Genomic DNA, 115,343 nt, shown 5'->3' with positions numbered 1-115,343 from the left:
GTGAAGTTCTTATGACCTATTGTGGATTTCTTATAAATCAACAGAAATTAAACTGGTTACTAAGTATTATAGTTGCATCATTTGGAACAATTATAGGAATAACAATATCGTACTTCGTAGGAAGTAAATTAGGTGTTACGTTTTTTAAACGGTATGGTCATTATATTCATTTAGGTCCAGAGAAGTTAGATAAGACCTCAGTATGGTTTAACAAGTATGGTAATAGGTTATTAGTAATTTCATATTTCATACCTGGTGTTAGACATATTACAGGATACTTTTCAGGAATAACGGAAATTTCCTATAGAAAGTTTGCATTAAATTCATATATAGGAGCTATTTTATGGACTGCAACATTTATTTCTTTAGGGAAGGTTCTCGGTAACAATTGGGAAAGATACCACAGCATGATTAAAAAATATTTAATTATAGGCAGTTTGATAATATCTCTAATTATAATTGTTGCTTACCTGTATAAGAATTATAATCAAAAGATTATTGAGTTTACTATAAGAATACTTAGAAATGCTGTAAAAACATTTCATTCTTTTGGGAGGCTAAAAATTGGAATAGCAGGAGTCTCTGCATCTTTTTTAGGATTTTTTGTTCTTGTAATTGGTGTTACTCAGGATTTTTTAGCCCATGAATTTAACCAATTTGATATTATCGTAACCTATTTAGTAAAAACAATTTTTACTGAAAATTGGCGATATATGATGGACTTATTTGATAGTGTAACATCCTTAAAGATATTAATACCATTAACTGTTTTTATAATTATATTAATTATGGTTAGAGGTATAGATAAGTTTCTTGAAATTAGATTTATGTTTTTAGTGATTTGGGGTGGAGAAGTTTTAGAGGTCATATTAAGACTTATTTTTAGACACTTAGGACCAACAGGGTTATCACTAATAGAAACTATTAAATACACTTTTCCAAGTAAACAATCTTTTATGACTATTGTCGCATATGGGTTCTTATGCTTTCTCATATTACGTCATACAAAGAAGAATTGGATTGGAACTGCTTCTGTGGTGATAACTATAATCATTTGTTTTCTTGGAGGTTTGAGTCCTTTATTTTATCAAATTCAATATCCAAGTGATGTTTATGCTGGATATGTTTTTGGTGGAGTATGGTTAACTTTAAATATTATTTTATTAGAGGTTTATCGCATATTACCTAGAATACAGCAGTAATTTATAAATTATAAATATTAGATTTAGTGAAAGGGAATAAGGACTGCTCCAAGAGATAGTCTTGTAGCTGGTTCATCAAGTGATAGTGAGAAAGGAAAAAGTTTTGGGTTTCATAAAGCTATGGACAATAGTGGAGCAGTATTAGGTCCACTGATTGCTTTTGAAATTTTATCAATTTTTCCTGGTGAGTATCGTAATGAAAAGAGGGAATTCTATGGAAGATTTTTTAGATGTTGGATTAGCATGGATTTCCGTTGCTATAGCGAGCCTTTTATGTATTATTTATATATTAAGAAAGCTAATTCTAAAAACAAAAGGTAAAAATAAGTTTATAATAAGCTTAAATAAAATACTTAGAAAAGTACATAAACCATTGGGAGTATTACTAATAATTACAGGGCTTACACACGGAATATTTTCTTCTGTAAGTGTTCTTAGTTTAAACTTAGGAACAATAACATGGGTTATAGCTATATTATTAACTTTGACTTGGATGTTTAGAAAGTCATTAAAAGGATGGATTTATTATCATAGAATTTTAAGTGTTATATTTGCATTAGTCTTAATTGCGCATATAATACAAGTTACTGGTGTATTTAATAATAAGAACAATCAACCTTTAGGAGATACAAATAAAGCTCCTCAACAAGAAAGTAATAATACTCCAAGTGCCAATGTCCCCAATACCAATATTCCAAACAGTCGTAATCCTTCTCCAAATACAAACACTAAACAACAAAAATATAGGGATGGAACTTACACAGGAGTTGCTACAGGATACAATCCAAATCTTACAGTGGCAGTTACCATAAAAAACGATATAATAACTAATATTCAAATAGTTTCAAGCAATGAAACTCGTCCTCGTAATGCATTTAGTGTCATACCAAGTGAAATCATTCAAGCTCAATCTACTAATGTAGCTGCAGTTTCTAGAGCTACGAGGAGTAGTAATGGAATAAAAGACGCAGTAAGCAATGCATTAAGTAAAGCGGCTATTTAAAATTTAAAAATTATATTGAATATCTAGGGTAGGTTATTTATTTAAAAGCAGCTTTTGCAGAAAATGCGAGAGTTGCTTTTGTGATTAGGTTAACAAAACTTTTTAGTTTATAAATAGTTTAACTTTGGTTTCTTTGTATTTTACTTCTCTGTCTTATACTGTATTTATTATTAAAACAAAAAGTAAGGGGTGGAGAAAATGAGGATAGGGCTTTTTACGGACACCTATTATCCGCAGGTTAATGGAGTAGCAACTTCTGTGCTAATGCTTAAAGAAAATCTTGAAACACTGGGACACCAGGTGTATGTTTTTACAACAACGGATCCTAAAGTGGCAGGAGAGGAAACAAATGTTTACCGAGTACCTAGTATTCCTTTTATTAGTGAAAGGCGAGTTGCAATGCTCTATAATCATAGATTAGCAAAATTAATAAAGGGGTTAGGTCTTGATTTAATTCATACTCATACAGAATTTTCAATTGGTATTTTTGGAAGAGAGATGGCTAAGGAATTGAATATTCCTTTTCTTCACACTTATCATACTATATATGAGGATTATACACACTATATCGTAAAGCTTACGGCTTTGGAATCTATTGCAAAAACGGCAGCTAGAAAACTAAGTAGCAATTTCTGCAATTCTGCAGATGAAGTTATTGTTCCTACTGGCAAGGTAGAGGATTTGCTTTTATCCTATGGGGTAAAGCAGAATATTTCTGTAATGCCAACTGGCATTAAACTAGATAAATTCTCGAAGTACAGTTACGATTCTAATATCGTACAAAATTTACGTACAGCCTTAGGAATCGAAGCAGAGGACAAGTGTTTGCTTTACGTTGGTAGAATATCTAAAGAAAAAAATATCGAAGAAATACTAATAGACATGAAATCTTATTTAAAAGACAAAGAGAATGTGAAATTTATTCTTATTGGTGATGGACCGGAAAAAAGCAATCTGGAGGAACTGGCAAAAAAACTAGGTATACAAAGGCAGACAATCTTTGTAGGAGAAATATCTTGGGATGAGATTGGTATGTATTATCAGATAGGCGATGTTTTCGTCAGTGCATCTCAAAGTGAAACACAAGGGCTTACCTACATTGAAGCACTAGCATCAGGATTACCTGTTGTAGCAAAAGCAGATAGATGCTTGGAGGGCGTGGTACAAAATAATGTGAACGGCTACACTTTTCATGACGGAGAGGAGTTTTTACAGTCTTTGGATTCCATCTTGAATAATGACTTGTTAAAGGAGCAGTTGTCTCTTGGAGCAATTAAATCAGCTAGAAGGTTTTCTGCACAGAATTTTGCACATACAGTAGAAACATTGTATAAAAATGTGCTTTTGGATAAGAAAGAAGATGAAAACTTATTGTATAGAAATATGGCTGCTCTAAAGTTCCGTTAAGAAAAGATAAAGTTTTTCATTCATATACAGATAATTTTTAGAATTAATTAGATGCCAGATAGGAGAATTTAATTATGAAAATAAAAACCCATGTTAAACTAGCAGAATTAGCACTTAGCAATAACATAAATGTTTTTCCTGAAGGATTTTCAAAATTTACGTTTAATTTTGGACTTGTAATGGTTGATCAAAGTTGGCATGTTAAAACTCATCCACATTACATGCAAAAATCTCTGGGATATGTTATTGATAAGATAGAAAAGCTTCTTTTAGTTAAAAAATTTAATGCTTATTTTTCAATGCAACTAGGAGTTGTTGTTCATTATCTCTGCGATTTTTGTTGTCATTCTCACATATCTGGATCAGTTGGTAATATTCCTTACCATTTAAAATATGAGCGTGACTTGCAAAGATATCTATTTAAAAACTATGATATTCTAAATGATGATTTTAATAATAGTCAAACTAATAATATAAAATCTACCATAGAAAGTATATCTTCATTTAAAGCTTTAATTAAAGATATACTTTGTAGTTATGTTAAAGGTGAACCATCTTACTTATGGGATATTACACAGTGTGTTAAAATTATTACTGTTGTTTGCTCTGCTGTTTTTAATTTAAGCCTAGATTCATCATATAACATTGAATACTCCTCGAAAAAAACTACAAATACAATACCGGTACTATTCAGAGATTACAAAGCACTCTAGAAACAGAGTAAAGGATAAGTATAAGAAAGTGTTTGATATACAGAATAAATATCAGAGAAACTCTTATCAGAGAATGTTAACACTTTATAGTATAATGAACAAAGTGAGGTGAATTACTTGAACATTAAGCGACGTTTGTTTATTTCTAATTTCCTAATGCTTGTTATACCAGTTATACTCAGTTTGATAATAACAAGTGGCATTATGTTTGGAGCTATAGAAATAATGGACTTTTATAATGGAAAATATTTTGGTGAGAAGAATGATAAATTGTTTTATGATTCGATAAAAAAGACTAATGGGCTTGTAGACAGATGGTCCCAAAGTATTGATATTGAACTGATGAAGGCTGATGTAAATAGCTTTAATGAAAAGCACAAAAGTACCAAAATATCCTTGTCCATTTATCAAGAAAAGAAACTAGTATATCCATCATCACCTATTACGAGTAACTCCGTTGTAGATACTGCTTTATCACAGGGTGGAAGTCATACGTTTATTATGGATAATATGGCTGTGTATAGAGAAAGTATTGATAAATACAGTATACTTTTAACTGACACTGATTTTCAGGCACATAATAATGAAGAACATGAGGCTTATCACAGTTATTTAATTAACTTAGGTATAATAGTGACTCTTTTTATTATTATAATTATAATTTTAACAAACCGATTTTTAACAAGGTTTGTATTTAAAAGTATAATAACTCCTTTGGATACACTGGTATATGGAGTACATCAAATTCGTGATGGCAATCTAAATTATCATATTGAGTATGAAGGAAAAGATGAATTTGCCGGTGTTTGCTCGGATTTTAATGAAATGGCACAGCGGCTTTTAGATTCTGTAAATGCAAGACAAAAGGATGAAGCTAATCGTAAAGAATTGATTGCTGGAATTTCTCATGATTTGCGTACTCCTCTTACTTCTATAAAGGCCTACGTAGAGGGTATAGAAAAAGGGGTGGCCTCAACGCCGGAAACACAAAAACGCTATTTGGATACCATAAAAAATAAGACAAATGATTTAGAGCATATTGTAAATCAGTTATTTTTATTTTCTAAGCTAGATATTGGAGAATTTCCACTTTATCTTGAGCAAATAAATATTGGTAAAGAAGTGTCTAATATGGTAGCCAGCCTTTCAGAAGAATATCAGAAAAAAGGTCTTAGTATTGAGTTAACACAAAACGTGGAAAATGTCTATGCTCAGATAGATATTGTACAGTTCCGTAATGCGGTCATTAATATCTTAGAAAACAGCGTAAAATATAAAACGGAGGAAAGGGGTCAAATGAAAATTAGCTGCCAGGAGGAAGGTCCTAATGTGGCAATTACACTGGCGGATAACGGACCTGGTGTTTCAAGTGAAGCAATTGAAAAGCTGTTTGATATCTTTTATAGGGGTGATCGGGCTAGAACCAACCCAAGTAAAGGCAGTGGTTTAGGTCTTTCTATAACAGCTAAAATCTTAGAAAAATTGGGTGGATCAATACGGGCAGAGAATGTCCCTGAAGGTGGGCTTGCTATTATAATGATTCTCCCTAAATATACAGGAGGTAAGGGTGTTGAAGAAAATTTTGATTATTGAAGATGACAAAGCTATTGCTGAAATTGAGCGAGATTTTTTAGAGATAAATGGCTTTGAAACTTCTATTGTAGAAGATGGGGTAGAAGGGCTGAAACAGGCAACTTCCGGGAATTATAACTTGATTTTGCTTGACTTAATGCTGCCAGGTATAGATGGATATGAAATTTGTAAGAAGATAAGGGGAATAATTGATATTCCAATAATCATGGTAACAGCAAAGATAGAAGATGTAGATAAAATAAGGGGATTAGGTTTAGGAGCTGATGACTATGTTGGAAAACCGTTTTCTCCTACAGAGCTTGTTGCAAGGGTAAAAGCAAATTTAGCACAATATGAACGACTAACATCTGGTCAAACAACTAAAAATGAGGAAATACAAGTTGGTAATATAAGAGTTAATCCCAAAACTCACCGTGTTTATGTAGATGGCAAAGAGATTGAGTTTAAGAATAAAGAGTATGAATTGCTATTGTTCCTAGTAACAAACCCGGACATTGTTTTTAGTAAAGAAATGTTATATGAGCGAATTTGGGGAATGGATGTTTATGGCGATATTAAAACTGTTGCAGTTCATGTTAACCGACTAAGGGAAAAAATCGAAAAAAATCCATCCAATCCCGCACATATTGAGACAGTATGGGGTGCTGGGTATCGTTTTAAAGTTTAAAACAAATATGGTAGAAAAACCACTTTTGCAAAATTGCAAGAGTGGTTTTTTATAGATAGTTTAACTTTTGTTTAACTTTTTAGGGCTGTGAGTTTAACATTGCCTGATATGATATATTTCATAAAGCAATCTAATGAAGAGACGCTTATAGGGAGTATTAGAGCGGGTAGTAATTGGATAGAAGGAGATGCATAAATGGAAAATGTACAACGTATGAAGTGGAATGTTTTAGTTAATGGTTCCGCATTTATTGGATTAGTGCTGACGGTGTTAGCCGTTATTTATGGTATTCAAGCACACATATTTACATCTCAGGCAGCATTAGAAACATTTTTGAAGCAGTTTGGATGGTTTGCACCACTTATTTTTATGGTATTTCAGGCAATACAGGTAGTGCTGCCTATTTCACCTGGCGGACTTGGCTGTATTGGAGGTATTCTTGCTTTTGGTTCCATACAAGGATTTATATATAACTATATTGGTATATGCATTGGCTCAATCGCAGCATTTTTGCTAGCTAGGAGATATGGTATCGCTTTTGTTCAGAATGTGTCAAAAAAAGAGACTTTTAACAGGTATGCAGGGTGGTTGCAAAAGCCTGGCTTTGAAAAAGCATTTGCTATAGCCATCTTCATGCCAGTAGCGCCAGACGATTTTCTTTGTTATCTGGCAGGAGTAAGTAAGATAACATTTAAAAAATTTGTTACGATTATACTCCTAGGTAAACCGCTTGCTATTGCTGCATATAGCTTAGGGCTTAATCTGATAATACAACATTTATTGGTATTATTTAATGGATAGGAGGAACTATTATATGAAAATATTATTATATACTGGACTCTTAAAACTTGTGGAGAAGAGTGGAATAGGTAGGGCCATTCATCATCAGCAAAAGGCTTTGGTGGAAAGTGGCATTCCATACACTACAAATATAAAGAATTCTTATGATGTAGTTCAGCTCAATACCATCTTTCTGGATTCTGTATTTGTTGCCATATTGGCAAAGCTCAGAGGAAAAAAGGTCGTCTATTATGCACATTCTACCATGGAGGATTTTAAAAATTCCTTTAAAGGATCTAATCTTCTTGCTCCCCTTTTTAAGAGGTGGATTATGTTTTGTTATAAGCTAGGAGATGTTATCATTACTCCTACAGAATACTCTAAAAAATTGCTAGAAGGTTACGGCATTAAAAAGCCTATTTTTGCCTTGTCTAATGGAGTTGATCTTTCGTATTTCTCTCCAAGTACAGAAGGTGCGCAACGATTTCGAGAAAAATACAGTTTGTCAGAGGACCAAAAAGTAGTTATTTCGGTGGGACATTATATAGAGCGAAAAGGTATAAGTGACTTTATAAAATTAGCAAAAAGGATGCCAGAGGTAACATTCCTTTGGTTTGGTTACACCAACCCTAATATAATACCTGGCGTTATACGTGAAGCCATTAATACAGCTCCTAAAAATGTAATATTTCCAGGATATATTTGTCGTGATGAACTGCGTGATGCCTATAGTGGAAGTGATTTGTTTTTGTTTCTTACCCATGAGGAAACGGAAGGCATTGTTCTACTAGAAGCACTTGCAATGAGGATTCCTATTTTGATTAGGGATATTCCTATCTATAAAGAGAATTTTTCTGATGGAAAGGAGCTTTATAAAGGAAGCACACTAGATGAGTTTCAAGATAAAATAAAAAAAATACTTATTGGTGAATTACCATCTTTACAGAATTCAGGCTATAAAGTAGTGGAACAAAAAGATATTAGGCTTATTGGAAAACAGCTACAGGCCATATATGAGGGATTGGAGAAAGAAGACGAAAGTTTTGCGGTAGAATTCCCACAGCAATGTAAAGGTAAGACGGGTGTTTAGTTCGTAAAATTTTATTATTTAATAGATATTTTAACTTCTGTTTACCTTTTTAAGCTTATGAGTTTAACATTGCTTGATATGATATGTATGACCCAAAAGAAAAGGGTACAAAATTTATTGGAGGTAATTAGTGTGAAGAAAAAAGGATTAAAAACAATGGCGGTTTCAGCAGCAGCGGGGTGTTGCCTTTTATCCTTAAGTATAACCGCATTTGCAGCAACCGGTTCTGGGTATGAGAGTTATAAGGGTGGAGTTAAATCTATAGTGCTTGCTGAGAATGAAACAGTTAGTACTCAGTTTGAGGTGAAGGACAATGGTTCCGTTATTTTCTCAGGGGATAGTACAGAAAAAGTTAATCAGGAAAATAGGTCTTCTAAAAGTAATATTACCGTTGATGGTGTAAAGAAAACTTATGAGAGCAGTGCAGACAACGGAAATTATGTTATAAATGCGGATGGAAAGTACTACACCATAAACAGGGGAGATAAAAAAAGCGACAGCGATAAAAGAGAAAAGCTATCTGAATCCAGCAGTACGGTAAAATTGGCTGAAATGATTACAGATACATTAGTTGGCGATGTTAAAAATCAGTTTGTTATGGACGGTCAAACTATCAGTGTAAAGCTTGAAGGGGCACAAATTCCAGAACTTGCAAAGCTAGCAATCTCAGCAGCTGCAGAAAACAACTCTATGGGAAAACATAAAAATAGTGATAAGATAGGCGATGATGGAATGAAAGCCGCAATGGATAAAGTGCCAAAGCTCAGCAATATCGATGTTAAATCCATTGCAATGACTGCCACTGTAGATGGCAATACGCTAAAGGATAACAAGCTTTCAGTTACTATAACAGGAAAAGATGCAAATGGTGTATCACATGATATATCAGTAATGTTAAATGCAAAAATAACGGATTTAGGAAACACTAAAATTGATTCAATTGATACAACCGGTAAAGAAGTTAACACTATTGATTGGACACAAAATCATCATCAAAAATAGCAATTGGAGAAATTAAAGGGGTGGTTTGGCCACCCTTCTCATAAGGAGGGAAGAAAAGTGGCACTAATAATAGATAATCTTACCAAGACATATAAAAACGGACGGGGCATTAAGTCGGTTTCATTTCAGGTTAACGAGGGCGACATTTATGGTTTATTAGGACCAAACGGTTCAGGAAAAACAACTACTATGAAAATTATCACAGGATTATCAAGAGCTGATGAGGGAGATGTACAAATATTTGGGAGAAGTGTTGAAAATGACGGTGAAAAATCCCTTGAGCATATCGGCTGCCTAATTGAAGCTCCTGCGGTTTATGAATATATGAGCGCTAAAAAAAATCTTGAAAATGCAGCAGCATACTATAAGGACATTAAAGCACCACGAATTGAAGATATATTGAGGCAAACAGGGCTTTTACAGTATCAAAATGATAAAGTGAAAGAGTTTTCTTTAGGAATGAAACAACGGCTGGGTTTAGCTCTAGCATTACTATCAAATCCCAAACTTGTTATTTTAGATGAGCCTGCCAATGGTTTAGATATTGAGGGCATGGTTGCTATTCGAGAAATCATAATGACACAGGCTAAGTCAAAGGGTATTACCTTCTTGATTTCCAGTCATCTTGCTCACGAACTAGAAGTTATGTGTAATAAAATCGCAATTATGAAAGAAGGACGCCTACTAAAAACCGCCACAATAAAGGAAGTATTAGAGAAAAGCGGAAGCCTTGAGAAATACTTTCTTGAAACCGTCGAAAGTAGAAAGCAATTTGGTAATATGTCAAGAACAAAATGAAAAGAAAATCAAATGATTTCTTTAAAAATGGGTAACCTTAATAAACATACAGTCCAATGAGAAAGTATGTTCGTATAATTTATATAGATTAATCTACTCTATTTGAAGAGTAGAGCTGATTTTTAGCCAGCAATCCAAAAATCATACGAATAAGTTTACGAGATGTTAGCGCGAGTGCTCGTTTGTGCTGATGTGTAGTTACTTCAGCAAATTTCTTCTGATAGAACTCTTGATATTCAGGAATATGGCAAACAACACTTCCTGCAGCTTCTATGAGATAATAGCGTAAATAACGGTTACCAGCTTTGTTCATAGGTGTATTTTCAGCTTTAAAACCTCCAGATTGATTTTCTTTCCACACGATGCCAGCGTATTTAGCAATAGCATCATTACTAGGAAATGCATGCACACTTCCTAATTCAGCAAGAATGCCACTGGAGTAAACAGGGCCAAAACCAGGAATAGACATTAATATTTTGTATTCCACAGGATTCATTCCCATAACAGCTTTTTCAATGGCTTTGTTAATACCTTTAAGTTCTTTATCAAAAGCCTGAATACAGTTGAAAGAACAAGCAATAGAGGTTGTTAATGGCTCATACAAACATTTATCAAGACGGTATGAATTACGTGCAGCTTGCTGCAAAATTTCAGCAGTCATCTGAGGATTAGAAATCCTTTTCCGACTTTTTCTATTGACGAAGTCAACAAGTTCTTCAATTGATGTATTTGCAATATCTTCGGAAGATAGAAATTCAGTAAGTATTGAAGATGCGGTAGCACCGTATTTATTAGAAAAAGGATGATCTTCTCCCTGTAATAATGCAAATTCGCTGAACTTAAGAAATACATTGGATAACATGTAAGTTTTTTCTCTAGTTAAGCATTCAACAATATGAAGTCTGTGCCTTGTAAGTCTTTGCAGAGCAAGATATTGAGAACCACGCCAAGGTTCAATATGAATTCTGCCAACTCTTGCAAAGTCAGCAATAACAAAAGAGTCAATGCCATCATTTTTATCAAGAGAATTAAAGGATTCTTTGTAGTTAGCAACTTCCTTAGGATTCAAGCAGTAAACATAAGGTTTGTAAGTCATAAGTTTTTCACTAGCAGATAAAAAATTGGCTATATGTACTCCATAAAAGGAAGTAGATTCTAAGCCGATTATAACAGCTTTAAAAGTATTGTTTTCTAAAACCTTAACAAGCATGGATTCAAGTTGCTCTGCACCAAATTGCGTATTAGGAACAGGTTTCATCTTAATCAAGAATTCCTGTTCAAAATTAATAGCAGAGACAACATTTTGTCTCGCACCAATATCGATACCAACAAATAGAGTTGATAAGTAATCTAATTTCTTCATGAAATCACCACCTTTCAAAAATAATGAGGAAATTAGAAAGGATTATCCTAATCCAAAGTACTAACTGCAACCTCGCGTAATTAGCATTCATCCAGACGCAAAACCTTGCTGGTGGCTGCGAAAGGAGATGCAACATTTGTGTAAGCAGAATATGATACTTTGGTCAGGCTGCAAGCTTTACAGGCAATAACACAATGTGTTTTGCAGGAGGAATACAGCAGTAACCTTCGCTAAAGTTCCGTTATGACTATTTTAGCATTAGAAAATCCTTTAATAAATAGTAGGTTAAAACAGTATAGATCGGAAAGTATAAGAATCAGCAATACTGAATTGGGAGAATCCCCACTAGAAAAATTGAGATGCTTTCTTAATCTATACAAAATATAAAAAATAAATAAGTTTATAGGCAGTAAATAACTGCTATAAACTTATTATACGAGGGAGGATAAGGTTATGAAAGTAGATTTTAATTATGAAATAAATTTTGAGGTTTTAAAGAGGATACAAAACACTACATTTGAAATAGGGGATAAAAAAGACACTGTTCTTTTTATAGTAGATATGAATAATGGTTTTGCTAAACAAGGAGCATTATATAGCGACAGAGTTGAAAATATTATTCCTAATGTGAAAGATATTGCACAAATGTTTATAGATAGAAAGTGTCCTATAGTTGCTTTTTCAGATAGCCATACAGAGGACTCAATAGAATTTAAGACTTATCCCAAACATTGTATGGAAAACTCTATAGAGACTGAATTAGTGGATGAATTATTAGAGATGAAGGATAAAATTAAGATTATTAGTAAGAATTCAACAAACGGCTTTTTAGAGGAAGAAACACAAGCAGCCATTAAAAAGTTTATTAAAGAAGGTTATAAAAATTGGGTTATTATAGGATGTTGTACAGATATATGTGTTAAGTTTTTTGCTTTGACTTTACAAAACTACTTTACTAAAGAGAATTTAGATTTTAATATAGTTATCCCTACTAGTGCAGTTGAAACTTATGATGCTCCAGGGCATAATGCAAATGCTATGAATTTATTTTCTCTATTGGAGATGTATATGAATGGTATTACTGTAGTAGAAAATATAATATAAAAGGAATATGGTTGCTATGTCGAATACAATTAATCTTAATAAGTCTAAATATCTAAGAGATTTAGACTTAAAGTTTGCATACACTGTAAAGCCTATAGATGTAATAAATGCAAAAAACAAGGAAGTTATTAAGACTAATTATAGACCAATAATTTATATCAGAAATCAAACAGAGGGATTAGAAATAATACATCGTCCGTTCACTTACTTTTGCTATTCAGAGTATAGAGATAAAGCACCTACGACACAGAGAAGAATGCTAGGGTACATTAAAAATTTTTTAAACTTTATCTATTTTGAAAGTGAAGCAAGGATAAGTAATTTAACAGAACTGAAACTAGATCATGCTAGGGATTTTTTAAACAAATATGCATTAAATCATTTAAAAAGTGAAGTACATGTTTGTACTAATTGTTTAAAAAAATTTTATATACATTTTTGTAAATATAATATATTTAAATTTGTTGATGAAACTAGATTGTTTTCTGTCAATCCTTTTGAAAATAACATAGGAAAAGGAAATAATGAATCTGATGGCCCACTTCACTACATGGATATGTCTCTTGTTTTACTATTTTTTGATATTGCTAAAATATATGCTCCTGATATAGTATTTGGTTTATATTTACAATGTTTAGGAGGACTGAGGATGTCAGAAGTTCTGCATCTAGAATGGCATGATATACAACCAGTGGGGATGAAAGGGGAAAGTGGATTTATTGTATCATTAAAGAATAAAAGAATGAGGCCAGATCTACCTAAATATGATATGAGAACAGGTGTAAAGCGACCAAGAAAGCAAGTTGTATTTCCATTTGGCTCTATTCAGGAAGAGTTTTATGAAAAACATAAGAATATATACAAATCTATTAGTGAGGTTGATGCAGTTTTTGTAAATGAAAATAATATGCCAATGACAATCAACAATTATAGAGATAGATTTAATAAAGTTAAAAAGAATTTCTTGAAGGTATTGACTAAGAAAAGTGAAAAAGATTGCAATAGCACATTACTAAGTCTTACTGAACAATTTACAGTTGAAGATTGGAGTACTCACATTTTTAGAGGTATATTTTCTCATATTGTTGCTAACCATGCTAAGACTCTTATTGAAATTATGATATTACGTGGTGATAAGAATTATAAGTCATCTTTACCCTATTTGCAAAGGTCAGAGCAAACTAAACATAAGATAACCTTAAATCTTCAGAATATGTATTACGAATTGTGCAATAGTAATCAATATAAAGAATTATATACATTGGCTGAAAAATATTATAGAGACGAGGAATGAATATGGAATACTATACACTTAGACAAGTGAAAGAAATTTTAAGCATAAATAATGATAGCACTATAACAAATGGATTAATAAATAGCGATATTCATTATAAAATAGAATATATAGAAAATAAGCCAAAGTATTTCATTTCAAAAGATCAATTGGATAACTATATTGATATGCTAAAGAAAGATTATGTTAGTATACAAGATATCACTAAAGAATATAGTATACAGCACTCGAAAATTTATAGATTTATGGTAAATGGATTAGTGCGATACATAAAACATTTTTTTACGCATCAAGTTTTTATTTTGAAGGAAGATATGCATATAATCTTAGAAAATAAAAAAGTTCCTAGTTTTACACGTTATAAAAAGTTTGAGGGAGATATAAAAGATTTACAAGAGAATTATTATTCTTTAACTCAAATAAAAGACAAATATGGTTTGGGGAAAATAACCATACGCAGAGCCGTTATAGAAGGTAAAATTATATGTTTTGATTTACCGAAAAGAGGATATTTTTTTGAAAAAGAACCAATTGATAATTTTTTTCAAGACATTAGAGATAACTATATAATCTTAAAAGAAGCAAGTGTCAAATATGGGGTTTCAAAAAATTGGCTATTGCAGAGAGTTGTTAGAAGAAAAAAAGCAAAAAAATTAGAAAATCCACTTTTTGATTTGAAAGATACTTATATATATGAAAAAGATCTTATACCGATAACTAATCAATATAAAAAGAAAAAAGAACGTTCAAATTTAATGATAAATGCTAATTCGATAGAAGAAAAAATTGATATCGCATTTATTGAATTCAATGATTGTAATTTTCCAATAACATTGGAAATGTATGTTCAATATTCAAAATATGCTGTTGGCCAATCAAATAGACAAAATAAGGACAATTACATAAATTTACTTTATAGAACATATGAAAGATTAAATATGTTATTAAAAAAAGAAGTATATTCGTATTTCAATGAAGAGATAAAGAATTTATTTATGAGTACAAATTTATTCATAGAAAATAAAAGGGAACTCGGATACTTTTTTAAATATATTGTAAATAAGTATCCAAATAAATGTAGATTTAATGACTATCCAAAGGCTTACGGAAAGCAAATAAGTGCTAAAGGAGAAAAAGACATATATAGTAAAGTCACATGGAAAAAGTATTTTGATTATATCAATAATATTGATGCTCATATATATTTGGCATTTGAGGATAGTTGCTACGCTAATACATGGTTATTTATATTATTAAACTTATTTTTATTATGGAGAAAATCAGATATCGTAAAATTACGTGTCTTTAACTTGCCGATATGCGGAATAGATAACATCGAATGGTTTAAAAACAATGAATTCAATTTAGGTCATGCTGAGTTAATAATTAAGGAGGTTGAACTACACGCTAGATATATCATAAACGATAAAAGAAATGCAAAAGCAAATTTCGTAATCCCAATAAATTTGAAATTATCTACTACTATTGCCATTATATGTTGTTATAAACATGCGATATCAGAGAATAGAAAAACACTATTGCGTGATAAGGGCTACTTTAATACAACTTTATTTAGAAAATTCTTTAAGGATACTGATTTAGATGGTTTCTCAAACAGAAAAGCAAATTCAACACTCGCTACATTAGGGTATGAAATGGCGATAAATACCAAGGGAATGTCTAACATTGCATTCTCTCTAGGTGGAGATCAAAGAAGTCATAAATATAATGAAAAAACAATGACAGGGGAAAGTTTGGCGTATTACTTGGTAACAGCAGATGGAAACTATGATAGTTCACATGAGGTTTCTCATAACTTGTTTTTAAGGGGACATTTTGGGGAACTATATCACTTACTTGTAGAAGTTGCTTATGGTAGCGATATTAATAATTTTAGCATAAATGAAATTACAAAACTAATACAAGGGGTTAAACGTAAATATGAACCTAAGTCATTAGAAAAGTTGAGTAGTTTTTTTATATCTCCGCAGATATGTGATTTGGATGTTGAAGAAGTTGTACTTGAATTGATAAAAACTGATAAAAAGTATTTATTGGAGAAAATTAAAAATCTTTTAGATTTTAAATTACCATCAAAGTTAGATAAGGTACAATGCTATTTAAGTCCTGCTTGTATAAAGCCAGTTCAATCAGATGAATTCACATGTATAGGATGTAAATATTCACTACCTACAATCTATGTCTTAAAGACAGTGGAAGAGTATATTGATGTTTTAGTTAGCAAATATAATAAATTAAAACACCCTTATACAGTTGAAAGGTCTAAAATTAAGTATATGCTAAGCCAATGTATTAGAACTATAATGATTGCACAAAGAGAATACGAATTACAAGGAAATGGTGACTTTATTAAATCATTCTTTGATGTAAATGGAGCAAAAGACAAAATAGCAAAAATTCTTATTAATGAATAAGATCAATATTGTAAAAAAGAAAGGCAGGAAATTATAGGTAGATATGCAAAATAGGTAGGCAATTATCCTATAATAAAAAACTATGAGTTTAAGTATTAAGAGAAAGATTGAAATGAAAGATCATATAATGTTTTGTGATGAAATATTAAAGTATGATCCTAATGATTTAATCATATATAAAGAGAGTTTTGAGTCTGCATTAAGAAATAAAAAAGTTTTAAATAAAAGTTTTGATGAAAATATATGGATTATAAATGGCTTTAATGCACGAAATGAATGCCATTTTAAATATGAAACAAATCCTAAGTTAAATAATGCTATAAAGGCATATGTAATTATAATGTTAGATCTAAAGGATGAAAGTGTTAAAGGAATATCAACAAAATTGAAATACTTAGAAGATGTAGTAGATAGTACAAATGGATTTCAGACTGAATATACAGGTGATTTTGAGTGTAGGTTAATGGAAATGTCTGATAATGTTGCAGTGCGTTATGCATTGGCTATAAGACAGTTTCTGTCTTTCTATGATATACCAACGAGTAGACTATATACTAAAAGTGTGGAAAATATTAGTTTAGAACACAATGTTAGAACTCTCTCTCATTATAGTAGCATAATAGAGTTTGATAAAATACTTAATGACTATATGGTAAGTGCAACATATGAGGAAAAAAAGAAATATTATCCCATCTTTATATGGTGGAAATTAACAAAAATAATTCCAATGAGACCAGGTGATTTTGTAAAAAATGAGAGGAATTGTGCGTACGAAGAAAATGGTGAATATTATATTGAACCATATAGAGGGAAGATTAAAGATAGAGAATCACAATTCATACGTAGAAGAATACCCTTACTAAGAGCAGTTAGAATTGATAAACAAATGTATGATATTTTAATGGATTATAAAACAAATTATGCAGAATATGACGAAGGGGATAGGTTCTTTTTATCCTACAAATCTTTCTACAACACTTCTGAATTGAATACAGGTAGTATGGAAAATAATTTTAAAAATAAAATAGAAAAGGATTTTTTTTCAACAAAAACTTTATATAGACTACTGAAAAGGTTTTATTCAGAAGTGATTATAAAACTTTATGGATATAAAGTTATTGAGAAAGGCAAACTTCAACCTAATAATTATATAGAGTCAAATATAATTGAAAATATTGACTTAGGCGATACAAGGCATTTTGCTTTTTGTTCAATGATGTTGCAGGGATTTAATCCATTCGTGATTGCACAAATAGGAGGACACACATCTTTATATTCACAAGCACACTATCAAAATCATTTAGAGACGTTAATTAAGGGTCATGTATATGCATTAAGTAAGAAAATTTTAAATGAGCGTGATAGACAAGAAGAGATTATAAGTAAGTATTTTAATTTAAGAGAGTTGTCTTTGAAACAACTTGTCACTAAAGAAAAACAACAAAGTAAAGGAATAGAACCGAGAGATACAGATTTTGGTTTATGTTGGAATGATTGGAATGAAGTAAACCCTTACAGAAACTGTAATAATATAAATTGTTATTTTTGTGATTTTCATACTAATGATTATAATAGTGGGAAGAATGAGTTTGAAGTTTCTCTATTGAACTCACATAAAGAAGAAGTAGAGCATGGCTTAAATAAGAAAATTAAGTTGTTAAAAGCACTCTTATCTAATAATACAATGTATGGTAACAATAATGATTTACTTCAAAAAGAAGCGGAATTAATGACAGTTTCAAAATCCATCCAAGCATTAATAGTAAAAGAGGCTATAGTTATTTCTAATGAGAGGAAGTTGAAGGTGATTAAGAGTGATGGCAAGTAATATGAGGGGGAGGCCAAAAGTTTTTACTGAAGAGTATATAAGAGATGTATTCAATGATTATGTATTAAACAACTTAGATAGTCTTATAAACCCAACTAAATTAAGTAAGTGGTCTGAACACCCTAAATGGAAAGAACGGTGGGCAGATGGCGAGATTAAGGCTATTCCTCGTACCGTATGGTATCAAGAAGGTTGGAGAGAAAAGATAGAAGAGTATAATAGTATTCCGTTTATATTAAGGGCTGAAAGTATAGAAAAAGCAGTACCATTTAATATAAAAAAAATTGTGGATAAATATTATGGAAATAAAAAAGAATTGGTAAAAGCACTTATGGGATTTCAAGAAAGAGCGAATATCGCCTTAAAAATCGCTGTTGAAAATGAAAGTTTTAGGAGTCAAAATGAAACTCTAAAAGAAGAGAACATATTGCTAAAAGAAAAAATTAATGAGTTAGAAAATAAGGTTGCTTTTTATAAAAATGAATGTGAAGAGTTAGTTTTTGAAAGTCATTCTATTGAGAAAAGGACTAAAAAGGGTATAAAGGAAAATGTACTTTCATCTTTTGAAAAGAGTAAAGAAAAATTAATCCAGGAGTTAAGTGAAAATGGTATCAGGGAGGAAATTTCACTTACTAATACAAAACGTGATGAAAAATATTTTCTAGATGATGATCTGATTAGTTATTTAAAAAATCATAATTAAGGTAAGAAAAAGAAGAGTTATCAGTTTTATGATAGAACTAATCGACTATTTCTTCTGAAACTATAAGCATAAAGATAAATTAACAGTAGGATTTTTTATAAATATGACATATAGTTGTCAAGTTAAACAAAGTATAATGATATCTGTCTTAAAAAGACTGAATTTTATTAGAAAGAAATGGAAAGTATGAAAGATGTGAACTTTAGTGAAGCAGTTGAACGTTCTATTGAAATAAGAAAGTTATACCATAGTTTGGAATTGCTGTATCATAAAAAGGAATGGACAGTGGAAGAGGATGCATTAGCATTTCTGACGGATGCTGGATTAGTTGGTCGTTTAACAATGTCCCAACAGGGACGTTGGCCAATGAATGGTGAAACTGAGTCTGAACTGGAACATAAACTTGCTGAATGTATATGGTGGCTGATTATTTTGGCTGAACGCATGAATATTGACATAAGTGAAGCATTAGAAAAGTTCCTATCCAAAACAGAAAAACTTTTAAAAGAATAGATGCTGTAGAGTTTAAGAGGTGGAATAATGGATATAACAGAAGATCAAAAAATAATGTTGCAAAAAATTTGGAATATCTTAAAGGATAGATTTATTAGGTTTGCTGGGAAAACAAGAAGTAAAGATATATCAGTAGTTGAAGCAATACAAATCGTAGGTAATGATACTTTTAAGTTATTTTACTATAGTACAGAAGAAGAAGAAACTATTGCAAATGAATTTATACAATTTGCTGCGGATACTATAATTGCTACTAAATCTTTAGGCCGAACGTTAATTGAGGTTGAAAAGAAATATAAACTTTCATAAAGTGAATATAACAGTCATAAATAATCAATTGAAACGAATAGTGAGTGCAGTTGTCCCTGATAAATAATGCAGAGGTATAAGAGTAAGTCCGATAGTTTAAAGTTCTTCTAATATTCATTAGCAGATGATATAATTTTATATTATATTTATTATTAAGTATGTTTAAGGAATAGTGATGATAAGAATGAATGGCATTTTAAGTGAACGAAGAGTATATAAGGATATAGTAATTACCCACTCACACGATTATGGTCAACTCATACTACCAATTAGGGGGAGTATGGATATTAAAACTGAACATAAAAATCTTGAACTTGACGATCAGCACTTGTTTTTTTTGCCTCCGAGTAATACTCATACATTTAAATCAGACAGGCCAAATGAATTTTTAGTTTTAGATATACCAGATTATAAGCTTAATGGGAATGATATGACTACACTTCAAGATGGGATTGAACTTTTTTTAGATGAAAAATGGAATGCAATTAGATTTTTAATATTAAATGAACTCAAGGACAACTGCGATAACAGTGAAAATTTATCGAAACTATACCATTACTTTAGTTCTTTTATATTTGAAAAAAGCATGTCAAGTTCCATTAAGTACATTCATGAACACTACAACGAAAATATTAACTTGCAAACTTTGGCAGGTATTGAGCATTATAATTTAACTTATTATAGTGAATGGTTTAAAAAGAATATGAATATTTCACCTACTGAATATATACAAAAATTGAGAGTACAAAGAGCAAAGGAACTTTTACGAGATACTGACTTAAACCTAATTCAAATTGCAAATGAAGTTGGTTATAATTATAATTCCTCGCTTACAAGAGTATTTAAGTTACATGAGAAAACTACACCATTAGATTATAGAATGAAAATCCGAAGAATGAATAAGAAACAACTTGGTTTAGGATAAGAAGTATGTTTATTTTAATATATAATATAAGTAGTGAGATAAAATTTGAGAACTATTTGAATTAAATAGTTCTTTATTTTTTTATTCTCTGATTAAAGGGGGATAGCAATGGACAGTATTGATTTAAATGATAAATTAATGGATTATGATGCGAGAAGTATAAAGTCAAAAAGAATGGCATATTTCTTTGTCATTATAGCAGCAATACTATGGGGGACTCTTGGAATATTTGGTAAAAGCCTGAACAAATTTGGCTTTAGTCCCACACAAATAGTATTTATAAGGGCTGTTGGAGCATCTATAACACTTATATTGTTTGCATTAATCAAAGATACAAAACTTGTAAGAATTAAACTTCGTGATTCAGTGTATTTTGTTGGTACAGGAATATTAAGTTTTGCTTTTTTTAATTGGTGTTATTTTATAGCCATAAACAGGACATCTTTATCTGTTGCAGCAATACTTTTGTATACTGCACCAACTATAGTGATGATGTCATCTGCAATACTATTCAAGGAAAAGATGACTAAGAAAAAGATTATTGCACTGGTATTAACTTTTGGTGGATGTATTTTTGTTACAGCCTTTGTGGATGGAACAGGTAGGAATATAGCGTTTGACGGTATAATGGCAGGATTAGGATCAGGGTTTGGGTATGCACTTTATAGTATATTTGGAAGGTATGCACTTGAAAAATACGACTCTATTACTGTTACTCTATATACTTTTATATTTGCAAGTATCGGTTTAATCACAATAACAGATATTAAGGAGATAATTCGCTTGTTTTCAAATGTAACTGCTTTATATTACGCTGTAGCGTTAGGTTTAGTTGCTACTGTACTACCTTTTATATTATACACTAAAGGTCTATCATACCTTGAAACAAGTCAGGCTTCAATAATTGCGACATTAGAGCCTATAGTTGCAACAATTATAGGTGTTACTTTATATAGTGAGCCTCTTACATTATTTAAAATATTAGGTATTTTACTTGTTGTGTTAGCAGTATTTATCATTAGGGAAAAAGGCAAAAGCACGTAAAATTAATTTTATGAAATTTTTTTGTATGCATGTCATTAATGTTATTACTATATATACTATTTTAAAATTAGAAACTTATTAGGAGAGTGTTGATATGGTAACTTTTGAGGATTTTAATAAACTGGACATTAGAGTTGGGGAAATTGTTAATGTAGAATTTTTTGAAAAAGCAAGAAAATCTGCTTATAAATTATGGATTGATTTTGGTAATGAAATTGGCATAAAGAAATCGAGTGCCCAAATTACTAAATGTTATAAAAAAGAAGAACTTTTAAATAAACAAATCTTAGGAGTAGTAAATTTTCCACCAAGGCAGATTGCTGATTTTATGTCAGAAGTATTGGTACTTGGAGTTTATGCAGAACAGGGAGTAGTATTAATTCAACCTGAACAGCCTGTTAAAAAAGGTGATAAGTTAGGTTAATGGATAATATTCTTTATTGTACGTTATAACTAATACAAATATATAAGAAAAGCATGTTTGTTTGATACATGTTTTTCTTATATATTAATGGCTAACATATATTTTTACTTGTATAAACAGAGATGGTTTTTGCACTATCATTGCGAAAAAACTCAACAACATTCAAATAGTCATGTCCAAAAAATTCAACTAATTGCAATGCATTGTCATATTTTAGTTTACCGTCAATATATATTTTGAGATGGTAGTTGTCATAATTAGCATAGTAGTATTTAATTAACTGACCTAAGTTTTGTTTATATTTAGGTTTCATAATATATCATCCTTTTTACGCTTTAGTTATTTCTGATTTTCAGTCCTGCAATTAATGCAGCATTTATACTCAAAACTATGATAACGCTTACCGCACATACTACAAAGTCTCAATTTGTTTTTATCCCACATATAGGAGCATTTTTTGCAGAATGTAACTGTATCTACACAGGACATATATCGCTTATGTTCTTCGATACCCTTTAAGACAGCATATTTTCTAATTTCTTCAGCATTATTTTTCCGAATATTAATTCTTAATTCCTTATTTTTGCGGATTAGTATTCTAAATTTTATATCATTATCTGTTCTACAGCCTTTAACGTATAGTTTAGTAGCAGGATTACTAAAAGTATTCTTACACCTATTACAAGTAAAAGACTTGTCCTTTGAGGACTTGAGTTTAATATTTACAGAACTACATTTAGGACATGAAGCCCTTGGCTCACCATACTTTTCTATAAACTGCTCAAGTTCTTCTTGTGATACTGTGTTGATAGATGGATTATTTTCTGTTTCTTTTTTTAATAGAACTGATATGTAATGATCTATATGTGATTGATACTCCGCAGGATGCCACGTATGTTGAAGGACAAATGGCCCTTCAGTAGTACCACATTGTCCACAGTAATCTTTTATTAATTTATCACGTAAATTTTTCCATTCTTTAGTCATCCAAGGTTTTTGACCATTAGTAGTATAAATAAGTTTAGCAGCCTCGTCTGATGTAATTTTACCACTTGCTAAGTTCTGTTCAATTTGCTCAAGTTCTAAAATATTCAACTAACCGCCTCCATTTTTAAAATATTATTACTGTCTATCATATTGATTTCCATGTTTGTTAATTCATAAGTCTTAAAGATCATTTTGTCTAGTTGTTCTTCAAGTCTTTTGATATCATATTTTATTGCTTTGATATATTGGACTTCGCTATTAAAAAGTTCCATCAAGTCAAACTTATTCTTCTCACTTAATTTTACTTTTTGTTTCTTGAGTTCATCAGCAAAGTCCTTGTATTCAAGTGCGAAAAATTGTTCAAGTTTGCTAGATATCTTTTTAGGTTTATACATTTCTTGGATATATTTTATAAACTTCTGTTCTCTTTCATAAGATGATTTATTAAACAAAATTAGTTTATCAGCAATTTCTATGAATTGGTTTTGATTTTTATCAATTATTATAGGCAGCCTTTCAACATATATTACTTTTGTTTCAGCAAGTGGTTTACCTACAATATGGAAATTTTGTTGTTGAAATATCCATTTCATAAGTTTTGAATTAATTAACGCTAAGAAGTATTTTAAATTTAAATGAGAATATTCAGGCTTTAAATATATGCAATGTATTGTATTATTACAAACATATCCATTATCATCATATACTGCTACTGGATAATCACTAGTCTGTCTAATAAAAATTTTAGAATTTGAAAACATCTTGGGATCTCTAGGTGCTGCTAGACACTCTCCATACTTTATATATTCACCATTTAACTTTACTAAATATCTATTGATATAAGCCCCTCTTACTAATGGTTTCCATGTATCATCTTCCTTTACAAATGATGTGTAAGGTTTTTCCTTAACTACTTCAGCAGTTTGTGGGGGAGTTCCTTTTCCCTTTTCATAAGGTTTTACACCAGCAGATATAGTTGCATATTCTGATAAAGGTTTTGAATTCTTAAATAACTTATCACTTAGTTCACGTTCTTCTTTAGTTTCATGGTAATTAAAGATGTAACCTTCTTTTCTGTATAAATCTGTATGCTTAAATTCATTAATAGTACCTTTAGAAACAAAATTATCTGATGCATCAATATTCCTTGGAATTAATATAGCCTGAAATTTATCAAATATTGAGGGCTTCCTATGTTTAAATATAGAAATAATTGGCTCTACTACTGCATCAGGAAATACATTAAATATTTCAACTAAATTTACTATGCAATAATTATCGAATAAAAATTTCCTTAATATATCACTTTTTTCAAGTACCATATATGTATTAGGTGTAATAACTCCAACGTAAGAATTATATTTTGTAATTTTAAATGCTAATTCCAAAAAGAATTTATAACTATCATAATTGTACTGTGTAGTCTTATAGTTGTTGTCCAAATATTTTTTATCTAAGTCACTAAATGCTGCCCCATATGGGGGGGTTCCAATTACAATATCAAATCCACCATTATGAAAAATTTCTTTAAATCTTTCTTTCCATTTAAACGCCTTATCACCTGCTACGTTTTCATCTTCTATAAGTGAATTACCACATAATATATTTTCATCTAATGATGTCAAAGGGTCTTTTTTATTTGCAGTTTTAAGCCACAGTGATAACTTAGTAATTTCAACACTCTCAGCATTTAAATCAATGCCATATAGGTTGTTTTTAAGAATATGTTTATCTAAAGGAAATAAATTAAGTTGACCTTCTTTCAATTCGTTTAATCTATTATTTACATATTGTCCTTCCATATAGAGATAATCAAACGCTGCGTTGAGAAAAGCACCACTTCCACAAGCATAGTCGATAACCTTAATATTTGATAACCTATCTCTGTATTTATTCCAAAATGATATATTTCGTTCTAGTGCAATTTTCCAAGTTCTCTTTTCTGAAGCATTCATTTTAGGGTCAAATGCTGGTACTTTAGGAAGTTTTGCTTCACCAAGTTCTATTTTTCTATCTTCAAGCCATCTACCAATGGTCTGCTCTACTATATAGTGTGTGATATATTCTGGAGTATAAAAAATACCATCATGCTTACGTTTACCTTGCTTTTTATTAATGACTTGTCCTTTTATTTCAGACCTTATTTCCTCAATATCACTTATACTTTGTTCAAATATGTGACCGAGAATGTCCACATTTAGATCAGTATCAAAGTTGTATTCTGCTAGTTCTTCAAGTCCTTTGAACATATCATCAGGGATATTCAAATTGTCTAAATCCTTATCTGGTGCAAATAGTCCACCATTAAATCTATTAATATTCATAGGTGGATTCCCTTTATCTATCGCATGAAACAGTCCTTTTAATTGAGTCCATATTTTATTAGTTGATATTTCATAAGACATACCTGCAATCTTAATTACATTACGGAAAGTGTTTTCAGGGAGCAGTGTTTTATCTTCACAAAAGCAAACAAATATAAATCTATCCATAAGTTTTTGAGATTTTTCAAAAAGAAGTATTTCATCCACGCCAGGATTATTTTCTTTTAGACCTTCAAACATATTTAGTCTAGTAGATTTATAATACTTATAGAAATTGTTAGTAATCTCTTTTTGTGCTTCTTCGTTCTTTTCATATAAGTCATCTATAACTGAAGGAGTATCTCGGTTAATTAAGTTATCGTAGCACAATAAATAATAAAATTCCTTGAATTTTTCATCATCTACTAGATCCGTAACTATAAATTTTTCATACTCTAGTGCTGTTGAATGATGATAAAGTCGTATTTCTAAAAAGTTTGAAACTATTACCCATCTGCATTTTTTACCCGACTTATGTACATAAGAAAAAGCCTGGTCTACAGGAGATACTTTATTATCTCTACCTTTTTGTTTTTTATCTAAATTTGTATTAGCATCTTTCAGTTCTATCACTGTTCTAATATCAGTAATATCTGAAGTAAAGAAGCCTAATGCCCCGTCAGGTGTTGTTGCATCTAAAGTTGTTTTTTGTTCTTGAACTATATTCCATACACCATTTCCATATCGTTTCTTATATCCAAGTATATTTGTAAAAAAAGCAGTGAGGAAATCTCCTTGAATTGATTTTTCTTTTGTTTTATTAAGATCACCTGTTTTAATACTGTAAATCCAATTAGAAATTATCTTTCTTTTTTTTGTTATATCAGGAATTGTATTTATATGAAAATTAGTTAATTTTTCTTTTAATAATTTTCTATTAAAAATATAAGAATTATCCTCCATTTATAATCTCCCCTTCATATGGCTATTGAATCAATTTTCCTTTAATGTTATTATAATGTAAAATTATAAATTTTAATATATAAATGAGGTATTTTCAATAATTGCAACATATAGGGTTTACAGGGAAATATAGGTCAATAAGCGAATATATCTATCAGAGAATAGTGAAACAGTTATAATCTTGTATTTAATAATTTTTCTGGATTGTATTTTTTGAAAGAGTGTTGGATTTACATGTAAGAGTTGTTAAAAGAGAAAATATGGATTATTAATATAATGATTGATTATACATATCACTTATATATATATAAGGAAGTCGTTTTAAATGGGAGGGCATTTAAATGGAATCTAGCAAAATAAGATGGATTCACCTATCCGATATACACTATAGTTATCAGAGTTATGATACATTGGCAATGAAAAATAAGTTGTATGAGTATTTAGATGAAATTACAAGCAATGAAAAGTATGATTTTTTGATAATAACAGGAGATATTTGCTATAGATTTGGAAAAATGGATGAACAAATGATAGAAAAACTATCAAGTATTTGTAAGATTGATTGTAAAAATATATATATGGTTCCTGGAAATCATGATATAAAAAGAGGTTCGCTAAGAGGTGCGATTTTAGATTTAATAAAAAAGCAAAATAATGTGAGAGATATTTATGTTTCAAGTTTAGATAAGGAATTTTATTCAGAACTGGTAAAAGGTCAAAATAAGTTTTGGAAATATCATGAAAAGCATTTATGCTCAGGAAAATATGATTTTAAAAAAGTACATAGCATAATTGAAAAAGAAAATTATAATATAATATGTATGAATACGTGCTTTTTTAGTGGACAAGATGGTGAAGAAGGGAATTTGGTATTAGGATTAAGAAATCACTTAGAGGTTCTTGGTGAATTAGATAAGAATACTAACAAGGTAAATATTGCTATTGGGCACCATGGTATTGATTGTTTTCATGAAGAGGAAAGAGACAGTATTATATATAATTTTATAGATAGTGGTGTAGATATGTACTTGTGTGGTCATGTACATAATGGAAACTATAAATTTTACAATAATGATTTAACTGAATTACCTGTTTTAACAAGTGGTTCTTTGATGTTAGATGGATATGCTAAAGCCACCTTTATAACAGGTGAAATTGAGTTGAAAACTAAGGAATGTGTTGTGAAATATCATTCATGGATTAATGATATACAAAAATGGGACATAGATAATACGATAGGTAGGAGATTAAAAAATCAAAGATTAACATTTGATTTATCAAGATTTAAAAAAAAAGATGAATTTGCTATTGAGGTAAGTGAGGATGAATTTCAGGAATTTATCATAGAATTCATTGAAAAGTCGACATTCTACAAGGCTAATGAGTATACCAATATAGCCAAAGATGTTTATGATAAGTTTAGTAATATGTTATGCCTACCTACAACAGTTTCAAAATTTGATGAATTATCGAAGTATTTTTATATTATAGATGGTATACTGCTAACGAATGAGTTGTTTAATGAGAAAAGGCTTATTATAGATAATTTAATAACAGATGAATATAGGAACTGTTTTTACACATATAATGATGGTGATAAGATAATTGATTTTATAGTCAATAGTATCTACAACCAGTATAAAGATATATTAAATTACTCTAAGATGAAGTTTAAGTTTTTTATAAAAATATTGGTATATTGGATGATAAACTTTTGTTCCATATTTAATGAAAAGAAGGTAATATAATATGGATTACTTTAAAATGAATAAATATCAATCAATTCATGAAAATGTTCCATATATTGCTTGTGAAATTTATAAGATTTTATTTAAGCCTAAAGTATTAGATGAACTTATAGACGAATATTATAAATTAAATAAATTAAAGAAAAATTCTAATATAGAAAACAACATTAAATTGGCTATTATATTTTTATATTCAGTTGGAAAGGTAGACTATAATGGCAACATTATAAGAAGGGTAGAATAATGTTATTTGAAGAATTAATTGTATACTCACTTAATGAAAATAAAATTCTAAAAGAATACGAATTTAATACTACTGGAATTAGTATTGTGCTTGGAGAAAAAGACAGAGATAGAATTGAAGGAGATTCAAATGGTGTAGGAAAGACTACATTTGTTGAATTAATAAGATGTTTATTAGGTCAAAGGATAAAGAAGACAATACTGAACAGCAAAGAAATTGTAGAAAATAAGGTGTTTGTATATATCAAATGTAGAGTTAATAACAAAATATTGTATCTGGGAAAAAAGTTATATGAACAAAATGGATACATACTTAATGAAGAAAAAATTCATTACGATATTGGTAACTGGGAGAAGAAAAGCGAAAGCGAGTATCGAGAAAAAATAGAGAATATATTAGTAAAAAACAAAGAAGAAACTTATAATGTAAAGTTGTCCTCGTTAATGGAATATGTTGCAAGGGACTCGGTTGAAGGATTTATAGACATATGTAGGAGTAATAGACATGCAGATCTTGCTGCTGCATGTTTAGCATATCTATGTGGTTTACCATACTGGTTTGAAATGGAGATAAATAAAATTAAAACCCAAATAAATAAATTAAGAGTTAAGAAGGAATTTATAAATTCATTAAAAGATGAAATTGCAGATCTCAGAGTTGAGAAGAAGAAGTTACAGATAGAAGTAGATGAACTAAATGAATCAATTTCTAATTTAAATATTACAAATAGTATTAATTTGTATGAAGAAAAGTATAAACAGGCTAGAGAGGAATATTCAGATTTAAAAAAGGTTATCATTAGAAATGAAAGACAAGCAGATCAGTATAAAAGGAACATTTTATCACTAAAGCAAAATAAGGAGAATAGTGAGAAGTTAATAAATTTAAAGGATTTCTATGAGCAATTGTTAAATTACTTTCCTGGAAATTTAAAGAAATCATATGAAGAAATCGTAGAGTTCTATGCGTTTATGGAGGGAAACAGGGAAATAATATATACTAAGAATATTGAGAATTTAGAAAAGAGCATTGAATTACTAAAGGAAAAGTTGGATAAGGTGAAAAATACAATGGAATCTTATTCTGCTATAATAAACAATAAGGAATTTACTGAGGACTATAATTCACTGATTAATAAATTAAATGAAAAACATAAAGTTTTATCAGAAATTGAATATAAGATAGATGTTTATGATAGCCAGAAAAAGATTAATAAAGAGATAAATGAATATAAGAGTAAAATATTAACTAATAACACCAAATTTCAAAATTTATTTGAAAAGTATGAGATGAATACACAATGTATTGTTAATGATTTTTCTGAGATGGTATTAAAGACTTATAACGAGCAAGGAGACCTATCATTGGAGTATAATAATAGTGTTGATGGGAAAAGTACAACAGGAAGAATAAAAATCTCTAGTAAGATCCCAGACGAAGAATCCCATGGAATTAAGACGATGAAGATTATTATGTTTGATTTAGCATTATTATTTTCTAGAATAAGAAATGAAGATGGAATTAAATTTCTTATTCATGATGGTGCAATGACGCTACCAGATAACAAATTGGCTAAGTTCAATTTAATAGAGTTTGCAGATAAAAAATTGAAAGAATTAAAAAAAGGACAATATATCATAACAGCCAATATCAGTGATTTCACAAAAGATCAGATAACCGAATTTTATAAAAAAGAGTATGTAATAAAAGCAATAGATAAAAGCGAAGATGGAAATAGATGCTTAGGTATAAGATTCGTAACATAACTTGTTAGTTAATCTATAGTTACAGGATATTCAATATTAAAATACTATTTATATTAAAATTAGGTCAGAGGGAATAGGTTGGATAGAAATTTTCAATATATTATATATAACACTAGGTAGAAAGCCTAGTGTTTTTATTGGCATTAAATTCATAAATTAGTTTCATCTAAATCATTATAGAAATAATCAACATTTACGTTAAATATCTTTGCAAGATAAAAAATTTCATAATCATTAACTTCTCTTTGTCTATTTTCAATCCTTGATAACGCTGAACGGTCAATATCTAATCCTAAAATATTAAGTTTAGCAGCAAGATCTTCCTGAGAGAGATTGTGAGAAATTCTCATTTTTCTTATATTTGTTCCTATTAGATTGCTATAATTTGAATTCAAAAAATCTCCCCCTTTCTTTTTGTATATATTTTACTAAAGTTATTTATAATATATTGTGTGATTTTCACACAGTTAGTTAATAAATGTTATTTTGGAGGTGGAAATTTATGTGTGAAAAAATTTTTATACCTAAAATTAAGGAGGCTACAGTATTTAAGGAAATAGCCATGAATGTAATTAATCCTTTGGAAATAATAAGAGAAGGTTTAAGTAATTCATATGATGCAGATTCAAAAAATATTTCTATTACTGTTGATCGTTCTGAATTAGGTGAATTTACAATAGGTATAAAAGATGATGGAAAAGGCATGGACATTAATACAATTCATAAATTTTTTAACTTAGGTGACTCAAATAAAGAAAAGTTGGGGATAGGAGAAAAGGGATTAGGTACTAAAACATATTTCAAAAGCAATAGAATAATAGTAAGAACACGAATGCTTGATAAAGAGGCATTTGAAGTTGTTATGGATACGCCATGGATGAAACTTATGCAAAGCAAAGTGCCTGAGTATACAGTTAATAAATTAGACGATTGGGGTTTTAGGCAAGGAACAGAGATTGTGATAGTGAATTATCAAATAGATATTCCAGAAAGGTATTTTAACTATGAAACATTGAGGGATTATATATTGTGGTTCACAGCAGGTGGTAACTTTAAAAACTTATTTGCAAATAATATTAATCTTCAAAAGAGAATCAAAAATATGTTTACTTCCCCATCCATTACAATTTATGATAATGTATATGAAACTTCAGGAAAAATACCTGGTGTACATCAATTTTTTCCTCCACAGGAAATGCCAGAATTAGTGGATAGTGAAGTAAAATATAAGCGTTCTATCAATTATTGTAGACATTTTGGCCCATTTCACAGAGAGACTAATATTAATGGGAAACACGTCTCTGTACAACTATATGGAACAGTTTCAGGATTTAATTGCAGAAAATCTATATGTAAATTGAGACAAGGTGAAACACATAAGTCTAGATTTGGGTTATATCTATCCAAAGATTTTATACCATTTATTAAGAAATCAGAATTATTAGGTGATGAACAATATTATCATTATCATTTACTTGCTAACTCTCAAAATTTTGAATTAACCGCTGATAGAAATAATTTATCCAACGAAGAGCATATGGAAATTAAGTGGATCTATGAGCAGATCAAAGATATATTTAATAAGTATATTAAACCACTAGCAGAAAGAGAATACTTTACAATAAGGAAGAAGGAAGAGGAAGAGCATGAAATTAGGTGCAAATTTGAATCAATAAGAAAAAATTTCGCTAACTTAGAAAGATTAGATGATTTGCTAATAGACAGTATACCTATACAAAAAAGACCACGTTGTGAATATGAGGTAGCCTTATTGTTTATATCACTAATAACTAATCTAGATACAAGAATATTTTTTGATAGTATTACAAAAGTCGTATCTTATTCAACTAAATCATCAACTGATATGATATGTTTAGATAAAAACAATGGTAAGGTTTTGGTAGAAGTTGAATATAGATTGAGTAAGATTTTTGAGCATAAGCATCCCATAGGTACATATGATTACGTGATATGTTGGGATATAGACATAGAAGAAAATAAAATGAATGAGTTATATGGAGTTAAGGCAGTATTAGTAAGTAGAGAGAGCAAAACAGTAATTGTTTCTGAAGATAACATAGAGATTGAAGTTATTGAATTAAAAGGAATTGTTAATAAGATTATTTCTTGCAATTTAAATAGAATAGCAAAATGAAACAAAGTTTAAGTAAGAATGAGAGAAGATGATGTGATATGTTTACATATTAAAAGGGATTATAATTAAGAGAGGTAAATTATAGTGAAGAGATGGGGATTTTATGATACTCTCATTAAAAGATTCTGAAACGTGGGGATACCTGGCAAGGGATAGAAGCATTCAAATTACTAAAAATATGTTTGAGGCTGGTATGAATATAGAGGAAATCTTGTATTATAATACTGAGTTATTAGAAGAATTTATACAAGAAGTTTTAAATAAAGTGAAAAAAGAAATTTAGAATTTATGCTCTAATAATATATGCTTATAAAAAGAGTTTGCCAATTATGGTATACATAGATTGGTGGACTCTTTAGTTTTCCAAAAAAGCCTACAATTATATAATATAAATCAATGTGATAACTAGAATATTCAGGGACACTTTTTATTTTACCATGGTAATACCATGAAAGTTAAACAAAAAAGGAAGAAAAATATTTTTTTACACTAAATAATATTTTACAGAGGCATTATGGTGCTGTATATATTGATATTACAAGACTTTATGTTTTTTATACATTTTTATTGACATTATATAACAGATATATGTATCTATCAGGCAGCGGTGTCTATGCAGACATACTTTAACCACCATGGATATGATGGACAGGTTATAGTTCCTATATATGCTGTAGATACTTATGATCTCGATGTAACTAACCATAATGGAGATTTAATGAATGTAGTATTTTTATATAGCATGATAGGGAATGGAGTTAAGGTTGTTAGAGATTAAATAGACTTACATAAATAACAAATGAATTGGTTGTATTGCTTAGTTTAAAATGGCCAGTTTTATTACATTGAAAGCTGGCCATTAACTAATTTAGAGTAACTAAGCTTTACTTGATCTTGTACTGCGCTGAGTTATATGTTCACTTGTAAATACACTAACTATTACAACTGTTAAAGTATTTACAATTAATGCTACAAAACCAGCATTCAATCCAAAGAATGGATCGAGTTTATTTAACATTAAATAAAAAACTACACCACTTTACAAGTAATTTAAGTTACCAAAAAATACAACGTACCAAATACCTCTTAATTATCAATACTAATATTGAGCAAACCAGCACTGATTAGGAGGTATCTAGTACTATGATTAGTATTGACGAAAAATCAACAATTAAAACAATAGAAAATTATTTAAGTAAATATCGCTCCATCTTCAATAAGCGGAGCTTTCATATATTTATTTTACTTGTTACTGCTATGCTTTCAACTCAAGAAGTTCGTTCTATAAAATTTTTATATGACAATTTTATCAAAAAGTATTGGAATAAAGTTCTTAATAGCTTTTATTATTTTTTATCCTATACAAACTTCTCGATAGAGAGCTTAATGTTTGCAACAGTAAAAATAGCAATCTCACTTATTCCCGAAGAGCTTAAGTCTACTATAACTATATTCTTAATTATAGATGACACACTTCAAGCTAAATTTGGAGATAAGTTTGATTGTTACGGTAAGCTTTTTGACCATACAAAGCATGATGGCACCTCTTTCTTAAATGGACATTGCTTTGTATCATTGGTTATAAGCATCCCTATACTCTTTTGTGGTAAAATCAAATACCTTACATTGCCAGTTGGATATAAACTCTATGATAAGAGTGAAACCAAACTTGAAATAGCTGGTAAGATGATACAAAACATTATGCTGTTACTATTAGATTACCAAGTTATAGTGTTATGCGATAGTTGGTACACTAAAAGACCTTTTCTAAATATGTTCAGAAATTATACCAATCTTTCTATCATAGGGGCAGTCCGTTCTGATACCAGCATATATGATTTATGTCCAGAACCTACTGGAAAAAGAGGACGCCCAAGAAAGAAAGGTTTAAAACTTAATATTAGAGATTTTGACTACACTAAAGAGGATGACTACTATATTGCAACTAAAAAGGTTTTAACAAATTTGTTTAATGAACCTGTTATAGTAACAGTAACAACTACAGATGTAGATAAATTCTCATCTGTAAGAGTTTATATTTGCTCCATAGAGCCATCAGATATACAAATTTTTAAAAACTATACTGTAGATGAATGTAAAGCTGATAAAGAAAGACCAACTCTTATTCCATTTTTTGCATATAAATTCAGATGGAATATAGAAGTGTTTTTCTATCAACATAAATTCTTTTGGTCTTTTGGTAACTACATGGTACGAAATAAAAAGGCAATAGAAAATTATACTAATTTACTGGCTATCGCCTATAGCTTTGTAGTAATATTGCCTTTTATTCATAAGTCTTTTTCTAAATATAAATTTCAAAGTCCTCAAGAAATTAAAAATGCTATCTCTTACCAAATATCAAAAGAATTAATATTAAGCACTTTCGTGCAAAAGATACAAAAGAGCAATATTAATCAAGAAGCTTTAGAGGCAATTAATTCCTTAATATATTTAGATGAGGTTAGTTAATTTTCTTGTAAAGTGGTGTAAAAAACTAAAAATTCTCCTATTAAAAGACCTGCAAAAGCACCTGGCTTAGTTACCTTTTTCCAGAAGAGTGACAGCACAACCATTGGGAAAAATTGTGTAACCCCGGAATAACCAGTAAGAAGTAAATTAACAAGCATATTAGGCATATATATTGCTAAAATTAATGAAATAAATGTAAGTACTAAAACCATAATTTTTGACAAACGATTAATGAAAGCATCGTTAGCTTCTTTACCTATGGTTTGTCTATAAATATTATGAGAAACCATTACTGAAGAGGACAGTAACAAATCGCCAGCAGGTACCATTGAAGCTAAAGCACCAGCTCCACCAATAATTCCAACTGCCCAACCTGGAAATGTTTTTAATGCCAGTGACATAAAAGCCATGTCTCCATTTTTTAATACCGGAATTACCATAAGAGCAGTAAATCCTACAAGCATTGGGAATATCAAACATATAGAGTAAAGAGGTAGAAAAATTGCATTATGTTTTAATACTTTAGGATCTTTAGCACTAAAGCTGTCAGCAAAAATGTGTGGCCACATATAAAAACCTAAGGATGTAAGTAGAATTGTTGACATAAACCAAGGAACTCCCATAGTACTTGTTCCACCTGGCAGACTTAAATAATTAGGTTTTGCAGTAGCTACAGCAGTAAACATACCAGAAATGCTTCCAAAATAATGTGCTGGTAAATAAATACCAAATAACATTACAGCTACAGCCATAACTATATCTTTTATAATTGCAGTAGATGCGATACCTTTTAAACCGCTTACATATACAAATAAGGCTACTAAAACAAATGCAATAACCATAGCGTTGACCCTGCTTATTATGCCAGATGAAGCAGTCTGTATAATAATTCCTAAAGCAGTAATTTGTAGTTGTAAATAGGGAAGTACAAAAAGTACACCAATTACTGCAACTAGTATTCCTAAGGTTTTACTGTTGTATTTATAGGCAAGAAAGTCTGCTTGAGATAAGAATTTATGATTTTGTCCTTCTTTAGAAATGGCAGGTAGAATATAATATGACACAAGAAATGCTAGTCCACTATAGGCAAGTATATAAAAAGTAGGGCAACCTTTTGTATAAGCCCATCCACTTGCTCCTAAAAATGCAAAGGAAGTATATATTTCTCCTGCTAATACAAACCAGTTCAAAAATTTTCCAAAACTACGTCCGCCTACTGCCCATCCCTCTAAGTCTAGTTTTTCCTTAGTTCCAGGGATAAGTCCAATCACTACTGTACCTATGATAAAAATAAATATTACTGATAATACCTGTATACTATTTGTCATTTTAAATCATCCTTTCATAAATAATATTATTTATGTTTTTCATTTAATTCTTCATTCTTAAGGTCTATATGGTAGGTTAGCCCAATGCATATTGATGCGATAAGTATTCCCATTGTCTCCCAGAATGCTAAAAACGGTAAGCCAAATATAAAAGGTTCAATTTTGTTTACAAATGGTACTAATAATACTGACCAAATAAATGGTATTATAAATAGAATTATTTTAATAAACTTCATAATTTTTCCTCACCATTTTGTATAGTATTTTATATAGTTTCAGATATCTGAATTAGCTAACATTACTTTTAGATAATATATAGATCTATATTTTGAAATATTTTTTGTATAAAAAGGTAATATATTGAAGAAAGAGCTATCAAAATAACAGTCCTCATCCATTTATTTCAATTTATGTTAATTGTACTCTTATGATTCGATAAGTCAATATCAATAATATAGGTTTATAAAGTTATGTATTATTTTGTGATTTTTCCAATTTTCATAAATAAGATAAAAATATTTCATTGATTTAGAAATAATTTATGAATTATTATTAAAACCGTTGCATTAAGTACTTTTTCAATAATTTGAAAAGTTAAGATAAATAAATATGTTCAAAATGTAATAAATTGTAAATTATTAATATTAAAAATAAATCTATTTTTAATATTATAATATCAGTCTGAAAAGATTAATAAATAATATATAATCTAAGTAAGGTTAAAAAATTTTTACTGAACAATTTAATTTCAACATAGGAGGCATACAAAATGAACGTAGACTTATTAAAGAAAGCTATTGAAATAGAAAATTGGGTATTAGAACTTAGAAGGGAGTTTCATAGATATCCTGAAGAATCTTTTAAAGAATTTAAAACTTCTAAAATGATAAGTGAAAAACTCCTTGAAATGGGATTAGAAGTACAGCATATTATTGAAACAGGGGTAGTAGCTATACTTAGAGGGGGGACCGAAGGAAAGGTAGTTGCTTTACGTGCAGATATAGATGCTCTTTCAGTAACAGAGGAGACAGGTCTTCCATTTTCTTCGGAAAATTCAGGTTTTATGCATGGTTGTGGGCACGATTGCCATATATCCATGTTGCTTAGTGCAGCCAAGATGTTGTCAGAAATAAGAGATTCCATTAAGGGAACGGTTAAATTCATATTTCAACCTGCAGAAGAAACTGCTACCGGTGCAAAAAAAATGATAGAAGCAGGAGTTTTAAAAAACCCTAGTGTAGACTTCATTTTTGGAATGCATATTTGGTCAGATATTCCTGTTGGAAAGGCAGTTGTACAGCCAGGACCTTTAATGGCTTGTGGTGATATGTGGAAACTTTCTATAAAAGGAAAATCATGTCATGGATCCTCTCCTTGGCAGGGCGTCGACGCTATTACCTGTGCTGCAGCTGTGATACAAGGTGTGCAAACTTTAGTTAGCAGGGTAAATGATGCAAGATCTCCTATTGTAATAAATATAGGTACAATAAAAGGTGGTGAACGGTTTAATGTAACTCCTGGAAGTGTAGAAATGACTGGAATGAATAGAGCATTTAATCCACATTCTAGAGATAAAATGCCAGAATGGTTGAAAAATATGATAGAAAGTATTTGCAAGGGTTATAATTGTGATTACGATTTTAATTATGGGTTTATTTGTGCACCTACAATCAATGATGAAAAAGCAACTAAATTAGTCAAAGCTTCTGTGGGTAAATTAATTGGTGAAGAAAATATACCTGAATTTGAAAAAATAATGGGGTCAGAGGATTTTTCAGCCTATCTTGAACAAATACCAGGTACCTTAATGCTATTAGGTTGCCGTAACGAAGAAAAAGACTGTTGCTATTCTCACCATTCAAATCATTTTAAAATCGATGAAGATTCATTACCTATAGGAGTTGCTAGTTATGCTCAAGTAGCAATAGATTATCTAAATAGTTAATTTTAGTTTATACTATCTTACAACAAATTTTCCTTAAATAATTTTGTGAATATGTTTAATTTGTCCATATTTAGATTCATTTTACTAACTTAATATTATTTATTGATTTGTTAATACATATATAATAGAAGAGCAGTTCATATTATATATTTAAAAACATATTTTAACATCTTTACAAAGGAGAATCAAAATGCACTATGAGATAAATAAAGACAGTTTAATTAATTTTTTAAGGGAAGTATATATTGAGATTGATGATCAGGAATCAATAACTTTTATTAGTAAGAATTGTTCTAATCTATTAGGACATACTCAAGTAGAATTAGTTGGTAAAAATATCAGAGATATTCTATCTGTGATTCCAGAAAAATATACCACTGTTGCAAACTTAAAGGTATCTGTTATAACAAAAAATGGTACGGTTATTCCAGTTGATTTAGCAGGTTCTCCAATAGTTAATGACAACAATGAGGTAGTTGGATATAGATTTTCTTTGATTGACATTTCATCATATTTTAAATTTGATAGTCATGAGAAAACAATAAATCAAATGTTTGAGAGGTCTAAGGACATTATTTACAGGTCAGAATTGATTCCTACATTTAAATTTACATATCTAAGTCCTTCTATAGAAGAGATTTTAGGGTATAGTGTTGAAGAACACTTGATCAATCAAATGCTTCCGTTTCAAATAGCGCACCCTGATGACTGTGATATTCTTATAAGAAAGATTACTAATAATATAGATTTTTCTAAACCTCTGCCTGTCAGGTATAGGCATAAGGATGGTTACTATGTCTGGCTTGATGATTTCTGTATTCCTATATATGATGATAATAGTGTATTGGTTGCATTAGAAGGATTTAGTAGGGATATTACTGATAAAAAACAATTAGAAGAAAAACTAGAAAGGCTAAGCTATTACGATGGACTAACTGGTGCTTATAATAAATACTATCTTGAAAAAGAAATACATGTTTTAGATACTGAAAAAGATCTTCCAGTAGGGATTATATTTTGCGATCTAGATAACTTAAAGCTAACTAACGATGTTATGGGGCACGAGTTTGGAGATAGGCTAATAGTTAACACTATTAATATATTGAAAGATACATTTACTGAAAACTCTGTTATCGCTAGGACAGGCGGCGATGAATTTATAATAATTATCAAAGACACATCTCTTAGCAAAGTAAAGGGATTATATAATTTATTATGCTCATCAGTAGAACAGCAAAATAAATATAATAAAGAATTAAAAGTAGGAGTTTCTATTGGATACTAATTTTCTGAAACCTCTATAGGAGTTATTAGGCATCTTATTACTATTGCTGATAAGAATATGTACAAGGATAAACAAAGAAAGAAGAATAGTAGTTCTATATAAAAGACCTAATTATACACAATTATAAAATTATACAGGTACTTTAAACAGTTTAATTTAAATTTCTTAAAGAGGTTCAGATAAAGCTTAGAACTTTCTCTGAACTTCTTTCTTGAATTACTATTATTATTGAGGTAGATTATTGATATAAACAATGTCCTAATAGAAGTAAGAGCTAGCTGCTGCTTGATATTTTACGGTAAAGTGTTAAAATATAATAATGTAGTGGAGGTGACAAAATGAAAAATAGAGAATTATTCGGTCATATAATTTCAATCTTTACAATACTCGTATGGGGCACTACCTTTATATCTACAAAAATCATTTTAAAAGATTTTATGCCAGTGGAAATATTGTTTATAAGATTTCTAATGGCATACATTGCGCTTATATTAATTTATCCAAAATTTCATAAGATAAAGTCCTTTAAAGATGAGCTGTTATTTTTAGGCTTAGGATTATCGGGGGTGTCTTTATATTTTATAACGGAGAATATGGCATTAAAATTTACAATTGCTTCAAATGTGGGTCTAATAATATCTACGGCACCAATTATAACAGCAATATTAGCAAATTATTTTACTAAAGACGAAAAAATGAATAGGAAGCTTTTTTGGGGGTTTATGATAGCCATTCTAGGTATATTTCTAGTAATGTTTAATGGTAGGTTTATATTAAAGTTAAATCCTAAGGGAGACCTGCTGACTTTAGCAGCGGCCTTAACTTGGGCTATATACTCAGTTCTAGTTAGACTAGTGGACAAAGGATATAACTCAATACTAGCAACTAGAAAGATTTTCTTCTATGGAATACTCACCAGTATACCATTGTTAATTTTATTTAGAGCAGATCTAAAGCCAGAAAACCCTTTAAATGCAACTCTAATTGTTAACATTATATTTTTAGGATTAATAGCTTCAGCATTGTGTTATGTTACCTGGAATAAAGCAGTGTCAATTTTAGGAAGCGTAAGAACCAGTAATTATATATATTTAATACCCTTTGTCACCATGGTGACTTCGGTAATAGTTCTAAATGAGAAAATAAATGTCCTGACAATTATAGGCGCTATTTTAATACTCACAGGTGTATATGTATCTGAAAATGGGTTTACCAAATTACCACTAAGTATTTGCAAAAAAACTCCATAATAATTAACTGATTGCCATGAGGGGTGTCCTCATGGCAATCAGTTAACTATAGTTCCTCATTTAGATGATTGTATTCATCACTAGTTCTAACACAGTTTCTTCCAGAGTCTTTAGCTTTATATAAAGCATCGTCTGCTTTTTTTAGAAGTTCCATTGCATTAGAAGCGTTTTGAGGAAAGCTTGCTATTCCAAAACTGGCTGTTACAGATACACACACTGAACCATCTGTAATATTAGTACTTGCAATCTTTTCCCTTAATCTTTCAACAATTTTATATGCTTTAGCTAAAGATGTATAGGGAAATAATATAATGAATTCCTCCCCTCCAAATCTAGCTATAACATCCTTGCTTCGAATAGATTGATCCATAACTTCTGTAACAGTTTTTAAAACCTTATCTCCAAACAAGTGACCATAGGTATCATTGAATTTTTTAAAATGATCAATATCAAACATAGCTACAGATAACTCATAGCACTCATTTTTAGCATTTACTAATTCCTCTTGAAGTCTCTCATGAAAATACAATCTATTGTATGCACCTGTCAAGTTATCTCTTACTGCTAATTCATGCATTTTGTGATATAAATCTACATTTTCCATTGCAATTCCAACCTGTTGTGCTATGACTGTAAGTAGCTTAAGATTATCAATATCAAAGGCATTTTCAAAATTTTGTTCAATTAGTATTAAGCCAAACTTTTTGGACTTAGAAACTATGGGAACACATATAAGAGACTTTATATCTCTTCCCACAGTAAAACAAAACCTATTTGAATCTATATTGTTATCCAAAATAGCGGTTTCACCTTCTAGAATACTTAGTAATTCTGGGCAATTAATATTATTGCACAATGTTGCATAAGCTTCTTTATCAGTTATATTGGTAGTATGCACTTCCAATTCAGAGGTTTTTTCATTAAATAAAATAATGGTTGAGTCTTTTACTCCCATAACACCTAGAGTAATATCATTGACATAGTTCATAAGTTCGTGAATATTTAATAATGAACCTATGGCTTTACTAACTTGCTGGAGAGTAAAAAGTTCAGCAATTCTATGAACTAGTTTGCTGTTTAAAGCTTCTAAATTACTATTAGCATCCTTTAATTTATTATTTTTGCCTTCAATCTCATCATGTGCAGCATTTAACTCTTTGTATTGATATTCTATTTCATCTAATAAACGTTTATTTTCTTTTTCTTTATCTGAAATTTGTCTATATATTACTTCTGTTATAAATACAAGTATTACTAACATAATTTGAAAATATAGTGCATCTATTATATTTTCAGATATCATTATTTTAGGGAAATCCGGTCTTCCTAGATCTCTTAGTAAACGCATAAATATAAAATCAGAAGCCATTTTCATTGGAAACCAAAGTAATGTCAAAGTAAGACCGATTTTTCTTCCTCTATAAATACTTGCTATTATTAGTAGGAAGAGAATAACAATTTTTCCTCCTTGGTCCAGCGTAGGGATACCAAAATAAAAGCTAACAGTAAATAAATCAATACATCCATATATTAAGAATACCCAGTTATTTTTATATTTTACTGTGTTAAAGTGATAATATCTTATTAGATTCCAAGTGGAGAAAAATACAAAATTTTTAAAGACAAAGGGAAATTGACTATATTCATAATTATGTATAGGAATATAGAAAAAAGATATACCACTATATATTAGAGACATAAATATAAAAGATAATATGGCATACAATCTTATTTCTTCAAATTGATATCTTTTTACCAAAAAAAATCCTCCTATCATCTTAAAGGTTCAAATCTTAAACTATATGTTAGTATTATTGGATTTTAGAAAAACAATTACTCCTTTGCTTATAGAAATTGTACTATTTTTATATTTTATAAATTATAGATATCATTCCACGTTAAATAATATAATACTATATATATGAAAACTAGAAAAGAGATATAGTATAATAAAGTTATAGATATTATATAATAAATTTCAAATAGTTACAGAGCAGGCTTTAAAATCTATATATTTATCGTATAATAGTAGTATAAATTTAGAATATTATGATGAAATAACATTAAATATAAAAAATTATTTAGGAGGATAATTTATGGAGCTAAAGTGGAGTTTAAAGGAATTATACGAATCCTTTGAAAGTGAAGCTTTTAAAAATGATTTAAAAGCTTGTGATACATATATTGAAGATTTTAATATATGGATAGATAAGGTCACTAAGGATTATAATAATCTTTTAGGAAAATTAGAAGAATACATAGAAAATATAAGGTATAGAGAGAATTTGTTCAGTAAGCTTTTTGCATTTTCTCAATTAACCTTAAGCGTTGAAACAAATAACAAAAAAGCACTAAATAGCGTAGAACTTCTAGAAGAAAAAGATTCAAGAATTGCAGAAGGAGATGCAAAAATAAAAAACTGGATTGGTAAAATTTCTAACTTAAGTTCTATAATAGAGAATTCAGAAATAGAGAGTTCAGAATTACTTAAAGAACACAGTTTTTTTCTAAATGAAATAAAAGAAAGTAGTAAGTATTATTTAAGTGATAAAGAAGAGGCTGTTATAGCTAAAATGAAAAATACTGGTTCCAATGCATGGTCTAAACTAAGAGATTTGCTTACCTCTAATCTAAGAGTAGATATAGAATTAGATGGAAAACTTGAAAAGCTGCCACTTACAGTTATAAGAAATATGGCTTATGACAAGAAAGAAGTTTTAAGGAAAAAGGCTTATGAGGCAGAGCTTAAGGCTTATGAAAAGATAGAAGATTCCGTAGCTGCATGTCTAAATGGCATTAAAGGTGAGGTTATAACAATAGCAAAGATGAGAGGATACAAATCACCTCTAGAAGAAACCCTATTAAACTCAAGAATGGATGAGGAAACTTTAAATGCCATGATTGGTGCTATGCAAGAAAGCTTTCCTAGTTTCAGAAGATATTTTAGAAAAAAAGGAGAACTTCTGGGAAAGAAAAATGGTCTTCCTTTTTATGATATGTTTGCACCTGTAGGTAGTGCAAATATGGAGTTTTCATACGAACAAGGGAAAAAGTTTGTTTATGAAAATTTTAAGACCTTTAGCCCTAAACTAGCAGAATATGCAAAGAAGGCCTTTGATAATCATTGGATTGATGTAGAGCCTAGAGAAGGAAAGGTTGGAGGAGCTTTTTGTGAAAATATTCATGCTTTAGGGGAAAGTAGATTTATGCTCAATTATGGTGGAAAATTTAGTGATGTGGTAACCTTAGCTCATGAACTGGGGCATGGATATCACGGAGAATGCTTAAAAGACGAAAGCATATTAAATAGTGACTATCCAATGCCTATTGCAGAAACTGCTTCTACCTTTTGTGAAACTATAGTAAAAAAAGCAGCAGTAAAAAATGCATCAAAAGAAGAAGCTTTTACGATTTTAGAGGCTGAATTAAGTGACTGCGCTCAAGTGATAGTTGATATATACAGTAGGTTTTTATTTGAAAGTGAGGTTTTTCAAAAGAGAGAAAATAGTTCCTTATCAGCTCAAGAACTTAAGGATATAATGATTGGTGCTCAAATAGAATCCTATGGAGATGGCCTTGATAAAGAGTATTTACATCCCTATATGTGGTTATGCAAACCTCATTATTATGATGCTTCATATAACTTTTATAATTTTCCGTATGCTTTTGGATTACTATTTGCCAAGGGATTATATTCTGAGTACTTAAAAAGAGGTAGCAGCTTTTCAGCAGATTATGATAAACTTTTAAGCGTAACAGGTAAGATGAAGATTGCTGAGGTAGCTAAACTTATGGGGATTAATATTCATAATATTGAGTTTTGGAAGAATTCATTAAAAACTATAGAGGAGGATATAGAGGAATTTATTAAGTTATAAAATAGCATTTTTTAATAAAAAGGGGGTTTTTTGATGACTATTTTAAATAATGTAGGATTAAGTGCCTTATTTGGAATACTTGGTATTTTTATTATGATTATAGGTTATGTTATATTTGATAAAATAATACCTTTAGATTTCAATAAAGAGCTAGAGAAAAATAATACAGCAGTTGCCATAGTTATTGCAGGTTTACTTATTGGAATAGCTATTATAGTGTCAAGTGTTGTAGGAGCATAGAATAGAGATTAAGAAAGGAAGTATATTATGCCATATATAAATTCAAGATTAACAGTAAAGCTTTCAGAACAAGAAGAAGAAAATTTAAAGAGTCAAATGGGAGAAATTATTGAGGTAATTCCAGGAAAATCTGAACAGTGGCTCATGGTAAGCTTTGATGATAATAAAACAATCTATTTTAGAGGAAAGAAAATGGAAAAGGCTGCTTTCATTGAAGTAAAGATATTTGGAAGTACTGAAAAACAGTATAAGAATAAGGTGACTGATTTAATATCTTCCCTTTATGAAAAAGAACTTAATATACCAAAAGACAGTATATATATAACTTTCAGTGAAGTTGACGACTGGGGCTTTAATGGAGTAATGTTTTAACTCATGAAAAAAAATTAAAAAGACGTATACTAGATTGATTTTTATTTAGTATACGTCTTTTGATTATAGTATTTTCTATTATGTCTTTACTTACTAAGAGTATCTAGAATTAAATTTCAATTGATTTTAATCAACTAAAATAACTAAATTCTTCATTTTAAACATCTATTATTTTTGGGACTCTACAAAAGTTAGTGTACAGTTTTTTCTGAGGTTATACCAATCAGTAATTTATTAAGTGCCTTATCTATATTCATATTATTTGAAGCTTTAAGCCATTTTTCTGAAATTAAAATATGTTTGCAGTTGTTGGATTTATTTTTCAGATAAGCATAAATTATTTGAGTTTCATCTATTTCATCTTTCCTAATCTCTATTATATTTTCTAAAGCAGTATCATTAAGATAAGATAAAATATTATCCTTCAAAAGGGATTTTAATTTCTCCAAATTAAGATTTTCTAGTTTATATTTTTTAGAAAAAAGCACTTTGTTTCCTTTAATAAGAAAAAATTTAAAGATATCATCGTTTAGATTCTCAAGTAAAGCAATATTTTTATTTTCTTTTGTAAATTCTACAACTTTAGTCGTATTTACTAAATAATTCACTGCAGTTAAATAATCTCTATATTTTGCAGCGGTTTTAAAATCAAACTCTTCTGAGGTGCTAATCATCTTGGTTTCCATTTCTGCAATAATGCTTTTATCAGTGCCATTTAGCAGTTTTAATATCTTGTCCAATATAATTAAGTACTGTTCCCTTGTAGTATCGTATAAACACATGCCAATACATAGATTTAAAGAATAGGTTAAACAGGATGAGGCTTTTCCACCATTGTTGTAGCATAATATCTTATAGAATTCTTTTATGCCCTGAAGAGCACGAGCCACATTGTTCGTACTTGTGTATGGTCCAAAATAAAGGTTTCCATCCCCAGCATTAGCTTCGCTAGAGATTGCAATATCAGGATTTTTTTCATCGATTTTTACCTTGATATAGGAGTAAAGTTTTGGACTTTTCATTAACCTATTGTATATAGGTTTCAGTTCCTTTATCAATTTACATTCCAGCATAAAGGCTTCAAACTCTGTATCAGTAAGTATATATTCAAAGTTCTTTAAGTTTTTTACTAGCTTCACAACCTTTGGGGAGTGTGATTTTGAATTTTGAAAATATGATCCAACTCTATTTTTTAGATTTTTTGATTTCCCTACATAAATAATTGTATTAAGAGAATCCTTCATTAAATATACACCTGGAGATGAAGGAAGTTTTTTTACTTTTTCTTTTAAATCCACACTATTACCTCCAAAAAATATATTGTATTTAGATTTTATCATTATAATAGTTAAAAGCGCAATTATATCAATTTGAAAAGTCTTAACATAAATATTTAGCTTGAAATTTCAATGAATAATATAGAAATAAATGATATAATACTTGTATAAATTGGAATAATAATCATGAAATGATTTTAGAGAGTAGGTGTTATCTATGAGAGATATGAGTTTATTAAATAAAGACGGATTAAATGAGCAGGAGTTTTTAAGTTTATACAAGCCAAGGAATTATGAAAGACCTTCCAATACCGTTGATATGTTACTATTTACAGTAGATGATGAATCAGTACAAGCCAATAATGATAGTAAAGTTCTTAAAGTTCTTTTGGTAAAAAGAGGAAACCATCCGTATATGGGCTGTTTTGCAATACCAGGAGGATTTGTAAATATTGATGAAGGGCTTAGTTCTGCGTGTTATAGGGAGTTAAAAGAAGAAACCAATGTTGAAAATGTGTACTTTGAACAGCTTAAAACCTTTGGAGATAACGTTAAAAGAGATCCAAGGATGAGAGTTATATCAACGGTTTATATGGCATTAGCTGATAAAACTGATATAAAGCCTGTAGCAGGAGATGATGCAGACGAAGCAAAATGGTTCACAGTAAAAAAGAATTTTGTTTCATCAGATCAAACAGGAAAAGATAAAATTAGCACATATAATATAATTCTTACTTCTGATGATGGTAAGATTAAAATAGGGTATACTGTGATAGAAAAAACTATCAAGAAAGGTGTAGTTCCAATCAGTGAATCTTCCTATGAGCCTCTGGATTGGAGTAAAAATGAACTTGCCTTTGATCATATTGAGATCATAGACTATGCCCTCGAGACACTTAAAAATAAGATTGAATACACCCCGATAGCATTTAATTTGATGCCTAAGTACTTTACCCTTGCAGAACTTCAAAGGGTATATGAGGCGATACTTAATCTACCTAAAGGATTACTAACATCGAGTTTTCAAAGAAAGATAGAGAAAATGATCGTTAAGATTAATGGAGAAAAGAATGCAAAAAGTGAGGCCGAATGTTACATGTTTAATGAAAATTGGCAACGCAGCTTTTTAGAGAAAGAATAATATAGATTATGTATGGAGGAGTGTAGTATGATATTTTATTTTTCAGGCACAGGCAACTCATTACAAGTAGCCAAAAATATTGCAAAATATAATAATGAAGAGTTAATTTCTATAGCATCTGAAATGAATAATAAGAATGATAACTTTAAGTATAATCTAAAGGATAATGAGGTTATAGGTTTTGTATATCCCGTGTATGCCTGGGCACCTCCGAAGATGGTTATTGATTTTGTTGAAAAACTAAAGCTTGATAACTATAAAGATAACTATATTTTTTCTGTAGCAACCTGTGGCGAAAACATTGGAAACACAATGAAAGTTATGAGAGATTGTCTAAGGAAAAAGAATCTTAATTTAAACAGTGGATTTTCTATATCAATGCCTAATAATTATATTATTATGGGAGATGTTGATTCAAAAGAGAAGGAAGAGAAAAAGCTTTCAGCAGCGGAAGAAGCTTTAAAAAATATAGATTGTGTTATAAATGAAAGAAAAAAGGATGTTTTTCAAGTTGTAAGGGGGCCTATTCCAGGTATTTTAACTACTATTGTAAACCCTTTATTTAATAAAGGTGCTATGAACACGAAAAAATTTTATGCTAATGACAAATGTATAAGTTGTGGTATTTGTGAAAGCGTATGTAATTGTAAAACAATAAAAGTTAAAGGAAAGCCTAAATGGGGGAAGGAGTGCACTCAATGTTTGGCTTGTATACATCTTTGTCCAGTAAGTGCGATTCAGTACGGCAAGGGTACGAAAAGTAAAGGAAGGTATAAAAATCCTAATGTAACTGTAGACGAGATGAGAGTAAATAGATAGTGTATATGTATTAAAAGATACAAAGACTTAGTATAAGGCTATCTTGTACTAAGTCTTTTTTAGATCGTATATTTATAATGTTTTCATTCAATTGTTGTTAAGCCTCTTTTACATCTTCATAACTTTCTTCTAGTAGTTTTTCTAATTCATGATGTTCATTAATGCCTGCTTTAGTATTAGATATTTTAGCCCATCCGTAGAATATTGCACCTAATACGGACCAAAATATAACTATTCCCCATTCATAAGGCCATATTAATGCTGCTGGAGCTCCAGGTAAATATAATAAGGTAATAACTCCGCTTAAGATACAAGCCATAACTCCAACAAATTTACCATGTTTAACTTTATATGGTCTTGCCATATTAGGCTCTTTCTTTCTTAATACTAAGAAAGATATTGATACAATTAAGTAAGCAATAACTATTGTAAGTCCACCAGCATCAACAAGCCAGCCAAGCATTTTTTTACCAAAGAGAGGTGCTATAGCGGATACTGCACCTACTAATAAAACTGCATTACATGGAGTCTTATATTTAGGATGCATCTTTGCTAAAAAGGCTGGTAACATATTTGACTCTGCCATAGAATATAGAGCTCTACTTCCACCTATATAGAAGGAGTTCCAGCTTGTTATTATTCCTCCGATTCCTCCAATTATAAGAACTTTTGAAGCTAAAGAACTATTCATAAATACTTTTGCCATGGCATCTGCTGTTACAAGTGTAGAGGCTTTCATTTCTGAGTGCGTAAGTGCTAGTGATACTCCAAGTATTATCATAACATACCAAACAACAGCCATAACAACTGATAAAATTAAAATTTGTCCGATTTTTTTAAGAGGAAGATTAATCTCCTCTGCTGCTTGAGGTATAACATCAAATCCTACATACATAAATGGAGTCATAACAGCAACTGCTAGTATACCTTTACTGCCATCCATAAAAAGAGGTTTTAAGTTTTGAGGAGTCCCATTCACTACTGAACCGCAAACTAATGTTAAACCTATAATTGCTATAAGTATAGTTAAAACTCCTTGTAAAAATGCTGCTGTCTTTACTCCTAAGTAATTAATTATTGTTATTACAATAGAACTTATGACTCCAACAATAACCCAAGTAAAGTAAACATCAAATCCGGCTATATTATACATAAGAATTTGCGGATATGATGGAAATAGATATTCTAGTACTGTAGGAAATGCAACTGCTTCAAAGGCTACAACAGATATATAGCCTAAAACTATAGCCCAAGTACATATAAAGGAAGCATTTCTGCCCAGTGCTCTATAACTAAAAACATGTTCTCCACCGCATTTAGGCATTGCTGAAGTTAATTCAGCATAAGTAAGACCAACGAACAGCACCATGACACCACCAATCAAAAATGCTAAGATTGCTCCAAGAGTACCAGCCTTTAGTATCCAATCTCCAGCTAGAACTACCCAGCCCCATCCAATCATAGCCCCGAAAGCAAGAGCAAAAATGTCTCTCTTGTCTAGGACTTTTTCAAAGTTTTTACTACTTTCTCCCATATAAATCCCTCCATTTTTATATTTTGTTCTAGAATCAATTATCATGCATAAATTTCTGGTCATAATAAGAATTTGATAATATTCGTAAAAAAAATTATTAATTTGATTGATATATGTTGTTTAAGTTATTGAATTAATAATTATATTATACATAATTTATCACATTATCAATAATATTCATATGTGCAAAATAAACAATTATCCGGCGTGTAGTTTGTTGTTTTAATACAAATAGTAGTAAATTAGGAATGCTTTAAAATAAGCAAACTTTTTATCAGGCTATTGAAAATGCAGTAAAAAGCATAAATGCAGCTATCGAAAAATATAATACATATAAAAAATAATTAGGTTTATTATAAAAAAACAAAGATAGAGAGGAAATTTCGGTGATGAAAAGAAGTTTGAATATTGCACATAGGGGGTTTAGTGGAGAGTATCCAGAGAATACTATGGTTGCCTTTAGAAAAGCTATAGAAGCTGGCTGTGATGGTATCGAAACAGATCTACACATGACAAAGGATGGGGTTATAGTTATTTGTCATGATGAAACTATAGATAGAACCACAAATGGTACTGGTTTTATTTGTGATTATACTTATAGTGAGTTGTGTGAATTTGATGCAGGAATCAAATTTAATAGACAGTTTGAAGGAGAGAGAATTCCAAATATTGATGAATTTTTAGATTATGTAATGGATAAAAACTTACTAATAAATCTGGAGCTTAAAAATGACATGATACCTTACAGTGAATTAGAGAAAAAGGTGATAGATAAAGTTTATGAGTTTGGGGTGGAAAAGAATGTAATAATATCATCCTTCAATCATTACTCCATGATTCGAGTAAAGGAGTATGATAAAAATATTAAAACAGGATTACTATACACAGCAGTCCTTTATAAGGCTCATGAGTATATAAAAACAGTAGGAGCAGATGCAATGCATCCATTTTTTTCATCAGTTATGAATAAAAAAATAGTTACTGATATTAAGAAAAATGGAATAATAATTAATGCATATACAGTAAATGAAAAAAAATATATGGAAAGATTAATTGAATTGGGGATAGATGGGATTATAACAAATTATCCAGATAAGCTAAAGAAGATTTTAGAAAACTCATGATTTCTAACAGTTCAGAGTCCTAATAGTACCAGAGGGAAAACGAAAGACACCTTTAGTATTAAAGATGTCCTTTGTTATCTACATTAATTTTGTACATGCATTGTATTATAAACTTATAGGAATACTAATATAATTTTTTCTTATAGATGCACTAATGAGTATTTGAAAATCTGATTGTACAAGGTATGTATACTCCTGTAAAATATTGTTGAATGTACAACTGATAACGATTGACTTATTAAGAGGAGGACTAATTATGAGAAAAATTATAGTCGCTTTGTTGGCGGGGCTTATGATGATTTCATTAACAGCTTGTGGACAGAATCAAGCAAGTAATAGCTCTAAAAAGGAAACTACGAAAGAACAGAAAGAGTTTAAAATAGGAGCAATTCCAGATCAAAGTGCAGCGGAATTAAATCCTAATATGGAAGCAACAGCAAGATATCTTAGTGAAAAGACGGGCTTAAAGGTTAAGTTTGTTCCAGCTAATGATTATGCAGCTTTAGTTACTGCTTTTGAAAGAGGAGAAATTCAGTTAGTTTGGTTCGGTGGCCTTACAGGAGTTCAAGCAAGAGCAGTTGCACCAGGTGCTGAAGCTATTGCACAAAGACCAAGGGATGCAAAATTTCAATCAGTTTTTATAGCTCAAAAAAATTTGAATGTTTCTAAAATAGAAGATTTAAAAGGAAAAATATTTACTTTTGGAAGTGAAAGTTCAACTTCGGGAAGCTTAATGCCTCGCTATTTCTTGACAAAGGCAGGCATTGATCCAGAAAAAGATTTCAACGGAAAGCCAAACTATTCAGGTTCACATGACAAAACTATTAAGCTTGTAGAATCAGGGGCTTTTGAGACAGGAGCTTTAAACATATCAGTGTGGGAAAAAACTGTTAAAGAAAATAAAGTTGATTTAAATAAAGTTAAAGTCTTTTATACAACACCGGAGTATTTTGATTATCACTGGACAATAAATAATTTAGATAACATAGATAAAGTATATGGAGATGGAACAAAGCAAAAGGTTAAGGATGCGTTACTTTCTATGAGTATTGACAAGGGAGGAGACCAAGCACAAGCTTTAAAATTCTTCCAAACAGAGAAATTTGTTGAAACTAATAATGATAACTATAAGGCAATTGAAGAAGTTGCAAAAAAATTAGGTATGGTTAAATAGTAAGTAATTTAATATACTAGACATAGAATAGATACTTAATAATAGATTAAGTATCTATTTTATATATGAGCATAGTAGGTGGATTATATGAAAAATATATTTGAGTTAAAAGAAATATCAAAAGTTTATGGCAGGAAGGTAGCTTTAAGCACCCTTTCTATTACTATTAAAAAAGGTGAAATGGTTGCTTTAATTGGCCCAAGTGGGGCAGGCAAAACAACATTACTAAATACTTTAGCCAATATTCTCAAAACTGATAGTGGTGAACTATATATTGACGGAGTTATATCCACTGAGTATAAAACTAGTAAACAGCTAGCTAAAAAGGTAGGTGTTATTCGTCAACAATTTGATTTAGTAGATCAGTTACCAGTGGTGCAAAACGTTTTAGCGGGACGACTTGCTCACTGGGGATTTTTTAAATCTTTAATATCCTTACTTTTTCCTCAAGAGAAGGAGATAGCAGCTCGAGCCTTAGAAAGAGTAGGATTACTAGAAAAAATCTATGAAAAAACTTCTACTTTATCCGGTGGAGAGCAGCAAAGAGTGGCAATGGCACGTTTATTAGTGCAAAAACCTGAAATTATATTAGCAGATGAGCCAGTAGCATCATTAGATCCAGCCCGTGCTGAGGATATTTTATCTATGTTAACAAAGCTTGTTCAGGAGGAAAATCAGACACTTGTGGCAAGTATGCATAGTGTAGAATATGCTAAAAAATACTTTAATCGTATTATAGCTCTTAGAGAGGGTAAGGTTTATTTTGATCTCCCAACAGAGAGAGTAACAGAGAAACACTTGTTTGAGCTTTATGATTTAAAGGAGCTGAAAAAAGATGCATAGCATTAAATCCTATATAGAGTTTCATAAAAAGAATTTACTTACACTGATGCTTATTTTAGTATTCATTTGGAGCTTATTTTCAGTACATTGGGGGCCAGAACTTTTACATCCAGGTGGTAGAGTTACTATAACTCAAGTTGCGAAATCTCTATTTAGGCCTGACTTGTCTCCTCAAATATTAGAACTAGGCTTAATATCAACATGGAGGACCCTTGCCTATGCTGTGGCAGGTATGACACTAGCATTTGTAATCGCAATAGTATTTGGAATACTTGCATCAGGAGTTTTGGCTCATAGTGAGAGAAATCGACGCTTTTTAAAAACAATATTCAGAGGAGTACTTGGCTTTATGAGAGCAATTCATGAATTAGTTTGGGCATGGCTCTTTGTAGCTGCCATAGGGTTAACTCCTTATGCTGCAATTTTTGCATTAGCTATTCCTTATGGTGGAACTCTCGGCCGTATATATGCAGATATACTTAATGATGTTCCCAAAGAACCAATAAAATCTTTAAAGGCAGCTGGGGCTTCTAGATTACAGACCTTAATTTATGGTTATTTTCCAATAGCAAAAGTAGATATGATTAGCTATACTATGTATAGACTTGAGTGTGCTGTTCGGTCTTCAACAATTATGAGCTTTATTGGACTAGGGGGGTTAGGCTATCAGATTCAATTAGCGTTACAGGATTTAAACTATAATGTTATGTGGACCTATATGTTATTTTTAACCATACTGGTAGTATTAATTGACCTTTGGAGTAATCAAGTTCGAAGGGAGTTGGCAGCTTGAAGTATGAAATAATTATACCAAAGAAACAAGTTAAGTTTACTTTTATTAAGTTTTCTATTTTAGTACTCTTAGCATTGATAATTGGATCGTGGGTATTTATATATAGGGTAGATAATGCAGATTTTTGGGGTTTGTTTTCTGAAAAAAATAGGAACTATGCAAAAAAGTTTCTTAAAGGATTAATGGGGGTAGGAGAGAAAGAGCCAGCATTTTTGGATGTTGAAAGCTGGAAAAATGCATTAAAGCTTACTTATGAAACTTTGCAGATGAGCGTAATGGCCATTGGCTTTGCAACTATAGGAATGCTATTTACTGTGATACCAGCGGCAAGAAATGCTGCTGATGGAACTTTGACATTATCAAAGAAGTGGTATGGATTTCTATTATTTGGGTTTATGAGAGTTTTATATATTTTCTCGAGAGCAGTTCCTGAATTAGTCTGGGCGATGATTATAGTATTTATTTTTAAACCAGGTATTTTACCAGGAGCAATAGCGTTAGCATTGCATAATTTCGGAATACTAGGTAAGCTATGTGCGGAAGTAGTAGAGGATCTAGATTTGAGATCTATTAGAAATCTAGCCTCTTGTGGGGCAAGTTCTGGCCAGATACTCATATATGGTGTAATACCAACAGTAATGCCAAAGTTTTTTACATATATTCTCTATCGTGGTGAGGTAATACTTCGTACAACCATCGTGGTAGGATTTGTAGGGGCTGGAGGATTAGGTCAGCAGTTTAAACTCAGTATGAGTTATTTTAAATATACAGAAATAACGTTGATTTTAATTTGCTATTTACTACTTGTGGTATTGGCAGACTTAGCATCTGAGGGGGCACGCTGGATAAGTGAATAATGTTATATGAATTTTAAAGCTTCATAGAAAATGGAGTTGTTGAGTTAAACAATTAAATTATATATAATAGTATTAGAGCTTAAAGCTATAAGTTGGTAGAAAAAGTAATAAGCAAAATTGTTAATACTCTATTTTTATTGAGGGGGAACTTGGAAGTGAAAAAGATTGGCGAGGGAGTTACAGCTGAAATCTTTGAAATCGATTCAGATACAATTATAAAATTATATAAACCTCTTTTTTCTTATATTGCTGAGAAGGAAGAATTTGTAGAAACTGAATATGAAATAATGAAAACATGAAAATAGATTATGACTTATTGCTGAAATGGCAAATAATTAGAGCTGCAGAAATGATTATTTTAGGTGCACCTTTTAAGGAAGAAATGTGGGGATTTATTGAAGAAAATATAACTTAGACTTATCACAAGGATTTATATTTTATATTCTCCAAGTGCGTGTATAAGCACTTGGAGAATATAAAAACAATACCATAAATTAATTGATGCTGTTCATGAAGTGGAAACTTGAATCAGATGGGAGTATTAGAGAGGGTAGTCATTGGATAAGAGTAGCTAATATATAAAATAATATGAGCTTAGAAGATACTCGCATTTATACTTTTTAGAAAGTTTCTCAATAAACTTTTTAGCCTTTTCAAAATTAGCATAATGTAGATTTTCTATAGAATTTATATCTTCAATATCTTTTAAAAGTGATTCAAAATCAGTTTTTTCTTTTTGGTTAGCTATATCTTTAAAATATCCCCAAGTGTGATGTATAGTGTTTTTAAAGTTTTTAGGACTAAACGGGCTTAAAAGAGCAAAATCTAAATATTTATAGAATGTTACTATATTATTGTCTGAATTTACAATTTTGCTGCATTCTTTGTAATAAGAATAATTTTTTTCCATAACGGAATATTTATATTTGGCCCATTGATTATATATTGCAGATTTTTTTAATGGTTTTATAGATGCTTTTTCTATTTGAATATTATTACTGTGATTTATTGAATTATTTTCTTCATTGTTATTTATATACATAGATTCGATGCTGTCCAGACAGTGTACACACTTTATGGCAGATAAATTCTTGTCTTTAACCTCCAGCATAACATCAGCATTAAAGGCTTTTACTACAGAATAATAATCTAGGAAGTTCTCAGTAACTATAAACTTTGAATGAGCTCCTATGTTTTTATTAGTGTCATTATCTGAGTAATGAAGCTTAATATTACCATCTTCGGTTTTCCAAGTCTTTCGTACTTCTTTTAGTATGAACTCTAAGTCTTCTTTTATAAGGATGCTGTAGGGGCTGATAGTATCACTTTCAAAGAAGTGTTTTTTAGAGTCATCATAGTTTGTTTTTAGTAGATTATCCTTCTTAACAGGCTTATATAATTCTTTTTCTAGGGAAGGATTATATCTGTGGTGAAGGTTATCAAATACAGCAGGAATATCAATACTATTACATATGTTAAGCACATCCTCTATAGTAAAGGACTTTTCATCATTCTCCAATATAAGCCTTTTCTTAGCGGAACTTGAAAGTCTTTTGAAGTTCATCTTAAATCTTGCTATAGCAGATACTTTATCTCCATAGACTCCACCTACATGAAGAACTATTTTGTTTTTATAATCGACGCCTAAGCTGTCTAAAAAAGCACAATGATACTCTAAATCCTTCAGCGCTTTTGCAACAATGTCTTCTGAAGGGGAGTTTAAAACTGTATATTGACCTGGATGCATGGAAACTCTTATATTATTATTTTTAATGAAATTACCTATATTTTGTAATTCATCCTTAAAAATACTCCACCAATGAATATTATTTACCTCATGGCTTCCGAAGGGAACAATGCCAGAACTAATTCTAAACATATATATATTGTTTTTTAAGTTATATTCAAATATGCTTTTTAGGTCTTTCAGGTTTAGCGAAAGGCTTTCAATAAGCTTCTCTTTACTAAAGTTTTTTAGAATAAAACTTCTAGTGGTCTTTTCAGGTATTCCTATAGGAATACAGGCATAGCCTATTTTCATATTTATCAGTCCTTATCCATGTCTTGTTTTATAATTATTATATCCATACCATTTAAAATTATTTTAATGTTTTTAAAAGCTTTAGTTTGATAGAATTAAATGTTAAGTTTTAAAGTGTAAATGAAGAATCTATATTTTCGCCACTCCTTAGTAAATTTCTCAAGGAAGATAATCTATTGTCAATTTCTTTTAAGTTTTCAAGAGCAAGTTTTTCTTCGTCGCTGGTAAAAACTACTTTATTTATTCCTCCATTTTTTATAACTACACGTTTATCTGACAAAAGTATAAGGATAGGATCATGAGTTGCCATAAGCACTATTTTTTCTTTTCTAACAAGAACATCTAATGCTTTTTTTCTATCTATACCTGCATTTTCTATTTCATCAATTAAAACAATAGGAGATGTACTTAGATACGCTGTATCTGCAATCATAAGAGCACGAGACTGACCTCCGCTTAAAGCGGTAAGCGGTGTATCATAGGAAAAATCCTCACCTGCAAGTTCATTAGCTTTTTGAATTATATTAGTTACTGTTTTTTCAATGTCACTGACGTTTCTACATTCACAGTGCATAGCAATAAACTCACCAACGGTGACATCCATTACAAAGTTCATATTTTGAGAAAGTTGTGCTACCAACTTTTTGTCTGCTGAAAAGCGATTTGATATATCCGGTATTCCATCATTTATAAGTATCTTTCTTCCTGTAGGTGTATCCTTTTGAGCCATGTATTCTATATCTGCTAATAACCGGCTTTTACCAGAACCAGTAGGACCAACTATGGATATAATCTCTCCGACATTTAAATCTAAGACTATATTTTCGAGATTTCCTTCTTTGTCATGACCTCCAATAATGGTAACCTTTTTAATGATATCTAACATGCTAGATCCCTCCTAAAAGTCCATTTTCTTAACATTGCCAAGTTGAAAATCACTACCAATTTGAGTTTCACCAAGGCAATAGGAGCATAATGCAGAAGGCATAGTAAATCTTAATCTTTTACATTCAAGATTTTCAATGTCAGAAGCTTTGATAAAAAGCTCTCCAAGTTCATTACTTCCTTGACCTGTTATACCGTTCACATGAAGTATAATAGCCTTAGAATTTGCTTGTCTTATGCGAAAGGTGAAGACCTCCCGTTCAGCTTGAGATACAATTTCTCCTTTAGTGATTACAATGATATCTGCGTATTTAAGCATGGGGCCTATTTTTTGTGGTGTGTTTAGACCTGACAAGTTATCAATAACACATACTGCAAGAACTTCCTTTATATGAGGAGAGCATCTATTGCATAAACCAGCACTTTCACTTATCAAAATATCAAAGCCTTTATTTAGTCCCCAATTTACACATTCATCAATATTGGATACAAAATAATGATCAGGACATAGATTACCTGAAACACCTACTTTTATATCAATTCCTTTATCACTGTATAATACATTATCGTAAGTGGAGAGACAATCAAATTTAATTACTCCAACCTTAAGATGTTTGCTCTTAATATAATTAATAGTTTTAAGTATAACTGAGGTCTTTCCTGTTGATGGTGGTCCTGAAACTGTTACTAATTTCATCTTACTATACCTCTATAGGATGCAATAAAAATAGTATTTAACTTTTTAACAAGTGCATCTATATCCCTTTCTTTTATAAAATCCCAGCCTATCCAATTGAAGGTTGCGTATTCAGGTATTTTATTAGATACTTTAGAATGCAGGGAAGGTAAAAATGCTCCTGCACATATTTCGCCTATCTTAGTACTGGTAAAAAAGTCTATGATTTTTTGCTGCTTTTCTTTACAGGACTTTTTAACCATCATTGTAACAGGACTTATAATTGCTCCATCCTCCGGCCATAATATCTTTACATTCTGCTTATTTGGAATTGTTTTGGTAAAAAAATAAGGCATAACACTAACGGCAGGAGCTTCTGCTCTTCCACTACCAGCCATTTTTACCATTTGTGATGGATGCCATCCCCATTTAACAGATTTTCCAAGCTTTCTTATTCCTTCATAGCCATGTTCTTTGAATATAGTAAGTAATGTTGTTTCACAAAATGAGGTATTAGTACCTCTTATAGCAACTTTTTTTTGAAACTCAGGCTTTAGCAAATCTCCCCATTTGGTAGGAGGTTCAATATCTCCTAATGCGTTAATATCAGCAACCATAACCAGAATATTTGATGCTATTATTGTATAATTACCTTCTGGATCCTTTAAATCAATATTAGAAAAAATAGAATTGGCTTTATAATTTGCAGCATCATAAAAGTAGCCTTTCTCAATAAATTTTTTTTGAAAATTCCTTGAGTAAAAATTATTTATTCCAGAGGTTATAGTGATTTCAGGTATAGATTCTATATCTGTATAGCTTTCTATCTGTGTATTATATGAGAGTTGATTATTTGCATTCCCCTCAATAAGATAATTTAATGTTGCATTTTCATTTTCAAAATGATTTTTAAACTCCATTTCTATAGGAACTTTCAAAGGACAGGGAAGTAGTGCTAATAAGTCTAAATCTTTTAAGCTAATATCTTTCATAGTTATCTTTAGTGAGAGATTGTATAATAAGCACCAAACCCTCACTAAAACTCACCTCTTTTCTAAATGTTATATAGTTCATTATTTAATAAGCATCTATTATTGTATTGTTTTTTATGTATATTATAGTGATGTTTTGCTAATATATCAACTAATTTTATGATAAATTAATAAAAAAGACACATGAAAATTAAAAATATATTAATTTAAAAAATATGACATTATGATGGTGGGGAAAAACAGTTGCTAAGAAAGTATAAAAAAAGTATATTTATATTAAGAAAAATATGAATTATATTATGATAGAGTAAGTATTGATAATTCGTAGAATAATTTAATCAAAGGAGTAGTTATAGTAATATGCAGGAATTAAATATAAAAAAAGCTCCGGTTTTATCAATTAAAAACATTATTATTTGCTTTCTAGGACTTGTATTTTTATCTTTTGTGACAACCGTTGGAATCTCTATATATGTTGGATGGAGTTTGACACATCCCGAACACAATAAAATAGTAGAAACTCCAGTTAAATATGATTTAAAATATGAAGATATCTCCTTTAATAGCAAGTTAGATGCTGTTGATTTAAAAGGTTGGTGGATACCGTCACAAAAGAACAGTATTCTTACTAATTCAAATAAGACAGTAATATTTGCACATGGTTATAAGGATACCCGTGATTTAAGTAAGATACATGCCTTGGCATTAGCAAAAAGTATTGCGCAGGAAGGCTATAATGTGATGTTGTTTGATTTTCGTAATTCAGGGGAATCAGGAGGTAAAGTCACTAGTGTAGGTCTCTTTGAAACTTACGATATGCTATCTGCAATAGAATATGCAAAGGTTAATAAAAAGTCAGAGAAAATATCACTTTTGGGATGGTCAATGGGAGCAGCTATATCAATAATGGCTGGAGCAGAGTCTCCATATGTAGATACAATTATAGCAGATAGTTCATTCTCAGATCTTAACACTTATTTACAGACAAATCTGCCAGTTTGGAGTAATTTGCCTGGGTTTCCATTTACAGTTGAAATAATGGCCTTATTTCCTATTATAGAAAGAATGGATCCGAAAAAAGTTAGTCCATATAAAGTAGTTAACAGTATTGGTAATAAAAAATTATTTCTGATTCACAGCAAAGATGATAAATCTATTCCTTATGAGAATAGTCTACAGATTTATAATTCGATAGGGGATAAGTCTAATGTTCAATTGTGGCTTACAGATAAAGCAGATCATATTAGATCCTACTTATTATATAAGAATGAATATGAAAATAGAGTTATTACTTTCTTAAATAAAAGTTAACAGGAATCTAGCGCCTTAGTGCGAAAGGATTATTGGAACTATTCAAATTTTTAATTTTAATGTCTATAAGAATGGCTTAGAAGCAACAGGCTTCTAAGCCTTAATGATATTTCAGCTTAAATGATATTAAAAAATTTTTAGTGTACCCTCATAAAATTATTTATCATATCGTAAAAAACAATGTAATGCGCTGTTACATAAAATCAGTTAATCTCTAAAAAACTCCCTGAAAAGCGAGACGTATTATGAATTTGAAAGGAGAAATTTCGATGAGATTTTTTATAATGTCTAAGGATATAGGCATAGATTTAGGAACATCTAATACTTTATTATATGTAAAAGGACAAGGAATTGTATTAAGAGAACCTTCAGTGGTAGCTGTAAGTACCACAAGTAGACAAGTTTTAGCCGTTGGCCTAGATGCTAAGAATATGGTAGGCAGAACACCAGAAGGGATAGAAACTATCCGGCCCTTAAAAGATGGGGTAATTGCGAATTTTGATTTGACTGAACAAATGCTGAAAAAGTTTATTGAAAAGGTTAATGGCAAAGGTGCTTTTAAAAGTTGTAGAATCGCAATTTCCCATCCTTCAGGAATTACTGAGGTTGAAAAGAGGGCAATTAATGAAGCAATAAAACAAGTTGGAGCACGTAAGGTTATGCTAATTGAGGAACCTGTAGCTGCGGCTATAGGTTCAGGATTACCTGTGGACGAGCCGGTTGGTAGTATGATTGTTGATATAGGTGGAGGAACTACTGAAGTGGCAGTTATTTCTCTTCAGGGAATTGTTACAAGTAAGACTTTAAGAGTTGCAGGAGATGAGTTAGACGAGACAATTGTTGATTATTTAAAAAGAGAGTCTAATCTCCTCATAGGCGAAAGAACAGCAGAGAAGATTAAAATTGAACTTGGTTCTGTCTATGAAGATGAGAATGAACAAGAAAGAAGTATGGAAATAAGAGGTAGAGATTTGATAACTGGACTTCCAAGGGCTGTTACTATTGCAGAGAGTCAAATACGAGAAGCTCTGAAAGAACCAGTAGCTTTAGTAATTGAAGCGATTAAAACTGCCATTGAACAAACTCCACCAGAACTTGCAGCGGACATAATGGACAAGGGTATAATGCTTTCAGGTGGCGGAGCACTATTAAAAGGTTTAGATAAGCTTATATATAGTAAAATACATATACCTGCCTATATTGCAGAAGATTCCCTTGAGTGTGTCGCTCTTGGTGCAGGAAAGTGTTTGAACATGATAGACAAAATTTAAGTTGAGTTGCAAGTTATTTTTGGAGGGGCTATGAGGGGAATAGTGATTGGTTTATTAGGTGTAGTGACCATATTAATAACATTAGCATTGTGTAAAGCCAGTAGTAAATCAGATAAAATGTTAGAGCATATAAATAAATTAAACGTAGATGAAAAATAAAATACAGCAAGTTCCATCTTGTTATATAAAATAAGCACTGGTAGAGATACTGGTGCTTGTTTACTTTTATAATAGCAAGAGATTAGAAAAAAAGGCCAAAGATCAATGGATATCGAGCTTTGGCCGCTTAGATTATTTACCTGATTAATTATTTTATTTATTGCCCTTGGTTTCATTATCTTTATTGTCCTTATTAGCCTTAGTCTCTTTGGTTTCTTTTGAATTATTTGACTTATCAGCTTTAGTTTCTTGCTCTTTATTTTCTTCTACTTTTACATCAGTTTTAGGGCTATTTGTAGCAGTAGCATCTGTTTTGACAGTACTTTGGTTAGTATCAGCAGTGCTAGTAGTGTTAGCAGTATCAGTAATATCAGTAGTATTTGCATTAGTATTTGTGTTACTTGAAGTGCTTTCATTATTTTGCGTTGCGGTAGTTTCAGTTGTTGTAGTAGCATCTTCTGAAGTAGTATTATTTGTGGAAGTTGGCTCGTCCGTAGTTTTCGCTTTTCTAGCTTCTTTCTTTAGTTGGCCTACGCCACCTTTCATTGCTTCTTTCTTTGATGCAACTGCTTGAGCTAATTTCTCATTTTGGGTATTTAAAGTTAGCTGGGCTTCAGATAAAGTAGTTTCTGCAGCTTTTATTGCTTCTTCATCACCAGCTTTTTTTGCTTCCTGCAGCTTCTTTTCAGCTTCTTTTACTGCTTTTTTACTTTCAAGGAATGCTTGTCTTTCTTTAGCAACGGCTATTATTGCTTCTTTCTTTCTTGTTTGCATTTCTATAACTTGAGCTATAGTCTCTTTAGCATTTTCAGAAACTTTGCCTTCTATGTTTTTTAGGACCTCTATAGATTTCATTTGTCTGCTTGCTATTGCTGATGCTAATTTTTCTAATTCTTCTAATTTCACAGCGCTGTCAGTAGTACTACTAGATGCTTCATCTATTGCAGCATCTAATTTATCTTGAGCCTCTGCCATTTTATCAGTATATTCGTTTAATGTTTGAGTTGAAAGTTCAGTCTCTTCTTTATCAGCAAGGACTTCACTTTCTCCAAGTCTTTCTTCTGCTACATCCACTAGGGCTTCAGCTTCTTTCTCTTCTCCAGAAGCTATGCTAACTTTTACATCATCTAAAGCTTTGTCTATAGGATATATAATAGTGTTATCAGGTGTAATGCCAGCTTTGTCTGCAAGTGTTGCAGTATTAGTATCTGCAAATGCTCTTCCCCCTATACTTAAAGATACAGCTATAGCTGCAACAAATAATACTATTTTTTTCATATCTTTTCCTCCTCAAAATTGTTTATTATGTTTTTCTATATATATTTACGCTAGCCATTTTATTTTTTAAGGGGGTAGATAAATTTGATTATAATGGAATATGAGTAATTATTTACACGTTGAAAGTTAAGTAAGTGAAAGTATATACTGTAAAAAAGCAAATTTAAGAGAGACTTTATGAAAAATAGAAGTCTACTTTTCCGTACATTATCCTCAATATAATCTAAAAAGATATGTATTGTAAATTTGAAAGGAGAAATTTTGATGAAATTTTTTATAACGTCTAAGGATATAGGAATAGATTTAGGAACCTCAAATACTTTATTATATGTAAAGGGACAAGGAGTTTTATTAAGGGAGCCTTCAGTAGTAACAATAAATAGCAAAAATAGACAAGTTTTAGCTGCTGGTTTAGAGGCTAGGAATATGATAGGTAGAACACCAGAAGGTATTGAAACTGTTCGACCATTAAAGGATGGAGTAATTGCAAATTTTGACTTAACTGAACAAATGCTGAAAAAGTTTATTGAGAAAGTTAATATCAAAGGTACTTTTAAGAGACCTAGAATTACTGTTTCTCATCCTTCAGGCATTACTGAGGTTGAAAAGAGGGCAATTAATGATGCGATAAGTCAATTAGGAGTAAGTAAGGTTGTATTAATTGAAGAACCTGTAGCGGCAGCGATAGGATCAGGGCTACCTGTAGACGAGCCAGTTGGTAGTATGATTGTTGATATAGGTGGAGGTACTACTGAGATAGCGGTTATTTCTCTTCAGGGAATTGTTACAAGCAAAACTTTAAGAATTGCGGGAGATGAATTAGATGAGACAATAATTGACTATGTAAAGAGAGAGTTTAATCTTATGATAGGAGAAAGAACAGCTGAAAAGGTCAAAATTGACATTGGTTCTGTTTATGAAGATAAAGAGGAAGAGGAAAAGGATATGGAAATAAGAGGAAGGGATTTAATGACGGGACTTCCAAAAGCTGTTACTATCACGGAAAGTCAAGTACGAGAAGCTTTGGTAGAGCCAATAGCTTTAGTAATTGAGGCCATTAAAGCTACTATCGAACAAACTCCGCCAGAACTTGCAGCGGATATAATGGATAAAGGTATAATGCTTTCAGGTGGTGGTGCGCTTATAAAAGGGTTAGATAAACTTATATATAATCAAATACATATACCTGCTTATGTTTCAGAAAATCCTTTAGAATGTGTTGTTCTTGGTGCAGGGAAGTGTTTGGAAGTAATAGATAAGATATAGATGAAGTGGAAACTTGAATCAGATGGGGTTTCAAACCCCGCTTGATTCTTATTTATCTTCACGAAGTAAATATTCATTTCCATCTTGATCTTTAAATGAGAACATTTTTCCATAGGGCATATTCATAAGTTCGCCTACATCAACACTATTTATTTTCATTTTGTTATAAGCAGTTTCAATATCAGTAGTGCTCAATATTACAGAAGGATGTGAAACATTAGTAGGTGGATTTTGAGACATCATTGAGTTTTTATCATATAAAACAAAGGTTGTAGATCCGTTTTCATTTGGACCAACTTCTAACCAGTTTATATTTGGTCCCATTGGCTGCTCAAGTTTAACTACAAAGTTTAGTTTTTCAGTCCAAAACTTCTTAGCTTGTTCTTGATTGTTCACGTATAGTGTTATTTTTCCTATTTTGTTAATCATGTATATTGCCTCCTGAGAATACTAAAATATATGAAGCCTGTTATGTGATTTAACAAGCTTTAAATTAGTTATTTATATAATAGTATAACCTTAATGTTAAAATTTCAGTATAAAAGAGAATTGCTTATATATTTAATATTTTCTATAATGTAGATATTGATGTGATAAGACATATAGCGTAAGGAGGTAACGTATGAAAAGAAGTTTACAATTAGGAGAGTATTATAGACATTTTAAAAATCATTGGTATAAGGTTATTTATGCAGCGGAACATACTGAAACTGGTGAAAAGCTAGTGATATATTCACCTCTATATGGACAAAAAGGAATCTTTGCAAGACCAATAAACATGTTTTTAGAAGAAGTCCCAGAAGAAAAAGAAAATCCAACAGGACAAAAATATAGATTTATGAGTTTACAGGAATTGAATCTAAAAGTTGATGATGTTCATTATCGATAAGATATCTAATTTTCAATATTTGTATTTAATACAGTAAAAGCACTATGCCGTTCATAGCGCTTTTGCTATATTAAGAAATTGATCTTAAAATCTTTAGGCAAAATTTCTTTCGCTAATGTTGATGGCTATTTTTATCTAAATAAATAGCTGCATATCTGATTCTAGGGCATCTTTTAAGTAATCCTTTGCCTCTATTATTTCAACCTCTGGAAGAAGGTCATCCTTTTTAAAGCCCATAACTTCAACTGAAAGTTTACATCCATAAAATTTAACACCTTTTTTTATTGCACCCTTTAAAAAAGCGGTGATATCAGGAGTAGCCTCCTCCTTCATCATGGCCTTAAGCATTTCTTTTCCAAGACCGCTAAAGTTCATTTTAGAGAGAGGCAAGTCTTCAATGCTCTTAGGAGTGATAAGAGCAAACATTTTTTCATAAAGACTTTTATCATCTAAGTTAGAAGTTTCTGGATTTCTAACAAGAAGAAGCCCCCAAAAGGCAAAAAATATTGTTACATCTACATCTAACTCCTTCGCAGAATTAGCTATAATTAAAGCTGCAAGGGCTTTGTCATAGTCTCCACTAAATACAAGCAAATTCAATTTTTTGTTCAAATAAAACATCCTTTCCTATTTCAAATTAATAAAATTAGTTTAAACATTGTGAGAAATTTTATTCAAAGTAAAAGCAGATGTCCTAATAAAACTCAAGAGGAAACAAGCTTTTAGGGTTAATATTAATAACTATTTTTAATATAAAGTTCTTCATCTTCAGCATGGTATAAGCTGTTATTGTAATTCTAATATTGATATATATTAATATTAGAAAATAAATGCATAAAGTAATTCGTGAAAAATAAAGAAAAAATCATTATTGTTATTTTAAAAAATAAGGAGAATTATTTGAAAATACAATAATATTGACACTTTAGGTATTAGTTGTTATAATTTACAAAACAATGAAAAAAGATATCAAACAGGAAGAATGGTGTGATAATCAATAAAATATTGACATATATTGTAAAAAAATGTATTTATAAAATTATGATAGGTATGAGTTTTTATAATAAAACATTTATATTGAGTAATATTTTTGTATAAAAAATATACACTGAAAAATATTAAAGGGGGCTTTATTTATGGCTTTAAGTGTTATTGCAGCATTTACGATTATATTAATCGTATTAGCCGCAGGTGAATTTGTTTCTACGAAAACTAAGGCTTTCGTACCTTCTGTTTTCGTATCAGCAGTTTTATTTTTAATAGGATTCTGGACTTTTATGCCTAAGGATCTAATTGCTAAAGGTTCTTTTGCGGCACCATTAGTGCCTATCTCCATGTATTTATTGTTAGTTCATATGGGAACGTTAATGAATCTTAAAGAGTTATTAGGGCAGTGGAAATCTGTTGTGATTTCCTTTGGTGGAGTTATAGGCATATGTCTTATGACAATGACTATTGGTAAGGTATTGTTTGGCTGGCAGACTGTTGTTGTTGCTACGCCGCCGCTTACAGGAGGAGTTGTAGCATCTATATTAATGGCTAAAGGTGCTGCAGACAAAGGATTACCAACCCTTGCTGTTCTTGCTACATGCATGTACGTAATGCAAGGATTTATTGGATATCCAATTTCAGCACTTTGTCTAAAAAAAGAGGCAAAACGCGTACTGGGATTATATAAGAATGGTGGAAAAGATGCTAAATTAGCAGAGAGTGAAACTGCATCAACAAATGTAACACCAAGAAAAAAACTTATACCACCTCTTCCAGAACAATATCAAACTCCTTATATAATACTGATGAAGTTAGGGTTTGTTGGGTTTCTTGCTTCAAAAATTGGGCCAATTATACATGTAAATGAATTTGTTATATGCTTAATTTTAGGTGTTATTTTCTGTGAAATTGGATTTTTAGAAGAAAAAGCATTAAACAAAGCTAATGCTTTTGGATTCCTTATGACAGTGCTTATGGGATATATTTTTGCTAATCTTTCACAAGCTACTCCAGCGATGTTAAAACAAATATTGGTACCATTGTTTGGAATTATAATTTTAGGTGTAATAGGTATGTATATTATAGCTCTAATTTTAGGAAAGCTATTAGGATTCTCAAAAGAAATGGCCTTTGCATCAACATTAACTGCGCTATATGGTTTCCCAGCAGATTATATTCTAACACATGAAGCAATTAAATCAGTATGCGAAACCGAAGATGAAAAGGAGTATGTAATTGGGGACATGCTTCCTAAGATGCTTGTATCTGGATTTACTACAGTTACAATAGCATCAGTTATTATAGCTGGTTTCTTTATAAAATTACTATAATCTTTTCTAAATTCATATATTAAAGCATATTTGATAAATCTATTTGGACTGTATTATAGTAGTACATAGTTTTAGTATTACTATAATACAGTCCTAAATTATTTTGTTTATTGGAGGACAGAAATATGAAAACAAATCTTCAAAGAATTAAAAAGGATATTGAACAATTAGCAAAGTTCAATTCATCACCGAATAAAGGACTTACTAGGTTTTCATTTACTAAGGAAGATAGAGAGGCTAGGAATTACATAAAGAATGAGATGAGAGAAGCGGGACTAAAGGTCTATGAGGATGCAGCAGGAACAATTTTTGGAAGACTACAGGGAGAGATTGAAAATGGACCGGTAGTTATGCTTGGATCTCATTTTGATTCTGTAAAAAATGGTGGTAATTTTGATGGACCTGCAGGAGTTGTTATGGCTCTTGAAGTTGCTCGAGCTTTTAAAGAAAATAATGTTAAACCTAAGTATCCTATAGAATTCATTGCAATGATTGAGGAAGAAGGTGGTAGATTTGGCGGTGGCTTATTTGGAAGTAGATCTATGGCTGGAAAAGTCAGTCGTGAATCTTTGGACAAATATAAAGATAAGGACGGTGTATCCATAGCAGAAGCAATGAAGGAGTTTGGATTTGATCCAGATAAAATATATGAAGCAGAAAGAAAAAGTGAAGCTATAAGGGCTTTTATAGAACTTCATATTGAACAAGGACCTGTGTTAGAAAAGAAGAATATAGATATTGGAATAGTTGATTATATTGTTGGTATAGAAGAGATAGAAGTAACAATAAAAGGAAGACCAGATCACGCAGGTACAACACCTATGAATATGAGAGCTAATGCTCTTGATGCTGCAGCACCAGCTATTGCAAAGGTAAGTGAATTTGCAATCGAAGCAGGGGAAGGCACAGTCGCTACCATTGGCACTTTGAATTTAAAACCAGGGGCTGCAAATATTGTACCTAGTGATGTTATCTTTACTGTGGATATAAGATCTAAAAAAGAAGAATGTAAAAAGCAAGTACGCAATAAAATTATTAATTTACTAAAAGAAAGCACTGCTAGAACAAATTGTAATTTAGAAATTGTACAAAAACTTGATGTAGCACCAGTTAAACTAGATGAACAAATAGTTGCAGATTTTTCAAAAGGTTGTGATGAATTGGGTTTTAAGAAAAAAGTTATGCTTAGTGGAGCAGGACATGATGCTATGATTATTGCATCTATTGCAAAAGTCGGATTAATTTTTGTACCTAGTAAAGAGGGGAGAAGTCATTGTCCTGAAGAATGGACAGACTATGAAGATCTTCAAAAAGGCATTGAATTAGCTTATTATGAGGTTTTAAAACTTTGTAAATAGATTTAAGAAGATTTAATTAAAAAGTATATGATGTTTCATCTTTTACAATATCTAGGATGGATAAAGATTTTATAAATATTTTTAGGAGGCGTAAAGATATGACTGTAAAAGAATTAGCTAAAAAATACAAACAAGATGTTATTAATTTAAGAAGGGAGTTTCATAAATATCCAGAAGCTAGCTTAAAGGAATTTAAAACAAGTAAAAAGATTAAAGAAGAATTGGATAAGCTTAGCATACCTTGTGAAATTGTTGCAGATACAGGTGTTGTTGCAGACATTAAAGGCGAAAAACCAGGTAAGACAGTGCTTTTAAGAGCGGACATAGATGGACTATCTGTTACAGAGTTGAATGAATGCGAATTTAAGTCTCAACATGAAGGTTTTATGCATGCTTGTGGACATGACTGCCATATATCAATGCTTTTAGGTGCTGCGATGATATTAAATGATATTAAAGGAGAGCTTAAAGGTACTGCAAGATTAGTATTCCAACCCGCTGAAGAAGTTGCTCAGGGAGCTAAAAAAATGATAAAGGCTGGTGTACTTGAAGGGGTAGATGGAGTATTTGGAATGCATATATGGAGTAATCTTGAAGCAGGTTCTGTATGTATACAAGAAGGGCCATTAATGGCTTCAGCGGATTTCTTTACAATTAGAGTTAAAGGAAAAGGCGGACATGGATCTGCTCCTCATCAAGGTGTTGACGCGGTTATAGCTTCTTCTGCAATTGTTATGAATTTACAGTCTGTAGTAAGCAGAGAGATAAACCCACTTGAATCTGCGGTTGTAAGTGTAGGATCTATCAAATCAGGTACGAGATTTAATGTTATTGCTAGTGAAGGGATATTGGAAGGAACAACTAGATGTTTCAATCCTGAAATAAGAGATGATTTTCCTAGAATGATTGAAAGAATTGCAAAGGACACTGCATCAACTTTTAGGGCAGAAGCCGAATTAGAGTATGGTTTAGGAACAGCAGTTGTAATTAATGACGGAAAAAGTTCAAAGAGAGCAGAAAAATCTGTAGAAAAGATTGGCGCAAAAGCTGTGGTAATTGAAAAAATTACAGGAGCAGAAGACTTTTCAGAATACATGAATAGAGTGCCAGGAGTATTAGCATTAGTAGGTACTGGAAATGAAGATAAAGGTGCATGCTATCCTCAACATCATCCTAAATATACTGTTGATGAGGACTCACTTGAAATTGGTTCTGCACTATATGCACAATATACACAGGATTTTTTAAATGAATAATGAATTGAAATTTTATTAAAATAAAATAAGATTAAAGATATAATCCCTTGTTGTAGATAAATAGCAGGGGATTTTTAGGTTTTTATACTAATTGTAGTTTTATTATAAATTTGATATATAGTTATGTGAAAAAAGTTAGATATCCATAAGGCTAGATATGGAATCATTTGCAGTCTTATGTTCGAAAAAGTAAAAAGATATAGAATATTACGAATAATATTAAGCAATCGTTTACCTGAAAAGTGGCTGTTGACATTAGTTTCTAAAGGCATTAAAATAATAAAAAAAGACCAGTAAAAAGAATTAATTGAAATAAATGCTATGATAGGAAAGAGTATACAAAATATGTTTTACAGAGAGTGGGATTAGCTGAAAACCCATAAACTAAACTTGTAGAAAATCATCCTAGAGCTGCAGGCTGAAGAATTAGTAGTAAGCTGAGCCGGTTTAATGCCGTTAAATTATTGAGTTAAAAACTTGGGTGGTACCGCGGACCTATTTTCGCCCCATATATGGGATGATAATAGGTTTTTTATATTTATTTTGATAGTATATTCCGGAATTATATTATATATAAAAGACTGAAAATTTTAACAATTAAATCGATACATAATTCATTAAAGGGGGCAATTTCGTGTATACATTTTTATTAGGGCTATTAGTACTTATACTAGGTTATTTATTTTATTCAAAGTACGTTGAAAAACAATTTGGGGCAGATTCATCAAAAGAAACGCCAGCATATAAAATGCAGGATGGTGTAGACTATATGCCAATGGCTACATGGAAGGTATTTTTAATTCAGCTTTTAAATATTGCAGGATTAGGACCAATATTTGGGGCATTACAGGGTGCATTATATGGACCAGTAGCTTTTGTTTGGGTAATTGTAGGATGTGTTTTAGGAGGAGCTGTTCATGATTATCTATCAGGAATGATTTCTTTGAAACATGATGGCGCCAGTCTTTCAGAAATACATGGTAAGTATTTGGGAAAAAAGGTTCAAAGCGTTATGAGGTTTATTACAGTATTCTTCTGTATAATCGTTGGAGTGGTATTTGTATCAGGACCAGCAGCTCTTCTAGCTCAGTTAACTCCTGGATATCTAAACACTGGATTTTGGATTGCAGTAATATTTGTATATTACTTTTTAGCAACTATACTTCCTATTGATGTTGTAATAGGAAAGATTTATCCTATATTTGGTATATGTTTATTTATTATGGCTGTAGGTGTAGGGGGGGGATATTAGTAAATGGATATCACATTCCAGAGGTTTCCTTTCAAAACTTACATCCAGCAAAACTATCATTATGGCCTATGATGTTTGTTACTATTGCTTGTGGTGCAATTTCAGGATTCCATGCAACTCAATCACCTATGATGGCAAGATGTATTAAGTCCGAAAAATTAGGTAGACAAGCTTTTTATGGAGCAATGATAGCGGAAGGGGTTATTGCACTTGTATGGGTAGCAGCTGGTCTTGCTTTCTACAATGGTGTTCCTGGATTAGGAAAAGTAATATTAAGTAAAGCTGGTGCTGCAGGGGCGGTATTTGAGATATCAAAAAGCTTGTTAGGGCCTGTTGGTAGTGTGTTAGCTATTTTAGGAGTTATAGTGTGTCCAATAACTACAGGAGACACAGCTTTTAGAAGTGCAAGACTAGCTTTAGCTGATATAATTAAATATCCACAGGACAAAATCAAGAATAGATTGATATTAGCAGCTCCAATGTTTGCAGTGTCTATATTCCTAACCTTTGTTCAGTTCCCTATACTTTGGAGATATATGGGATGGCTTACACAGGCTTTTGCAATGGTAACATTATGGGCTTGTTCGGTATATTTAGTTAAAGCCAAGAAAAACCACTGGATTTCAACTTTACCAGCAGTATTTATGTCTGCTGTGTGTGTAAGCTACATATTACAAGCTCCAGAGGGATTTAGAGTTAATGCAGTATTTTCCAATACTGTAGGAATAGCTGCCGCTGCAGCATTTTTCCTGATATTCTTAAATAAAATAAAAAATCAAGATAAATCGATGAAGTCAGCAGCATAATATAGGGGTTCAAGTATATTAATGAAGTGAAACTTGAATTAGATGGAGTTTCATATGAGATGGGAGTATTAGAGCGGTTATAAGTAAATGACGAATACTAGATAAATAACAATCTAGTATTCGTCATTTATTGGTTTGTCTATATCTATACATTAATATTAACTTTTAAGTCAGCACCAATAACTCCAATTATTTCATTATTTTCAGTCAATATAGGTAAAGAGACGGTAACGCAAGGATTAGAGGTTATAGCGGAAATATATACAGAAGAAACAAAATTCTTTCCATTGATGCTTTCTTGAAACCACTGTCTTACATTTGCATTAGCTATTCCAGCACTAGGATTAGAATATATGAATTTACCTTTTGTATTGTTTGTCCAAATGGCTTCAATATATGAGTAATTAGACAAAAACTTATCAAGTATGCTTTTATGTACTTCTTTATTTAAATCCACTAATTTATAGCTGGCAAGAAGTTCATTTTCTATAAGCTTAATTGTTTCAGCACAATGACTATTGATACTTTCCATGTTTGAGGCAAGTGCATCACTATCTGTTTTATTTGAAATTACAGCCATAATTTTAGATGCGTTTGTAAGAAAATCTTTCATATTATCTAGATCTTTGATGCTATCAGTTTGATCTGTTACAGCGGCATAAACGTTATTTACACTATTATTTACTTCGTCAAGATTTTTTTCAAGTCTGCAAAATTCATCGTTTATGTATTCTATTGATTGATGTTCCTCATCCACTATACTTGTCATTTCTTCTGTTAAAGAAAATACATTATTAAAGGATTGTTTAATTTTGTTCAGAACTTCTTCTATGTTTTGAGTATACTGAACGCTCTTCTCAACATTTTTCTGATTTGGCTCTATGGTATTTACTACAATTTCCATCTGATTTTCTATTCTGTTAACAAGTTTGGATATTTGAGAAACTGAATTTTGGCTACTTTCAGCCAGGGTTCTAATTTCATTAGCAACTACACTAAAACCTCTTCCATGTTCACCTGCACGAGCAGCTTCAATGGAGGCATTAAGAGAGAGCAGATTAGTTTGTTTTGCAATATTATTTACAGTATCTAGTATGATACTAATCTCATTTGATATTTGTTTGAGCTCCTCAATACTAGTTACAGTTTTATCTGTTGAAGATTTTATCTCTTTAATAGCTACCACAATTTCTAATATTTCTTTAAGACCCTTTGAAATTATATGTTTTGATTCATCAGAAGTATAGAAAATTTTACCTGAAGCATTTTTTATATTTTCAAATGAACTTAAAATATTTTTCATTTCAACCGCTGTACTTTTTACCTTTTCATAGGTAGCACTATTTAATCTAGATAAGTCACTTGTTTCATTTGTAAGTTGTTCAGCGCAGGCAGAAGTTTCCTCCATGGTTAGAGAAAGCTGTTGTGATACAGAGGTAATTTGACTTGAAACTACTTGAGTTTCAAAAGTATTTTTCATTAGGTTGTTTTTTAGAACTTTTAATAAGTACGTTAATTTTTTTATATCACCAGTACAGTTTATTTCTTTAATATTGTAGGAAAAGTTACCCTTTGTAAGTTCTAATATCATTTTGTTTATAGGTTTAATTCTCTTATTAAAATAGTATTTAGATAGTATGAATCCTAATATTGAACCTATTAACAAGCAAAAACAGATAATTAATATAATGTTCATAAATCATCACCTTCTTTTAAGTTATCAATAAAATCATCTTGTAATTTACATATTATTAAAAAATATTTATAATTATAGCATATTTATTAATTGTCTACAAGCGGATGGTTAATTAACTGCTCTTTTGTCTTGTTTTACTCGCGCAGTCTAGTATAATATACTAGTTAAGGACTAAGCGTTTTTCGATATATGGAGGAATATTAAGTGGATAAAGTAGTAATGCATGTTGACATGGATGCTTTTTTTGCAGCAGTTGAAATGGCAGATAACAAAAGTTTAAGAGGAAAGCCTGTTATAATTGGAGGTAATTCTGAGAGAGGGGTAGTTGCAACTTGCTCTTATGAGGCTCGAGCTTATGGGGTAAGGAGTGCTATGCCTACATATATGGCTAAGGCGAAGTGCCCCAGTGGTATTTTTCTTCCTGTTAGATATGAAAGATACAGAGAGATCTCAAATAAAATATTTAATATTTTTTACGAAATAACATCTTATGTTGAACCTCTAAGTATAGATGAAGCTTACTTAGATATAACACATGTAGATAGGAGCCCACTGGATATAGCAAGCTTTATTAAAAACAGGGTAAAAGAAGAAACAGGTCTTACTATTTCAGTAGGGATATCCTATAATAAGTTTTTAGCAAAACTAGCCTCTGATTGGAATAAGCCCAACGGTCTAAAGATAATAAAACCGGAGGAAATACCTAAAATTTTGTTTCCTTTGACTATAGGTAAGGTTTATGGGTTAGGCAACAAATCAGTGAAAAGGCTTAATAATATTGGTATTTTTACAATAGAAGAGTTGTATAAACTACCTCAAGATTTATTAACTGAGTTCTTTGGGAAATTTGGAGTAGCTATCTATGAAAGAATCAGGGGTATAGATAATAGAGAGGTTCAGATATCGAGAGAGAGAAAATCTATTGGCCGAGAAACAACATTAGCAAGTGATACGGATGACAAAAACAAACTTAAACTGTATATAGAAGCTTTTGCAAAATCCATATCAAACACAATGGAAAGCAAAAGTATAAGAGGAAAGAATATTACGATAAAAATAAAAACTGTATCTTTTATTAATCATACAAAGAGTAAAACCTTATCACATTATATATTTAGCCAAGAAGACATATATAAGGAAGCCTGTAGTATTTTAGAAGAATTAGAGCTTGAAGAAAAGATAAGGTTGATAGGGGTATCGGTTTCATCTTTTAAGGAGGATAGAGTTGAACAGCTATCCTTCTTTTAAAGATGTGTTGAACAAGCATTGTATTCAAATATTTGAATGAAGGAATAAAAAATCTTATAGGCAGTTAAAATATTGAAAAGAAGATAATTATAGTAGAAAAGGAAAATATAATAAGGAAACTTATTTATATTTTCCTTTTCTACATTTTTGAACACATATAATCATTATAGTCAGCAAAGACTATATTAGGAAAAAACCAGATAAAAGCTAATACTTTAATCTTATTTTTGCAGGCAAAGTGCAGGAAACACATATAAATCCATCTTATTCAAGTACATTTTATGGGAGGTTAATATTATGATTAAATTAATTGAGCAATTTATAAAAGAAACTATCCAAGGCGGTATAGGCCAAACGATAATAGCCTTTGGTTCTTGGGGATATGTAATAATAGTATTTTTAATTACAATATATTATGCTTTTTCTAGCATCATAAAATCTTCAAATAAGTAACCTGAAATATATTTCAAAAGTTATATTAATTAGATTTATCATATAGTCTTAGTTAATAATTGGAATAATTTTATTATTTTTCTATAACATGAGCAGGCTTTAAGATTAAGCCTGTACGATTTAAATGAGTTTCTACCTTTACAGTATAGGGTACATTAACGAAATCTTTATCCCATTGTTCTTTAACTTTTTTCCACTCTTTCGGGTAACTTGTATATAGAGAGCTACCAAAACCTAAAATATCCGACTTTAATTCCTTTTGAATTTTAACTAAAGTTTTATTTACATCATGTTCTGTAGCTTTCTTAAACTTATCATTGACTTTATAAAATTCTTCTAATTCGGAAACGTTAGTATTATCTGGTACCTCAAATATATTCCCTTGAACTTTAACAGTAACAATAAAAGAAATCTTTTCATCTAGCACCTGTGGTTTTATATGACTTTTTACTTTTCTTACATCAATAGAGATATATTCATTTTCATTTTTATTGGAAGGGACACGGATAGCAGTACTTTTCGTATTTCCCATTATCATATTAAATCCTCTAGTTTCCACATTATTTAAGTATCCAACTAATTTATCCTTGTTAAATACAGCAGTATCTGATAGCCTAACACACTTTTTTACAGCAGCATTACCCTGCCATTCAGGTTCGCTTTTTTCATCAACTACCTTAAAGGCTTCTGTTGTTGGATTTATACCATTTCCTTGTATCTTTTTTACAATATCAAGTAATATTGAAGAAGATATCTCTGTATTCAGTTTTTTGCCTTTAATAATCCCTTCTAGGTGATAGGCTTGAATGTCCTCAATACCGCAATTAATTGCTAAAACCTCTCGGGCTTCTTTATTTTGTGAAACCATAAACCATATATTATTTCTTAGTTGGTGTGCTCTTATTAGAAAATCAATGACATCCTTTATTCCTTCCTGGGCTACTTTATCGCTAACAACAAGTATTCTAACATGGGCAAAGTAACTTAGTCTATCGAATTTTTTTGCATTATTTCTTACTGCTTCAAACAAGGAATCTCCTGAGGCGGTTACCAGCTCAGTAGGAGAATTTTTACTTTGTGTATTTGCTGGAGGAGACGGATTAATTACTTGACTAGTTACAACATATTTACCATTTTCATTTTCTTTATCAATACCCATTGCAATTACTATGCCTATTTCATTTAATTCCTTTCTATCCCAACAGCCCGTTAAAGGTAAAAAAGTAAATGTCAAAGCTATAAAAATTAAAAGAATTTTTTTAATCAATTACTTTTTCCTCCTTTTTTCATATCAGGCTTTTTAGGCATTTGAGATTGACCTTGTCGTACAGAATCTCTCCAAGTAATAGCTGTAGGTCGGTTATTCATTAACCATAAGGGAACTCTAATTAGGCTATCCTTTAAGCCATTAGTATTTTGAGGAGCTAGTGGAGACATGTATGGAGCACCAAAGGATCTAAGAGTGCACATATAAGTAGTCATATATAATAACCCTACAAATATACCAAACATTCCAAAAGCTCCAGCTAAAAAAATAAGAATAAAACGAAATATTATTATAGCATCATAAATAGAAGGTATTATAAAACTTGCAATTGCAGTTAAGGAAGTTACTATAACCATAGGTGCACCTATAATTCCTGCTTCTACTGCTGACTGGCCAATAACCAAGGTTCCAACAATACTTACTGCAGAACCGACAGCACGAGGCATTCTTATACCCGATTTTCTAAGCAGCATAAATATGATTTCACTAATCATCACTTCAATAAATACAGGAAAAGGCACTCCTTCACGAGAGGATGCAAAGGTTATAATAAGCACTGTAGGTATCATTTCCTGATGAAAAGTAGTTATAGCTATATAAAAAGCTGGTAAAAGCAATGTAATTAAATATGCCAATATTCTAAGTAGCCTCATAATACTGCTTAAAAATGCTCTAGAGTAATAATCTTCTGAGGATTGAAATGCTTCTATAAATAAATAGGGTACTGTAAGAACGGTAGGGGAGCCATCACATAAGATCGCTACTCTACCTTCTAGTAGTTTTGCGGCTACTTTATCTGGTTTTTCACTGTTGCCGGTGGTAGAAAAAGGTGATAGGGGATTATCTTCAATCAATTCTTCTATATATCCAGATTCTAAAATTGAATCAATATAAATATGATTTAATCTGTTTTTTACTTCCTCTATTATTTGTGGATTTGCTATTCCATCGATATAAGCTATATATACTTTAGTATGAGTTTGTTTTCCTATATTAAATGCTTCAAATATTAAATTTCTATTTTTTATTATTCTTCTTAATAATGATATATTTATAGTGACTAATTCAACAAAACCTTCATGAGATCCTCTAATATTTATCTCCGTTTCAGGCTGCTCAACGCTTCTCTTATTCCACTCCTTAACATTAACTGAAATTGCTCTATCATAACCATCAATAAATAAAACAGCATCACCAGATAGAACAGCCTCAACAGATTCATCAAAAGTTTTTACTTCACTTATATCTACAGAAGCTAGTATATTGTTTTTTATATAATAGAAAGTAGTATTGTCTTTTATTGAATTTCTGATATTATTTGTAATAAGGCTGTTTGTCATTAAAGGCTTTATAATATATTCATTAATCATTTTTTTATTTCCTGCACCATTTATAAAACATATACAAGCTCTGATTTTAAGTTCTTCAATATTAAAATCAAACTCTCGTATCACAACATCACTGCTTTTTCCTAGCATGTCCTTTAAGTTAGATACATTTATATCTATATTTTTGTCGATTAAACAGGAATTATTTATATTATTAAGATTTATTAATTCATTTTTTTCTTTTTCTTTTAAATATCTTGAAAATTTTATGTATTTTAATATTTTTTTTAACATATGACTTATACACCTTCTAAATACTATTTTAACAATAGTATTTGTATTTAGCTTTTTTATATTCCAGCCATCTTGTTCCCAAAGGCACATTTCTACTTGATTGTATATAATTAGAGAAATAACACAAACTAAATGTAAGATTGTGGATTTGTAAAATGAGTTTATAAGAAGTGAGTGGCAGATATATGGAAACTATAAGTAGACGACAACTTTTTAGTTTAACTATTATAGAACAGATTGGAAGTACTACCATTTGGGCTCTAGGTATTGAAGCAAAACAAGATGCATGGATAGCAATTTTATTTTCTATGTTAATGGGCTTTATTCTTTTGTGGCTTTATACAGAAATTCACAACAGTTTTCCTAATGAAAACATTGCAGGGATTATAACTTCGCTGCTTGGAAAGGTAATAGGATTTCCTTTATTTTTACTTTTAATTATTAAAATTAAAAATATTGATAGCAATGAGAAAATAAAAATCAGTAAGAATTAATTACATTAGGATTTTATAACAAATTTAACTTATAATAACCCAAATAGAGGAAAGTGGAACTATTTGTAGAATATATTAATAAAAACCAAACAGAAAATTCAAAATTATAATATATACTTTGGAAGGATGAGGAAAGTATATGCTAGTAGAGAAATTAATTGTTTCCTTGGAAGATAGATGTGAAGGGTGTAATAAATGCATTCGTTCATGTCCTCAGTTTCTTGCAAATACAGTTATAAGGCAAGGAGACAAGTTGAAAATTAATGTGAATGAAGAAAACTGTGTTTCTTGTGGTGAGTGCATAAAAAATTGCCCACATGATGCTAGAGTTTATTTAGATAATGCCGATGATTTTATAAATGCATTAAATAAGGGAGAGGAAGTCTCAGTAATTGTCGCACCTGCATTCTTGTTAAATTATCCAAATGAATATAAAAAAGTATTTGGATGGTTAAAAAGAAAAGGTGTGAAACTTATATATGATGTAAGTTTTGGAGCAGATATTACTACTGTATTATATGTGAAAGCCATTAAGGAGAAAGGATTGAGGTCAATTATATCCCAACCCTGTCCAGTAATAGTAAATAGTATAGAGAGATATTATCCTAATTTATTACCTTACTTAAGTCCTATAGGATCTCCAATGCATTGTGCGGCTGTTTACCTAAAGAAATATGATGGTTTCAAGGGTAAGATTGCAGCTATTTCACCTTGCATAGCAAAAAGTGATGAATTTGCCAGATGGCATATTATCGATTACAATGTAACCTTTAAGAGTTTAATGGACATGTATAATAAAGAAGGTTCCTTGGAAGAAGCTGGTTTTGATTCGCCAGAAAGCTTAGTGGGATTTTGGTACCCAACTCCAGGAGGTTTGAAGGAATGTGTTGAACAAGTCTTTGGGAAGATATATCACATAAAGAAGATAGAAGGTCCCAATTTAGTTCAACAGTATTTGAGTGAATTAGATAAGAGGCCTAATAATTTGCCTTTAATAATAGATATACTTAATTGCTCAGAAGGGTGTGCAATAGGCACTGCAACAGAAAAAACTTTTACCATAGATGAAATGGATGCATTGTTGTTGAAAAAAACACAGTCAATAACTTCTAGAAAAAAAGGTTTTTTTAAGAAAGTTTCACCTGAAGATATAATAAACAGTCTTAACAAAACTTTAAGGATGTCTGATTTTGAAGTTTCTTATATTGATAGATCATCAAAAACTAGGTTATCTGAATCTGAAATAGCTGATAGTTTTAGGAAATTACTTAAATCTACTGGGGAAGAAAAGATAGTTGATTGTTCTGCTTGCGGATATAAAAATTGTAGATCTATGGCTATTGCTATTGCAGATGGTAATAATGTAGTTGACAATTGTCTTGAATACAATAGAAAGAAAATTCTTGAGGAACATGAGAAAAGTGTAACGGAACATAGAACTGTTGAAACCTTGTTTGCCAGAACTCAAGACATATCAGTACTTCAGCAGGAGTTTTTGGATAAGCTAAATAATGATATAGCATCTATCCATACTGCTTTAACTGGATTAAGTACAGTTACTGATAGTACAGCACAAGGTATGTCCAGTATAACTGAAAAAATGAAGTTCATAGACAAATCTTCAAATGATGCAATAACAGGAGTAGATGATTTAAGAACTAGCTTTGCAGGTTATTTAAAGATGTCAGATGCTATAATGGACATTGCTTCACAAACGAATTTATTAGCACTTAATGCTAGTATTGAAGCCGCAAGGGCCGGGGAATTTGGTAAAAGCTTTGCTGTAGTAGCTGCAGAAGTAAAAAAGTTAGCGGAAGAGTCACAAAATACTGTGTCAATGGCCACACAAAATAATGAAAAAGTGCAGTTAGCTCTAGATAGTATTGTGTCACTTGTATCTACATTAGGCGATGCCATACATACGGTAACAGCTAATATTAAGAATATGTTTGCAGATTTAGAAGAAACTGGTGCCTCGGTAGAGGAGTTAACTTCTACTACAGAAGATATCGTAGTTCAAGCGGAAAGATTAAATGATGAGTTAGAAAGAAATAAAGTTGATCAGGAATGTTAAATTTTAAACCCAACTAAGTTAATGCTGATTTCAAAAGGTTTGTTTAAAGAATTAATTTAAAGTATATTATAAATTCAAAAGCTATTGTTAAGTTATATTATATTTATTATAACTTAGTAATAGCTTTTATTGGAATAATTGTAATTTCCATTTGGAAAGAAGGATTATTCTCTATTATAACCATATCATATCGGTTGGCTAGTTCTACTAATTTTTTTCTTCTGTCTAAACTCATCGTTCTTCCTGTTGGATTGTGGTAGTCTGGTATAGTATAAATAAACTTTGCGTTAGGATTATCTTTAAGTGTCTTTTCAAGTTCTTCCATTATCCATTTCACGTATTTCATTTTTTATTTGGATATAAATTGGAGTAGGTATATTTTTATCTATAGATATGCGCATTCTAATCACTCTCTCTAAAACTTTTTAAAGTATTGGTACCATTAGATATATAATATTACTTTATTTTTATATTGAAACTACCAATTGGAATATTCCTTTATAGTCCAATGCATTTTTTTATGCATCCTTTCAACAATTCCTTCATATTTTTTATGTTGTAAAGTATTAACAAATATTCGAACAAATCTTTAGAAAGTTTTTACAAAGTTATTTGAAAATAAGTATGTTAATATTATATTGTAGATTTAACAATATTTAACATATAATTTGGGTTAAAAATATCGCCGTATATTGTAATAAAATATAGAGGAAGGATCTGATTATAGGTGAGAGCAACTACTATTTGTGATATGTTATCAGCAAGAATTGATAATGATTTAGTTTTAAAGGCTAAGGTCCATTCTGTATTTAAAAATACATGTAATCTTGTAACAGTTAAAGATGAATTTATTACTATTTTAAATTCCGACAGAAAGATTTATCCAATGTCCGTTGCTATTGATGGTGAAGGAAATTTAGATTTTACAGCATTAAATATTTATCAAGATATGGAGTTTATTTTACATAAAAGAAGAATTTATAGTAATGCTGCTGGAATTTATATTGATGTCAGTGAAGCTAAAAAGTGGAACTCAGAACCTGAGTTGAATTTTAAACCTGTTTCTTATAGCAGTATTGAAAAAAATCTTCAAAGTTTAGAAAGAGGAATAAATTTATATGGCAAATTTAGTTTTATTGCTCCTCTTGTTATGTACCTAGAAGAAAATTATAGATGTTTTAATATTAATATACAGGTTGAAGAGGGATTAGAAGAAAAATATACATTTATTATTGAAAGATTTTATGAATTTATTGATTTGGTCATAGAAAATAATTTAGATAAAATCTCATATTCTTCAAGAAAACTTATTGGATCCGGTGTAGGACTTACTCCTTCTATGGATGACTTTATATCTGGGTTTATGATATCTCTTATTTATTTAACTAAGTATTATGGCATTAAGGTATCAGAAGCTTATAACTTAAATTCAGCAATAATAAGACAAGGGCTAGAGGGAACTACAAGAGCTAGTTCTGAAATGTTAATGTTATCATCAGTGGGCAAGAGTTCACAATTGGTTAAAAGTCTTATTTTAGCTCTTTTATGTGAAACAGAAGAGCAGATAATCTTGCAAAAAGTAAAAGATGCCACTGAGGTGGGGGAAACATCTGGGACAGATACGATTCTAGGAATTTACGTGGGGTTTAAGATTGTAAATAACATAAAGTTTAATGGAGAGAAATATTTTTAAGCAAAGACACATATCTTGATAATTCACAAAAATAATTTGAAAAATGTTATAGATATAGGAGGATTTGTTAAATGAATCTTTGTGTAGATATTAGAAAAAACACATATTATGATTCTGTTGCTTTAATGGTTATTACCAAGGAAATAAAAAAGCTGCCTTATGTTAAAGAAATTATAGTGGGCATGGGGACTGATTTAAATAAGGAATTAGCAGGTAATTTAAAACTAAGTAATGCTGAAGTAGAAGGTTTAACACCTAATGATTTTTTTATAGCTGCCTATGTATCGGAAGAGGAAGATGCAGCAGGAGAAAAAATTATAAATAGGGTTAATGAGCTTTTAAATTCAAAGGATGAAAAAAGTGAAGCAGAACAGGAATACAAACCTAATACATTTAATGCAGCACTTAAACATATGAAAGATGCAAATATGGCAATCATCTCTCTTCCAGGAAAGTATGCTGCAGATGAGGTAAGAAAAGCTCTTAAAAATGGCCTCAATGTTATGCTTTTTAGTGACAATGTTACTTTAGAAGAGGAAATTGAGTTAAAGAAGATGGGCAGGGATAAGGGGTTACTAGTAATGGGTCCTGACTGCGGAACTGCCATAATAAATCATGTTCCACTTTGCTTTGCAAATGTAGTTAGAAAAGGAGATATAGGAGTTGTTGGAGCATCAGGTACGGGAACGCAAGAGGTTACAGTGCTTATTGATAAACTAGGTGGCGGAATATCTCAAGCTATAGGTACTGGTGGAAGAGATTTAAAGAGTGATGTTGGCGGAATAATGATGATAGAAGGCTTTAAAGCATTGATAGAAGATTCTGAAACAAAGGTAATCGTATTAATATCCAAACCACCAGCTCCTGAAGTTGCTAAAAAAATATTAGAGATGGTAAAGAGTACTGATAAACCTGTAGTTGTAGATTTTATCGGTGGAGATAGAAAGGCAATTGAAGCAACTGGAGCTTATGCATGTATAAGCTTGGAAGATGCTGCTTTTAAGGCGGTAGCATTGTCAAAGGGAACTCCTGTTTATGACTATTCTGGATTTACTCAACCAGAGGAAGAATTAGACTCATTAGTAGAAAAAGAGGCTGTAAGATTTCACAAAGATCAAAAGTATATAAGAGCCTTATACACTGGTGGAACTTTGGCTGACGAAGCAATGAAGCTTTTAGATAAAGAAGGCTTTGATGTATATTCTAATATTCCTCTTAAGTCTAAACTTAGACTAAAAAATATTCAAAAAAGCGAAATGAATACCTGTATTGATTTAGGAGATGATGACTTTACCATTGGAAAACCACATCCTATGATTGATCCTATGGGTAGGGTAGATAGACTACCTAAGGAAGCAGAGGATGAAGAGGTTGCTATAATACTTATGGATTTTGTAATTGGCTATGGTTCTAATATTGACCCAGCAGGAGAAATGGTACCAGGAATAATAGCTGCAAAGAAAAATATGGAGAGCAAGGGCAAGTATCTTAGCGTAGTTGGTTACATTTGTGGCACAGAGGCTGATCCGCAAAATTATAGAGAGCAAAAGGAAAAGTTAGAAGCGGCAGGAGTAATCCTTATGCCATCAAATGCACAAGCGGTTAGATATTGTGCAAAATTGATGAAGAGGCTAAACAAGTAGGTTGTGAAAGGAAGTGATTAGTTTGAGTGCAATAAATGAATTGTTTGGTAAAGATATAAAAGTAATAAATTTGGGATTAGAATCCTTTTGCAAGGATTTAAAAGAGCAGCAAGTACCATGTATTCACGTCAACTGGAGACCACCAAGTGAGGAAAGTAAAGGACTTTCTCTTTTAGAAGAAAAAGACATAGCTGATAAAATAGAAAAGGCTAATAAAGAAGCAATTAGCAGGTTACTGTCTGCTCAACCAATCCTTATTGGTGTAGGTAAAGCTGGAGAGGTAATACCTGGGATGACAAAGAAAACAATCCTCCATGCAGGCCCTCCTATAAACTGGGACAGAATGAGTGAACCACTTAAAGGAGCTATAATTGGTGGCCTAATTTATGAAAATCTAGCAAAGGGTGAAGAAGATGCTTTGAAATTGGCAGCATCAGGGGAAATAACCTTTGATCCTTGTCATCATCATTCAGCGGTGGGACCAATGGCAGGAGTAGTTACTTATTCAATGCCTGTATGGATTTTGCAAAACAAAACCTTTGGAAATTATGCTTATTGCACATTTAATGAAGGCTTGGGAAAGGTTTTAAGATTTGGAGCATATAGTAGTGAAGTACTTAATAGACTATATTGGATGGAACAATCACTTGCCCCAGTACTTAAAGAAGCCCTGGAAATAAAAGGTGATATAGATTTAAAAACAATAATTACTCAATTTCTTCAAATGGGTGATGAAGGCCACAATAGGAATAAGGCTGCAACATCACTTCTCTTCAGAGAACTTGCACCAGCTATAGTTAAAACTAATTTTTCTAATGAACAAAAGGCAGAAGTTTTAACCTTTATAGATAAAAATGATCACTTTTTCTTAAACGTTTCCATGCCTGCTTGCAAATGCAGTTTAGACCCACTACAGGATATTGAATACAGCACAGTAATATATACCATGTCGAGGAATGGTACTGATTTTGGTATTAGAATGGCTGGAACAGGAAAAGAGTGGTTTACAGCTCCTTGTGAAATGGTCAACGGTTTATATTTTCCGGGTTTTGATGAAAGTGATGCAAATCCAGATCTTGGAGACAGTTGTATAACAGAAACAGCAGGAATCGGTGGCTTTGCTATGGCAACAGCGCCAGCTATTGTTCAATTTGTAGGAGGCACTCCTAAGGATGCAGTCAATTATACAAATACTATGTATGAGATTACATGCGCAGAGAACAATGCCTACAAAATACCTAATATCAATTTTAGAGGAGTACCTACTGGAATAGATATGAGGAAAGTTATAGAAACAAGAATATTGCCTGTGATTAATACTGGAATAGCTTCTAATAAGGCAGGAGTTGGACAGATTGGAGCGGGAGTAGTTAATCCACCAATGAAGTGTTTTGAGGATGCTTTGACATCTTTTATTGAAAAAAATAATTTATCATAAATTGGGGGAATATTATGAACATTATTGATTATTTTAAAAATGTTAAAATGTATGATTTAACTCAAAAAATAAGTCATTTAACACCACCGTGGCCAACTTATGAGCCACTGGAGATAAAATTCTTTAAGAGACTTTCATCAAATGGTGCAAATGGGCAAGTATTAACCCATTCAAATCACGTAGGTACTCACCTTGATGGTTCCTTACACTTCTGTACCCATGGAAGAGATATTGCATCCATTCCTTTAGAAGAATTGGTGGGACCAGGAGTTGTTGTTGATATTTCTGATATAGCTGAAGACTATGGAATTTATACTTCTAAGGATATTATGGCAAGAGCAGATGTTAGAAAGGGTGATATATTAATTATTCATACAGGATATCACAAATACGGATGGGATGAACCTGAAGCTGATGAAGAAAGAGTTATGATCAGACATCCGGGTCCAACAAAGGAATTTTCAAAATGGTGTAAGGAAATGGAGTTTAAGTGGATAGGAGTGGATTGTGGTTCGGCAGACCATCCAATGAATACGAAGATTCGTGAATGGGCTCCAAGAGAAGCTAAAAAGGCGGATAAGTACTTAAAAGCTAAATATGGAAAAGGTATTACAGATTTTTGGCCAGATGAAGATTATCAGTTAATGCATTATGATTTATTCCCAGATAATATTGTTCATGCTGAAAATGTAGGTGGAGATATAGATAAGGTACTAGGCAAGAGATTAATAATAGGATGTTTTCCTTGGAGATTTGAAGGTGGAGAATCCTGTATAAGCCGTATAGTTGCATTTGATACAGATTAGGTAAGCAGAGAAGCGAAATTTTTAATTTTGTGTAAATGGACGGCTCCTCTGATGTAAGGAAGGGGAGTTTCAAAAAATAAATTTTGAAAGGAAGTATAAATATGATAGTTGATAAAATGGAACAAAGCTTAAGACCAGTTGAAACTCCAATGGCACCATACCCTCCAAAGGTAATAACTATGGCTAATGGGCAAAAGTTAGTAATTCGCCAAATAGCAAGAGAGGAAGTTCCCCATATATTAGAGGCTGTAAAACCTCTTATGACAGTTGAAAAGGATTTTTATGATATAGTTGCATCTAGAATATACTCAGAATTATTAGGATACTATCGTTATAGGGTAAAAGATGAATATTGCTTAATTGGAACAATAGATGGAGTTATAGTAGGAATTGTTAATGGTCGCTTAGTTGATGATAAGGTTGGAATGTCTTATCATACTATGACTTTAAGGCAAGGACTTAGAATCGGAGCACAGCTATTTGCAGCAAAGATGGAATACCATTTAGATATATTGAAACAAGAAGAAGTTTGGATAGTTGCAGAAAGTCCAAATGGATTTAAGAGATGGATGATAGAGTATGAATTAGAATCTAGACCAGAAACCTGGCATGAGCTTGGTGGAGTGCCAACCTATGTTTTAACTAAAGCATTATGGGAAAAGCATAAGGGAGAGAAGTTAGCTGGACGCCGTCCTGTTAAAGAAGAGTTACTAAAAACTGCAGATAATCCAATCCTCCCTGAAACTTATGCTCAAATTCCAGGGTATAAAAGATGCGCGAAGTAGGTATTGTAGGTGTAGGCCATACTAAGTTTGGTAAAATGACAGGGGGGACTTTTACCGACATGCTTTGTATGGCAGCTACTGAAGCCCTTGATGATGCAGGGGTAAAAACTCTTCTAGGTGAGCATGGAATTGATCAGGTTTTTGTAGCTACAATGGGAGCTAGTTTTCTTAATAGACAAAGTGGTGTTGCCTCAGCTCTTGTGGATACTTTAAATTTAAGACCAGCAATGGCAGAAACTATAGAAAATGGGCCAGCCTCAGGATCTTCAGCAATAAAATTAGGATATATGGCAATTGCAAGTGGTATGTGTGATGTGGTCTTGGTTGTTGGCGGAGAGATGATGAGAGTTGTAAGTGGATGGGAAGGTACAGACTTTGTTGCTACAATGCTTCATCCAGAGGCTGAATATGATTATGGTATAACATTGCCTACCTTTGCAGGAATGTTTACAAGATTATGTATGGAAAAGTACGGAATAACCGAAAAGGATTTAGCAATAGTCTCAGTTAAAAATCATGAAAATGCAGTTCACAATCCAGTAGCACATATTCAAACTGTTCCAGATTTATATGCAATTACTGAGGATGAGGATGCAGGTATAATAAATCCTTATGTGGCATCTCCACTAAGACTGTATTCAGTTTGTCCGGTATCCGATGGAGCAGCAGCAGTTTTGTTGTGTGCAATGGATAAGACTAGTAGATTTGCTAAGAAACCAGTTAAAATTGCAGGAATCGGTCAGGCTACAGACACTCATGCTGTGGCAGAAAGAGAAGTTCCTACAGATCTACTGGCAGTAAGATTAGCAGCACAGAGAGCATATGAAATGGCTGGGTTAAAACCTGAAGATATGGATGTAGCAGAGCTCCATGATGCTTTTCAGATATTAGAAATTGTAGAATCTGAAGAGGTTGGTTTCTTTAAGAGAGGTGAGGGCCATATAGCAGCTAGGAATGGCGACACAAAGATTGGTGGTAAAATTCCAATTAACACATCAGGAGGCTTAAAGGCTAAGGGTCATCCACTGGGAGCAACGGGAGTTTCACAGGTTGTAGAAATTGTTAGACAGCTAAGAGGGGAAGCAGCAGGTCGTCAAGTAGAAGGTGCTAAAGCTGGTCTTGCAGTAAACTTTGGTGGCTTTGGTAATAATGTTGTGGCAACTATACTTACGAAGGAGGAGGATTAATTATGGGTGAAACAATGTACGCTTATAAATGTACAATTTGCGGAGAATTTCATCATCCAAAGCATTGTGTATGTAGAAAGTGTGGTAATAGAACCTTTGAACAAGTGACCTTAGAAGGTGAAGTGACACTTTTAACTTATACAAAGGTATATAATCTTCCAGAGGGGTATATGAAACCATATTTATATTTTGGAATTGTAAAATTTGAAAATGGTCTTACCGTCAGTGGTCAACTTGAAGTAAATAATCCAGCTATAGGTATGAAGCTCACATCAAAGGTAGGAATAATTAAAGAAGGAACTAACAGTGATTATTATGGTTTTATATTTGAAGAAAAGAAATAGTTTGTATTATATGGAATAAAAGAGCGAAACTAAAATATTGTTATATAAGGCTATAAAACACCCCAATAATACAGCATAGTATTGCAAAAATGCACAGTATTTAGGGGTGTTTTTTAAAACTTAAATCTAGGCAACTTCAAGAAAATAACAAGTCAGTCTGCTAGTCTATTTTCCGTCATACTGCGTCGGCAGAACCCTTAGATAGGGTAGGCTATCTGCGGAACCTGTCTCCTTGTCTGACATAAAATAGCCGTCACATCGTTGACTTATTATTTTCTTTCAGATGCCTTATGGGAGGGATTTAATTGCAACAATTCCAATATCTAAAGCCTAAGACATTAAAAGAAGCATTAAACTTAATTGATAAATACAGAAAAGATGCAAGGATTTTAGCTGGAGGAACAGATGTAATAGTTGCATTAAAGGGTAATGTTATACATTGTAAATATCTTATAGATGTTAAAGGAATAAAAGAACTGAAGGGTATTTCATATAGCAACAAAACAGGTTTATCCATAGGAGCAGCAGTTATTTTAAATGATATTATTGAATCGGATAAGATAAAACCTAGTCATAAAATATTAGTTGATGCTTCCAAAACTCTTGCAAACGTTTTAATAAGAAACAAAGCTACTTTGGTTGGTAATATATGCAATTCATCTCCAGGAGGAGATATGCTGCCTGCTTCTCTTGTGCTTGAGGGAAAAGTTTGTGTATTTTCTATTGAGGGGAGTAGAGAGATAGAGCTTAAAGACTTTTTTATCGGAGTAAAAAAGAACATACTTAAAGAAAACGAGATTGTTACAAAGGTTATTTATCCGCCAATTCAAGGAAAGGGAATCTTTATAAAAAAATCAAGAATAAAAGGACATGACCTTTCTCAGATAAGTGTTGCTGGATATTTAAAGAGCGATGGAGGTTTAAAGTTTTCATTAGGGGCAGTGGCACCTACGCCAGTATTGATTGATGATTTTGAAAACTATAAAAATAAACAGCTTGCAGATTATAGTGAAATTGTAGCAGATAAGGTTATCAGTAAAATTAATCCTATTTCTGATGTAAGGGCTACCAGAGAGTATAGGCTGGCAATCGCTAGATATTTTACCTGCCAGATTGCTAAGAAACTTGGGGAGGTGAAATAAGTATGATGGAAAAGCTACACTTGTTTGTAAATGGAGAAGAGGTTTTTGAAGAAATACCTTCGAATAGTACTTTGCTATGGTTTCTTAGAGAAAAGTTAGGATTAACTGGGACTAAGGAAGGCTGTGGAGTAGGAGAGTGTGGTGCTTGTACCGTAATTCTAAATGGAAAAGCAGTAAATTCTTGTTGTGTGATGGCTTTGGAGGCTGCAGAGGGGCATGTTCAGACAATTGAAGGTGAAGCGAAAAATGGAAAGCTATCAAAACTTCAAAGAGAATTCATAAAGCATAATGGATTGCAATGTGGATTCTGCACTCCAGGTATGATAATGTCTGCTAAAGCTCTTTTAATTAAGAACCCTCATCCAAATAGGGAAGAAATAAAAGAAGCAATGCAAGGCAATCTATGCAGATGTACCGGCTATGAAGCAATTGTTGATTCTGTTGAAGCAGCTTCAAGGGAAGGTGAAGAATAATGGATTATAACTATGTAGGAAAGGGTATTCCTAGACTAGACGGAGTTGAAAAAGTTACTGGAGAAGCGGAGTATGTTCAGGATATGTTTTTCAAGGGAATGTTATATGCAAGAATTAAGACCAGTCCCTATGCACATGCACTTATTAAAAAAATTGATATAAGTAAAGCAAAAGAATTACCAGGAGTTAAAGCTATATTAACAGGAGAGCAGGCCTATCAGAAGCTTGGAATATATATCGTTGATAAACCTATCCTGGCTGTAGATAAAGTAAGATATTTTGGTGAGGCAGTAGCTGCAGTAGCTGCAGTTGATATAGACACTGCTGAAAGGGCAATAGAACTTATTGAAATTGAATATGAGCCTTTAAAAGTACTGCTAGATGTTGAGGAAGCTGTAAAACCTAATGCAATACTAGTTCATGAGGATTTAGGTAATTATAAAACTATTCCTGATGTATTTTTCCCAGAGGCAGGAACCAACGTAGCAAATCATTTTAAATTAAGAAAAGGTAATATAGATAAGGGGTTTCAAGAGTCAGATTTTGTAATTGAAAATAAGTTTTATGTACCCCAAATACTCCATGTACCAATGGAAACTCATGCTGTAATCGCTAAATGGGGGACAGGGGATAAAATAAAAATTTGGAGCAGTGCACAATCTCCTTATACTTTGCGTAATTTGTTTAGTATTGCCTTAGATGTTCCAATTGAAAAAATTGATGTTACAGTGCCATATATAGGTGGAGGATTTGGTGGAAAAGCCGGAATCCATCTAGAACCATTAGTTGCACTTCTTTCAAAAGCGGCAAATGGAAAACCAGTAAAGCTTGTAGCAACCAGAGAAGAAGAAATATCAACATTACCTTGTAGACAGGGCTTAGTGGCAAGGGTAAAGACAGGTGTTAAAAAATCAGGAAAAATCATAGCTGAAGAAGTTGAATATCTATGGGATGCTGGAGCTTATGCGGATTATGGTGTTAATATTACAAGGGCAACAGGTTATTCTGCTGTAGGTCCTTATGAAATAGATAATGTTAAAGTGGATTCTAAAACAGTTTATACAAATCGTTTATTTGGTACAGCATATAGAGGTTTTGGACACGCTGAAATTTTCTGGGCTATTGAGAGACAGATGGAGTTTGTAGCAAAGAAATTAGGGATGGATTCACTAGAGTTCAGACTTAAAAACCTATTAAAACCAGGTTCTATTACCATAACTGGTGAGCCAATTTATGAGCAATCAGGAAATGTTATTAAATGTCTCAAAACTGTTGCGGATAGAATTGGATGGGGAGAACCTAAGAGTGAAGAACAAAAGGAACAGGAAAAGAAAAGTGGAAAATATAGAGGAAAAGGGATTGCTGTCTTACATAAGGCACCTGCAATGCCAAGTAATGCAGCTACATCAGCTATTATTCAGATGAATGAGGACGGATCAGTAAGATTTAATGTTTCAGGTATAGATATGGGGCAAGGGGCATATACAGCTATGGCTCAGATTATTGGCGAAAGACTGCATATACCTATAGAAAAAGTTCATGTAGTATTTGAAACTAATACTGATTCAGCACCTTATGATTGGCAAACTGTTGCAAGTCGTATGACAATTCTTGCTGGTAATGCAGTAATTGAAGCCTGTAATGACTTAGAAGACCAAATTTTTCAGATGGCAGGGATTGTACTTCGTGCAGCTAGACGTGAGCTAGCAATTGGTGATCAGTGTGTTTATGTAAAACAATTTCCAGAAGAAAAAATCTACTATAGTGAAATGGCAGTAGGGTATACCTATCCAAATGGAAATGCAATTGGTGGTCCTTTAATTGGAAGGGGTAAGAGTATTGCCCAAGGGTTAACAATCTTAGATAAAGAAACAGGACAGGGGAGGCCGGCTTTAGACTGGACCTTTGGTGCTCATGCTATGGAGATTGAAGTAGATACAAATACAGGTGACACTAAGATTCTAAAGATTGTAACCGCTATAGATCTAGGTAAAGTTATAAATGAAATGATTGTCAAAGGACAAATTGTTGGTGGCGTTGTTCAAGGAGTAGGTACTGCTATTTCTGAAGAACTTAAATATAATGAGGAAGGTAAGTTATTAACAAAAAGCTTTGTAGATTATAAAATTCCTACAATGCAAGATTTACCAGATATAATAGAAGTTCACTGTGTAGAAACACCTCAGCTTGATGGACCATATGGGGCGAGAGGTTGTGCTGAACATCCTATGATTTCAATTACGTCTGCTATGGGTAATGCAATTGCTGATGCTACAGGAGTTGAATTATTTGAAACACCTTTTACAGCAGATAAAGTGTATACAGCCTTAAATAAGAAGACGTCAGTTTAACATTCGATTATTTCTAGTTTAGTAAGATATATTTCTACCTTAATAAACTGGATTTAAATAAATAATATTAAGGGAGTGAAACAATGAGACGTGTCGTAGGAATCCGTGAAAAATTACCAATTGCTGAAACAATTCCACTTAGTTTTCAACATTTGACGGCTATGTTTGGCGCAACTATTCTTGTTCCACTAATTTTGGGTATAAACCCTGCAATTTGTTTGCTGATGAATGGTATTGGAACTTTGATTTATTCCTATGTAACTAAAAGTGGAATTCCAGCTTATTTAGGATCCAGTTTCGCGTTTATTTCTCCTACATTGTTAATCATTGCGTCTTTTGGTGGAGTCAGTCATGCTCAGTCAGGATTTATCTTTTTTGGTTTATTCTTTATTGTGATGGCCTTTGTTGTAAAGAAGTTTGGTGTTAAGTGGATTGATATTGTAATGCCTCCGGCTGTTATGGGTGCAGTTGTTGCTATTATAGGACTTGAACTTGCTCCAGTTGCAGCAACACAATCAGGACTTGCACCTGCAGCAACTGCAGTAGGTAAAGTGGTTGAACCCTATATTGCAAATCCGCAAGTTATTACAGTAGCTTTATTTACATTGGCTATTGGGGTATTTGGTTCTGTAGTATTTAGAGGGTTTGCTCAAGTAATTCCAATTCTTATTGCTGTAATTTGTGGATATCTTCTTGCCTTTGCTATGGGAATGGTTGATACTACTGTAATTGCAAATGCTAAGTGGTTTTCTATACCAACATTTACTGCACCAGTATTTGATTGGAGTGCAATTGTTATAATCGCACCGGCCTGTATAGTTGTGCTTGCTGAACACATAAGTCACCTAATTGTTACTGGTAAAATAACTGAATCAAACCTATTAGAAGATCCAGGTCTTTACCGTTCACTTCTTGGAGATGGTATTAGTAATGTGCTCTCTGGCTTTACCGGTTCTACACCAAATACTACTTACGGTGAAAATATAGGTGTAATGGCTATTACAAGAGTTTATTCTGTATGGGTAATAAGAGGAGCAGCAATAATCGCTATAATTTTATCCTGCGTGGGTAAAATTGCGGCTGCAATACAATCAATTCCTGGTCCAGTTATGGGCGGTATTACAATGCTTCTTTATGGAATTATAGCTGTTCAAGGTATTAGAATGTTTGTTGAACAAAAGGTAGACTTTAGTGTTAATTATAATATGGTTTTAGGAGCAGTTACATTTGTAGTTGGAGTAAGTGGAGCTTCAATTAGCTTGGGTACAGTACAGTTAAAAGGAATGGCGTTTGCTGCTATAGTTGGAGTTGTATTATCAATTATTTTCTATATTCTAGGTAAGCTTGGAATAATGAATGAAGAATATAAAATAAGATTTGACGAAGATAGCTCAGATAATAATATCAAATAGTATGTATTTAAGGGATAATACCATTTTGTGGTGTTATCCCAAGGTATTGCTAATTAATTACTGATTTCAGGGAGGTATTTATGTCAAGGATAGTAGTGGCACTAGGTGGAAATGCTCTTCAAACAAATCCTAAGGATGACTCAGCAATGGCACAACTTATAACTTGCTATGAAACAGCAAAGTCTATTGTGGATCTTGTAGAGGAAGGTAATGAGATTATTGTTACACATGGTAATGGACCCCAGGTAGGTCAAATTATTTCAACCTATGAAACAGCAGCATTAAGTGATAAATCTAAAAGGGTAATGCCCCTGCCAGAATGTGGAGCTATGAGTCAGGGATATATTGGATATCATTTGCAACAAGCTATAAAAAAAGAGTTAATAAAAAGAGAAATTGATAAGCAAGTAGCTACAATAATAACACAGGTAGTGGTCGATAAAAATGATTCTGGATTTAAAAATCCTACTAAACCAATTGGTTCGTTTTTTACTAAAGAGCAGGCAGAAAAAATTATGTCTGAAACTGGATATTTAATGAAAGAGGATGCAGGAAGAGGGTGGAGAAGAGTTATAGCATCACCCATTCCTAAAGCTATTGTGGAGGAGAAGGTAATTACAACTCTTGTAAAAGAAGGCCATATTGTAATTGCAGTTGGTGGTGGAGGGATTCCAGAGGTTGAAAATAGTGATGGAACATTACAAGGAATATCTGCAGTAATCGATAAAGATTTTGCATCGGAAAAGCTTGCTGAAATCATTGATGCAGATATTTTATTAATGCTTACTGGAGTCGAAAAAGTTGCAATAAATTTTAATAAGAAAAATCAAGAAGATATATGTAAAATGAATATTGATCAGGCTAATGAATATATAAAAGAGGATCAATTTGCCGCTGGCTCCATGCTTCCAAAGGTGAAAGCTGCAGTAATGTTTGCAGAATCAAAAAAAGGCAGAAAATCCATAATAACATCCTTAGAAAAAGTTAAAGAAGCACTTCAGGGTAGGACAGGAACACTTATAAGCTAGAACAATTGGTAGTATGTTCAATTTAGGGACATTTTATATAAGAGAGCAATTGTTAAGTAAGAAATCCTGAAAATAATAAATTGGTAGAACTAATATAGGAGATGGTAACATTGAATATTAGAACTGTATCGGTAATTGGTATAGGAACAATAGGACATGGAATAGCATTACTTTGTGCACAGGCTGGATTAAATGTAATTGTTTATGATAAGTCTGATATAATGTTAAATAAAGGATTTAAAAATATAAAATCAACTCTCTATTCATTAAAGCATAGAGGTAATTTAGAGGAAAAACAGTGTGAAGAAATTTTAAATAGGATAAAAGGAGTAGAAACAATTGCATATGCAGCTAAAGATGTGGACTTAGTTATTGAGTGCATAGATGAAAATATAGAATTAAAACAGAAAATCTTTAAGCAATTAGATGAACTTTGTCTTGAGAATGTAATCTTATCTACCTGCACTTCTGGACTTTCGCCAACAGCTATAGCAAAAAATACAAAACATCCTGAAAGAGTAGTGGTAGCACATTTCTGGAATCCACCTCAATTAATGCCTCTCGTAGAAGTAGTACCCGGTGAAAAAACATCCCAGGAAACAGTTAATAAAACCATAGAATGGGTTGAATCTATAGGTAAAAAGGCTATTATTATGAAAAAAGAATGTATAGGATTTATTGGCAATCGGCTTCAACATGCCTTGCTTAGGGAAGCTTTATATATAGTAGAACAAGGTTTTGCAGAACCAGAAGAAGTTGATAAGGCCATTCAATTGGGACTAGGAAGAAGGCTCCCAGTTACTGGTCCAATCTGTACCGCTGATTTAGCAGGACTTGACGTAGTGTACTCCATATCTAAATATTTGCTTAAAGATCTTTGTAATTCATTGGAACCCTCTGAGTTAATAAAAAGTAAGGTTGAGAAAGGTAAATTAGGAAGCAAGACTGGGCAGGGATTTTACGATTGGGCACCTCAGACTTTGCAAACTAAGCAAAAAGAGCGAGCAGAACTGCTTTCATATTTTTTAGAAAAAGATAGAGAGAAAGGTAGTTAGGGGGCTAGAAGCTATTATTAATGAAATATTTTAGACAAATCCAAGCTAGAGGATTTAGCATTGAAAATAAAATTAGTTTCAATGCTAAATCCTATTTTTATTGCATTGAAATTTGGAATAAATTGAGCTTAGCAAACATATAACTAAGCAGAAATAATTTTGTGAAGTATTGAAGCAAGATCTTAATTCAGATGGGGATTCTTTTACCCCATCTGAATTTTAGAGCTGCGAATGCATGGCTTACTTGGCGTTGAACTCCCACTTGAAGAAGTGGGAGACTTACGCCAAGTTAGTCATGTTAAATTTCTAAAGGGTGTGGTATTCTGTATAATTATTTGGGAATTTCTTTAGGACAGCTTTTAGAAAATGATGTACTTAAGGGTGTTAAAATTTTAGGCGGTGCATCAGGGATATCAAGGAGAGTTACAAATGTTAATGTTATGGAGGTTCCAGATATTATAGACTGGGTTAGTTCAGGAGAATTTTTGATTACAGCAGCCTATGCAATAAAAGATAACATAAATATACTTCTTGAACTTATTCCAAAACTAAATGAAAAAGGTGTAGCAGGACTAGGGATTAAAGTAGGCAGATATGTAAAGGAGTTGCCTCAAAATATTATTGATTTAGCTGACCAATTAAGTTTTCCTATTGTCCAAGTTCCTTTTAATGTTTCACATACGGATGTAATCTCAATTATTCTAGACTTAGTAATCGAAGAACAAATGGATATACATTCAAAAATTGAAAAATTTATTACTGAAGTAATGGACATAATGATGAAAGGTGGAACCTTAAAAGAAATTGCTGAAAAATTATATGAAAATATTGAACATCCACTGGCTATATATGAAAATGTCAGTGGTAGCTATGAATTTATTTGGGATAGGAGTACAGAGAGTAATATTTATGCTCAAGCTATAAATAGAGGACTAATAGATAAATTTATTAATGAGGAAGCAAGTTTGAGTTGTAAAGGTGTAGGTAATGAAATTGACGGGATTTATAATGAAAGTGTAGATGTTATTATGGGAAAAGCCATAAGGAGGATAACTATTCCCATAGTTATTGAAAAGACTAAATATGGATATATCTTTATATGGACAGATAAAAAGGATTTAGGATTGTATGATAAATTACTTATTGAGTCCTATGTTCATATTATTGCATTGAATTTTGTAAAAAAACTTTCCTTAGCAAATATGGAGAGCAAGTATAAATTGGAGTTTTTTAATAATTTGTTAAGCAATGATGAAAATAGGCAAAATGAGGCTATTGAAAGTGCAAAAACCTTTAATTTCAAATTAGGATTAAAATACACTGTATTAATTATATATTTTTATGACTATCATAAAAATAAGGATATAGTTTCTACTAAATCAAACTTTAACAAAAACATTGTTACTAACTTTTTATTTATTATTGATAGAATTGCTAAATTACAGAAAGAAACAATATTGTACGTGGATAAAAATAATAGCATCGTTATATTATATGGAAGTGAACCAGCGGAGAAATCTGATTTAATAAAGAAAAAAGTGATGAACTTCTGTGAAAACATAGAAACAGAGGCTCTAAAAAAGTTTAAAGAACAAAAATTCAGAATTGGAATCGGGCGATCATATATAGACCTGTGCAAGCTTAATAAAAGTTATGAACAAGCTAAGATTGTTGTGGAAAAATTTAACAAATCAAATACGGCAAATATTTTGCATTATGATGACTTAGGATTATATAGAATATTATGTTTTGATGGCATTCAAACGGAGCTTATTAAATTTTGCAGCGATACAATAAATCCAATTGTAGAATATGACAAAATAAATAATACTGAGTTAATTAAAACTCTAAAAGTTTATTTTCAGTGTAATGGCAATATGAAAAAGATGTCTAAAGAAATGTTTATGCATTATAATACTATAGTATATAGAATTCAGAAAATAAAGGATATTATAGGTGTTGACTTCGAAAATGGTGATAGTAGACTAAAGTTTGAAATTGCTTTGAAAGCTTTAGAATTAATTTAAATAATAATATTTAAATAAAAATAAAATAAACCATGACATATCTAGGAAACTCTGATGGTTATATAGATATAGCATGGTTTATTTATGTACTAAACATCTTTATGATGTTCATTATAAAAGTTTTTACTTTAAGAACTATTAATATAATTTTATTCTGCTAAATACCTTTTTCCTTTCACGTATCTTCTTAGGGATTCTCCTGCTTGAGCAAGTTGGAAAGCATTTACTAATATTCCTTCTTTATTTTTTACCTTTAGTCTTTCGATGTCGAAAAAAGGAAAGGAATCTTTAACTAATCCATCTTCAACAGAATCTAAAGAGCAGTATACTACCTTTGTACATTCTTCATTAAGCTGAACAGTATACCTATTATAACCAATCCAATCATGAAAATAAGGTATAAAATATTCAAAATTAAAACTGTCCAAGAACTTTTTACAATCTTCTCTGTTATCAAAATAATTTAGACTGTTCATTTTTTACCATTCCCCTTTATGTAAATTTAGAATTTTCTGACTCGATGATTATATTATACTGAGTATTTGCTATGTTGCCAATATATATTTAAAATGAAAACGCGTTAGATAAAAAAAGAGAACAAAAATCATATGATATCGTTTTCGTTACCTGCTTTATTAATTATTTTTTAGAATTTTCTTTAGTTTCAGTAAGCTATGCTAGTAACCAGCCGCATATGTCTTCAATAATTTTCTCTTCCTCTAAATTGTTACTCAAAGTTCTAAGTTTTTCGCATATTTTTACCATATCAAATGCAGTTTCTGGTAATGAGTTGCCTATTCTTACAATCAAATCATTATTCATAGCATCCGAATATACAACAGCTTTTTTTATAATAGATTTTTTAAGACTTAATGAAATATCTATGTTTCCCCAAGGAAATCTTTTTTCAAGTGTGATATCAAAGGCTGGAGATTCTCCATAAATCCAGTTCCAGGAAGAATACTTTTTATATAAAGTATCTATACTAAAGCTGTCCTTATCAAAGGTGAATTCCTCACAACTTCCACCATATAAAGTTTTAAAACTTTCCTTTAAGTTATTTTTCATAGAATCAATTGTTATAGCGTCATTTAAATTTTTAAGATTTACAACCCTAGCTTGTACAGAATCTATTCCTTTAGCTTTAATTTTTTCCTTTGAAACTTGTAGATAAAGTCCTAATTTACTCATATCTACATCTATAAGTATAGTGCCGTGGTGATATGTTAAGTTTCTACTAGAATAAAATGCATTACCAGAAAACTTTTTACCATCTATTTCAAGATCATTTCTTCCACTAGGATGTGCATTTATTCCTTCTTTTTGTACTGCATTTAAAATAACCTGTAATTGTTTTTCTAAATTATACAGAGGCTTAGTGGTTATAAAAGTAAAGTTCAGGTTGCCTAAGTCATGGAAAACTGCACCTCCCCCTGAAAGTCTTCTTGCTAGTTTTCCGTTATCTTTTTCTAAATCTTTACACTTACATTCTTTCCATGGATTTTGATTACTTCCAATAACTACAGTGTTTTGATTTTGCCATAGATAAAGAATTACTTCATTTTCTTTTACCGTATGTAATAGGTGTTCCTCTAAAGCTAAATTATACCAAGGATCAAATTCTAAAGATGAGATGATTTTTGTTTCAATATTATTAGTTAACAAAATATATTCCCCCTATTTTTAAAATTACTATCAGATCATTATTGTTTGAATTCTAAAATTTATCAGTGTTAGAACAAGCCCACCTGAATGTAGTTTCAACTAATATTATACAATACTAATCCAGTATCAACCAAGATAAAAAGTTCCTTAATAATGTTTTTTATACAAATAAAATGGACTGTGAATCTAATTGACGATTTATAAAAATATCCTGTGAAAAAATATGATTATGAGAAAAATTAATATATTTTTTAATAAGTTATTGAGTTTTTTACAATAAACCAGTATAATATTCTATAAAATGGAACATACGTGCCGAAAATTGGAACTATAGTTTTTGGATGAAGTGAAATTCGTGGAGAGGAAGGATTAGTATGTATAAAGTTGACTTGAATTGTGATTTAGGAGAGAGTTTTGGTAATTATAAAATAGGTGCGGATGAAGAAATATTAACCTTTGTTACATCTGCAAATATTGCTTGTGGATTTCATGCAGGGGATCCAGCGGTTATGCATAAAACTGTAAGACTTGCCATTGAGAATGAAGTTTCAATAGGAGCACATCCAGGGCTTCCTGATTTAGTGGGATTCGGAAGAAGAAATATGAATATTTCTCCGGAAGATGCTTATGATATGGTAGTTTATCAGGTTGGTGCTTTAAATGCATTTGTAAAAGCTGAAGGTGGAAAATTACAGCATGTTAAGCCTCACGGAGCGCTTTATAATATGGCTGCTAAAAACCATATTCTAGCTAAGGCAATAGCTGAGGCTATTTATAAAGTAGACTCCCAACTAATATTATTTGGTCTTTCAGGAAGTGAACTTATAAAAGCAGGAGAAAAGGTAGGACTTCGTACTGCTAGTGAAGTCTTTGCAGATAGAACCTATCAGGAAGATGGTTCACTTACACCTAGAACTGAGAGGAATGCTGTTATTACCGATGAAGGGGATGCTATTAAACAGGTTATAAAGATGGTTAGAGAAGGAACCGTACTATGTCAGCAGGGTTTTGATATTCCAATAAAAGCAGAGACAATTTGCCTACATGGCGATGGTGTACATGCATTAGCTTTTGCACAAGAAATCAATAAGCAGTTAGAGGCTTTTGAAATTAATATTAAGAGTTTTATGAAGTGAAACTTTAATCAGATGGGGTTTCAACCCCACTTGATTATTAGTTGAACGAATCCAGTGACGTATCTGCTCTTTATTCCCACTTTGAAAAAGATGGGAGTATTAGAGCGGGTAGTCATCGGATAAATAATTAAGGTTATATTTTATTGTTTGAAAGGGGAAAATTTATGTTTACATTGATTGGTGTTGTTATTGTTGTTGTTGGTTTTGCAATGCGTTTTAATCCTCTGCTAGTGGTAACTATTGCAGGTATTGCTACTGGATTTGCTGGTGATCTTTCTATTTTTAAAATTCTCACAATCTTCGGAGAATCCTTTGTGAAAAATCGATATTTGTCATTATTCATACTTACTTTGCCTGTTATTGGGTTATTAGAAAGAAGTGGATTAAAAGAACAATCACAAATATTAATTGGTAAAATAAAGGCTGCAACCTGTGGACGTATTTTACTATTATATCTTTTTATACGTGAGATAACAGCTGCTTTAGGTTTAACAAGTTTTGGTGGACATGCACAAATGGTACGTCCTCTTGTTTCACCTATGGCAGAGGCAGCAGCTGAAAATAAATATGGTAATTTACCAGAGAAAACCCGTAACAAAATTAAGGCTTTTGCTGCATCCGCAGATAACGTTGGGGTATTCTTTGGAGAAGATATATTTATAGCCTTTGGTGCAATTTTACTTATAAAAGGCTTCTATGATCAAAATGGAATTCATTTAGATCCTATACATATAGCCCTTTGGGGAATACCAACTGCTATATCAGCATTTTTAATCCACGGTATAAGACTTATTTTACTTGATAGAAAAATAAAAAAAGAGGTAGAAGATTCAAATACAGAAGATGAGAATATCAATATAGGGGGAGTGAGATAACATGATTATTAGCCTTGAGTTTATTTATTATATAGCAGGTATCTTTTTAACTTTAATTACTGTTTTAACTTTGAAAGATAAAAAAAATCCTAAACGTGTCACTACTGCTTTGTTTTGGGGACTTTACGCACTTACATTCCTATTTGGAAAAGTTATTCCACCAATGTATATGGGAATTATGGTGATTTTAATTGCTGTTACAGCAGGCTTTGGTGGCGTAGGATTAGGTTCATATAGTGAGTCTACTGAAACTGAGCGTAAAGCTTCTGCTAAAAAGCTAGGAAACTTATTATTTTTGCCAGCACTTTTAATTCCTATTGTTACGATAATTGGAGCCTTGTGGCTTAAAGATGTAAAAATAGGAGGATTACTATTACTAGATAAAAGTAATGTTACTATTGTCAGTCTAGGAATAGCTTGTTTAATTGCTTTAGTTGTATCCTTATTAATAACAAAACAAAAGGCAATGCAATCTATTAAAGAGAGTAGAAGGTTAATTGATACTATTGGATGGGCATCTATTCTTCCTCAAATGTTAGCAGCTCTAGGAGGACTTTTTACTGTAGCTGGTGTTGGTACCGCTGTTACAAAACTGGTTAGTGGGGCGATTCCTGTCGACAATAAGTTTTTAGTTGTTGTTGCCTATGTTCTAGCTATGGCTTTGTTTACAATGGTTATGGGGAACGCCTTTGCAGCATTTCCTGTTATTACGGGAGGAATAGGACTACCTTTAGTTGTACAAATGCATGGAGGAAATCCAGCAGTACTAGCGGCAATTGGAATGTTCTCAGGTTATTGCGGAACACTTATGACCCCTATGGCAGCCAATTATAATATTGTTCCTGCAGCATTATTAGATTTGCCAGATAAAAATGGCGTTATTAAAGCACAAGTACCAACGGCATTGATGTTATTAACAGTAAATATATTCTTAATGTATTTTCTTGTTTATTAATTTTACTTTAGACTGGAGTGAATGTTACAATGAAAAAAGTAAAGGTATCAGTTGAGATGTTTCCTATAGGTGAATCTGGAATCTTAGTTGAATTTGGAAATAATATTCATCCAGATATACACAGAAAGACTAAGGCGTTAACGGATTATCTTGATACACATCCATTTCAAGGAATGATTGAATGTGTATCTGCCTTTTCAAGTGTTGCTGTGTTTTATGATCCTATAAAAGTTAAAAATCTACAAACTAATTATGCAGAAAAAGGCCAACTTTCTTATAACATTGTTAAATCTGTACTTCAAGAAATTTTATTATCATTAAATGAGTTTGCTAATAGTAAACCAAGAATTGTTGAGATTCCTGTATGCTATGGTGGAGAGTTTGGTCCAGACTTAGAATATGTAGCAGAATATAATAAAATTACTGTGGATGAAGTAGTTAAAATTCATTCCAGTGGTGAATACCTTGTTTATATGATTGGCTTTGCTCCAGGTTTTCCGTACTTAGGTGGAATGTCTGAAAAAATCTCTGTTCCCAGGCGTCAAAGTCCTCGTATGCTAATTCCCCAAGGTTCAGTAGGAATTGCAGGAATGCAAACAGGTGTTTATCCTATAGGTACCCCAGGGGGCTGGCAGTTAATTGGACGTACTCCATTAGAACTGTTTCGTCCCAAGGAATCCTCCCCAAGCCTTCTCAAATCCGGTGACATAGTAAAATTTTATCCAATTTCCTATGAGGAATATAAAAAACATAAGGAGGAAAGATAGTGGGTATAACAGTTATTAATCCTGGTCTTTTGACAACAATTCAAGACTTGGGTAGATATGGATATCAAAAGTATGGAATAATAGTTAGTGGTGCTATGGATACTTATTCGTTAAGGCTTGCAAATCTTCTAGTAGGGAATAAAGAAGGTGAAGCGGCGCTTGAGATTACCTTAATGGGACCCTCACTAGAAATAGAAAAAGGTACTCTTCTGGCTATTACTGGTGGTGATTTGTCACCTACAATTAATGGAGAATCTATTCCTATGTGGAGACCTGTTTATTTGCATGAAAAAAGTATTTTGAAATTTGGAGCTTGTAAGTCTGGTTGCCGTTCCTATCTAGCTGTTGCAGGTGGATATGATGTTGCAGAAGTTATGGAAAGTAAAAGCACATATCTTAGAGCTGGAATAGGTGGGTTTCAAGGACGAGGATTACAAAAAGACGATGTGTTGGAATTTAAATCGCCTAGAGAAGAGTCACTAAATATTATAGAAAATTTATCTAAAAAACATTCAGCAAATTTTTTTAGCTCAACACTTTGGTATTTAAGAAAAAAATCGGTTATAAAGGATTCTCAAAATATTAAGATTCGAGTTATAAGGAATAGACAATTTGATCAGTTTTCTTTAGATAGTAAAAAACAATTTCTTACTTGTTCTTTTAAGATTAGCCACCAATCGGATAGAATGGGATACCGTTTGCAGGGACCAGCTATAAATTTAGAGAAGCCTTTGGAAATGATTTCTGAAGCAGTAGCTCTTGGAACCATCCAGGTACCACCTGACGGAAACCCGATTATATTATTAGCTGACAGGCAAACTGTAGGTGGATACCCTAAAATTGCACAGATAGCTACAGTAGATATTTCTAAAGTTGTTCAAAGCAAGCCAGGAGACAGGATTTCTTTTGAGGAGATTTCTCTTGAAGAAGCTGAAAGGCTGTACATTGAAAGAGAAAAATATATTCAAAATCTCAAAATAGCAATTACTTTGCGAAAATGCTAATTGGCAAATATCTGTGAAGATTGTAGAATTAAATATTGCTTTTTGTTATACAACAGGATAAAATTTAAAGCATATAAAATTTACTATTAAAGGTATGAATAAGTTATGCAAAACAAAAATAAAACAGTTGTAAAATCAATGGATTTATTGAATCTCTTTCGCAGTTATCCAAAGCTTAGTTTAAGTGAAATGGTACAATTATCAGGCATACCCAAAACTTCTGTTCATCGTATGGTTAGTTCACTAGAAGATATGGGGTTTCTAAAGAAAGAGGAGAATAATAAATATTCTCTTGGGTTTTTATTTTTAGAATTTGGTCAATTGGTTAAAGAGAGAATAGATATACGCAAAATTGCTTTGCCTATCATGTATTCTCTTCGTGAGGAAGCAGGAGAGGCGGTTAACCTAGTTATTAAGGAAGGAAATGAAGCTATATATATTGAAAAATTAGAAACACTGCAGCCTGTCAGAGTATATACCAAAATTGGACGTAGAGCACCATTATATGGAGGGGCATGCCCCCGTATACTTCTTGCTTTTTTACCAGAAATAGAAATTGAACAATATTTAAAGCAAACTGAATTAAAGCAAGTCGCAATGCAGACAATAACGGACAAGAATTATTTATTGCAGGTTTTAGCAGAATCTGAAAAGAATGGATATGCTGTAAGCCATTCCGAACTACAAGATTACTCTTCAGCTGTGGCAGCACCTATTTTTGATTCTTTAAATCAAGTTGTGGCAGGAATCAGTCTTGTAGGTCCAAGTATGCGATTTCAAGAGGAGCATCTGTCAAAATTGGTTGAATTGGTCAAAAAGGGCGGAAATGAGATTTCATATAAATTAGGCTGGAAAGGATTAAAAGAAAAAATCAACTTATGATTATTCTATAAGTTGATTTTTTCTGTTTGATTATACTTATAAAAGTCTTCATTATAACTAAACTGCTTTTTTAAACAGAACCCAAGGTCCACAATCATCTTGCGTTACTGCAAAATATTTTATATTTGCACTAATTAATATATTTACAAGTTTTTCAACAACATTTTCATTCTTGTTCTTTTTTCTTTTCTTAGAAAAACCTCTTTCTTTTCTATTATAATCAAATTCCGTAGTATACAAATCTCCTTCAACATAAGCAATCCCCTCAGGAGATAACACTCTATATATCTCTTTAAAGGCTTTTATAGGATCTTTCCAGAACCATATAGAATCCTTACTTACAACTAGATCAACGGATTGATCCTCCAATGGTATATTATGTACATCTCCAGGTAATGGTTTAACCCTATTTTTTAAACCAGTATTTTCAGCTTTTTTCACTTTAATATCTAATGAGTCTGCTGATTTATCAAGTAGATAAACAGACATATCTGTTACTTTAGCCATTTCAATACCTAAAGTAGCATCACAACTACCTACATCAATACAAACCCCAGAATTGCGGCTGATGTTTTCTTTTATGTGATAAACTGCAGGTGAATAATTAGATGGACATACATCAATTTCAGCTTTATTAAATTTTAAATTTTTTTCTCCGCATTTCATTTATATATACCTCCATCACTTTAAAATGTAAAAATTATCTACAATATATATTATTAAACTTATCCTCTTATAATATATATTATAAAGATTTAAATGTATATTTCAATATGTTTTGATGATATTTTTGATGAATTAATAAAAAGCATTTAAATATTTTAACAAATTAATATCAAGTCTATGGTTAATATTAATTTGTTTATAATGTTTTAAAAGATTTACAAATATAAAAGGAGTAAGAATTGTAAAGTAAATTTATTAGGGTTAACTTGTATAAAGGTGTTACATTATTTGTTAAAATTGTATTACAATTCTTTATATTATAGCAATTTAATAAAAAAATATATATTTTTTTATTAAATTGTTATCTTGTTTTAAAAAAAATGATATAATGTAAAAAATGAAAACTGCATGGATATGGTGTTGAAAGGGGGAGCTTCTATGAATTTATTTGAAAAACTAAAATTTGTAAGAAAAACAACAAAATTAAATGAAATGAATATTAAAAATGAAAAAGATAACAAAAAAAATCTAGTATTATTAAAGAAAAAAGATTGGTTTAAAGATGTGAAAATAGTAAATAGTTTAATATTTATTGTGATTTTATCCTTAATATCGATTATTTCTATAGGATATTTAGGGTACTATGGAATGAAAAAAATAAATCTTAATTCAATTCATATATATGAAAGTAAGCTAATACCAATAACTGAATTAAATTCTATTAAAGAAGGACTATTGACTATAAGACTTTATGCTAATTTATCAACCACAAAACATAATTCGTTAAATGACGCAGAAATAAAGAAAATAGATGAAAATATTCAAGTTCTTTTTTCAAGTTATAAATCAAAAAAGCTAACTACAGATCAAAAATCTAGAATAAATAACATTAGTGCACAATATGAAACTTATATGAAAAAGTGGAAAGGAATATCAGAATTATTGAAGAGCGGCACACAGATAGATAAAAATGTATTTAATGATTTTGAAGCAGAGGGGACAAACTTATATACTAATTTAACTATATTAGCAGATAACGATAAGATGTCCGCTCTTGAGATAAATAAAGATAATGAGAATGTTTATAAAAGGATATTATTATATTTCACAGTGCTATTTTTAGGATTTGCAGCATTGATAGTTATTATATCCTCATTTATCGTAAATATGATTAAAAATTCGCTTAATGATATGAGTAAGGATTTGGATGCTGTTGCTAATAAGGATCTTACTATACAAATTGATGTTAATCAAAAGAATGAATTTGGAGCTATGAAAAAACATTTAGCTAAGACTGTAAATGAAATTAGAGAAGTGATTATGGTCATTCAATCTAATTCTTCTACAATTGATGAACAATCTCAAGTATTATCAAATATATCAAATAAGATGTTACATTCCTCAGGGGAAGTGGCTGCTGCAGTTAATAATGTTTCTATGAGTGCATCCAAGCAGTCAGAAGACTTGATGAGTATAACTTATTCATTAGATGGTTTTGGAACTCAAATTGAGAGTATAACTGTTTCAATTAAAGATGTAGAAGGAAATACAATTTTTATAAATAAAATGGCTGAAGATAGCAATGAGTCCTTACAGGTATTAGTGGACTCAATTGGAAACATAAATAATATGTTTAGTGATGTGAGTAATAAAATATTGTCTCTAAATAGCAATATAGGAAAAATATATGAAATCACTGATGTTATAAAGAGTATCGCTGAGCAAACAAATTTACTAGCACTTAATGCAGCTATTGAGGCGGCTAGAGCTGGTGATAAAGGTAGAGGTTTTTCTGTAGTTGCAGAGGAAATTCGTAAATTGGCAGAACAGTCTAAAGTGTCATCAACTAGTATAAATAACTTAATATGTGATATATCGAAAGAAACGAGCAATGTAGTATATACTACAAATGAAGTTAGTAAAGAACTTAGTGGACAAGTTATTTCTATTGAAAACTCTATAGTGTCTTTTCAAAAAATTATTAGTTCTCTGGGTAATATAATGCCAAAAGTTAATGCAGTTTACTCTCAAGCAGCTAGTATAAATGAAATAAAAAATGGCATTATCGAAAATGTAGAAAATACAACATCCATAGCACAAGAGTTTTCTTCTTCAGCAGAAGAAATTGCTGCAACTTCTCAAGAGTTAAATGCTTTTTCCACAGAGGTAGCTGAAACTTCAAATACTCTTGCTAGACTTACTAAAAATGCTATTGAAAATGTTAATACATTTAAAATTTAATTAGTAAATTAAGTGAAACTTCACTCAGATGGGGTGTCAAACTCAACTTAATTCTTTAAGATATGAAAAAATTAATGACGGATGTAAATAAAAATATAGCAGTATATTCCAGTATATACTGCTATATTTTTAAATTTCTAATAAGAATAATGAACTGTACCACTTATATAGATAAGTTATTTTCTGCCCACTTGACTACATATTCTATAGCATGTTCATCATTGGAACTGCATTTATATTTTACTTCATCTAGTAGCTTTTTGTTTCCATTAGCCACACAAAAACCATAGCCAGTTCTCTTAAGCATTTCATAATCATTCATGTTATCACCTACTGAAATTGCCTTAGAGATATCTATATTTAGAATATTACATAATCTTTCTAAGGCATGTCCTTTAGAAGTGCACTGTGGTAATAATTCTAAATAATTTTCACCGCTTCTAACTAAATTTACTTGACCAAAAGTAGAGATAAAGACGTCCTCTAACATATCTATCTGATCTTCTTCACCTAGTATTAAAATTTTTGTCCAATTTTTGTTCCATAAGCTTTCTGGTATGTTGTAATGTACATCAGATCTTGCTTTAGCAAAGCGTTTTGTAAATCTACAGTGATTGAAAATATAAACATTTTCTTCACAGTATATTTCTATTCCTAAAGAAGCATCAGTTTTCTTTACTTTCTTAATTAGGTTTTTTATTTCATCCTCTAAAAATAATTCGTATATAGTTTCTTCTTTAGTATAATCATAAATCTTTGTACCATTGTACAATATCACAGGTATATTTATATCAATAAGGTGTAGATATCTTTTGGCTGATTCTAGCATTCTACCTGTAGCAATTGTAAATATGCCTCCCTGCGCTACAAAGCGATTTATAGCGTTAATATTTTCCTCAGAGATTCTTCCGTCATTATCAATCAAGGTTCCATCCATATCTGAAACTAATAAATAACCTTCAAATTTCTTGCCCATACTTTTCTCCATATTTCTATTTAAATATTTAATATATATATTAAATTGTATACTAAAAATTAAAATTCACCAATAGAGAATAGTACTTTTATTTGAAAAAAAGTAGTTTTTGCTCATGGAGGGATTAGTTTGATATTAGAAATTTGGCGAATTTAGCAGAATTGTGGATTAATAATATCTATGGTATTATAAATATGATAAAAAAGTATAGACATCATGAAAATATTAGAGTAAGAAAAATTAAAGGCGATAGAGAGGAGATTAAATATGCTGAAAGATTTTAAAGAATTTGCAGTAAAGGGAAATGTATTAGATTTAGCGGTTGGTGTAGTTATAGGTGGTGCCTTTGGAAAAATAGTTACTTCTTTGGTTAATGATATTATTATGCCAATAGCGGGTGCTTTAACTGGAGGAATTAATTTTACATATTTGAAATTTGTAATTAAACCAGCTTATGGTAGTGTGCCAGCAGTTACTCTTAATTACGGAGCTTTCATCCAAAATGTTATTGATTTTCTAATTGTTTCATTTTCTATCTTCTTATTTATTAAATTAATAAATAAATTTAAAATAGAAAAAGAGGGTATAGTTATTAAAGAAGAAGAAAAACCATCAAAGGAAGCATTGTTGCTTGAAGAAATTAGAGATTTATTAAAAAAATAAAGGAATATTTATGGAGCTGGAATTGTCACGTTTTTATGATAATTTTCAGCTCAAGTGAATTGCTTTGTGTAAATTTTGCAATTTTTCACAGCACCATATTTAATATCTATAAATTTGTTGGTGATATAGAAGTTAAGTTGATAATAAAAAGTTGTCAATACTTGAAGAATACTAGGATTTAATGTAAAATTAGTCTAATATATAAATATATTTAAATTAATTATATACTACATGTCAAAAAATCTATTATGGTAGGTGGTCTTGTTGAAAAATGCAATGTTCCGAAATCGTTCTCTAAAACTAAAAATAACCCTCAGTGCTCTTTTAGTACTTATGATATCTACACTTCTACTAGCCATTATATCTCTTACAATTATTAACAAAAAGTTTGAAAACCAAGTAAAAGAAGATGGCATGAGTTTAGTAGAAGAAATATCAACGGAAGTCGAAAATAATAATTTAATAGTGAAACAACTAGATAGCTTACTAGGAGAAAAAATTTTAACTGTGGCTTATCTAGTTGGTGAAAATGCAAATATTTCTAATGAATATTTATTACAGGTTGCAAAAGATATAAATGTTCAGGAAATAAATGTAGTTAACCCCTCTGGGGAAATAATCTATTCCAATCTGCCAGAGAATATTGGGTATAAGTATCTTGAGGATCATCCAGTGCAGCCAGTTCTTCAAGGGAAAGAATCAAAAGTAGTAGAACAAGTAAGACAAAGCAGTAATAGTGCTGACAAAAATTATTACAAGTATGGTGCAAGTTCTTTAAAAAATGGAGGGCTAATACAAGTTGGAATACTTGCTAATGAGGTTCAAAAAGTGGGCCAAGCAGTAAATAATCAAACACTGGTAGATAGACTAGGTAAAAAGCAAAATATAGTATATGCGTTGACTATAGATACTAATTTAAAAGCCGCCACTCACAGTGATAAAAGCAGGATAGGGATTTCTTTGACGGATGAAGGGAGTAAGACAGCGGTAAAGGACGGAAAAATGTATTCGTCATTATATAAATATAAGGGAGAAGAATATGTTTATGATGTTATTATGCCTATAAGGGAAAATGATACTGTTATAGGGGCAGCAAATATAGGACTTTCATTGAAAAATGAAAAGGCGGCCATTAGAAGTATTATTATAAGCTTTGTTGTAGTTACACTATTATTATTAATTATTGGTGGTTTTATATTAAGATTTATTGTAGGATCAACTTTAAATCCACTAGATAAATTAGCCTTAGCGGCGGAAAATGTGGCAGAAGGTGACTTAACTAAGAATATAGAAATTGAAACCAATGATGAAGTAGGAAAACTTGGATTAAGTTTTAATAATATGATCTCAAATTTGAAAAACATAGTAGTTAAGATAAATGAAATGTCTGGAGGGCTTGCAACATCCTCTAAAGCCCTGCTATCTTCAGCGGAACAAGCTTCAGCATCTTCAGAAGAGATTTCTATTTCTACTCAGGAAGTGGCTAATGGAGCAGAAAAACAGGTTAATGCTACTGAAGAAATTTCATCAAGTATAAAAGTTTTTGTAGGCAACGTATTAATTATTAAAGATCAGATTAATGAAATTGTAAAATTCTCAGATGATACCAATATACTTGCTTCTAGTGGTAAAGAGAAAATGAATGACATGATTAAACAAATCGAAACTATTAAAAGCAGTGTAAATTATTCATCCGAGGTGATATCAGAGCTTCAAAGAACCTCTAAAGAGATAGGAAATATAGTTGAAATAATAGATGGAATAGCGGATCAAACAAATTTATTAGCATTGAATGCATCTATTGAGGCTGCTAGAGCTGGAGAAGCAGGAAGAGGATTTGCAGTGGTGGCTGATGAAGTTAGAAAGCTTGCAGAAGAATCCATGAGATCTTCGAGCGATATCAAACAGTTAATTGTTGCTACACAGAGTAGAACTGATGTGGCCTTAGAATCAATAGAAAGAGGAAATAAAGAAGCAGAAAAAGGTCAAGAAATAGTTGAGATAGTAGGGAAAAATCTAAATGAAATAATAAAGTCCTTTGACTATACTAAGGAAAATCTAGAAAAAGTAAATGAGAGGATTATTAACTCTAAAGACGAAATGGATAAAATAGATGGAAATTTACAAGATATTCAAGGAATTTCTACTAATACAGCGGCAAATACTGAACAGGTAGCTGCTTCAAGTCAAGAGCAGGCTGCTATACTTCAAGAGATCTCATATAATGTTCAGAAGCTTACAAATATGGCTGAGGAACTTGAAAATAGCATAAATACTTTTAAAATATAAAGGATAATTTGAATAACATAGGGGGACTTGGCTAGCCAGTCTTGGATGAAGTGTAAACTTGAATCAGATGGGGTTTCAAACCCCACCTGATTCTTAGTTGAACGAATCCAGGGGCGTAGCCGCTCGCAACGTACACTTTGGAGAAGATGGGAGTATTAGAGCGGGTAGTCATCGGATAAAAAGCTTCTACAGCATAAAACTAATTATAATGCTGTGGAGGCTTTTTACTCTGTAAAAATTTATATAATAATTTTTTAGTAAATTTGTTTATTTTACATAATTAATATTTTAAGTTAAATTTAACTTTTAAAGTGAATAGGGGTTGACAATCAATCCAAAAAGTAGTAAAGTTTAATTGCTAATGAGAATCAATATCAATTATGAGGAGTGAAATTATGTCAAATTTAATAAAATTAGATCAAGTAGAAATAAATCAAAAAGTAAAGGTAGTTCAGGTAGAACCTGAAAGTAGAATAAGAAGACGAATAATGGATATGGGCATAGTTAAAGGTATAGAAATTGTGATTGAAGGAAAAGCACCTATGGGAGATCCTATAGAGATAAGGGTAAGAGGCTATAATTTAAGTCTTAGAAAAAATGAGGCTAAGGATATTATTGTTGAACTAATCTAAGAAACTGCATGTATAGAAATTTAGGTTATTTAAGAAGGGGGAATTTTAATTGGGTATTATGAGTATTCCTTTAAATTCTATAGGAGTTGGCAAATATGCTGAGGTAAATAACGTAATGGGCGGAGAACTGATGTGTAAAAAACTTATGGAAATGGGAGTAAACAAGGGGAATGTAATTGAAATAGTTAGAAATGATGCAGGACCTTTAATAATAAAAGTAGGGGAAATGAGATTGGTACTGGGCCGAGGAATGGCCCAAAAGGTTATGGTAAGAGAGGTTTAGTAATAAATCATAATATAATATTTATTTTGTTAAAGGAGAAGGATGAATAATATGAGTAAAGAATTAGTAGTAGCGTTAGCTGGTAATCCTAATTGTGGAAAAACTAGTTTGTTTAATACACTAACCGGCTCAAAACAGCATGTAGGAAATTGGCCAGGAGTTACTGTTGAAAAAAAGGAAGGTAAGCTTAAAGTTGGTAATAGAAATATAAGAATAATAGATTTACCAGGAACTTATAGTCTTGGAGCCTATTCAGAAGATGAAGTAGTAGCTCGTGACTTTATATTAAAGGACAAGCCGGATGTGGTAATTAACGTACTTGATGCTAGTAATATTGAAAGAAATCTGTATTTAACAATGCAGCTTTTAGAAACTGGCGCAAAAGTAGTTTTAGCATTGAATATGATGGATGAAGCTAAAAATAAAAATATAGAAATAAATATGAATAAAATGTCCAGAGCTCTAAATGTACCTGTTGTTGCCACAGTAGCCACTAAAGGAGAAGGAGTAAATGAACTTGTAAAGGAAGCAATAAAAGTAGGTGATGCTAAAGAAATTAGTCCATTCAAAATAGATTATGGAAATGACATAGAAAAGGAGATTGACCTATTACAGAAGGCTATTTCTGAATCCGTTGCATCTTTAGAATATCCAGAATCTTGGACAGCGCTAAAACTTTTAGAAAACGATGAATACATGAAAAAATACATAGAAAAGAAAGAAAACTGTGAGAACATAAATGATAAATTAGAAAAAAGTATAGAGAATTTAACTGTAGCAATAGGATATGAGCCAGATGCCTTTATAATAGATAAAAGATATGAGGTAATAAGTGAAGTAATACAAAGCAGTATTAAAAAAGAAATAATTAGAAAAGAAAGTACCTCTGATAAGATTGATAAGTGGGTTACACATAAGTGGTTTGGAATACCAATATTTGCGATAATAATGTTTACTATGTATCAAGTAAGTATGACCTTTGGAAATGGATTTTTAGGTGGAAAAGTAGATGAAGTTTGTATCGCACTTGGTGAATGGGTAGGAAATGCTTTAACTAATGTGGGGACTCCAGAGTTATTAAAATCCTTTATAACAGATGGTATTATAGGAGGTCTGGGATCAGTCGTTGTATTTATACCTATGATCTTCACTATGTATTTCTTTATAGCTATGCTTGAAGATAGTGGTTATATGGCTAGAGCTGCTTATGTAATGGATAGATTTATGAATTCCATAGGTCTTCATGGAAAAACAGCTGTATCTCTTATTATATCTGGTGGTTGTAATGTAGCTGGAATAATGTCTACAAGAACCTTAGACAGTAAGAAGGATAGAATGGTAGCTATACTTATAAATCCATTTGTATCCTGTTCAGCAAGATTACCAGTTTATGCATTATTTGCAGGAGCTTTTTTCTCGGGAAAAAAAATAGGTATTTTTGATCAGGGGGGAATTGTAATATTTTCTCTTTATGCACTTGGAATTATAGTTGCAATATTAGTAGGTAAATTTTTCAGTGAAAAAGTATTTAAAGGAGAAGAGTCTTATTTCATATTGGAACTTCCTCCTTACCGTATACCAACAGCTAAAAGTATATTTATTCATATGTGGGAAA

Annotated in this window: 106 protein-coding genes, 1 pseudogene and 1 other annotated feature (2 of these 108 running past the window's edge); of the genes and pseudogenes, 81 read left to right on the top strand and 26 right to left on the bottom strand. The window is 31.3% G+C overall.

The window, feature by feature from the left end; translation table 11 throughout:
* The 10 genes from CLMAG_RS16620 to CLMAG_RS16575 all read left to right on the top strand — a co-directional run.
* Positions 1-1,202, top strand: partial view of a VTT domain-containing protein gene (locus tag CLMAG_RS16620; protein ID WP_082831961.1) — the 3' portion only. The gene continues 91 nt to the left of window position 1, outside the view; only the last 1,202 of its 1,293 coding nucleotides appear in the window; its start codon lies beyond the left edge, outside the window; its stop codon occupies positions 1,200-1,202.
* A 214-nt stretch (positions 1,203-1,416) separates the two neighbouring features.
* Positions 1,417-2,205, top strand: a complete 789-nt coding sequence (locus CLMAG_RS16615; RefSeq protein WP_066624891.1) for an FMN-binding protein — start codon at positions 1,417-1,419, stop codon at positions 2,203-2,205.
* 198 nt (positions 2,206-2,403) lie between these two features.
* Positions 2,404-3,612 (top strand): glycosyltransferase family 4 protein, encoded by a 1,209-nt coding sequence (locus CLMAG_RS16610; protein ID WP_066624890.1) that lies wholly within the window; start codon positions 2,404-2,406, stop codon positions 3,610-3,612.
* A 74-nt stretch (positions 3,613-3,686) separates the two neighbouring features.
* The gene (locus CLMAG_RS16605) at positions 3,687-4,325 is read left to right on the top strand and encodes a zinc dependent phospholipase C family protein (RefSeq protein ID WP_066624884.1); all 639 of its coding nucleotides are present in this window, start codon (positions 3,687-3,689) and stop codon (positions 4,323-4,325) included.
* A 117-nt stretch (positions 4,326-4,442) separates the two neighbouring features.
* On the top strand, positions 4,443-5,918 hold the full coding sequence (locus CLMAG_RS16600; RefSeq protein WP_066624879.1) for a sensor histidine kinase: 1,476 nt from the start codon (positions 4,443-4,445) through the stop codon (positions 5,916-5,918).
* A complete protein-coding gene (locus tag CLMAG_RS16595) occupies positions 5,896-6,585 on the top strand; it encodes a response regulator transcription factor (RefSeq protein WP_066624877.1) in 690 nt (229 codons plus the stop codon). Before CLMAG_RS16600 ends, CLMAG_RS16595 begins: the two co-directional genes overlap by 23 nt.
* Positions 6,586-6,780: 195 nt before the next feature.
* Complete coding sequence (locus CLMAG_RS16590; protein ID WP_066624873.1) at positions 6,781-7,386, top strand: TVP38/TMEM64 family protein; 606 nt, start codon at positions 6,781-6,783, stop codon at positions 7,384-7,386.
* 13 nt (positions 7,387-7,399) lie between these two features.
* On the top strand, positions 7,400-8,455 hold the full coding sequence (locus CLMAG_RS16585; RefSeq protein ID WP_066624871.1) for an LTA glycolipid anchor biosynthesis glycosyltransferase, IagA/BgsA family: 1,056 nt from the start codon (positions 7,400-7,402) through the stop codon (positions 8,453-8,455).
* A 132-nt stretch (positions 8,456-8,587) separates the two neighbouring features.
* Positions 8,588-9,457, top strand: a complete 870-nt coding sequence (locus tag CLMAG_RS16580) for a hypothetical protein (protein WP_066624869.1) — start codon at positions 8,588-8,590, stop codon at positions 9,455-9,457.
* 57 nt (positions 9,458-9,514) lie between these two features.
* Positions 9,515-10,255, top strand: coding sequence for an ABC transporter ATP-binding protein (locus tag CLMAG_RS16575; RefSeq protein ID WP_066624867.1), 741 nt, complete (start codon positions 9,515-9,517; stop codon positions 10,253-10,255).
* 88 nt (positions 10,256-10,343) lie between these two features.
* On the opposite strand, the gene CLMAG_RS16570 is transcribed toward CLMAG_RS16575, so the two are convergent.
* Positions 10,344-11,618, bottom strand: coding sequence for an IS110 family RNA-guided transposase (locus CLMAG_RS16570; RefSeq protein WP_066616512.1), 1,275 nt, complete (start codon positions 11,616-11,618; stop codon positions 10,344-10,346).
* Positions 11,619-12,071: 453 nt separating this feature from the next.
* On the opposite strand from CLMAG_RS16570, the gene CLMAG_RS16565 reads away from it, so the two are divergent.
* The 10 genes from CLMAG_RS16565 (at position 12,072) to CLMAG_RS16520 (ending at position 22,197) form a co-directional block, all read left to right on the top strand.
* A complete protein-coding gene (locus CLMAG_RS16565; protein WP_066624865.1) occupies positions 12,072-12,722 on the top strand; it encodes a cysteine hydrolase family protein in 651 nt (216 codons plus the stop codon).
* A 16-nt stretch (positions 12,723-12,738) separates the two neighbouring features.
* Entirely contained in the window at positions 12,739-14,016 is a 1,278-nt protein-coding gene (locus CLMAG_RS16560) for a hypothetical protein (RefSeq protein WP_066624863.1), read from the top strand.
* A 2-nt stretch (positions 14,017-14,018) separates the two neighbouring features.
* Positions 14,019-16,451, top strand: a complete 2,433-nt coding sequence (locus tag CLMAG_RS16555) for a hypothetical protein (protein ID WP_066624861.1) — start codon at positions 14,019-14,021, stop codon at positions 16,449-16,451.
* Positions 16,452-16,563: 112 nt separating this feature from the next.
* Positions 16,564-18,279 (top strand): hypothetical protein, encoded by a 1,716-nt coding sequence (locus CLMAG_RS16550; protein ID WP_066624859.1) that lies wholly within the window; start codon positions 16,564-16,566, stop codon positions 18,277-18,279.
* Complete coding sequence (locus tag CLMAG_RS16545; protein ID WP_066624856.1) at positions 18,269-18,982, top strand: hypothetical protein; 714 nt, start codon at positions 18,269-18,271, stop codon at positions 18,980-18,982. The genes CLMAG_RS16550 and CLMAG_RS16545 overlap by 11 nt, the downstream gene beginning before the upstream one ends.
* Before the next feature lie 186 nt (positions 18,983-19,168).
* The gene (locus tag CLMAG_RS16540; RefSeq protein ID WP_066624853.1) at positions 19,169-19,495 is read left to right on the top strand and encodes a MazG-like protein; all 327 of its coding nucleotides are present in this window, start codon (positions 19,169-19,171) and stop codon (positions 19,493-19,495) included.
* Positions 19,496-19,522: 27 nt separating this feature from the next.
* Positions 19,523-19,804 (top strand): hypothetical protein, encoded by a 282-nt coding sequence (locus CLMAG_RS16535; protein ID WP_066624850.1) that lies wholly within the window; start codon positions 19,523-19,525, stop codon positions 19,802-19,804.
* A 184-nt stretch (positions 19,805-19,988) separates the two neighbouring features.
* Positions 19,989-20,729, top strand: a complete 741-nt coding sequence (locus CLMAG_RS16530; protein WP_066625098.1) for an AraC family transcriptional regulator — start codon at positions 19,989-19,991, stop codon at positions 20,727-20,729.
* Positions 20,730-20,837: 108 nt separating this feature from the next.
* On the top strand, positions 20,838-21,773 hold the full coding sequence (locus tag CLMAG_RS16525) for a DMT family transporter (RefSeq protein WP_201787654.1): 936 nt from the start codon (positions 20,838-20,840) through the stop codon (positions 21,771-21,773).
* 94 nt (positions 21,774-21,867) lie between these two features.
* Positions 21,868-22,197, top strand: a complete 330-nt coding sequence (locus CLMAG_RS16520; RefSeq protein ID WP_066624847.1) for a tRNA-binding protein — start codon at positions 21,868-21,870, stop codon at positions 22,195-22,197.
* 91 nt (positions 22,198-22,288) lie between these two features.
* On the opposite strand, the gene CLMAG_RS16515 is transcribed toward CLMAG_RS16520, so the two are convergent.
* Genes CLMAG_RS16515 through CLMAG_RS16505 form a run of 3 tightly spaced genes read right to left on the bottom strand, consistent with a single transcriptional unit; the run spans position 22,289 to position 26,450 of the window.
* The gene (locus CLMAG_RS16515) at positions 22,289-22,510 is read right to left on the bottom strand and encodes a hypothetical protein (RefSeq protein WP_066624844.1); all 222 of its coding nucleotides are present in this window, start codon (positions 22,508-22,510) and stop codon (positions 22,289-22,291) included.
* Positions 22,511-22,536: 26 nt separating this feature from the next.
* Positions 22,537-23,292 carry a hypothetical protein gene (locus CLMAG_RS16510; protein ID WP_066624842.1) on the bottom strand — a complete coding sequence of 252 codons (756 nt, stop codon included), beginning with the start codon at positions 23,290-23,292 and terminating at the stop codon, positions 22,537-22,539.
* Positions 23,289-26,450 carry an Eco57I restriction-modification methylase domain-containing protein gene (locus CLMAG_RS16505; RefSeq protein ID WP_066624840.1) on the bottom strand — a complete coding sequence of 1,054 codons (3,162 nt, stop codon included), beginning with the start codon at positions 26,448-26,450 and terminating at the stop codon, positions 23,289-23,291. The genes CLMAG_RS16510 and CLMAG_RS16505 overlap by 4 nt, the downstream gene beginning before the upstream one ends.
* A gap of 341 nt (positions 26,451-26,791) precedes the next feature.
* On the opposite strand from CLMAG_RS16505, the gene CLMAG_RS16500 reads away from it, so the two are divergent.
* Genes CLMAG_RS16500 through CLMAG_RS16490 form a run of 3 tightly spaced genes read left to right on the top strand, consistent with a single transcriptional unit; the run spans position 26,792 to position 30,208 of the window.
* Positions 26,792-28,198 carry a metallophosphoesterase family protein gene (locus tag CLMAG_RS16500; protein WP_066624838.1) on the top strand — a complete coding sequence of 469 codons (1,407 nt, stop codon included), beginning with the start codon at positions 26,792-26,794 and terminating at the stop codon, positions 28,196-28,198.
* Position 28,199: 1 nt separating this feature from the next.
* Positions 28,200-28,442, top strand: a complete 243-nt coding sequence (locus tag CLMAG_RS16495; RefSeq protein WP_066624835.1) for a hypothetical protein — start codon at positions 28,200-28,202, stop codon at positions 28,440-28,442.
* On the top strand, positions 28,442-30,208 hold the full coding sequence (locus tag CLMAG_RS16490) for a DUF2326 domain-containing protein (RefSeq protein WP_066624832.1): 1,767 nt from the start codon (positions 28,442-28,444) through the stop codon (positions 30,206-30,208). Before CLMAG_RS16495 ends, CLMAG_RS16490 begins: the two co-directional genes overlap by 1 nt.
* Before the next feature lie 149 nt (positions 30,209-30,357).
* On the opposite strand, the gene CLMAG_RS16485 is transcribed toward CLMAG_RS16490, so the two are convergent.
* Positions 30,358-30,603 carry a helix-turn-helix domain-containing protein gene (locus tag CLMAG_RS16485; RefSeq protein ID WP_066624829.1) on the bottom strand — a complete coding sequence of 82 codons (246 nt, stop codon included), beginning with the start codon at positions 30,601-30,603 and terminating at the stop codon, positions 30,358-30,360.
* A gap of 107 nt (positions 30,604-30,710) precedes the next feature.
* Here CLMAG_RS16485 and CLMAG_RS16480 point away from each other — a divergent pair, with 107 nt between their 5' ends.
* The 3 genes from CLMAG_RS16480 (at position 30,711) to CLMAG_RS32525 (ending at position 33,141) form a co-directional block, all read left to right on the top strand.
* Positions 30,711-32,363: an ATP-binding protein gene (locus CLMAG_RS16480; protein WP_066624826.1), complete on the top strand. Its 1,653-nt coding sequence runs from the start codon at positions 30,711-30,713 to the stop codon at positions 32,361-32,363.
* 103 nt (positions 32,364-32,466) lie between these two features.
* The gene (locus CLMAG_RS16475; protein WP_066624824.1) at positions 32,467-32,646 is read left to right on the top strand and encodes a hypothetical protein; all 180 of its coding nucleotides are present in this window, start codon (positions 32,467-32,469) and stop codon (positions 32,644-32,646) included.
* A gap of 330 nt (positions 32,647-32,976) precedes the next feature.
* Positions 32,977-33,141, top strand: coding sequence for a hypothetical protein (locus tag CLMAG_RS32525; protein ID WP_161486991.1), 165 nt, complete (start codon positions 32,977-32,979; stop codon positions 33,139-33,141).
* A 99-nt stretch (positions 33,142-33,240) separates the two neighbouring features.
* Here the strand turns inward: CLMAG_RS32525 and CLMAG_RS32520 are convergent, their stop codons facing one another.
* The gene (locus tag CLMAG_RS32520) at positions 33,241-33,381 is read right to left on the bottom strand and encodes a hypothetical protein (protein ID WP_161486990.1); all 141 of its coding nucleotides are present in this window, start codon (positions 33,379-33,381) and stop codon (positions 33,241-33,243) included.
* Positions 33,382-33,506: 125 nt separating this feature from the next.
* Here CLMAG_RS32520 and CLMAG_RS16470 point away from each other — a divergent pair, with 125 nt between their 5' ends.
* A complete protein-coding gene (locus CLMAG_RS16470; RefSeq protein ID WP_082831782.1) occupies positions 33,507-34,835 on the top strand; it encodes an IS701 family transposase in 1,329 nt (442 codons plus the stop codon).
* Here the strand turns inward: CLMAG_RS16470 and CLMAG_RS16465 are convergent.
* Both CLMAG_RS16465 and CLMAG_RS16460 read right to left on the bottom strand, forming a co-directional pair.
* Complete coding sequence (locus CLMAG_RS16465; RefSeq protein WP_066624822.1) at positions 34,832-36,163, bottom strand: sodium:solute symporter family protein; 1,332 nt, start codon at positions 36,161-36,163, stop codon at positions 34,832-34,834. The two genes, CLMAG_RS16470 and CLMAG_RS16465, sit on opposite strands and share 4 nt — an antisense overlap.
* Before the next feature lie 26 nt (positions 36,164-36,189).
* Positions 36,190-36,399: a DUF3311 domain-containing protein gene (locus CLMAG_RS16460; protein WP_066624821.1), complete on the bottom strand. Its 210-nt coding sequence runs from the start codon at positions 36,397-36,399 to the stop codon at positions 36,190-36,192.
* 533 nt (positions 36,400-36,932) lie between these two features.
* Between CLMAG_RS16460 and CLMAG_RS16455 the strand changes: the two genes are divergently transcribed.
* The 3 genes from CLMAG_RS16455 to CLMAG_RS16445 all read left to right on the top strand — a co-directional run bounded on the left by CLMAG_RS16455 (position 36,933) and on the right by CLMAG_RS16445 (position 40,643).
* Positions 36,933-38,108, top strand: coding sequence for a M20 metallopeptidase family protein (locus CLMAG_RS16455; RefSeq protein WP_073392995.1), 1,176 nt, complete (start codon positions 36,933-36,935; stop codon positions 38,106-38,108).
* Positions 38,109-38,298: 190 nt separating this feature from the next.
* Positions 38,299-39,393 (top strand): sensor domain-containing diguanylate cyclase, encoded by a 1,095-nt coding sequence (locus tag CLMAG_RS16450; RefSeq protein ID WP_066624820.1) that lies wholly within the window; start codon positions 38,299-38,301, stop codon positions 39,391-39,393.
* A gap of 338 nt (positions 39,394-39,731) precedes the next feature.
* Positions 39,732-40,643, top strand: a complete 912-nt coding sequence (locus tag CLMAG_RS16445; RefSeq protein WP_066624813.1) for a DMT family transporter — start codon at positions 39,732-39,734, stop codon at positions 40,641-40,643.
* 46 nt (positions 40,644-40,689) lie between these two features.
* On the opposite strand, the gene CLMAG_RS16440 is transcribed toward CLMAG_RS16445, so the two are convergent.
* Positions 40,690-42,402 carry a diguanylate cyclase gene (locus tag CLMAG_RS16440; protein ID WP_161486989.1) on the bottom strand — a complete coding sequence of 571 codons (1,713 nt, stop codon included), beginning with the start codon at positions 42,400-42,402 and terminating at the stop codon, positions 40,690-40,692.
* Between the two features lie 337 nt (positions 42,403-42,739).
* On the opposite strand from CLMAG_RS16440, the gene CLMAG_RS16435 reads away from it, so the two are divergent.
* The 3 genes from CLMAG_RS16435 to CLMAG_RS16425 are packed head-to-tail and all read left to right on the top strand — an operon-like array spanning position 42,740 to position 45,133.
* Entirely contained in the window at positions 42,740-44,521 is a 1,782-nt protein-coding gene (locus CLMAG_RS16435) for a M3 family oligoendopeptidase (protein ID WP_066624809.1), read from the top strand.
* A 33-nt stretch (positions 44,522-44,554) separates the two neighbouring features.
* Positions 44,555-44,761, top strand: a complete 207-nt coding sequence (locus tag CLMAG_RS16430) for a DUF350 domain-containing protein (protein WP_066624806.1) — start codon at positions 44,555-44,557, stop codon at positions 44,759-44,761.
* A 27-nt stretch (positions 44,762-44,788) separates the two neighbouring features.
* The gene (locus CLMAG_RS16425; RefSeq protein ID WP_066624804.1) at positions 44,789-45,133 is read left to right on the top strand and encodes a phenylpyruvate tautomerase MIF-related protein; all 345 of its coding nucleotides are present in this window, start codon (positions 44,789-44,791) and stop codon (positions 45,131-45,133) included.
* A gap of 191 nt (positions 45,134-45,324) precedes the next feature.
* Here CLMAG_RS16425 and CLMAG_RS16420 read toward each other — a convergent pair whose 3' ends face one another.
* Positions 45,325-46,431, bottom strand: a complete 1,107-nt coding sequence (locus CLMAG_RS16420) for a GIY-YIG nuclease family protein (protein ID WP_066624803.1) — start codon at positions 46,429-46,431, stop codon at positions 45,325-45,327.
* 205 nt (positions 46,432-46,636) lie between these two features.
* Between CLMAG_RS16420 and CLMAG_RS16415 the strand changes: the two genes are divergently transcribed.
* Both CLMAG_RS16415 and CLMAG_RS16410 read left to right on the top strand, forming a co-directional pair.
* Positions 46,637-47,551, top strand: a complete 915-nt coding sequence (locus CLMAG_RS16415; RefSeq protein WP_242873051.1) for an NUDIX hydrolase — start codon at positions 46,637-46,639, stop codon at positions 47,549-47,551.
* 27 nt (positions 47,552-47,578) lie between these two features.
* A complete protein-coding gene (locus CLMAG_RS16410; RefSeq protein WP_066624791.1) occupies positions 47,579-48,370 on the top strand; it encodes an EFR1 family ferrodoxin in 792 nt (263 codons plus the stop codon).
* Positions 48,371-48,467: 97 nt separating this feature from the next.
* Here CLMAG_RS16410 and CLMAG_RS16405 read toward each other — a convergent pair whose 3' ends face one another.
* Complete coding sequence (locus CLMAG_RS16405) at positions 48,468-49,904, bottom strand: APC family permease (protein ID WP_066624789.1); 1,437 nt, start codon at positions 49,902-49,904, stop codon at positions 48,468-48,470.
* A 389-nt stretch (positions 49,905-50,293) separates the two neighbouring features.
* On the opposite strand from CLMAG_RS16405, the gene CLMAG_RS16400 reads away from it, so the two are divergent.
* The 6 genes from CLMAG_RS16400 (at position 50,294) to CLMAG_RS32515 (ending at position 54,994) form a co-directional block, all read left to right on the top strand.
* Positions 50,294-51,028 carry a glycerophosphodiester phosphodiesterase gene (locus CLMAG_RS16400; protein ID WP_066624786.1) on the top strand — a complete coding sequence of 245 codons (735 nt, stop codon included), beginning with the start codon at positions 50,294-50,296 and terminating at the stop codon, positions 51,026-51,028.
* 256 nt (positions 51,029-51,284) lie between these two features.
* On the top strand, positions 51,285-52,202 hold the full coding sequence (locus CLMAG_RS16395; protein WP_066624783.1) for a putative selenate ABC transporter substrate-binding protein: 918 nt from the start codon (positions 51,285-51,287) through the stop codon (positions 52,200-52,202).
* 87 nt (positions 52,203-52,289) lie between these two features.
* Positions 52,290-53,045, top strand: a complete 756-nt coding sequence (locus tag CLMAG_RS16390) for a phosphonate ABC transporter ATP-binding protein (RefSeq protein ID WP_066624780.1) — start codon at positions 52,290-52,292, stop codon at positions 53,043-53,045.
* A complete protein-coding gene (locus CLMAG_RS16385; protein ID WP_066624778.1) occupies positions 53,038-53,838 on the top strand; it encodes a PhnE/PtxC family ABC transporter permease in 801 nt (266 codons plus the stop codon). The genes CLMAG_RS16390 and CLMAG_RS16385 overlap by 8 nt, the downstream gene beginning before the upstream one ends.
* The gene (locus CLMAG_RS16380) at positions 53,835-54,695 is read left to right on the top strand and encodes a PhnE/PtxC family ABC transporter permease (protein ID WP_082831959.1); all 861 of its coding nucleotides are present in this window, start codon (positions 53,835-53,837) and stop codon (positions 54,693-54,695) included. The genes CLMAG_RS16385 and CLMAG_RS16380 overlap by 4 nt, the downstream gene beginning before the upstream one ends.
* 155 nt (positions 54,696-54,850) lie before the next feature.
* Positions 54,851-54,994 (top strand): hypothetical protein, encoded by a 144-nt coding sequence (locus CLMAG_RS32515; protein WP_161486988.1) that lies wholly within the window; start codon positions 54,851-54,853, stop codon positions 54,992-54,994.
* Positions 54,995-55,266: 272 nt separating this feature from the next.
* Here the strand turns inward: CLMAG_RS32515 and uvsE are convergent, their stop codons facing one another.
* From uvsE to CLMAG_RS16360, 4 genes are all read right to left on the bottom strand, one after another.
* Entirely contained in the window at positions 55,267-56,736 is a 1,470-nt protein-coding gene (uvsE, locus tag CLMAG_RS16375) for a UV DNA damage repair endonuclease UvsE (RefSeq protein ID WP_066624776.1), read from the bottom strand.
* Between the two features lie 109 nt (positions 56,737-56,845).
* Positions 56,846-57,622: an ATP-binding cassette domain-containing protein gene (locus tag CLMAG_RS16370; RefSeq protein ID WP_066624769.1), complete on the bottom strand. Its 777-nt coding sequence runs from the start codon at positions 57,620-57,622 to the stop codon at positions 56,846-56,848.
* A gap of 12 nt (positions 57,623-57,634) precedes the next feature.
* Entirely contained in the window at positions 57,635-58,318 is a 684-nt protein-coding gene (locus CLMAG_RS16365; RefSeq protein WP_066624766.1) for a GTP-binding protein, read from the bottom strand.
* Entirely contained in the window at positions 58,315-59,289 is a 975-nt protein-coding gene (locus CLMAG_RS16360; protein WP_066625088.1) for an ABC transporter substrate-binding protein, read from the bottom strand. Before CLMAG_RS16360 ends, CLMAG_RS16365 begins: the two co-directional genes overlap by 4 nt.
* Before the next feature lie 360 nt (positions 59,290-59,649).
* Between CLMAG_RS16360 and CLMAG_RS16355 the strand changes: the two genes are divergently transcribed.
* From CLMAG_RS16355 to CLMAG_RS34380, 3 genes are all read left to right on the top strand, one after another.
* Complete coding sequence (locus tag CLMAG_RS16355; RefSeq protein ID WP_066624761.1) at positions 59,650-60,600, top strand: alpha/beta hydrolase; 951 nt, start codon at positions 59,650-59,652, stop codon at positions 60,598-60,600.
* A gap of 269 nt (positions 60,601-60,869) precedes the next feature.
* The gene (gene mreB, locus CLMAG_RS16350; protein ID WP_066624753.1) at positions 60,870-61,871 is read left to right on the top strand and encodes a rod shape-determining protein; all 1,002 of its coding nucleotides are present in this window, start codon (positions 60,870-60,872) and stop codon (positions 61,869-61,871) included.
* Positions 61,872-61,901: 30 nt separating this feature from the next.
* Positions 61,902-62,030: a hypothetical protein gene (locus CLMAG_RS34380; RefSeq protein ID WP_278330803.1), complete on the top strand. Its 129-nt coding sequence runs from the start codon at positions 61,902-61,904 to the stop codon at positions 62,028-62,030.
* A gap of 153 nt (positions 62,031-62,183) precedes the next feature.
* Here CLMAG_RS34380 and CLMAG_RS16345 read toward each other — a convergent pair whose 3' ends face one another.
* Entirely contained in the window at positions 62,184-63,308 is a 1,125-nt protein-coding gene (locus CLMAG_RS16345) for a DUF5667 domain-containing protein (protein ID WP_066624750.1), read from the bottom strand.
* 264 nt (positions 63,309-63,572) lie between these two features.
* On the opposite strand from CLMAG_RS16345, the gene mreB (CLMAG_RS16340) reads away from it, so the two are divergent.
* A complete protein-coding gene (gene mreB / locus CLMAG_RS16340; RefSeq protein WP_066624747.1) occupies positions 63,573-64,574 on the top strand; it encodes a rod shape-determining protein in 1,002 nt (333 codons plus the stop codon).
* 48 nt (positions 64,575-64,622) lie between these two features.
* Here mreB (CLMAG_RS16340) and CLMAG_RS16335 read toward each other — a convergent pair whose 3' ends face one another.
* The gene (locus tag CLMAG_RS16335; RefSeq protein ID WP_066624744.1) at positions 64,623-65,003 is read right to left on the bottom strand and encodes a VOC family protein; all 381 of its coding nucleotides are present in this window, start codon (positions 65,001-65,003) and stop codon (positions 64,623-64,625) included.
* A 193-nt stretch (positions 65,004-65,196) separates the two neighbouring features.
* Here CLMAG_RS16335 and CLMAG_RS16330 point away from each other — a divergent pair, with 193 nt between their 5' ends.
* Positions 65,197-65,463 carry a DUF1653 domain-containing protein gene (locus tag CLMAG_RS16330; protein ID WP_066624737.1) on the top strand — a complete coding sequence of 89 codons (267 nt, stop codon included), beginning with the start codon at positions 65,197-65,199 and terminating at the stop codon, positions 65,461-65,463.
* A 135-nt stretch (positions 65,464-65,598) separates the two neighbouring features.
* Here CLMAG_RS16330 and CLMAG_RS16325 read toward each other — a convergent pair whose 3' ends face one another.
* Positions 65,599-66,075: a DsrE/DsrF/DrsH-like family protein gene (locus CLMAG_RS16325; RefSeq protein WP_066624734.1), complete on the bottom strand. Its 477-nt coding sequence runs from the start codon at positions 66,073-66,075 to the stop codon at positions 65,599-65,601.
* Positions 66,076-66,599: 524 nt separating this feature from the next.
* Between CLMAG_RS16325 and CLMAG_RS16320 the strand changes: the two genes are divergently transcribed.
* The 4 genes and pseudogenes from CLMAG_RS16320 to CLMAG_RS35005 all read left to right on the top strand — a co-directional run bounded on the left by CLMAG_RS16320 (position 66,600) and on the right by CLMAG_RS35005 (position 72,456).
* Complete coding sequence (locus CLMAG_RS16320; RefSeq protein WP_066624731.1) at positions 66,600-67,784, top strand: hypothetical protein; 1,185 nt, start codon at positions 66,600-66,602, stop codon at positions 67,782-67,784.
* Positions 67,785-67,909: 125 nt separating this feature from the next.
* On the top strand, positions 67,910-69,142 hold the full coding sequence (locus CLMAG_RS16315) for a Zn-dependent hydrolase (RefSeq protein WP_066624729.1): 1,233 nt from the start codon (positions 67,910-67,912) through the stop codon (positions 69,140-69,142).
* A gap of 98 nt (positions 69,143-69,240) precedes the next feature.
* Positions 69,241-70,398, top strand: coding sequence for a M20 family metallopeptidase (locus CLMAG_RS16310; protein WP_066624727.1), 1,158 nt, complete (start codon positions 69,241-69,243; stop codon positions 70,396-70,398).
* Positions 70,399-70,710: 312 nt separating this feature from the next.
* Positions 70,711-70,910: a binding site (T-box leader), on the top strand.
* A 122-nt stretch (positions 70,911-71,032) separates the two neighbouring features.
* Positions 71,033-72,456: pseudogene (locus CLMAG_RS35005) on the top strand (carbon starvation CstA family protein).
* A gap of 145 nt (positions 72,457-72,601) precedes the next feature.
* Here CLMAG_RS35005 and CLMAG_RS16300 read toward each other — a convergent pair.
* Entirely contained in the window at positions 72,602-74,152 is a 1,551-nt protein-coding gene (locus CLMAG_RS16300) for a methyl-accepting chemotaxis protein (protein ID WP_066624724.1), read from the bottom strand.
* 204 nt (positions 74,153-74,356) lie between these two features.
* On the opposite strand from CLMAG_RS16300, the gene CLMAG_RS16295 reads away from it, so the two are divergent.
* Together CLMAG_RS16295 and CLMAG_RS32510 are read left to right on the top strand one after the other, a co-directional pair.
* Entirely contained in the window at positions 74,357-75,400 is a 1,044-nt protein-coding gene (locus CLMAG_RS16295) for a DNA polymerase IV (RefSeq protein ID WP_066624722.1), read from the top strand.
* Positions 75,401-75,697: 297 nt separating this feature from the next.
* The gene (locus CLMAG_RS32510; protein WP_161486987.1) at positions 75,698-75,853 is read left to right on the top strand and encodes a hypothetical protein; all 156 of its coding nucleotides are present in this window, start codon (positions 75,698-75,700) and stop codon (positions 75,851-75,853) included.
* 73 nt (positions 75,854-75,926) lie between these two features.
* Here CLMAG_RS32510 and CLMAG_RS16290 read toward each other — a convergent pair whose 3' ends face one another.
* Together CLMAG_RS16290 and CLMAG_RS16285 are read right to left on the bottom strand one after the other, a co-directional pair.
* Positions 75,927-77,120: a Ger(x)C family spore germination protein gene (locus CLMAG_RS16290; protein WP_066624720.1), complete on the bottom strand. Its 1,194-nt coding sequence runs from the start codon at positions 77,118-77,120 to the stop codon at positions 75,927-75,929.
* On the bottom strand, positions 77,117-78,742 hold the full coding sequence (locus tag CLMAG_RS16285) for a spore germination protein (RefSeq protein WP_066624719.1): 1,626 nt from the start codon (positions 78,740-78,742) through the stop codon (positions 77,117-77,119). Before CLMAG_RS16285 ends, CLMAG_RS16290 begins: the two co-directional genes overlap by 4 nt.
* A gap of 185 nt (positions 78,743-78,927) precedes the next feature.
* Between CLMAG_RS16285 and CLMAG_RS16280 the strand changes: the two genes are divergently transcribed.
* On the top strand, positions 78,928-79,236 hold the full coding sequence (locus CLMAG_RS16280) for a GerAB/ArcD/ProY family transporter (protein WP_066624716.1): 309 nt from the start codon (positions 78,928-78,930) through the stop codon (positions 79,234-79,236).
* 139 nt (positions 79,237-79,375) lie between these two features.
* A complete protein-coding gene (locus CLMAG_RS16275) occupies positions 79,376-81,310 on the top strand; it encodes a [Fe-Fe] hydrogenase large subunit C-terminal domain-containing protein (protein WP_066624714.1) in 1,935 nt (644 codons plus the stop codon).
* A gap of 106 nt (positions 81,311-81,416) precedes the next feature.
* Here CLMAG_RS16275 and CLMAG_RS16270 read toward each other — a convergent pair whose 3' ends face one another.
* Positions 81,417-81,656 (bottom strand): aminotransferase class I/II-fold pyridoxal phosphate-dependent enzyme, encoded by a 240-nt coding sequence (locus CLMAG_RS16270; RefSeq protein ID WP_201787653.1) that lies wholly within the window; start codon positions 81,654-81,656, stop codon positions 81,417-81,419.
* 381 nt (positions 81,657-82,037) lie between these two features.
* Between CLMAG_RS16270 and CLMAG_RS16265 the strand changes: the two genes are divergently transcribed.
* The 14 genes from CLMAG_RS16265 to CLMAG_RS16200 all read left to right on the top strand — a co-directional run bounded on the left by CLMAG_RS16265 (position 82,038) and on the right by CLMAG_RS16200 (position 98,694).
* Positions 82,038-83,003 carry an oxamate carbamoyltransferase subunit AllH family protein gene (locus CLMAG_RS16265; RefSeq protein WP_066624704.1) on the top strand — a complete coding sequence of 322 codons (966 nt, stop codon included), beginning with the start codon at positions 82,038-82,040 and terminating at the stop codon, positions 83,001-83,003.
* Between the two features lie 71 nt (positions 83,004-83,074).
* Positions 83,075-84,646, top strand: a complete 1,572-nt coding sequence (gene fdrA, locus CLMAG_RS16260; RefSeq protein ID WP_066624701.1) for an acyl-CoA synthetase FdrA — start codon at positions 83,075-83,077, stop codon at positions 84,644-84,646.
* Positions 84,647-84,668: 22 nt separating this feature from the next.
* Positions 84,669-86,084 (top strand): YlbE family protein, encoded by a 1,416-nt coding sequence (locus CLMAG_RS16255; protein ID WP_066624699.1) that lies wholly within the window; start codon positions 84,669-84,671, stop codon positions 86,082-86,084.
* Between the two features lie 14 nt (positions 86,085-86,098).
* Positions 86,099-86,890: a cyclase family protein gene (locus CLMAG_RS16250; RefSeq protein ID WP_066624696.1), complete on the top strand. Its 792-nt coding sequence runs from the start codon at positions 86,099-86,101 to the stop codon at positions 86,888-86,890.
* 101 nt (positions 86,891-86,991) lie between these two features.
* Positions 86,992-87,675, top strand: coding sequence for a hypothetical protein (locus CLMAG_RS16245; protein ID WP_066624694.1), 684 nt, complete (start codon positions 86,992-86,994; stop codon positions 87,673-87,675).
* The gene (locus CLMAG_RS16240) at positions 87,663-88,862 is read left to right on the top strand and encodes a thiolase C-terminal domain-containing protein (RefSeq protein ID WP_066624692.1); all 1,200 of its coding nucleotides are present in this window, start codon (positions 87,663-87,665) and stop codon (positions 88,860-88,862) included. Before CLMAG_RS16245 ends, CLMAG_RS16240 begins: the two co-directional genes overlap by 13 nt.
* A 2-nt stretch (positions 88,863-88,864) precedes the next feature.
* Positions 88,865-89,206, top strand: a complete 342-nt coding sequence (locus tag CLMAG_RS16235) for a Zn-ribbon domain-containing OB-fold protein (protein WP_066624689.1) — start codon at positions 88,865-88,867, stop codon at positions 89,204-89,206.
* 305 nt (positions 89,207-89,511) lie between these two features.
* Positions 89,512-90,348 (top strand): FAD binding domain-containing protein, encoded by an 837-nt coding sequence (locus tag CLMAG_RS16230; RefSeq protein ID WP_066624686.1) that lies wholly within the window; start codon positions 89,512-89,514, stop codon positions 90,346-90,348.
* Positions 90,349-90,350: 2 nt separating this feature from the next.
* A complete protein-coding gene (locus tag CLMAG_RS16225; RefSeq protein ID WP_066624683.1) occupies positions 90,351-90,821 on the top strand; it encodes a (2Fe-2S)-binding protein in 471 nt (156 codons plus the stop codon).
* Complete coding sequence (locus tag CLMAG_RS16220) at positions 90,821-93,172, top strand: xanthine dehydrogenase family protein molybdopterin-binding subunit (RefSeq protein WP_066624680.1); 2,352 nt, start codon at positions 90,821-90,823, stop codon at positions 93,170-93,172. Before CLMAG_RS16225 ends, CLMAG_RS16220 begins: the two co-directional genes overlap by 1 nt.
* Before the next feature lie 83 nt (positions 93,173-93,255).
* Positions 93,256-94,584, top strand: a complete 1,329-nt coding sequence (gene uraA, locus CLMAG_RS16215; RefSeq protein ID WP_066624677.1) for a uracil permease — start codon at positions 93,256-93,258, stop codon at positions 94,582-94,584.
* A gap of 80 nt (positions 94,585-94,664) precedes the next feature.
* Complete coding sequence (arcC, locus tag CLMAG_RS16210) at positions 94,665-95,612, top strand: carbamate kinase (RefSeq protein ID WP_066624674.1); 948 nt, start codon at positions 94,665-94,667, stop codon at positions 95,610-95,612.
* A 110-nt stretch (positions 95,613-95,722) separates the two neighbouring features.
* Positions 95,723-96,667, top strand: a complete 945-nt coding sequence (locus CLMAG_RS16205; RefSeq protein ID WP_066624669.1) for a 3-hydroxyacyl-CoA dehydrogenase family protein — start codon at positions 95,723-95,725, stop codon at positions 96,665-96,667.
* A gap of 335 nt (positions 96,668-97,002) precedes the next feature.
* Positions 97,003-98,694, top strand: coding sequence for a PucR family transcriptional regulator (locus tag CLMAG_RS16200; RefSeq protein ID WP_066624666.1), 1,692 nt, complete (start codon positions 97,003-97,005; stop codon positions 98,692-98,694).
* A 149-nt stretch (positions 98,695-98,843) separates the two neighbouring features.
* On the opposite strand, the gene CLMAG_RS16195 is transcribed toward CLMAG_RS16200, so the two are convergent.
* Together CLMAG_RS16195 and lplA are read right to left on the bottom strand one after the other, a co-directional pair.
* Positions 98,844-99,170, bottom strand: coding sequence for a hypothetical protein (locus CLMAG_RS16195; RefSeq protein ID WP_066624663.1), 327 nt, complete (start codon positions 99,168-99,170; stop codon positions 98,844-98,846).
* Positions 99,171-99,366: 196 nt separating this feature from the next.
* Positions 99,367-100,359 (bottom strand): lipoate--protein ligase, encoded by a 993-nt coding sequence (lplA, locus tag CLMAG_RS16190; RefSeq protein ID WP_066624662.1) that lies wholly within the window; start codon positions 100,357-100,359, stop codon positions 99,367-99,369.
* A 374-nt stretch (positions 100,360-100,733) separates the two neighbouring features.
* On the opposite strand from lplA, the gene pxpA reads away from it, so the two are divergent.
* The 6 genes from pxpA (at position 100,734) to CLMAG_RS16160 (ending at position 105,978) form a co-directional block, all read left to right on the top strand.
* Positions 100,734-101,495, top strand: coding sequence for a 5-oxoprolinase subunit PxpA (gene pxpA, locus CLMAG_RS16185; RefSeq protein WP_066624661.1), 762 nt, complete (start codon positions 100,734-100,736; stop codon positions 101,493-101,495).
* Between the two features lie 164 nt (positions 101,496-101,659).
* Positions 101,660-102,370 carry a DUF969 domain-containing protein gene (locus CLMAG_RS16180; protein WP_066624659.1) on the top strand — a complete coding sequence of 237 codons (711 nt, stop codon included), beginning with the start codon at positions 101,660-101,662 and terminating at the stop codon, positions 102,368-102,370.
* A gap of 1 nt (position 102,371) precedes the next feature.
* Positions 102,372-103,325 carry a DUF979 domain-containing protein gene (locus tag CLMAG_RS16175; RefSeq protein WP_066624656.1) on the top strand — a complete coding sequence of 318 codons (954 nt, stop codon included), beginning with the start codon at positions 102,372-102,374 and terminating at the stop codon, positions 103,323-103,325.
* Positions 103,326-103,354: 29 nt separating this feature from the next.
* Positions 103,355-104,092 (top strand): 5-oxoprolinase subunit PxpB, encoded by a 738-nt coding sequence (gene pxpB, locus CLMAG_RS16170; RefSeq protein WP_066624653.1) that lies wholly within the window; start codon positions 103,355-103,357, stop codon positions 104,090-104,092.
* Entirely contained in the window at positions 104,092-105,096 is a 1,005-nt protein-coding gene (locus CLMAG_RS16165; protein ID WP_066624651.1) for a 5-oxoprolinase subunit C family protein, read from the top strand. Before pxpB ends, CLMAG_RS16165 begins: the two co-directional genes overlap by 1 nt.
* 105 nt (positions 105,097-105,201) lie before the next feature.
* On the top strand, positions 105,202-105,978 hold the full coding sequence (locus CLMAG_RS16160) for an IclR family transcriptional regulator (protein ID WP_066624649.1): 777 nt from the start codon (positions 105,202-105,204) through the stop codon (positions 105,976-105,978).
* Between the two features lie 57 nt (positions 105,979-106,035).
* On the opposite strand, the gene CLMAG_RS16155 is transcribed toward CLMAG_RS16160, so the two are convergent.
* Positions 106,036-106,644: a class I SAM-dependent methyltransferase gene (locus tag CLMAG_RS16155; protein ID WP_066624646.1), complete on the bottom strand. Its 609-nt coding sequence runs from the start codon at positions 106,642-106,644 to the stop codon at positions 106,036-106,038.
* A 438-nt stretch (positions 106,645-107,082) separates the two neighbouring features.
* Between CLMAG_RS16155 and CLMAG_RS16150 the strand changes: the two genes are divergently transcribed.
* The gene (locus CLMAG_RS16150; protein WP_066624643.1) at positions 107,083-108,885 is read left to right on the top strand and encodes a methyl-accepting chemotaxis protein; all 1,803 of its coding nucleotides are present in this window, start codon (positions 107,083-107,085) and stop codon (positions 108,883-108,885) included.
* Positions 108,886-109,048: 163 nt separating this feature from the next.
* Here CLMAG_RS16150 and CLMAG_RS16145 read toward each other — a convergent pair whose 3' ends face one another.
* Positions 109,049-109,861: a Cof-type HAD-IIB family hydrolase gene (locus CLMAG_RS16145; protein ID WP_066624632.1), complete on the bottom strand. Its 813-nt coding sequence runs from the start codon at positions 109,859-109,861 to the stop codon at positions 109,049-109,051.
* 143 nt (positions 109,862-110,004) lie between these two features.
* On the opposite strand from CLMAG_RS16145, the gene CLMAG_RS32505 reads away from it, so the two are divergent.
* The 6 genes from CLMAG_RS32505 to feoB form a co-directional block, all read left to right on the top strand.
* Positions 110,005-110,145 carry a hypothetical protein gene (locus tag CLMAG_RS32505; RefSeq protein ID WP_161486986.1) on the top strand — a complete coding sequence of 47 codons (141 nt, stop codon included), beginning with the start codon at positions 110,005-110,007 and terminating at the stop codon, positions 110,143-110,145.
* Positions 110,129-110,524, top strand: a complete 396-nt coding sequence (gene mscL / locus CLMAG_RS16140; RefSeq protein WP_066624631.1) for a large-conductance mechanosensitive channel protein MscL — start codon at positions 110,129-110,131, stop codon at positions 110,522-110,524. Before CLMAG_RS32505 ends, mscL begins: the two co-directional genes overlap by 17 nt.
* 255 nt (positions 110,525-110,779) lie before the next feature.
* Complete coding sequence (locus CLMAG_RS16135; protein ID WP_242873050.1) at positions 110,780-112,813, top strand: methyl-accepting chemotaxis protein; 2,034 nt, start codon at positions 110,780-110,782, stop codon at positions 112,811-112,813.
* 395 nt (positions 112,814-113,208) lie between these two features.
* Positions 113,209-113,445: a FeoA family protein gene (locus tag CLMAG_RS16130; RefSeq protein ID WP_066624629.1), complete on the top strand. Its 237-nt coding sequence runs from the start codon at positions 113,209-113,211 to the stop codon at positions 113,443-113,445.
* A gap of 58 nt (positions 113,446-113,503) precedes the next feature.
* Positions 113,504-113,728 carry a FeoA family protein gene (locus CLMAG_RS16125; RefSeq protein WP_066625077.1) on the top strand — a complete coding sequence of 75 codons (225 nt, stop codon included), beginning with the start codon at positions 113,504-113,506 and terminating at the stop codon, positions 113,726-113,728.
* Between the two features lie 51 nt (positions 113,729-113,779).
* Positions 113,780-115,343, top strand: partial view of a ferrous iron transport protein B gene (gene feoB, locus CLMAG_RS16120; protein ID WP_066624626.1) — the 5' portion only. It continues 482 nt past the right edge of the window; only the first 1,564 of its 2,046 coding nucleotides appear in the window; the start codon lies at positions 113,780-113,782; the stop codon falls past the right edge of the window.

It is taken from the genome of Clostridium magnum DSM 2767, from assembly GCF_001623875.1.
GTDB classification, from domain to species: Bacteria; Bacillota; Clostridia; order Clostridiales; family Clostridiaceae; genus Clostridium_AM; species Clostridium_AM magnum.
Note: the sequence above shows the minus strand (reverse complement) of the source record. Positions and strands in the feature narration are given on the sequence as shown.

Excerpts from the sequence above, each read along its gene's own strand:
- CLMAG_RS16615 (WP_066624891.1), top strand. The coding sequence starts at position 1,417 with ATGGAAGATTTTTTAGATGTTGGATTAGCATGGATTTCCGTTGCTATA.
- CLMAG_RS16610 (WP_066624890.1), top strand. The coding sequence starts at position 2,404 with ATGAGGATAGGGCTTTTTACGGACACCTATTATCCGCAGGTTAATGGA.
- CLMAG_RS16605 (WP_066624884.1), top strand. The coding sequence starts at position 3,687 with ATGAAAATAAAAACCCATGTTAAACTAGCAGAATTAGCACTTAGCAAT.
- CLMAG_RS16590 (WP_066624873.1), top strand. The coding sequence starts at position 6,781 with ATGGAAAATGTACAACGTATGAAGTGGAATGTTTTAGTTAATGGTTCC.
- CLMAG_RS16585 (WP_066624871.1), top strand. The coding sequence starts at position 7,400 with ATGAAAATATTATTATATACTGGACTCTTAAAACTTGTGGAGAAGAGT.
- CLMAG_RS16570 (WP_066616512.1), bottom strand. The coding sequence starts at position 11,618 with ATGAAGAAATTAGATTACTTATCAACTCTATTTGTTGGTATCGATATT.
- CLMAG_RS16565 (WP_066624865.1), top strand. The coding sequence starts at position 12,072 with ATGAAAGTAGATTTTAATTATGAAATAAATTTTGAGGTTTTAAAGAGG.
- CLMAG_RS16560 (WP_066624863.1), top strand. The coding sequence starts at position 12,739 with ATGTCGAATACAATTAATCTTAATAAGTCTAAATATCTAAGAGATTTA.
- CLMAG_RS16555 (WP_066624861.1), top strand. The coding sequence starts at position 14,019 with ATGGAATACTATACACTTAGACAAGTGAAAGAAATTTTAAGCATAAAT.
- CLMAG_RS16550 (WP_066624859.1), top strand. The coding sequence starts at position 16,564 with ATGAAAGATCATATAATGTTTTGTGATGAAATATTAAAGTATGATCCT.
- CLMAG_RS16545 (WP_066624856.1), top strand. The coding sequence starts at position 18,269 with ATGGCAAGTAATATGAGGGGGAGGCCAAAAGTTTTTACTGAAGAGTAT.
- CLMAG_RS16540 (WP_066624853.1), top strand. The coding sequence starts at position 19,169 with ATGAAAGATGTGAACTTTAGTGAAGCAGTTGAACGTTCTATTGAAATA.
- CLMAG_RS16535 (WP_066624850.1), top strand. The coding sequence starts at position 19,523 with ATGGATATAACAGAAGATCAAAAAATAATGTTGCAAAAAATTTGGAAT.
- CLMAG_RS16530 (WP_066625098.1), top strand. The coding sequence starts at position 19,989 with ATGAATGGCATTTTAAGTGAACGAAGAGTATATAAGGATATAGTAATT.
- CLMAG_RS16525 (WP_201787654.1), top strand. The coding sequence starts at position 20,838 with ATGGACAGTATTGATTTAAATGATAAATTAATGGATTATGATGCGAGA.
- CLMAG_RS16520 (WP_066624847.1), top strand. The coding sequence starts at position 21,868 with ATGGTAACTTTTGAGGATTTTAATAAACTGGACATTAGAGTTGGGGAA.
- CLMAG_RS16515 (WP_066624844.1), bottom strand. The coding sequence starts at position 22,510 with ATGAAACCTAAATATAAACAAAACTTAGGTCAGTTAATTAAATACTAC.
- CLMAG_RS16505 (WP_066624840.1), bottom strand. The coding sequence starts at position 26,450 with ATGGAGGATAATTCTTATATTTTTAATAGAAAATTATTAAAAGAAAAA.
- CLMAG_RS16500 (WP_066624838.1), top strand. The coding sequence starts at position 26,792 with ATGGAATCTAGCAAAATAAGATGGATTCACCTATCCGATATACACTAT.
- CLMAG_RS16495 (WP_066624835.1), top strand. The coding sequence starts at position 28,200 with ATGGATTACTTTAAAATGAATAAATATCAATCAATTCATGAAAATGTT.
- CLMAG_RS16490 (WP_066624832.1), top strand. The coding sequence starts at position 28,442 with ATGTTATTTGAAGAATTAATTGTATACTCACTTAATGAAAATAAAATT.
- CLMAG_RS16480 (WP_066624826.1), top strand. The coding sequence starts at position 30,711 with ATGTGTGAAAAAATTTTTATACCTAAAATTAAGGAGGCTACAGTATTT.
- CLMAG_RS16475 (WP_066624824.1), top strand. The coding sequence starts at position 32,467 with ATGATACTCTCATTAAAAGATTCTGAAACGTGGGGATACCTGGCAAGG.
- CLMAG_RS32525 (WP_161486991.1), top strand. The coding sequence starts at position 32,977 with ATGCAGACATACTTTAACCACCATGGATATGATGGACAGGTTATAGTT.
- CLMAG_RS32520 (WP_161486990.1), bottom strand. The coding sequence starts at position 33,381 with ATGTTAAATAAACTCGATCCATTCTTTGGATTGAATGCTGGTTTTGTA.
- CLMAG_RS16470 (WP_082831782.1), top strand. The coding sequence starts at position 33,507 with ATGATTAGTATTGACGAAAAATCAACAATTAAAACAATAGAAAATTAT.
- CLMAG_RS16465 (WP_066624822.1), bottom strand. The coding sequence starts at position 36,163 with ATGACAAATAGTATACAGGTATTATCAGTAATATTTATTTTTATCATA.
- CLMAG_RS16460 (WP_066624821.1), bottom strand. The coding sequence starts at position 36,399 with ATGAAGTTTATTAAAATAATTCTATTTATAATACCATTTATTTGGTCA.
- CLMAG_RS16455 (WP_073392995.1), top strand. The coding sequence starts at position 36,933 with ATGAACGTAGACTTATTAAAGAAAGCTATTGAAATAGAAAATTGGGTA.
- CLMAG_RS16450 (WP_066624820.1), top strand. The coding sequence starts at position 38,299 with ATGCACTATGAGATAAATAAAGACAGTTTAATTAATTTTTTAAGGGAA.
- CLMAG_RS16445 (WP_066624813.1), top strand. The coding sequence starts at position 39,732 with ATGAAAAATAGAGAATTATTCGGTCATATAATTTCAATCTTTACAATA.
- CLMAG_RS16435 (WP_066624809.1), top strand. The coding sequence starts at position 42,740 with ATGGAGCTAAAGTGGAGTTTAAAGGAATTATACGAATCCTTTGAAAGT.
- CLMAG_RS16430 (WP_066624806.1), top strand. The coding sequence starts at position 44,555 with ATGACTATTTTAAATAATGTAGGATTAAGTGCCTTATTTGGAATACTT.
- CLMAG_RS16425 (WP_066624804.1), top strand. The coding sequence starts at position 44,789 with ATGCCATATATAAATTCAAGATTAACAGTAAAGCTTTCAGAACAAGAA.
- CLMAG_RS16415 (WP_242873051.1), top strand. The coding sequence starts at position 46,637 with ATGAGTTTATTAAATAAAGACGGATTAAATGAGCAGGAGTTTTTAAGT.
- CLMAG_RS16410 (WP_066624791.1), top strand. The coding sequence starts at position 47,579 with ATGATATTTTATTTTTCAGGCACAGGCAACTCATTACAAGTAGCCAAA.
- CLMAG_RS16405 (WP_066624789.1), bottom strand. The coding sequence starts at position 49,904 with ATGGGAGAAAGTAGTAAAAACTTTGAAAAAGTCCTAGACAAGAGAGAC.
- CLMAG_RS16400 (WP_066624786.1), top strand. The coding sequence starts at position 50,294 with ATGAAAAGAAGTTTGAATATTGCACATAGGGGGTTTAGTGGAGAGTAT.
- CLMAG_RS16395 (WP_066624783.1), top strand. The coding sequence starts at position 51,285 with ATGAGAAAAATTATAGTCGCTTTGTTGGCGGGGCTTATGATGATTTCA.
- CLMAG_RS16390 (WP_066624780.1), top strand. The coding sequence starts at position 52,290 with ATGAAAAATATATTTGAGTTAAAAGAAATATCAAAAGTTTATGGCAGG.
- CLMAG_RS16385 (WP_066624778.1), top strand. The coding sequence starts at position 53,038 with ATGCATAGCATTAAATCCTATATAGAGTTTCATAAAAAGAATTTACTT.
- uvsE (WP_066624776.1), bottom strand. The coding sequence starts at position 56,736 with ATGAAAATAGGCTATGCCTGTATTCCTATAGGAATACCTGAAAAGACC.
- CLMAG_RS16370 (WP_066624769.1), bottom strand. The coding sequence starts at position 57,622 with ATGTTAGATATCATTAAAAAGGTTACCATTATTGGAGGTCATGACAAA.
- CLMAG_RS16365 (WP_066624766.1), bottom strand. The coding sequence starts at position 58,318 with ATGAAATTAGTAACAGTTTCAGGACCACCATCAACAGGAAAGACCTCA.
- CLMAG_RS16360 (WP_066625088.1), bottom strand. The coding sequence starts at position 59,289 with ATGAAAGATATTAGCTTAAAAGATTTAGACTTATTAGCACTACTTCCC.
- CLMAG_RS16355 (WP_066624761.1), top strand. The coding sequence starts at position 59,650 with ATGCAGGAATTAAATATAAAAAAAGCTCCGGTTTTATCAATTAAAAAC.
- mreB (WP_066624753.1), top strand. The coding sequence starts at position 60,870 with ATGAGATTTTTTATAATGTCTAAGGATATAGGCATAGATTTAGGAACA.
- CLMAG_RS34380 (WP_278330803.1), top strand. The coding sequence starts at position 61,902 with ATGAGGGGAATAGTGATTGGTTTATTAGGTGTAGTGACCATATTAATA.
- CLMAG_RS16345 (WP_066624750.1), bottom strand. The coding sequence starts at position 63,308 with ATGAAAAAAATAGTATTATTTGTTGCAGCTATAGCTGTATCTTTAAGT.
- mreB (WP_066624747.1), top strand. The coding sequence starts at position 63,573 with ATGAAATTTTTTATAACGTCTAAGGATATAGGAATAGATTTAGGAACC.
- CLMAG_RS16335 (WP_066624744.1), bottom strand. The coding sequence starts at position 65,003 with ATGATTAACAAAATAGGAAAAATAACACTATACGTGAACAATCAAGAA.
- CLMAG_RS16330 (WP_066624737.1), top strand. The coding sequence starts at position 65,197 with ATGAAAAGAAGTTTACAATTAGGAGAGTATTATAGACATTTTAAAAAT.
- CLMAG_RS16320 (WP_066624731.1), top strand. The coding sequence starts at position 66,600 with ATGGCTTTAAGTGTTATTGCAGCATTTACGATTATATTAATCGTATTA.
- CLMAG_RS16315 (WP_066624729.1), top strand. The coding sequence starts at position 67,910 with ATGAAAACAAATCTTCAAAGAATTAAAAAGGATATTGAACAATTAGCA.
- CLMAG_RS16310 (WP_066624727.1), top strand. The coding sequence starts at position 69,241 with ATGACTGTAAAAGAATTAGCTAAAAAATACAAACAAGATGTTATTAAT.
- CLMAG_RS16300 (WP_066624724.1), bottom strand. The coding sequence starts at position 74,152 with ATGAACATTATATTAATTATCTGTTTTTGCTTGTTAATAGGTTCAATA.
- CLMAG_RS32510 (WP_161486987.1), top strand. The coding sequence starts at position 75,698 with ATGATTAAATTAATTGAGCAATTTATAAAAGAAACTATCCAAGGCGGT.
- CLMAG_RS16285 (WP_066624719.1), bottom strand. The coding sequence starts at position 78,742 with ATGTTAAAAAAAATATTAAAATACATAAAATTTTCAAGATATTTAAAA.
- CLMAG_RS16280 (WP_066624716.1), top strand. The coding sequence starts at position 78,928 with ATGGAAACTATAAGTAGACGACAACTTTTTAGTTTAACTATTATAGAA.
- CLMAG_RS16275 (WP_066624714.1), top strand. The coding sequence starts at position 79,376 with ATGCTAGTAGAGAAATTAATTGTTTCCTTGGAAGATAGATGTGAAGGG.
- CLMAG_RS16270 (WP_201787653.1), bottom strand. The coding sequence starts at position 81,656 with ATGAAATACGTGAAATGGATAATGGAAGAACTTGAAAAGACACTTAAA.
- fdrA (WP_066624701.1), top strand. The coding sequence starts at position 83,075 with ATGAATCTTTGTGTAGATATTAGAAAAAACACATATTATGATTCTGTT.
- CLMAG_RS16250 (WP_066624696.1), top strand. The coding sequence starts at position 86,099 with ATGAACATTATTGATTATTTTAAAAATGTTAAAATGTATGATTTAACT.
- CLMAG_RS16245 (WP_066624694.1), top strand. The coding sequence starts at position 86,992 with ATGATAGTTGATAAAATGGAACAAAGCTTAAGACCAGTTGAAACTCCA.
- CLMAG_RS16240 (WP_066624692.1), top strand. The coding sequence starts at position 87,663 with ATGCGCGAAGTAGGTATTGTAGGTGTAGGCCATACTAAGTTTGGTAAA.
- CLMAG_RS16235 (WP_066624689.1), top strand. The coding sequence starts at position 88,865 with ATGGGTGAAACAATGTACGCTTATAAATGTACAATTTGCGGAGAATTT.
- CLMAG_RS16225 (WP_066624683.1), top strand. The coding sequence starts at position 90,351 with ATGATGGAAAAGCTACACTTGTTTGTAAATGGAGAAGAGGTTTTTGAA.
- CLMAG_RS16220 (WP_066624680.1), top strand. The coding sequence starts at position 90,821 with ATGGATTATAACTATGTAGGAAAGGGTATTCCTAGACTAGACGGAGTT.
- uraA (WP_066624677.1), top strand. The coding sequence starts at position 93,256 with ATGAGACGTGTCGTAGGAATCCGTGAAAAATTACCAATTGCTGAAACA.
- arcC (WP_066624674.1), top strand. The coding sequence starts at position 94,665 with ATGTCAAGGATAGTAGTGGCACTAGGTGGAAATGCTCTTCAAACAAAT.
- CLMAG_RS16195 (WP_066624663.1), bottom strand. The coding sequence starts at position 99,170 with ATGAACAGTCTAAATTATTTTGATAACAGAGAAGATTGTAAAAAGTTC.
- pxpA (WP_066624661.1), top strand. The coding sequence starts at position 100,734 with ATGTATAAAGTTGACTTGAATTGTGATTTAGGAGAGAGTTTTGGTAAT.
- CLMAG_RS16180 (WP_066624659.1), top strand. The coding sequence starts at position 101,660 with ATGTTTACATTGATTGGTGTTGTTATTGTTGTTGTTGGTTTTGCAATG.
- CLMAG_RS16175 (WP_066624656.1), top strand. The coding sequence starts at position 102,372 with ATGATTATTAGCCTTGAGTTTATTTATTATATAGCAGGTATCTTTTTA.
- pxpB (WP_066624653.1), top strand. The coding sequence starts at position 103,355 with ATGAAAAAAGTAAAGGTATCAGTTGAGATGTTTCCTATAGGTGAATCT.
- CLMAG_RS16160 (WP_066624649.1), top strand. The coding sequence starts at position 105,202 with ATGCAAAACAAAAATAAAACAGTTGTAAAATCAATGGATTTATTGAAT.
- CLMAG_RS16155 (WP_066624646.1), bottom strand. The coding sequence starts at position 106,644 with ATGAAATGCGGAGAAAAAAATTTAAAATTTAATAAAGCTGAAATTGAT.
- CLMAG_RS16150 (WP_066624643.1), top strand. The coding sequence starts at position 107,083 with ATGAATTTATTTGAAAAACTAAAATTTGTAAGAAAAACAACAAAATTA.
- CLMAG_RS16145 (WP_066624632.1), bottom strand. The coding sequence starts at position 109,861 with ATGGGCAAGAAATTTGAAGGTTATTTATTAGTTTCAGATATGGATGGA.
- mscL (WP_066624631.1), top strand. The coding sequence starts at position 110,129 with ATGCTGAAAGATTTTAAAGAATTTGCAGTAAAGGGAAATGTATTAGAT.
- CLMAG_RS16130 (WP_066624629.1), top strand. The coding sequence starts at position 113,209 with ATGTCAAATTTAATAAAATTAGATCAAGTAGAAATAAATCAAAAAGTA.
- CLMAG_RS16125 (WP_066625077.1), top strand. The coding sequence starts at position 113,504 with ATGAGTATTCCTTTAAATTCTATAGGAGTTGGCAAATATGCTGAGGTA.